The sequence below is a fragment of the Gemmobacter lutimaris genome (genome assembly GCF_003570715.1).
In the GTDB taxonomy this organism is placed as follows: Bacteria; Pseudomonadota; Alphaproteobacteria; order Rhodobacterales; family Rhodobacteraceae; genus Gemmobacter; species Gemmobacter lutimaris.
The window spans coordinates 1-110,705 of sequence record NZ_QXXQ01000002.1; the positions used below are offsets into that span (position 1 = coordinate 1).

Annotated in this window: 118 protein-coding genes, 1 tRNA gene and 1 pseudogene (1 of these 120 running past the window's edge); 97 read left to right on the forward strand and 23 right to left on the reverse strand. The window is 63.3% G+C overall.

The features are described from left to right. Positions 1-126: 126 nt before the first annotated feature. Positions 127-441 carry an H-NS histone family protein gene (locus tag D2N39_RS03130; protein ID WP_119133364.1) on the reverse strand — a complete coding sequence of 105 codons (315 nt, stop codon included), beginning with the start codon at positions 439-441 and terminating at the stop codon, positions 127-129. Positions 442-593: 152 nt separating this feature from the next. Continuing rightward, on the reverse strand, positions 594-782 hold the full coding sequence (locus D2N39_RS22650) for a hypothetical protein (protein ID WP_147373441.1): 189 nt from the start codon (positions 780-782) through the stop codon (positions 594-596). A gap of 99 nt (positions 783-881) precedes the next feature. Between D2N39_RS22650 and ccoG the strand changes: the two genes are divergently transcribed. From ccoG to ccoS, 4 genes are read left to right on the forward strand one after another with little or no spacing between them, the layout of a single operon-like run. Further along, entirely contained in the window at positions 882-2,303 is a 1,422-nt protein-coding gene (ccoG, locus tag D2N39_RS03135; protein ID WP_119133365.1) for a cytochrome c oxidase accessory protein CcoG, read from the forward strand. A 1-nt stretch (position 2,304) separates the two neighbouring features. Next, on the forward strand, positions 2,305-2,760 hold the full coding sequence (locus tag D2N39_RS03140) for a FixH family protein (protein WP_119133366.1): 456 nt from the start codon (positions 2,305-2,307) through the stop codon (positions 2,758-2,760). 3 nt (positions 2,761-2,763) lie between these two features. Then, positions 2,764-4,983, forward strand: a complete 2,220-nt coding sequence (locus D2N39_RS03145) for a heavy metal translocating P-type ATPase (RefSeq protein WP_119133367.1) — start codon at positions 2,764-2,766, stop codon at positions 4,981-4,983. Between the two features lie 7 nt (positions 4,984-4,990). Then, positions 4,991-5,149 carry a cbb3-type cytochrome oxidase assembly protein CcoS gene (ccoS, locus tag D2N39_RS03150; protein ID WP_119133368.1) on the forward strand — a complete coding sequence of 53 codons (159 nt, stop codon included), beginning with the start codon at positions 4,991-4,993 and terminating at the stop codon, positions 5,147-5,149. Between the two features lie 75 nt (positions 5,150-5,224). Here ccoS and hemC read toward each other — a convergent pair whose 3' ends face one another. Both hemC and D2N39_RS03160 read right to left on the reverse strand, forming a co-directional pair. Beyond that, positions 5,225-6,181 (reverse strand): hydroxymethylbilane synthase, encoded by a 957-nt coding sequence (gene hemC, locus D2N39_RS03155; RefSeq protein WP_119133918.1) that lies wholly within the window; start codon positions 6,179-6,181, stop codon positions 5,225-5,227. 39 nt (positions 6,182-6,220) lie between these two features. Beyond that, positions 6,221-7,516 carry an acetylornithine deacetylase/succinyl-diaminopimelate desuccinylase family protein gene (locus tag D2N39_RS03160; RefSeq protein WP_199725204.1) on the reverse strand — a complete coding sequence of 432 codons (1,296 nt, stop codon included), beginning with the start codon at positions 7,514-7,516 and terminating at the stop codon, positions 6,221-6,223. 36 nt (positions 7,517-7,552) lie between these two features. Here D2N39_RS03160 and D2N39_RS03165 point away from each other — a divergent pair, with 36 nt between their 5' ends. From D2N39_RS03165 to D2N39_RS03200, 8 genes are all read left to right on the forward strand, one after another. Next, positions 7,553-8,131, forward strand: coding sequence for a cyclase family protein (locus tag D2N39_RS03165; RefSeq protein ID WP_119133370.1), 579 nt, complete (start codon positions 7,553-7,555; stop codon positions 8,129-8,131). A 129-nt stretch (positions 8,132-8,260) separates the two neighbouring features. Beyond that, complete coding sequence (locus tag D2N39_RS03170; protein WP_119133371.1) at positions 8,261-9,334, forward strand: hypothetical protein; 1,074 nt, start codon at positions 8,261-8,263, stop codon at positions 9,332-9,334. Next, positions 9,324-9,692, forward strand: a complete 369-nt coding sequence (locus D2N39_RS03175; protein WP_119133372.1) for a hypothetical protein — start codon at positions 9,324-9,326, stop codon at positions 9,690-9,692. The genes D2N39_RS03170 and D2N39_RS03175 overlap by 11 nt, the downstream gene beginning before the upstream one ends. After that, on the forward strand, positions 9,685-10,806 hold the full coding sequence (locus D2N39_RS03180) for a hypothetical protein (RefSeq protein WP_199725192.1): 1,122 nt from the start codon (positions 9,685-9,687) through the stop codon (positions 10,804-10,806). Before D2N39_RS03175 ends, D2N39_RS03180 begins: the two co-directional genes overlap by 8 nt. A gap of 2 nt (positions 10,807-10,808) precedes the next feature. Further along, positions 10,809-12,740, forward strand: coding sequence for an AAA family ATPase (locus D2N39_RS03185; RefSeq protein ID WP_119133373.1), 1,932 nt, complete (start codon positions 10,809-10,811; stop codon positions 12,738-12,740). Between the two features lie 76 nt (positions 12,741-12,816). After that, positions 12,817-14,187 (forward strand): DUF6638 family protein, encoded by a 1,371-nt coding sequence (locus tag D2N39_RS03190; RefSeq protein ID WP_119133374.1) that lies wholly within the window; start codon positions 12,817-12,819, stop codon positions 14,185-14,187. Then, entirely contained in the window at positions 14,184-14,450 is a 267-nt protein-coding gene (locus D2N39_RS03195) for a hypothetical protein (RefSeq protein WP_119133375.1), read from the forward strand. Before D2N39_RS03190 ends, D2N39_RS03195 begins: the two co-directional genes overlap by 4 nt. A gap of 15 nt (positions 14,451-14,465) precedes the next feature. Then, positions 14,466-15,119, forward strand: a complete 654-nt coding sequence (locus D2N39_RS03200) for a DUF1523 family protein (protein WP_119133376.1) — start codon at positions 14,466-14,468, stop codon at positions 15,117-15,119. Between the two features lie 36 nt (positions 15,120-15,155). Here the strand turns inward: D2N39_RS03200 and D2N39_RS03205 are convergent, their stop codons facing one another. Continuing rightward, on the reverse strand, positions 15,156-15,974 hold the full coding sequence (locus tag D2N39_RS03205) for a sulfotransferase family protein (RefSeq protein ID WP_119133377.1): 819 nt from the start codon (positions 15,972-15,974) through the stop codon (positions 15,156-15,158). A gap of 147 nt (positions 15,975-16,121) precedes the next feature. Between D2N39_RS03205 and D2N39_RS03210 the strand changes: the two genes are divergently transcribed. The 3 genes from D2N39_RS03210 to D2N39_RS03220 all read left to right on the forward strand — a co-directional run bounded on the left by D2N39_RS03210 (position 16,122) and on the right by D2N39_RS03220 (position 18,622). Continuing rightward, on the forward strand, positions 16,122-17,699 hold the full coding sequence (locus tag D2N39_RS03210) for a DUF5928 domain-containing protein (RefSeq protein WP_119133378.1): 1,578 nt from the start codon (positions 16,122-16,124) through the stop codon (positions 17,697-17,699). A gap of 5 nt (positions 17,700-17,704) precedes the next feature. Continuing rightward, positions 17,705-18,091 carry an HIT domain-containing protein gene (locus tag D2N39_RS03215; protein ID WP_119133379.1) on the forward strand — a complete coding sequence of 129 codons (387 nt, stop codon included), beginning with the start codon at positions 17,705-17,707 and terminating at the stop codon, positions 18,089-18,091. 66 nt (positions 18,092-18,157) lie between these two features. Continuing rightward, positions 18,158-18,622 (forward strand): DUF1203 domain-containing protein, encoded by a 465-nt coding sequence (locus tag D2N39_RS03220; RefSeq protein WP_119133380.1) that lies wholly within the window; start codon positions 18,158-18,160, stop codon positions 18,620-18,622. Between the two features lie 18 nt (positions 18,623-18,640). Here the strand turns inward: D2N39_RS03220 and D2N39_RS03225 are convergent, their stop codons facing one another. The 3 genes from D2N39_RS03225 to D2N39_RS03235 form a co-directional block, all read right to left on the reverse strand. Further along, positions 18,641-20,284: a CTP synthase gene (locus tag D2N39_RS03225; RefSeq protein ID WP_119133381.1), complete on the reverse strand. Its 1,644-nt coding sequence runs from the start codon at positions 20,282-20,284 to the stop codon at positions 18,641-18,643. A 161-nt stretch (positions 20,285-20,445) separates the two neighbouring features. Beyond that, positions 20,446-20,838 carry a preprotein translocase subunit SecG gene (gene secG / locus D2N39_RS03230; RefSeq protein ID WP_119133382.1) on the reverse strand — a complete coding sequence of 131 codons (393 nt, stop codon included), beginning with the start codon at positions 20,836-20,838 and terminating at the stop codon, positions 20,446-20,448. A gap of 267 nt (positions 20,839-21,105) precedes the next feature. Beyond that, entirely contained in the window at positions 21,106-21,813 is a 708-nt protein-coding gene (locus D2N39_RS03235) for a pyridoxamine 5'-phosphate oxidase family protein (protein ID WP_119133383.1), read from the reverse strand. An 81-nt stretch (positions 21,814-21,894) separates the two neighbouring features. Between D2N39_RS03235 and pdxR the strand changes: the two genes are divergently transcribed. The 3 genes from pdxR (at position 21,895) to D2N39_RS03250 (ending at position 24,901) form a co-directional block, all read left to right on the forward strand. After that, on the forward strand, positions 21,895-23,286 hold the full coding sequence (gene pdxR / locus D2N39_RS03240; protein WP_119133384.1) for a MocR-like pyridoxine biosynthesis transcription factor PdxR: 1,392 nt from the start codon (positions 21,895-21,897) through the stop codon (positions 23,284-23,286). An 84-nt stretch (positions 23,287-23,370) separates the two neighbouring features. After that, positions 23,371-24,663 (forward strand): adenylosuccinate synthase, encoded by a 1,293-nt coding sequence (locus tag D2N39_RS03245; protein ID WP_119133385.1) that lies wholly within the window; start codon positions 23,371-23,373, stop codon positions 24,661-24,663. 4 nt (positions 24,664-24,667) lie between these two features. Further along, positions 24,668-24,901, forward strand: coding sequence for a DUF2842 domain-containing protein (locus tag D2N39_RS03250; RefSeq protein ID WP_119133386.1), 234 nt, complete (start codon positions 24,668-24,670; stop codon positions 24,899-24,901). A gap of 91 nt (positions 24,902-24,992) precedes the next feature. On the opposite strand, the gene D2N39_RS03255 is transcribed toward D2N39_RS03250, so the two are convergent. Beyond that, positions 24,993-27,155, reverse strand: a complete 2,163-nt coding sequence (locus D2N39_RS03255) for a hypothetical protein (protein WP_147373443.1) — start codon at positions 27,153-27,155, stop codon at positions 24,993-24,995. Positions 27,156-27,292: 137 nt separating this feature from the next. Between D2N39_RS03255 and D2N39_RS03260 the strand changes: the two genes are divergently transcribed. From D2N39_RS03260 to D2N39_RS03280, 6 genes and pseudogenes are all read left to right on the forward strand, one after another. Continuing rightward, on the forward strand, positions 27,293-27,967 hold the full coding sequence (locus D2N39_RS03260) for a thiamine diphosphokinase (RefSeq protein ID WP_119133388.1): 675 nt from the start codon (positions 27,293-27,295) through the stop codon (positions 27,965-27,967). After that, positions 27,964-28,116, forward strand: a pseudogene (locus tag D2N39_RS23670) (Ada metal-binding domain-containing protein); the annotation flags it as partial. The gene D2N39_RS03260 and the pseudogene D2N39_RS23670, both read left to right, overlap by 4 nt. A gap of 12 nt (positions 28,117-28,128) precedes the next feature. Beyond that, on the forward strand, positions 28,129-28,752 hold the full coding sequence (locus D2N39_RS23525; RefSeq protein WP_267899565.1) for a methylated-DNA--[protein]-cysteine S-methyltransferase: 624 nt from the start codon (positions 28,129-28,131) through the stop codon (positions 28,750-28,752). Between the two features lie 104 nt (positions 28,753-28,856). Next, positions 28,857-29,144 carry a 50S ribosomal protein L28 gene (gene rpmB / locus D2N39_RS03270; RefSeq protein WP_054303083.1) on the forward strand — a complete coding sequence of 96 codons (288 nt, stop codon included), beginning with the start codon at positions 28,857-28,859 and terminating at the stop codon, positions 29,142-29,144. Positions 29,145-29,265: 121 nt separating this feature from the next. Next, positions 29,266-29,616 carry a hypothetical protein gene (locus D2N39_RS03275; RefSeq protein ID WP_119133390.1) on the forward strand — a complete coding sequence of 117 codons (351 nt, stop codon included), beginning with the start codon at positions 29,266-29,268 and terminating at the stop codon, positions 29,614-29,616. Positions 29,617-29,655: 39 nt separating this feature from the next. Beyond that, positions 29,656-30,171, forward strand: coding sequence for a copper chaperone PCu(A)C (locus D2N39_RS03280; protein WP_119133391.1), 516 nt, complete (start codon positions 29,656-29,658; stop codon positions 30,169-30,171). A 3-nt stretch (positions 30,172-30,174) separates the two neighbouring features. Here D2N39_RS03280 and D2N39_RS03285 read toward each other — a convergent pair whose 3' ends face one another. The 4 genes from D2N39_RS03285 to D2N39_RS03300 all read right to left on the reverse strand — a co-directional run bounded on the left by D2N39_RS03285 (position 30,175) and on the right by D2N39_RS03300 (position 33,533). Then, entirely contained in the window at positions 30,175-30,873 is a 699-nt protein-coding gene (locus D2N39_RS03285) for an NAD-dependent deacylase (protein ID WP_119133392.1), read from the reverse strand. A gap of 81 nt (positions 30,874-30,954) precedes the next feature. Beyond that, on the reverse strand, positions 30,955-31,980 hold the full coding sequence (locus tag D2N39_RS03290; RefSeq protein WP_119133393.1) for a DUF2332 domain-containing protein: 1,026 nt from the start codon (positions 31,978-31,980) through the stop codon (positions 30,955-30,957). A gap of 6 nt (positions 31,981-31,986) precedes the next feature. Continuing rightward, entirely contained in the window at positions 31,987-32,301 is a 315-nt protein-coding gene (locus D2N39_RS03295; RefSeq protein ID WP_119133394.1) for a hypothetical protein, read from the reverse strand. A gap of 185 nt (positions 32,302-32,486) precedes the next feature. Next, the gene (locus D2N39_RS03300) at positions 32,487-33,533 is read right to left on the reverse strand and encodes a Hint domain-containing protein (protein WP_158589767.1); all 1,047 of its coding nucleotides are present in this window, start codon (positions 33,531-33,533) and stop codon (positions 32,487-32,489) included. Positions 33,534-33,558: 25 nt separating this feature from the next. Between D2N39_RS03300 and D2N39_RS22785 the strand changes: the two genes are divergently transcribed. Together D2N39_RS22785 and lepA are read left to right on the forward strand one after the other, a co-directional pair. Further along, complete coding sequence (locus D2N39_RS22785) at positions 33,559-33,969, forward strand: hypothetical protein (RefSeq protein WP_158589768.1); 411 nt, start codon at positions 33,559-33,561, stop codon at positions 33,967-33,969. Continuing rightward, complete coding sequence (gene lepA, locus D2N39_RS03305; RefSeq protein WP_119133396.1) at positions 33,956-35,755, forward strand: translation elongation factor 4; 1,800 nt, start codon at positions 33,956-33,958, stop codon at positions 35,753-35,755. The genes D2N39_RS22785 and lepA overlap by 14 nt, the downstream gene beginning before the upstream one ends. A 3-nt stretch (positions 35,756-35,758) precedes the next feature. Here the strand turns inward: lepA and D2N39_RS03310 are convergent, their stop codons facing one another. Further along, entirely contained in the window at positions 35,759-36,547 is a 789-nt protein-coding gene (locus tag D2N39_RS03310; protein WP_119133397.1) for an HTH domain-containing protein, read from the reverse strand. 96 nt (positions 36,548-36,643) lie between these two features. Further along, on the reverse strand, positions 36,644-38,287 hold the full coding sequence (locus D2N39_RS03315; RefSeq protein ID WP_119133398.1) for an electron transfer flavoprotein-ubiquinone oxidoreductase: 1,644 nt from the start codon (positions 38,285-38,287) through the stop codon (positions 36,644-36,646). Between the two features lie 286 nt (positions 38,288-38,573). Here D2N39_RS03315 and greA point away from each other — a divergent pair, with 286 nt between their 5' ends. Next, complete coding sequence (gene greA, locus D2N39_RS03320) at positions 38,574-39,044, forward strand: transcription elongation factor GreA (RefSeq protein ID WP_119133399.1); 471 nt, start codon at positions 38,574-38,576, stop codon at positions 39,042-39,044. Between the two features lie 15 nt (positions 39,045-39,059). Then, a complete protein-coding gene (locus D2N39_RS03325) occupies positions 39,060-40,049 on the forward strand; it encodes a hypothetical protein (RefSeq protein ID WP_119133400.1) in 990 nt (329 codons plus the stop codon). A 119-nt stretch (positions 40,050-40,168) separates the two neighbouring features. Here D2N39_RS03325 and D2N39_RS03330 read toward each other — a convergent pair whose 3' ends face one another. After that, positions 40,169-41,524, reverse strand: coding sequence for a cytochrome P450 (locus tag D2N39_RS03330; protein ID WP_119133401.1), 1,356 nt, complete (start codon positions 41,522-41,524; stop codon positions 40,169-40,171). A 115-nt stretch (positions 41,525-41,639) separates the two neighbouring features. Here D2N39_RS03330 and D2N39_RS03335 point away from each other — a divergent pair, with 115 nt between their 5' ends. From D2N39_RS03335 to D2N39_RS03370, 8 genes are all read left to right on the forward strand, one after another. Then, a complete protein-coding gene (locus tag D2N39_RS03335; RefSeq protein ID WP_233557045.1) occupies positions 41,640-42,245 on the forward strand; it encodes a hypothetical protein in 606 nt (201 codons plus the stop codon). A 91-nt stretch (positions 42,246-42,336) separates the two neighbouring features. Further along, positions 42,337-43,512, forward strand: a complete 1,176-nt coding sequence (gene tuf, locus D2N39_RS03340; protein WP_119133402.1) for an elongation factor Tu — start codon at positions 42,337-42,339, stop codon at positions 43,510-43,512. Positions 43,513-43,671: 159 nt separating this feature from the next. Continuing rightward, positions 43,672-44,100, forward strand: coding sequence for an HIT family protein (locus D2N39_RS03345; protein ID WP_119133403.1), 429 nt, complete (start codon positions 43,672-43,674; stop codon positions 44,098-44,100). Positions 44,101-44,113: 13 nt separating this feature from the next. Further along, the gene (locus D2N39_RS03350) at positions 44,114-44,509 is read left to right on the forward strand and encodes a VOC family protein (protein ID WP_119133404.1); all 396 of its coding nucleotides are present in this window, start codon (positions 44,114-44,116) and stop codon (positions 44,507-44,509) included. An 83-nt stretch (positions 44,510-44,592) separates the two neighbouring features. Continuing rightward, positions 44,593-45,810, forward strand: a complete 1,218-nt coding sequence (locus tag D2N39_RS03355) for a GTP-binding protein (protein ID WP_119133920.1) — start codon at positions 44,593-44,595, stop codon at positions 45,808-45,810. A 50-nt stretch (positions 45,811-45,860) separates the two neighbouring features. Next, entirely contained in the window at positions 45,861-46,103 is a 243-nt protein-coding gene (locus tag D2N39_RS03360; protein WP_325048508.1) for a DUF6525 family protein, read from the forward strand. Positions 46,104-46,178: 75 nt separating this feature from the next. Further along, positions 46,179-46,820, forward strand: coding sequence for a CatB-related O-acetyltransferase (locus tag D2N39_RS03365; RefSeq protein WP_119133406.1), 642 nt, complete (start codon positions 46,179-46,181; stop codon positions 46,818-46,820). A gap of 69 nt (positions 46,821-46,889) precedes the next feature. Then, a tRNA-Trp gene (locus D2N39_RS03370) sits at positions 46,890-46,965 on the forward strand. Between the two features lie 29 nt (positions 46,966-46,994). On the opposite strand, the gene D2N39_RS03375 is transcribed toward D2N39_RS03370, so the two are convergent. After that, entirely contained in the window at positions 46,995-47,753 is a 759-nt protein-coding gene (locus D2N39_RS03375) for a helix-turn-helix domain-containing protein (protein WP_199725193.1), read from the reverse strand. Positions 47,754-47,823: 70 nt separating this feature from the next. On the opposite strand from D2N39_RS03375, the gene D2N39_RS03380 reads away from it, so the two are divergent. The 36 genes from D2N39_RS03380 to rpmD all read left to right on the forward strand — a co-directional run bounded on the left by D2N39_RS03380 (position 47,824) and on the right by rpmD (position 76,949). After that, positions 47,824-48,360, forward strand: coding sequence for a peroxiredoxin-like family protein (locus D2N39_RS03380; protein WP_119133407.1), 537 nt, complete (start codon positions 47,824-47,826; stop codon positions 48,358-48,360). Positions 48,361-48,450: 90 nt separating this feature from the next. Beyond that, positions 48,451-48,651: a preprotein translocase subunit SecE gene (gene secE, locus D2N39_RS03385; RefSeq protein ID WP_119133408.1), complete on the forward strand. Its 201-nt coding sequence runs from the start codon at positions 48,451-48,453 to the stop codon at positions 48,649-48,651. 196 nt (positions 48,652-48,847) lie between these two features. Beyond that, a complete protein-coding gene (nusG, locus tag D2N39_RS03390) occupies positions 48,848-49,381 on the forward strand; it encodes a transcription termination/antitermination protein NusG (protein WP_054303058.1) in 534 nt (177 codons plus the stop codon). Between the two features lie 90 nt (positions 49,382-49,471). After that, a complete protein-coding gene (gene rplK / locus D2N39_RS03395) occupies positions 49,472-49,924 on the forward strand; it encodes a 50S ribosomal protein L11 (protein ID WP_054303059.1) in 453 nt (150 codons plus the stop codon). 4 nt (positions 49,925-49,928) lie between these two features. Beyond that, a complete protein-coding gene (rplA, locus tag D2N39_RS03400) occupies positions 49,929-50,627 on the forward strand; it encodes a 50S ribosomal protein L1 (RefSeq protein WP_119133409.1) in 699 nt (232 codons plus the stop codon). A gap of 230 nt (positions 50,628-50,857) precedes the next feature. Next, the gene (gene rplJ, locus D2N39_RS03405) at positions 50,858-51,373 is read left to right on the forward strand and encodes a 50S ribosomal protein L10 (RefSeq protein WP_119133410.1); all 516 of its coding nucleotides are present in this window, start codon (positions 50,858-50,860) and stop codon (positions 51,371-51,373) included. A gap of 68 nt (positions 51,374-51,441) precedes the next feature. Next, on the forward strand, positions 51,442-51,819 hold the full coding sequence (gene rplL / locus D2N39_RS03410; protein ID WP_119133411.1) for a 50S ribosomal protein L7/L12: 378 nt from the start codon (positions 51,442-51,444) through the stop codon (positions 51,817-51,819). A 255-nt stretch (positions 51,820-52,074) separates the two neighbouring features. Then, a complete protein-coding gene (gene rpoB, locus D2N39_RS03415) occupies positions 52,075-56,208 on the forward strand; it encodes a DNA-directed RNA polymerase subunit beta (RefSeq protein WP_119133922.1) in 4,134 nt (1,377 codons plus the stop codon). Positions 56,209-56,254: 46 nt separating this feature from the next. Continuing rightward, positions 56,255-60,496 (forward strand): DNA-directed RNA polymerase subunit beta', encoded by a 4,242-nt coding sequence (rpoC, locus tag D2N39_RS03420; protein ID WP_119133412.1) that lies wholly within the window; start codon positions 56,255-56,257, stop codon positions 60,494-60,496. 116 nt (positions 60,497-60,612) lie between these two features. Continuing rightward, entirely contained in the window at positions 60,613-61,419 is an 807-nt protein-coding gene (locus D2N39_RS03425; RefSeq protein WP_119133413.1) for a glycosyltransferase, read from the forward strand. Between the two features lie 59 nt (positions 61,420-61,478). Further along, a complete protein-coding gene (locus D2N39_RS03430) occupies positions 61,479-62,357 on the forward strand; it encodes a DMT family transporter (protein WP_119133414.1) in 879 nt (292 codons plus the stop codon). A 269-nt stretch (positions 62,358-62,626) separates the two neighbouring features. Beyond that, the gene (gene rpsL, locus D2N39_RS03435; protein WP_054303067.1) at positions 62,627-62,998 is read left to right on the forward strand and encodes a 30S ribosomal protein S12; all 372 of its coding nucleotides are present in this window, start codon (positions 62,627-62,629) and stop codon (positions 62,996-62,998) included. A gap of 11 nt (positions 62,999-63,009) precedes the next feature. Beyond that, on the forward strand, positions 63,010-63,480 hold the full coding sequence (rpsG, locus tag D2N39_RS03440; RefSeq protein ID WP_054303068.1) for a 30S ribosomal protein S7: 471 nt from the start codon (positions 63,010-63,012) through the stop codon (positions 63,478-63,480). A 12-nt stretch (positions 63,481-63,492) separates the two neighbouring features. Continuing rightward, on the forward strand, positions 63,493-65,610 hold the full coding sequence (gene fusA / locus D2N39_RS03445; RefSeq protein WP_119133415.1) for an elongation factor G: 2,118 nt from the start codon (positions 63,493-63,495) through the stop codon (positions 65,608-65,610). Positions 65,611-65,697: 87 nt separating this feature from the next. After that, a complete protein-coding gene (gene tuf, locus D2N39_RS03450) occupies positions 65,698-66,873 on the forward strand; it encodes an elongation factor Tu (RefSeq protein WP_119133402.1) in 1,176 nt (391 codons plus the stop codon). Positions 66,874-67,060: 187 nt separating this feature from the next. Then, on the forward strand, positions 67,061-67,573 hold the full coding sequence (locus D2N39_RS03455; protein ID WP_147373445.1) for a hypothetical protein: 513 nt from the start codon (positions 67,061-67,063) through the stop codon (positions 67,571-67,573). Positions 67,574-67,776: 203 nt separating this feature from the next. Beyond that, positions 67,777-68,082 (forward strand): 30S ribosomal protein S10, encoded by a 306-nt coding sequence (gene rpsJ / locus D2N39_RS03460; protein ID WP_054301625.1) that lies wholly within the window; start codon positions 67,777-67,779, stop codon positions 68,080-68,082. Positions 68,083-68,097: 15 nt separating this feature from the next. Next, entirely contained in the window at positions 68,098-68,814 is a 717-nt protein-coding gene (rplC, locus tag D2N39_RS03465; RefSeq protein WP_119133417.1) for a 50S ribosomal protein L3, read from the forward strand. After that, the gene (gene rplD / locus D2N39_RS03470) at positions 68,811-69,431 is read left to right on the forward strand and encodes a 50S ribosomal protein L4 (RefSeq protein ID WP_054301623.1); all 621 of its coding nucleotides are present in this window, start codon (positions 68,811-68,813) and stop codon (positions 69,429-69,431) included. Before rplC ends, rplD begins: the two co-directional genes overlap by 4 nt. Continuing rightward, positions 69,428-69,727: a 50S ribosomal protein L23 gene (locus tag D2N39_RS03475; protein WP_054301622.1), complete on the forward strand. Its 300-nt coding sequence runs from the start codon at positions 69,428-69,430 to the stop codon at positions 69,725-69,727. Before rplD ends, D2N39_RS03475 begins: the two co-directional genes overlap by 4 nt. Before the next feature lie 172 nt (positions 69,728-69,899). Continuing rightward, on the forward strand, positions 69,900-70,739 hold the full coding sequence (rplB, locus tag D2N39_RS03480) for a 50S ribosomal protein L2 (RefSeq protein WP_119133418.1): 840 nt from the start codon (positions 69,900-69,902) through the stop codon (positions 70,737-70,739). Between the two features lie 3 nt (positions 70,740-70,742). Further along, positions 70,743-71,021 carry a 30S ribosomal protein S19 gene (gene rpsS / locus D2N39_RS03485; protein ID WP_119133419.1) on the forward strand — a complete coding sequence of 93 codons (279 nt, stop codon included), beginning with the start codon at positions 70,743-70,745 and terminating at the stop codon, positions 71,019-71,021. 3 nt (positions 71,022-71,024) lie between these two features. Next, positions 71,025-71,405 carry a 50S ribosomal protein L22 gene (rplV, locus tag D2N39_RS03490; protein WP_054301619.1) on the forward strand — a complete coding sequence of 127 codons (381 nt, stop codon included), beginning with the start codon at positions 71,025-71,027 and terminating at the stop codon, positions 71,403-71,405. Continuing rightward, the gene (gene rpsC / locus D2N39_RS03495; protein WP_119133420.1) at positions 71,405-72,115 is read left to right on the forward strand and encodes a 30S ribosomal protein S3; all 711 of its coding nucleotides are present in this window, start codon (positions 71,405-71,407) and stop codon (positions 72,113-72,115) included. The genes rplV and rpsC overlap by 1 nt, the downstream gene beginning before the upstream one ends. 14 nt (positions 72,116-72,129) lie before the next feature. Continuing rightward, positions 72,130-72,543 carry a 50S ribosomal protein L16 gene (rplP, locus tag D2N39_RS03500; RefSeq protein ID WP_054301617.1) on the forward strand — a complete coding sequence of 138 codons (414 nt, stop codon included), beginning with the start codon at positions 72,130-72,132 and terminating at the stop codon, positions 72,541-72,543. A gap of 219 nt (positions 72,544-72,762) precedes the next feature. Continuing rightward, complete coding sequence (gene rpmC / locus D2N39_RS03505) at positions 72,763-72,963, forward strand: 50S ribosomal protein L29 (RefSeq protein WP_054301616.1); 201 nt, start codon at positions 72,763-72,765, stop codon at positions 72,961-72,963. 11 nt (positions 72,964-72,974) lie between these two features. After that, complete coding sequence (rpsQ, locus tag D2N39_RS03510) at positions 72,975-73,208, forward strand: 30S ribosomal protein S17 (RefSeq protein WP_119133421.1); 234 nt, start codon at positions 72,975-72,977, stop codon at positions 73,206-73,208. Between the two features lie 85 nt (positions 73,209-73,293). Further along, the gene (gene rplN, locus D2N39_RS03515; RefSeq protein WP_023666245.1) at positions 73,294-73,662 is read left to right on the forward strand and encodes a 50S ribosomal protein L14; all 369 of its coding nucleotides are present in this window, start codon (positions 73,294-73,296) and stop codon (positions 73,660-73,662) included. Position 73,663: 1 nt separating this feature from the next. Further along, the gene (rplX, locus tag D2N39_RS03520) at positions 73,664-73,969 is read left to right on the forward strand and encodes a 50S ribosomal protein L24 (protein ID WP_054301614.1); all 306 of its coding nucleotides are present in this window, start codon (positions 73,664-73,666) and stop codon (positions 73,967-73,969) included. Next, the gene (gene rplE, locus D2N39_RS03525; protein WP_119133422.1) at positions 73,969-74,529 is read left to right on the forward strand and encodes a 50S ribosomal protein L5; all 561 of its coding nucleotides are present in this window, start codon (positions 73,969-73,971) and stop codon (positions 74,527-74,529) included. The genes rplX and rplE overlap by 1 nt, the downstream gene beginning before the upstream one ends. A gap of 18 nt (positions 74,530-74,547) precedes the next feature. Beyond that, positions 74,548-74,853 (forward strand): 30S ribosomal protein S14, encoded by a 306-nt coding sequence (rpsN, locus tag D2N39_RS03530; protein ID WP_119133423.1) that lies wholly within the window; start codon positions 74,548-74,550, stop codon positions 74,851-74,853. A 12-nt stretch (positions 74,854-74,865) separates the two neighbouring features. After that, positions 74,866-75,264, forward strand: coding sequence for a 30S ribosomal protein S8 (rpsH, locus tag D2N39_RS03535; RefSeq protein WP_119133424.1), 399 nt, complete (start codon positions 74,866-74,868; stop codon positions 75,262-75,264). 10 nt (positions 75,265-75,274) lie between these two features. Continuing rightward, positions 75,275-75,808 (forward strand): 50S ribosomal protein L6, encoded by a 534-nt coding sequence (gene rplF / locus D2N39_RS03540; RefSeq protein WP_119133425.1) that lies wholly within the window; start codon positions 75,275-75,277, stop codon positions 75,806-75,808. A gap of 11 nt (positions 75,809-75,819) precedes the next feature. After that, on the forward strand, positions 75,820-76,179 hold the full coding sequence (gene rplR / locus D2N39_RS03545) for a 50S ribosomal protein L18 (protein WP_054301630.1): 360 nt from the start codon (positions 75,820-75,822) through the stop codon (positions 76,177-76,179). Positions 76,180-76,189: 10 nt separating this feature from the next. Beyond that, positions 76,190-76,747, forward strand: a complete 558-nt coding sequence (rpsE, locus tag D2N39_RS03550) for a 30S ribosomal protein S5 (RefSeq protein ID WP_119133923.1) — start codon at positions 76,190-76,192, stop codon at positions 76,745-76,747. A gap of 10 nt (positions 76,748-76,757) precedes the next feature. Further along, entirely contained in the window at positions 76,758-76,949 is a 192-nt protein-coding gene (rpmD, locus tag D2N39_RS03555) for a 50S ribosomal protein L30 (protein WP_054301608.1), read from the forward strand. 50 nt (positions 76,950-76,999) lie between these two features. On the opposite strand, the gene D2N39_RS03560 is transcribed toward rpmD, so the two are convergent. Then, positions 77,000-77,599 carry a DUF998 domain-containing protein gene (locus D2N39_RS03560; protein WP_158589769.1) on the reverse strand — a complete coding sequence of 200 codons (600 nt, stop codon included), beginning with the start codon at positions 77,597-77,599 and terminating at the stop codon, positions 77,000-77,002. A gap of 196 nt (positions 77,600-77,795) precedes the next feature. Between D2N39_RS03560 and rplO the strand changes: the two genes are divergently transcribed. The 10 genes from rplO (at position 77,796) to D2N39_RS03610 (ending at position 86,665) form a co-directional block, all read left to right on the forward strand. Further along, positions 77,796-78,275, forward strand: a complete 480-nt coding sequence (gene rplO / locus D2N39_RS03565) for a 50S ribosomal protein L15 (protein ID WP_119133427.1) — start codon at positions 77,796-77,798, stop codon at positions 78,273-78,275. A gap of 102 nt (positions 78,276-78,377) precedes the next feature. Further along, positions 78,378-79,736 (forward strand): preprotein translocase subunit SecY, encoded by a 1,359-nt coding sequence (gene secY / locus D2N39_RS03570; protein WP_119133428.1) that lies wholly within the window; start codon positions 78,378-78,380, stop codon positions 79,734-79,736. 22 nt (positions 79,737-79,758) lie between these two features. Beyond that, positions 79,759-80,343, forward strand: coding sequence for an adenylate kinase (locus tag D2N39_RS03575; RefSeq protein WP_119133429.1), 585 nt, complete (start codon positions 79,759-79,761; stop codon positions 80,341-80,343). 209 nt (positions 80,344-80,552) lie between these two features. Next, on the forward strand, positions 80,553-80,921 hold the full coding sequence (gene rpsM, locus D2N39_RS03580) for a 30S ribosomal protein S13 (RefSeq protein ID WP_119133430.1): 369 nt from the start codon (positions 80,553-80,555) through the stop codon (positions 80,919-80,921). A gap of 15 nt (positions 80,922-80,936) precedes the next feature. After that, the gene (gene rpsK, locus D2N39_RS03585; RefSeq protein ID WP_054301602.1) at positions 80,937-81,326 is read left to right on the forward strand and encodes a 30S ribosomal protein S11; all 390 of its coding nucleotides are present in this window, start codon (positions 80,937-80,939) and stop codon (positions 81,324-81,326) included. Between the two features lie 115 nt (positions 81,327-81,441). Continuing rightward, positions 81,442-82,458, forward strand: coding sequence for a DNA-directed RNA polymerase subunit alpha (locus D2N39_RS03590; RefSeq protein WP_119133431.1), 1,017 nt, complete (start codon positions 81,442-81,444; stop codon positions 82,456-82,458). A gap of 126 nt (positions 82,459-82,584) precedes the next feature. After that, the gene (rplQ, locus tag D2N39_RS03595) at positions 82,585-83,004 is read left to right on the forward strand and encodes a 50S ribosomal protein L17 (protein WP_119133432.1); all 420 of its coding nucleotides are present in this window, start codon (positions 82,585-82,587) and stop codon (positions 83,002-83,004) included. 155 nt (positions 83,005-83,159) lie between these two features. Next, positions 83,160-84,548, forward strand: a complete 1,389-nt coding sequence (locus tag D2N39_RS03600) for a trypsin-like peptidase domain-containing protein (RefSeq protein ID WP_119133433.1) — start codon at positions 83,160-83,162, stop codon at positions 84,546-84,548. Positions 84,549-84,585: 37 nt separating this feature from the next. After that, entirely contained in the window at positions 84,586-85,893 is a 1,308-nt protein-coding gene (locus D2N39_RS03605) for a replication-associated recombination protein A (RefSeq protein WP_119133434.1), read from the forward strand. A 64-nt stretch (positions 85,894-85,957) separates the two neighbouring features. Continuing rightward, positions 85,958-86,665 carry a VIT1/CCC1 transporter family protein gene (locus D2N39_RS03610; RefSeq protein WP_054301597.1) on the forward strand — a complete coding sequence of 236 codons (708 nt, stop codon included), beginning with the start codon at positions 85,958-85,960 and terminating at the stop codon, positions 86,663-86,665. A gap of 51 nt (positions 86,666-86,716) precedes the next feature. Here D2N39_RS03610 and ettA read toward each other — a convergent pair whose 3' ends face one another. Both ettA and D2N39_RS03620 read right to left on the reverse strand, forming a co-directional pair. Beyond that, a complete protein-coding gene (ettA, locus tag D2N39_RS03615; RefSeq protein ID WP_119133435.1) occupies positions 86,717-88,372 on the reverse strand; it encodes an energy-dependent translational throttle protein EttA in 1,656 nt (551 codons plus the stop codon). A gap of 133 nt (positions 88,373-88,505) precedes the next feature. Then, a complete protein-coding gene (locus D2N39_RS03620) occupies positions 88,506-88,985 on the reverse strand; it encodes a GNAT family N-acetyltransferase (RefSeq protein ID WP_119133436.1) in 480 nt (159 codons plus the stop codon). A 76-nt stretch (positions 88,986-89,061) separates the two neighbouring features. On the opposite strand from D2N39_RS03620, the gene D2N39_RS03625 reads away from it, so the two are divergent. The 4 genes from D2N39_RS03625 (at position 89,062) to D2N39_RS23625 (ending at position 93,362) form a co-directional block, all read left to right on the forward strand. Continuing rightward, positions 89,062-89,685 (forward strand): nicotinate-nucleotide adenylyltransferase, encoded by a 624-nt coding sequence (locus D2N39_RS03625; protein WP_119133437.1) that lies wholly within the window; start codon positions 89,062-89,064, stop codon positions 89,683-89,685. 66 nt (positions 89,686-89,751) lie between these two features. Next, positions 89,752-91,233: a D-alanyl-D-alanine carboxypeptidase/D-alanyl-D-alanine endopeptidase gene (dacB, locus tag D2N39_RS03630; protein ID WP_233557046.1), complete on the forward strand. Its 1,482-nt coding sequence runs from the start codon at positions 89,752-89,754 to the stop codon at positions 91,231-91,233. 83 nt (positions 91,234-91,316) lie between these two features. Next, positions 91,317-92,765, forward strand: a complete 1,449-nt coding sequence (locus tag D2N39_RS03635; RefSeq protein WP_147373447.1) for an OmpA family protein — start codon at positions 91,317-91,319, stop codon at positions 92,763-92,765. Positions 92,766-92,786: 21 nt separating this feature from the next. Continuing rightward, positions 92,787-93,362 carry a hypothetical protein gene (locus D2N39_RS23625; RefSeq protein WP_119133439.1) on the forward strand — a complete coding sequence of 192 codons (576 nt, stop codon included), beginning with the start codon at positions 92,787-92,789 and terminating at the stop codon, positions 93,360-93,362. 37 nt (positions 93,363-93,399) lie between these two features. Here the strand turns inward: D2N39_RS23625 and D2N39_RS03645 are convergent, their stop codons facing one another. Further along, positions 93,400-93,771, reverse strand: coding sequence for a tellurite resistance TerB family protein (locus tag D2N39_RS03645; RefSeq protein WP_407645534.1), 372 nt, complete (start codon positions 93,769-93,771; stop codon positions 93,400-93,402). A 166-nt stretch (positions 93,772-93,937) separates the two neighbouring features. On the opposite strand from D2N39_RS03645, the gene D2N39_RS03650 reads away from it, so the two are divergent. After that, positions 93,938-95,518, forward strand: a complete 1,581-nt coding sequence (locus D2N39_RS03650; RefSeq protein ID WP_119133441.1) for a lysine--tRNA ligase — start codon at positions 93,938-93,940, stop codon at positions 95,516-95,518. A 51-nt stretch (positions 95,519-95,569) separates the two neighbouring features. On the opposite strand, the gene D2N39_RS03655 is transcribed toward D2N39_RS03650, so the two are convergent. Continuing rightward, on the reverse strand, positions 95,570-96,451 hold the full coding sequence (locus D2N39_RS03655; RefSeq protein WP_119133442.1) for a CHAD domain-containing protein: 882 nt from the start codon (positions 96,449-96,451) through the stop codon (positions 95,570-95,572). Between the two features lie 221 nt (positions 96,452-96,672). Here D2N39_RS03655 and D2N39_RS03660 point away from each other — a divergent pair, with 221 nt between their 5' ends. Further along, complete coding sequence (locus D2N39_RS03660) at positions 96,673-98,958, forward strand: right-handed parallel beta-helix repeat-containing protein (RefSeq protein WP_119133443.1); 2,286 nt, start codon at positions 96,673-96,675, stop codon at positions 98,956-98,958. On the opposite strand, the gene D2N39_RS03665 is transcribed toward D2N39_RS03660, so the two are convergent. Beyond that, complete coding sequence (locus D2N39_RS03665; protein WP_119133444.1) at positions 98,955-99,446, reverse strand: HugZ family pyridoxamine 5'-phosphate oxidase; 492 nt, start codon at positions 99,444-99,446, stop codon at positions 98,955-98,957. The two genes, D2N39_RS03660 and D2N39_RS03665, sit on opposite strands and share 4 nt — an antisense overlap. An 83-nt stretch (positions 99,447-99,529) precedes the next feature. Here D2N39_RS03665 and D2N39_RS03670 point away from each other — a divergent pair, with 83 nt between their 5' ends. From D2N39_RS03670 to D2N39_RS03710, 9 genes are all read left to right on the forward strand, one after another. After that, entirely contained in the window at positions 99,530-101,182 is a 1,653-nt protein-coding gene (locus D2N39_RS03670) for a SulP family inorganic anion transporter (protein ID WP_119133445.1), read from the forward strand. A 330-nt stretch (positions 101,183-101,512) separates the two neighbouring features. Beyond that, the gene (acs, locus tag D2N39_RS03675) at positions 101,513-103,450 is read left to right on the forward strand and encodes an acetate--CoA ligase (protein ID WP_119133925.1); all 1,938 of its coding nucleotides are present in this window, start codon (positions 101,513-101,515) and stop codon (positions 103,448-103,450) included. A 5-nt stretch (positions 103,451-103,455) separates the two neighbouring features. Next, positions 103,456-104,142 carry an adenylate kinase gene (locus D2N39_RS03680; RefSeq protein WP_119133926.1) on the forward strand — a complete coding sequence of 229 codons (687 nt, stop codon included), beginning with the start codon at positions 103,456-103,458 and terminating at the stop codon, positions 104,140-104,142. A gap of 63 nt (positions 104,143-104,205) precedes the next feature. Then, on the forward strand, positions 104,206-104,463 hold the full coding sequence (locus D2N39_RS03685) for a DUF4212 domain-containing protein (RefSeq protein WP_119133446.1): 258 nt from the start codon (positions 104,206-104,208) through the stop codon (positions 104,461-104,463). 15 nt (positions 104,464-104,478) lie between these two features. Further along, complete coding sequence (locus D2N39_RS03690) at positions 104,479-106,221, forward strand: sodium:solute symporter family protein (RefSeq protein ID WP_119133447.1); 1,743 nt, start codon at positions 104,479-104,481, stop codon at positions 106,219-106,221. 125 nt (positions 106,222-106,346) lie between these two features. Continuing rightward, positions 106,347-108,176, forward strand: a complete 1,830-nt coding sequence (locus D2N39_RS03695; protein ID WP_119133448.1) for a DUF294 nucleotidyltransferase-like domain-containing protein — start codon at positions 106,347-106,349, stop codon at positions 108,174-108,176. 6 nt (positions 108,177-108,182) lie between these two features. Next, a complete protein-coding gene (locus D2N39_RS03700) occupies positions 108,183-108,704 on the forward strand; it encodes a hypothetical protein (RefSeq protein WP_119133449.1) in 522 nt (173 codons plus the stop codon). 1 nt (position 108,705) lies between these two features. Next, a complete protein-coding gene (locus D2N39_RS03705; RefSeq protein WP_119133450.1) occupies positions 108,706-109,095 on the forward strand; it encodes a response regulator transcription factor in 390 nt (129 codons plus the stop codon). Between the two features lie 3 nt (positions 109,096-109,098). Continuing rightward, on the forward strand, positions 109,099-110,705 hold the 5' portion of the coding sequence (locus D2N39_RS03710; protein WP_119133451.1) for a 3'-5' exonuclease. 463 nt of this gene lie beyond the right edge of the window; only the first 1,607 of its 2,070 coding nucleotides appear in the window; the start codon lies at positions 109,099-109,101; its stop codon lies beyond the right edge, outside the window.

Sequence of the window (110,705 nt, forward strand, 5' to 3'; positions counted from 1 at the left end):
AACGGCTTCAACCGCTCCATCTGCTCGTCTGTCAGCCAGAAAAGGTTGCTCATCCTCACCCCCAATGTCCGGGAGCTTGAATCACGCAGCGACCGCAGCCTCAAGCCGATCAATGGGTCCTGACCCTCAGCCGATCACAAGGTCTTCGGCGGATTTTCCAGAGGCGAGAGCGTCCACAAACCACTGCGGTTTGCGGCCGCGGCCCGACCAGGTCAGGGAGGGGTTTTCGGGGTGCCGGTATTTTGCAACTGCGGGTGCGCGGGTGGCCTTCACTTCCACGCCAACGAGATCGGCAAGCGAATATCCCATTTCACGAGCAAATGCTTCGACCTTGGCGCGGGTTTCGGCTTTCTGCCGTTCCTCATAACCGGAAATCGCCTTGGCGACATCCTTCTGCAATTGTTTCAGTTCCTTGAGTGACAAAGAGTCCAGATCAGTCATTCAGATCCCCAGATGTCTATTATCCAAAATCTCTATAGACCTATTTCAAACCTAACGCCAATCATGCAGATCGCCGGATCGGTTTCTCTTTCACGAATTGCACCAATATCGCGCAACCTGCGCGTGGGTTTATATTTTGCAAACAACCCAGATCAAATATATCTGAAATTGCAGCCAACTTTCGATGTCTGTTTTTCTCCGGCGGTGGCTGAAAAACTGTGCGAATCAACCTGCCGGTGGTCGTGGTCGCGCCTGCCGGAAAGGGTGAGATACCGCCAGACGACGGGTGCATCGCCGTGCGCTTCAGCCTGGCTGTTGTCGTGCAGCGCGATATGACGCATGGTTTAGCTGCATTGCGGATGCGAGTTTGATGCAGGTCAAGGCAGCGACGGGTCTGCCGTCCGATACCAGCCGCAACCCAGCCAACCGGAGTTCCGTCCGTGACCAGCCCCGATACCGAGCCGCACAGCCTTTACGCCGCCCGCGAACCTGTCTTTCCAAAGCGGATCAAAGGCACCTTCCGCACGCTGAAATGGTGGCTCATGGCCCTGATGCTGGGCGCCTATTACCTTGCACCGTGGATTCGCTGGGATCGTGGACCGGAACTGCCGGATCAGGCGATCCTGCTGGATATGGCGGGGCGGCGCTTCTTCTTCTTCATGATCGAAATCTGGCCGCACGAATTCTATTTCGTTGCCGGATTGCTGATCATGGCGGGGCTTGGGCTGTTCCTGTTCACCTCGGCGGCGGGGCGGGTATGGTGCGGCTATGCCTGTCCGCAGACCGTCTGGACCGACCTGATGATTCTGGTCGAACGCTGGGTCGAGGGTGACCGGAACGCCCGGCTGCGACTGTTTCGGCAAAAATGGGATGCCGAGAAGATCCGCAAGCGCCTGCTGAAATGGGCGCTGTGGCTGCTGATCGGTCTGGCGACTGGCGGGGCGTGGATCTTCTATTTCACCGACGCGCCGACGCTGGCGCGCGATCTGGTGACCGGCAATGCCCATCCCATCGCCTATACGACGCTGTTCATCCTTACGGCGACAACCTTCGCCTTTGGCGGCTTCTTCCGCGAACAGGTCTGCATCTACGCCTGCCCGTGGCCGCGCATTCAGGCCGCGATGATGGACGAGGATACGCTGACCATCGGTTACCGCGAATGGCGGGGCGAGCCGCGCGGCAAGCCGGGTGTGGCGGGCAATGGCGACTGCATCGACTGCAAGGCTTGCGTCAACGTCTGCCCGATGGGCATCGACATCCGCAACGGGCAGCAACTGGCCTGCATCACCTGTGGCCTGTGCATCGACGCCTGTAACGAGATTATGGACAAGATCGGCAAGCCGCGTGACCTGATCGGCTATCTTGCCCTGACCGATGAAACCCGCGAACGCGCCGGCGAGACGCCGAAATCGGTGTGGAAACATGTGTTCCGCCCGCGCACCATCCTTTACACGACACTGTGGACCGCGGTTGGGGTCGGCCTTCTGGTCGCCCTGTTCATGCGCTCGGACATCGACGTAAACGTCTCGCCGATCCGCAACCCGCTGTATGTCACCCTGTCGGATGGCACGATCCGCAACGCCTATGACCTGCGGCTGCGCAACAAGCTGGGGGCGGCGCATGACTATGCGATCAGCGCCACTTCAGATGCCGATCTGCGGGTGCGGATCGAGGGCACCGATGGCGATACCGTGAACGTGCCGGCCAATGACACGCTGTCGGTCCGCATGTATCTTGAGGCCACGCCGGACAGCCCGGCGGCCAATCAGGAACGCACCGACGTGCGGCTCTGGATCAAGGACGCCGATGGCGGTGACACGCGGATCCATCATGACACGGTGTTCCACGGGAAGGACAAATAAGATGGGCGAGATCACCGGGCGTCAGGTATTGGGTTTCACCGTCGGGGCTTTCGCCGTCATCATCGGGGTCAATGTGCTGATGGCCTACAAGGCGATCAGCACCTTCCCGGGGCTTGAGGTCGATAACTCCTATGTTGCCTCGCAGACCTTCGATACCGACCGGAAGGCGCAGGAATCCTTGGGCTGGCTGCTGGTGCCTGAATACCGCAAGGGCGAGGGGTTGCACCTTACCTTCACCGATGCGGGTGGCCAGCCCGTGCCGGTGCAGGGCTTGACGGTGCTGATCGGTCGCACCACCACGGCGGCGGAGGACCAGACGCCCTCATTCGTGCGGGAGGCGGGCGTCTACAAGGCGCCGATCGAACTGGCACCGGGCAAATGGATGTTGCATGTCGAAGCCCATGCCGAGGATGGCACCTTGTTCCGGCAGCGGCTGGATCTGTTTGTTCGGGGGTAGGCCATGACGCTGGCGCAGCGCATCGACCCGCTGCCGGAGGAAACCGGCCATGCCGCCCCCTCGGCCTGTCCCGCTTGCGTGGCGGCGCCTTCGGCGGAACAGCTTGCACGGATGGCGGCGCCGGCGGATGCGCGGCTGATGCTGTCGGTGCCGATGGCGCATTGCGCGGTCTGCATCTCGACGGTTGAACAGGCGCTGGCGGATGTGCCGGGTGTGCGCTCGGCGCGCATGAACCTGACTCTGAAGCGTGTCTCGGTCGAGGCCGAGCCGGAGATTGACGCCACGCCGCTGATCGCGGCGCTGAAGGGCGTGGGCTACGAGGCGCACGAACTGGACGCGGGCCTGCTGAGCGCGACCGAGACCGACAAGCAGGGCCGTGACCTGCTGATGCGGCTGGGTGTTGCCGGTTTCTCCATGATGAACGTCATGCTTCTGTCGGTCGCCGTCTGGTCGGGGGCCGAGGATGCGACGCGCGACATGTTCCACTGGATTTCGGCTGCCATCGCGCTGCCGACCGTGGTCTTTGCCGGTCAGCCCTTCTTCAAATCCGCTTGGGCCTCGTTGCGTGTCGGGCGGCTGGGGATGGACGTGCCGATCAGCCTCGCGTTGATCCTCGCCTCGGCCATCTCGGTTTTCGAGACGATGAACTCCGGTCATCATGCCTATTTCGATGCGGCTGTGATGCTGGCCTTCTTCCTGCTGGCAGGGCGCTATCTGGATCACCGCACCCGCGCGGTGGCGCGGTCGGCGGCCGAGGAACTGGCGGCACTGGAAGTGCCGCGCGCGACCGTGCTGCGCGACGGCGAGGAGGTGACTGTCGCCATTTCGGAAATCGCGGTGGGCGAGTTGGTGCGGGTGCGCCCCGGCGGCAGGATGCCGGTGGACGGTGTGGTCGTCGAGGGCACGTCGGAACTGGACCGTTCGCTGCTGACCGGGGAAAGCCTGCCGGTCTGGACCGGCCCCGATACCGTGGTCAGCGCGGGCGAGGTCAACCTGACCGGCCCTCTGACCTTGCGCGTCACAGCGGCGGGGCGGGATTCGAGCCTGCACCGCATGGCCGATCTGGTCGCGGTGGCCGAGGCGGCCAAGACCCGCTACACCAGCCTTGCCGAACGCGCGGCGCGCGCCTATTCGCCGCTGGTTCATCTGCTCAGCTTTTCCGCCTTCGGGTTCTGGATGTGGAAAACCGGGGGCGATCTGCGCTATGCGGTCAATATCTCTGCTGCCGTGCTGATCATCACCTGCCCCTGCGCGCTGGGGCTGGCGGTGCCGGCGGTGGTGACCGCGGCCTCGGGCAAGCTGTTCCGCAAGGGGTTGCTCATCAAGGATGGCACCGCGCTGGAGCGGTTGGCCGAGGTGGATACCGTCGTCTTCGACAAGACCGGGACGCTGACACTGGGTGTGCCGGAGCTGACCAATCTGGGCGACCATCCGCGTCAGGCGGCCGAAGTGGCGATGGCACTGGCCGGGGCTTCGGCGCATCCGCTGGCGCAATCGCTGGTGCAGGCGGGGCGTGCGGCGGGGCTGCAACCGGCGCAGGTATCCGATCTGCGCGAGGTGCCGGGCTATGGTGTCGAAGGGCAATGGCGTGGCCGCCGGGTGCGGTTGGGTCGCGCTGGCTGGTGCGCGGCCGAGGCGCTGCCGGTGACGGCGACCTATCTTTGCACCGGCGAGGGCAGCCCGCGCGCCTTCACCTTCGCCGACCGGCTGCGCCCCGGCGCCGCCGAGGCGGTGGCCGCCTTGCAGGCGCAGGGCAAGGACATCCGGCTGATTTCCGGCGATGCCGAGGGTGCGGTGGCCGATCTGGCCGGGCGGCTGGGCATCCGGCACTGGACCGCCGGCGCGCTGCCGGCTGAGAAAGCCGCCGAAGTTGCGGCGCTGACTGCGGCCGGGCACAAGGTGCTGATGGTGGGGGACGGGCTGAACGACACCGCCGCGCTGACGGCGGCGGATGTGTCGATCTCGCCCGCGACCGCGCTGGACGCGGCGCGCACCGCCTCGGACATCGTGCTGCTGGGGCAGGATATGGCACCGATTGCCGATGCGACCCGGATCGCACGGCAATCGACGCGGCGGATTCGCGAGAATTTCAGCATTTCCGCGCTTTACAACGTGGTTGCGGTGCCGCTGGCACTGGTGGGGCTGGCCACGCCGCTGGCGGCTGCGCTGGCGATGTCGCTGTCATCCATTTCCGTGACGCTGAACGCGCTGCGGCTGAAATGAGGCTGGAATGGGTATCCTGACGTTTCTGATTCCGATCTCGCTGTTCATGGGCGGAGTCGGGCTGGTGGCGTTTTTCTGGGCGCTGAAGAAGGGGCAGTTTGACGATCCGCAGGGGGATGCGAACCGCATCCTGACCACAGATTACGACGACCATCCCAAGCCGTGATGTGGAAAGGGGGGCTGTCTGCCCCCCTCGCCCCTGCGGGGCACCCCCCGAGGATATTTTTGCCAAGATGAAGGCTCAGCGCCAGGCGAAGAAGTCTTTCGGGGCTTGCGCCAGCAAGTCGGCGGCGAGGTGGCGGCCAAGGGCAGCGCCATCGCTGGCAGGGCCGCGAATGTCGCCGGTGATGGTTTCGGAACCGTCGGGACGCAGAATCTCGCCGCGCAGCCAGAGGTCGGTGCCGTCCAGCAGCGCAAGCCCGGCGATGGGGGTTTCGCAGGACCCATCCAGCGCTGCCAGATAGGCACGCTCGGCAGCAAGGCGCAGGCCGGTGGGCGCGTGGTGCAGCGCGGCGAGCATCGCTTCGGTGCGCGGATCGTTCAGGCGTCGCTCCACACCGATGGCGCCTTGCGCGACGGCGGGCAGCATGTCTTCGGGTTCGATGGCGGAGCGGGCGACATGCGCCATGCCCAGCCGGTTCAGTCCGGCCATGGCAAGGAAGGTGGCCGAGGCCACGCCATCTGCCAGCTTCTTCATCCGGGTCTGAACGTTGCCGCGAAATTCCACCACCTCCAGATCCGGGCGGCGCGCTTTCAACTGTGCACGGCGGCGCAGGCTGGATGAGCCGACGCGGGCACCCTGCGGCAGGTCGGTGATGCCGGTGGCGGTGGCGGAGACGAAGGCGTCGCGCACATCCTCCCGCGGGAGGTAGCAATCGAGGATCAGCCCCCCGGGCTGCGCCACCGGCATGTCCTTCATCGAATGGACAGCGATGTCGATGCCCCCGGACAAGAGTGCCTCTTCGATTTCCTTGGTGAAGAGGCCCTTGTTGCCGATCTCCTTCAGCGGACGGTCGGCGGCGATCAGCACCGAATCGTCGCCGGTGGTCTTGATAACCACGATGCGGAAGGCGTCTTCGGGCAGGCCGAAGGCGGCCATCAGCCGGTCGCGCGTCTCATGGGCCTGAGCCAGCGCCAGCGGCGAGCCGCGGGTGCCGATCTTCAGCGGTTCGGCGGGGGTGGGGAGTGCGAGCGTCATGCCCATCGGCATAGCCTTGCGGCGCCTGCCTTGCAACGGTCAGCGCGCCGCAGGGGCCAGCAGATCCGCCAGAACCAGCGCCATGACAAGGGCGCTGTCCTGCATGTCCTGCACACCGACCCATTCATCGGGTTGATGCGCCAGATGCAGCAGGCCCGGCCCGTAGGCGATGCAGTTCTTCAGCCGTCCGATGCGGTCGATGTGTTTCTGGTCATAGGTGCCCGGCGAGACGACGTAATCGGCGACCTGACCCAGCACCTTTTCGATGGCGGCGGCGGTGGATCGCACCACAGGGGCTGTGCGTTCCGTCATCGTGGGCTGCACCTCGAACAGGTCGCGGATGGTGTAATCGAATCCGGGGCGGCTGGATTTCAGCCCGTCGAGCAGGCTCGTCATCTCAGCCTTCACCTCGGGCAGGGCTTCCTCGATCAGGAAGCGGCGGTCCAGCACGATGCGGCAGCGGTCGGCGACGCAGGGCGCGGGCAGGCCGGTGAAGCCGGGTTCCGGCTCCGCCTCGCCGCCGTGGATCGAGTTGATGTTCAGCGTCGATTGCCGGGCACCCTCGGGCACCACCGGCATGGCAGTGTGCTTGGTGGCGAGATGGGGATAAAGCCGGTGCTCGATCTCTTCCAGCACGGCGCCCATATGGCGGATAGCGCTGTCGCCGAGGAAGGGCATGGAGCCATGGGCGATCCGGCCCTTGGTTTCCACCTCGGCCCACCAGACGCCGCGATGGCCCAGACAGATACGGTCCTTGTGCAGGGGTTCGGGGATGATGACGTGTTGCACGCGGTCGGGGTCGAACCAGCCCTGTTCGGCTAGGTAGGCGACACCGCCATAGCCGCCGGATTCCTCGTCTGCCGTGGCGCTGATTTCGATGGCACCGGAGAAATCGGGGCAGGTGGCGATGAAGGCTTCGGCCGCGATGATGCTGGCGGCAAGGCCGCCCTTCATGTCGCAGGCGCCGCGGCCATAGATGCGGTCACCGTCCAGTTCGCCGCCAAAGGGATCGCGGGTCCAGCCGTGGCCGACCTCCACCACATCGTGATGGCTGTTGAAATGCACGCAATAGCCGGGTGCGCTGCCTTCACGCCGCGCCACCATGTTCCAGCGCGGCCATGTCTCGCTGTCGCCCGGCGCGCCCTCGGCCCGCACCAGCGCGGTGATGAAGCCGCGCGCCGACAGCCGGTCGGACAGGTAATCGCAGATCTCGCGGTAATGTCGCCCCGGCGGGTTCAGCGTGGGAATGCGGATCAGATCCTGCGTCAGCGCGATCAGATCATCGCGGCGGGCGGCGATTTCGGCGGTGAGGCGGGGGTGCAGATCGGGTTCCATGTTGCGGATCATAGGGACGCGGCCTAGCGTTCGGCAATGGACTGGATCGACCTTACCCGCCCGATGGACGAAACGCTGACGGTTTACGCGGAGCCGGGCTATTCCGACCCGCCGTTCCGCGTTGAACCTTGGTGCGACATCGCCGGGCAGGGCTATGCGGTGCAGCGGCTCGCGCTCGGCACGCAATGCGGCACCCATATCGACGCCCCTGCGCATATGGCGGAAGGTGGCGTCACGCTGGAGGCGCTGCCGGTTTCCGCGCTGGTCGGGCGATATGTCACGCTGCGGCCGGGGCAGGTGCCGGAGCGGGGTGACGCGACGCTGCTGTTCGTCGATGGCACGGTGGGGCCGATTGCGCGGGCCGGGTTCGACGCGGCGCTGGCGCTGGGCTTTCCGGTCTGGGTCATGGCGGGCGGGTTGCAGGTGGCGGGGGAGGAGCCATTGTTCCTGCACCGCGCCCTTGCGCGGGCCGGGATCTATCTGGTCGAGGATCTGGACGAGACCGCCGCCGCGCACCTGCCCGACCGGGGAGAGATCATCGCGCTGCCTTTGTGTCTGGTCGGCACCAGCGGGGCGCCGTGCCGGGTTCTGGCGCGTGGTGATGTGCTGCGTTGATTTTCCCGCCCGGCTGGCGCAGGCTTGGGGGGTAAGCGTGTCAGGCCGCGCGCAATTTTTCCGCGCGTGGTTCTGGTAAGGTGCCTGTGACCCGCACATATGTAAACGAGATTCACTTGGAGGAGCCAGATGGCCACGTTTGATGCCCAGATCGCCGAAAGCCAGAAGCAGATCGCCGAGGCTCAGGAAAAGATTGCCGCCATCACGACCCGGATCGAAACCGCGCGCCAGAACCTATCGCAGGGCGATGCTGCCATCGACATCGAAAATGCGACGCTGGAGGATGTGCACAAACACACCGACCTGATGAACGCCAATATCGCCGAGCTGATCATGGGGCTGGACGATGTGACAGCGGGCTTCACCGAAGATTTCAACGAACTGCGGTCGAAAACCACGATGGAAAGCGTGGTGGGCTTTTTCTCGGGCTCCAAATCCGAGGCGATGCGGCAGGAACGCCTGCGCACCGCCTCGATCGACAGCAAGTTGCAGGATCTGATTTCCAAATCCGATGTGATCGTGAAGCTGCTGCAAGGGCAGCTTGACCTGCTGAACGGCCAGAAAACCAAGGTGGAGGCGAACCTCGTCAGCACTCTGGACGAGCGTGAAACCACCGTGGCCGAGCTGGAGGCCGTGCGCACCCGCGTTGCCGCCATGGACCCGCAGATCATCGAACTGGAAAACAAGATCGCCGTCGAACAGGACGCCGCCGCGCGCACCAAGCTGGAAACCGATCTTGCGACGCTGAACGCCGAATACAACGCGCTGGTGCAGGATGAACAGGTGAAGCTGGCGAAAAGCCAGACGCTTGAGCGCTATATCGAAAAGGGCAAGACTTGGGTGGACAGTTTGCAGAACCAGGCGGCGACGCAGATGGTGCTGATCAACAAGCTGCAAACCGACACGCGGCAGCGGGTGGTGCTGTATGACGCGCTGACCTCCTCGCTGAAAACCGCGCAACAGCAGGATGTCGCGCACCGGATCAACGAGATCGGCGTGAAGACAGATCAGGAGGCGCAAGCCGCCATGGCCGCAATCGGAACCGCCACAAATCAGCGCATGGCCGACATGCTGGAGGCGCACGAGGGCCATATGGTCTTTGCGCGGCAAGTGCTGGAGGCCAAGGCCAAGGCCGACGAACGCTTTGCCCGGCGCTTTGCCAAGATCGTCGAGAAACACGACAAGAACCAGTATGGAGAGTGACACCGGGTTGGTTCCGCAGGTGCAAGGATACTGGACGCTGCGCCGGCAGACCATGGTGGCGCTGATCGTCGGGGCAGTCATGCTCGGGATCGGCATTGTCACTTCTGGGAGGCTGGTCGATTATCGAACGATCTTCGGCACCACGATCGAGGTGCAGTGGCTTTGGCTGCTCTGGATGATCTGGTTCGGCACAGGTTTCATCCTGTTCGCATTCGTCGGGATCATGCGGCCCTTGCAGCGGCGGCTTGTCCTGAGGCTGGCGCGCCATGATCCTTTGGTGCTTCCGCTGTTCGCTGCGATTGCCCCTTTGCGGCTGTGGATGTGGATTGATGCTTACGGGAAAGACCGGGATGCCTGAGACCCATCTGACCGACGATCACGCCACGCTGTCCGACAGCCTGCTGGCGCGGCGGTATTTCGCCAAGTTCGACGCGATCACCGGCCATCTGGGTCGGGTCGCGGCGGAACTGGAGGCCGAGGGGCGTCTGGGTCGGCTGGAGGCGCGGGTAATCGGCGGCTATGTGCAGCGGCTCGCGGCGACCTTCCGGGCGCTCAGCCACAAATATCTGATGACCGGGCGGCTGGAGGGCGCGCTGCCCGGTGCGCCGACCTTTGACCGGCATGAAAGCGGCTTTCCCATCGCGCAGGAACTGATGCTGATGGCGGTGGATGCGCAGCATGCCGTGCAGCATCTGGCGGGTATGGCGGCGGAGGCGGAGCTGAAAGACCGGATGGTGCGCCAGATCGTCGGTGATCTGACGGTGCCGACGCAGTTGCAATTCGCGCTGTCGCAGCGGCTTTATTACGAGGCGCTGAAGGCGGGTGGGCTGTTTCAGGCGCGCAACGACCCTGATGCGCAATGGGTGGCCGATGTGGGCGACCGGCGGCGCTTTCTGGTGCATTGGGCGGTTTACGACACGCAAACCAACCTGCCCGCGGTTTATCTGCTGGAGGTGGAGGATACCGGCCGCCGCCCCTTCCCGACCGATGACCGCCGCTGGCCGCAGGCGCAGGCGCATCTGATGGCGCAATCTCTGGCGGGGCTGAAACTGGTGACCATCGCCATGGGGTTCGATCGTGATTTCGCCGATCTTTACCCCCGGCGGCTGCGGCGGATCACGCTGGGGCCGATGTATTCGCACAGCTTCACCTTGCAATCCGGCCCCATCGCCGAGGTGCTGACCAATGCCATGGCCCCGACGGGCGAGGATTGGGCGCTGGTCTGGACCATCGAAGACCTGATCTCGGATCGCGAGGAAGAGGTGAAAGACGGCTGGTTCTCCACCGCTTTGCGGCAGGTCTGGCGGCTGGATCCGGTGAACGGCGGCGAGACCGGCGCGACCCGGCTGGAACGCATGATGATCCTGCCCGAACGCCCCTATCAGGCGCTGGCCGAGCTGAACCCGCCCGGTTTCGCCAATATTCGTAAATTTGTTGTGGGTGCCGGCGGGCGCCTCATTCCCGCGAGGTAGAAATGAGCACACGCGACACGATGGAACTGAAGGAAGAAACCATCCGCGGTCATTATGACGCGGCGCTGGGCTTGCTGACCGGATTCGACCACGCACCGCGCATCGCCACTGCAACGGCGGCCCCGGCGGCGGAACCCGAACGCTCCCCTGGCATCGGGGCGCGACCGCGATTCCGGTCCACCGTGCCGGGGATGGCGGCGCGGCCCACGGCGCGGCCCGGCGGGGTGCGGTTGGTCGAACGTATCGAGGCTTTGGGCGAGGGTCTGGTGACGCCGCCCGAGGCGCAAGCGCTGGCGGCGCTGCGGCGGGGCCTCGCCATTGCGCTGGCCATGGGGGAAACCTTCGCACAAGGCTCCGCGCTGGCCGAGTTGAAACGCGCCAACCTTGAGGCGCGCCTGCCCGAGCCGCGCCGTGCCGAGTTTACCGCGCTGCTGGCCGCCGAGGCGCTGGTGGTGCTGCATGCCTTCGCCAATGCAACAGCCTATCTGCTGGCGCCTGCGCTGGGCGAGGTGACGGTGGAAATTGGCACAGTCGAAGAGATCCTGACCGACAACGCGCCGCTCGCGTTGCAAGGCGTGCTGTGGGAACTGGATCAGGACATCGCCACCCATGGCACCGACGATCCGCGCCTGATCGCCACAATCGCCGCCTTCTGCGAGGCGCTGATGACCCGCGTGGCCTCCCGCGTCGAGGGCGTGGCACCTGCCGCACTCTTTGCCGGTCAAAGCTGGCGGGTGGAGGCGGACGGGCTGACCCTTGCAGGCTTCAGCCCCGCCCGCGCCGCGAAGGGCACGGCACTGACCATGCAGTTCAAGAAACCGACCGAGGTGGTGGGCAACCATATCGCCAAATATCAGGCGATGCGGCTGGCCAAGATGCTGATGGCCTATGATTTCAGCCGGAAGCTCAACCCCTTCGCGGAACTGGGCGGCTTCATCTTCACCTTCATGGGCGACGGCAAGCCCGGCACCGGCAAGACCACGCTCATTCAGATGATGGCGGGATTGCTGAATGATTACTGCAAGGTCGCGGGCTACCCGTTCCGCTATCAGAACTTCTCGATCGACCAGATCGACAGCTATCAGGGCAAGTCGGGGCAGAACGCTAAGGCCTTCATCACCAATATCATCGACCCGGCGGTGATCGCCTTCGGCACCATCGACGACATCGACCAGATCGCCGGCAAGCGCGGCGACCGGCAGTCGAGCGCGGGCCAGCAGGAGGTGACGGCGGTCTTCATGGAGGCATTCGCCGGGGCCAATACCGTGGTGCGCGGCAACTGCACCTTTGGCATGTTCTCGAACTACCCCGAAAACGTCGACGACGCGCTGCGCCAGCGGGCGGGCGCGCGGTTTCTGGTGGACGGCCCGCAAAGCCGCGAGGATTACATCGACATCCTCGCGCTGCTGCTGGGCAAGAACCATGCGATTCCGCTGGGGGAGCATGACCTGTTCGCCGCGCAGGAAATTAAGCGCGCCGTGGCTGCGAGTTTCGAAAAACACGCCCGCCCGCAGGAGGACGGCCTGATCCGGGTGTTCGACAAGGTCGCGGGTGACATCGGGCCGCTGGACACGATTGCCAAGCTCGGCACCTACCTCAAGGCGATCCAGCAGGCCGACGACCGTTTCACCGGGCGGGCGATCAAGAACATCACCGATGGGGTGAAGGTGCGCGCGATGGATTTCGAACTGCCCGACGACTGGATGGAAAACCCCGACCTGTTCCTGTTCCAGCCCTATGAGCGGAAGATGGAGATGATCCGAAGCCTGATGACGCCGATCACGGTGGAGATGGTGGTGCAGGAGATCAACCGCTATGCGGATTCGGAATTCCGTTATGCCGACAAATCGGATGAGGCTGCGATCAGCACCATGGTCCGCGATTTCGGCCGGCAGGAAGAGGCGAAGCGGCGGTATCTGGAGGGGCGGGGATGAGTATTTGGGGGCTCTGCCCCCGCGCCTGCGGCGCTCCGCCGGGATATTTGGAAACAGATGAAAGGAGCGGGTTGCGGTGCGGCGGCTGATCGAAAAGGGCCTGATGTTCGGCAATCTGGTCGAGGTCTCCTCGCCTGCGCTGGTGGAGCGTTACCGGCGCGCGCTGCGGCATCTGACGGGGAAAGACACGGCGCTGACCGACTTTCACATCGACATCTCGGGCTATGCGCCGGAGATCGGCGATGAACTGGGCGATGACCTATACCTCAACCCCAATGGCTGTAACCGGCAGTTCATCCTGCTGACCACGGCGCAGAAAACGGCGCCGCTGCTGCATATCAGGTTTTCAACCTCGCGCGGCATCCTGCAACAGTTCATCGAGGCGAATGAGGCGCAGTTGTTCGCGCTCACCGCGCGTGATGCGGTGGCCGGAGAGTTGGAGAACAGCGTTTACGAGGTTTCAAACCCCACGCGGCTGTTCGACATGCGGCGGGTGACGGTGCAGGCCGATACCATCGGCGGCCATGTGCGCGATGCGGGCAAGCTGGCTGCGCTGGTGGATCGGTTCCGCCGTGAACCGGAGGGCTGGCGCGACGATGTGCTGATCGCGCAGATGATCGAACTGGCGAAGAAGACCGGCGATGTGACGCGGGTGCCGATTGCCCTACCGGCGATGAGCTTTGAACAGCCTGATTTCTGGACAGCGCATTTCGGGGGCCTTTATATCTTCCGGGGCCTGCCCTTTCCGGGCGTGATTGCGCGCGCACCGAAAGCGGGTCTTGGCGCCCTGCCAGTGGCGCCGGTGATGGATCTGGGGGACCGGAACGCGATTGCCGATTGGCTGGAGCGGAACGAACTGGTCGAGCCTATCGTGCAGGCGCGCGGCACTGATGTGGCGGCGATCCTTCGGCAGAAGATGGATTTCATTCTGGTCGATGCGGCGGATGCGCTGAACCTCGATCTGGGGTCGGCGACTCGTGCCGATCTGCGCAAGATCGCGCATCGGCTGGGTTCGGCGCTGCCGGCGGAGTTTCAGGGACTGGGGGCGCTTTTGCGCTGGGTGGAAGGTGCGGGGGATTGGCCGCGGCTGACCTCGGAACATCCGGCCTATTTCTACACGCTGCGGGCGCGGCCGGGGCGGCTGCGCGATCTGGTGAACATGCTGCTGGCCGAACTGGCGCCGCTGGACGTGCGGCAGCTTTACATCACCCACAAGGAACTGTTTTACGCAAGCTACCGCGGCTGGAGTGACCGCAAGCGGCAATATGTGGCGGATTTTCTTGAGCGGGAGTATCTGGTGGACCGGCAGGGCGCCCGACGCGCGCTATTCGGGCCGGAGCCGGGGATGGATGAATTGCAGCGCCCGGAAATGCGTGAGGGGCCGAAACCGGCGACCGATCTGTTGCAACGTGTCGGGCCCTGGGGGGCGGTAAGGGGGAGGGGATGATCGGTATTCTGCGCGCCTGGCTTCTGGGTCTTGTCGTCCTGACGGCCTTTTACTGGTTGCTGAAGATCTACTTCCGGTCCACCCGGCGCGAGCGGCTGGAGAAACAGTTCGATGCCGAGGCGATGCAGGGCGACCGCGATGCCTGGGTCGAGGCGCAGATGAAGGATTATGGCCGCAGCCTGAAGCTGAAGCTCGTCTGGCTGGTTTATATCCTGCCGATGATCGGCATGGCGCTGGCCATCTATTTCGTGAATTACGACTGAAGGAGTGCCGCTGGCATGTGGAAATTTATCAAATGGTGCTTTCGCACCACGGTGCTGATCTCCGTGGCGGCCTTCCTGCACTATACGCTGCCGCAACGCGACATCGTGCGCATCACGGGCACCTATAACCGGTTGACCGAGGTGGGGGCGAATTCGATCTTCTACGCCTCGCCCGACAGCGGCACGACCACCAATACCGTGGACCGACGCGACATCCGCTTTATCGAGGCGGTCTATCCCGATGGCGGGCCGATGGTCTATCGCAACGAGGATACCGGCTGGATCTGGCCACCCTATTTCAAATACGACAGCTCCAACCTTCAGGCCGAGGCGACCAATGCCATCTCGCCCAAGGACAAGCCGGAATGGGTGGCTGTCACGCATTACGGCTGGCGGCTGCCGATCTTCTCGATCTATCCCAATGCGGTGAAGATCAAGCCGGTCGCGGGGCCGGATGTGCGGCTGGTCCCTTGGGTCAATATCGTGGTTTTGGTGCTGCTGGGTCTGCTGGTCCTGATGCTGTGGCGGATGTGGGCGCAGTTCAAGGAGCGGATGATCGAACCGGCGATGGACGATCTGAACAATACTCTGGATGCGGTGGATGCGCGGGCCGATGCGGCGCGGGACCGGGCGCGGGGCTTCTGGGGTCGGTTGTTCGGCAAGAAATGACGGCTAAGCCGGGGGCCATGGCCCCCGGTTTCTTCGTCAATCGCCCAGCTTGGCGTGCACTTCGTCCAGATCAATCTCGCCAATCGGCATCTTGTTGCCCGGATTGTCGAAATCATATTTGAACAGCTGGAAATCGCGCTTGTAGATCTCCCACACCAGATGGCGGGACAGGTCGTCGAAGTAGTCTTCCACCGGATGCAACCGCTTGGGGCCATGCCCCTCGCTTTCGTTGAACTTCGGGATCTTCTTCAGGTTGACCTTTTTCTTGCTCTTGATGTTGTCCAGAACGACCTGCATGCCTTCATCGAACTTCTCGGTGAAGAAGATGTGGTCATACTGGCCGCCGTTGACAATGAAGGTCGAGATATGGCCCGACATCGCCGACCAGTGGATGTCAGGCTCCATCGGTTTGCGCCAGCGGATCGTATCGCGTGCGAACAGCAGGAAGCGGCGGAAGCTGGCGATCTGGTCGAATTCCTGTTTGCCGTCTTCGCCGCCGACCTCGATCCCGTATTTCTGGATCAGAAGCGGCACAAGATTGCCGCGATAGCGCTTGCCGTTGCGCTGGATACCGCAGATCTTGTCGAAGAAACTGGAAAGAATGCGGGTATAGGGGTTGCGCACACAGGTGAAGGAATAGCTTTTGTGCCCCTTCACATTCGCCTCGATCAGCGGCTGGCTGGCCTCTTGGCTCCATTTATGGAGACCCTTGGTCGAATCATGGATGTCGCCGTCGAAGAACTTGCCATGGTCGGAATAGAACATGATCTGCCCGATGGACGAGCAGGCACATTTCGGCACGACCCGATACACCACGCTTTCGCTTTCCGTCATCCAGGTTCCCGGGAACCCCATCGGCCACGCCTCCACACACCAATTACCCCGCAAAGGCGGAGCTTCTGTCCTGTTCGTCACAAAAAGCAAACAAACTCTGTCTTTTCAATGACCAGTAAAGCATTTTATGGAAACAGTGACGAAAAGCATCGGGGTCGCGTTTCCTGAATGGCAAAGATTGCCTACATATTGCTGTGCCACAAGGACCCCGAGGGGATCATCGCGCAGGCACAGCGCCTGACGGCGGCGGGCGACTACATCGCAATCCATTTCGATGCCCGGGCCAAGCGTGAAGATTTTGACCAGATCCGCGCGGCGCTGGCCAACAATCCAGCGGTGACCTTCGCGAAGAAGCGGCTGAAATGCGGCTGGGGGGAATGGAGCCTCGTCGATGCCTCGTTGCAGGCGGTGCGCGCCGCAGTCGAGGATTTTCCGCGCGCGACGCATTTCTATATGCTTTCGGGCGACTGCATGCCGATCAAGACCGCAGAATATGCCCATGCCTTTCTGGACCGCGAGGAAGCGGATTACATCGAAAGCTTTGATTTCTTCTCGTCCGACTGGATCAAGACCGGCATCAAGGGCGAGCGGCTGATCTATCGCCACTGGTTCAACGAACGCACCCAGAAGTGGCTGTTCTATACCTCGATGGGGTTACAGCAGAAATTCGGGCTGGAGAGGCCGATCCCCGAGGATCTGACCATCCAGATCGGCAGCCAGTGGTGGTGCCTGCGCCGCCGCACGGTGGAATGGATTCTCGATTTCTGCCGCAAGCGGAAAGATGTGATGCGCTTCTTCCGCACCACATGGATCCCGGACGAGACCTTCTTTCAGACACTGGTGCGTCATCTGGTGCCCCATGATGAAATCCGCACCCGGACGCTGACCTTCCTCATGTTCACCGATTACGGGATGCCGGTGAACTTCTACAATGATCAGTATGACCTGCTGATCGCGCAGGATTATCTGTTCGCCCGCAAGATTTCGGTCGATGCGCAGGAGCTGAAAGAGCGGCTGGGCAATCTTTACACCTCGGAAGGGGTGCTGTTCCCGGTGTCGAACGAGGGTCGCAGCCTTTACAAGTTCCTGACCGGCCGTGGCCGGATCGGCCGTCGTTTCGCGCCGCGCTTCTGGGAAACCGAGGCGAGCCTTGGCCGCGAGCGCACGCTGCTGATCGTCACTTGCAAGAAATGGCACGTTGCCAAACGTCTGGTGCAGCGTATCCGCGATGTGACGGGGCTGGCGGCGGTGGATTATGTGTTCAGTGAGGCATCGACCCCCTTGCCCGATCTGGGCGGGATCCAGTCTACGCTGGAAAAGCGCACGCGGCACCGCCGGGCGCTGGTGCGCATGCTGTTCGATTACTGGAATACCGACAAGCTGGTGCTGTGCATCGACCCCGGAAATGTGGAGTTGATGCAGGATTTCTATAATGACCGTTCCAATGTGCGGCTGCTGGAAATCGAATGCGAATTTACCGACGACTATCTGCTGGGTCATGCCCGACGGGTGGGGCTGGCGGGTGACAAGACGCCGCAAGAGGTGCTGGACCGGCTGCTGCCGACCATCCGCTATGACGTACGCTTTGAAAGCGACCGTATCCGAGACGCGGATTTCGAGAATTTCCATCGTATCCGGCAGGCTGCCGGGGTAGAGGAAAATACCGCACCGCTGGCTGCCTTTCTGGGCGTGTCCCGCGAAAAGGCGCAAGAGATTGCCGAGACTCATTATCTGTTCGTGGACTGAAACCGATGCCCTACACCTATGACCCTCAGAACATCTTTGCCCGTATCCTGCGTGGCGAGATCCCGAACCGGACGGTGCTGGAAACCGTGCATACGCTGGCCTTCCACGACATTTCTCCGCAGGCGCCGGTGCATGTGCTGGTGATCCCGAAGGGCGCTTATGTGACCTATGATCACTTCGCACGCGATGCCTCGGACGCCGAGATCGCGGATTTCCACCGCACGGTGGCCAAGGTCTGCGCGCTCTTGGGTATCCAGCCGGGCGAAGGGGGAGAGGGGTTCCGCGCCATCACCAATGCAGGTGAACATGGCGTGCAGGAAGTGCCGCATTTCCACCTGCATATCCTTGGCGGGCGGCCGATGGGGCGGATGGTGGCGCGCGTCAGCGAATAAAGCGCAAGCTTCGGGTCGTTTCGGACCATGCCTGTCGTCAGTCTGGCCAAAACACCGGAGGACGACATGACCCTACGCTTTACTGCCCTTGCCACCGAAACCGTGCGTCGCCTGCAAGCGGGCGGTGCAGATGCCAATCATATGGCACCTGAACGCCATATCGCGCAGGGTAGCGGTAACCCCTGCCGCCATTGCCTGAGCATGATCCCCGAAGGTGCACCGATGCTGGTGCTGGCGCATCGGCCCTTCCCGGTCTTGCAGCCCTATGCGGAATGCGGGCCGATCTTTCTTTGTGCCGAAGATTGTCATCAGGGCGGCGGGGCTGCGTTGCCCGAGATGCTGGCTTCACCGGATTACATCATCCGGGGCTACGGCCATGACGACCGGATCGTCTATGGCACGGGCGCGGTAGTGCCGACTGATCATCTGATCGCCGAGGCGGAGGCGCGGCTGGAGGATCCGCGCATCGCCTATCTGCATGTCCGGTCGGCCCGGAACAACTGCTACCAGTGCCGGATCGACCGCGGCTGAGCGGCAGATCGCGCGAGGTCAGACCAGACGGCTGACCTCGACCGCCGCGCGCACGAAATCGGCGAACAGCGGATGCGGCGCGAAGGGCTTCGACTTGAGTTCCGGGTGGAACTGCACGCCGATGAACCACGGATGGTCCTTCACTTCGACGATTTCCGGCAGGCGGCCATCGGGCGACATGCCCGAGAAGATCAGCCCGCAGCTTTCCAGCTTGTCCTTGTAGCGGATGTCCACCTCGTAACGGTGGCGGTGGCGTTCCTCGATCTCGGTCGCACCATAGACGCGGGCGACGTTCGAGCCGTCCTTGAGGCTGGCGTTATAGGCCCCCAGCCGCATGGTGCCGCCCTTGTCGTCGCCGACCTTGCGTTCGACCTTGTGGTTGCCCTGCACCCATTCCTTCAGGTGATAGACAACCGGGGTAAACCGCTTGGCACCGGCCTCGTGGTCGAATTCTTCCGACCCGGCATCGGTCATCCCGGCCAGATTGCGCGCGGCCTCGATCACTGCCATCTGCATGCCAAGGCAGATGCCCAGATAGGGCAGACCCTTTTCGCGCGCATATTGCGCGGCGCGAATCTTGCCCTCGGTGCCGCGCTCGCCAAAGCCGCCGGGCACGAGGATAGCCTGGAAGCGTTCCAGATGCGGGGCGGGGTCTTCGCGTTCGAATATCTCGCTGTCGATCCATTCGGCCTTCACGCGGGTCCGGTTGGCCATGCCGCCATGCGTCAGCGCCTCGGCAATGGATTTGTAGGCGTCTTCAAGCTGGGTGTATTTTCCGACGATGGCGACACGCACCTCGCCTTCGGCATGGGTCAGACGGTCCATCACGTCTTCCCAGCGGGCAAGGTTCGGGCGCGGTGCGGGGGCGATACCGAAAGCATCCAGCACCGCCTGATCCAGCCCTTCGCGGTGATAGGCCAGCGGCGCCTCGTAGATGGTTTTCAGGTCATAGGCCGGGATCACCGATTCCGGGCGCACGTTGCAGAACAGCGCGATCTTGGCGCGTTCCTTTTCCGGGATCGGATGTTCCGACCGGCAGACCAGCACATCGGGGGCAAGACCGATGGATTGCAGCTCTTTCACGCTGTGCTGGGTCGGCTTGGTCTTCAGCTCGCCGCTGGCCGCCAGATAGGGCAGCAGCGTCAGGTGCATCAGGATGCACTGGCCGCGCGGGCGTTCGTGGATGAACTGGCGGATCGCCTCGAAGAAGGGCAGGCCCTCGATGTCGCCCACCGTGCCGCCGATTTCACACAGCATGAAATCGACCTCGTCCTCGCCAATGCGGAGGAAATCCTTGATCTCGTTGGTGACGTGGGGAATCACCTGAATGGTCTTGCCGAGGTAATCGCCCCGGCGCTCTTTCTCCAGCACGTTGGAATAGATCCGTCCGGAGGAGATGGAATCGGTCTTGCGGGCCGAAACGCCGGTGAAGCGTTCGTAATGGCCAAGGTCGAGGTCGGTTTCGGCGCCGTCGTCGGTGACGAAGACCTCGCCATGTTCGAAGGGCGACATCGTGCCCGGATCGACATTCAGATAGGGGTCGAGCTTGCGCAGGCGCACCGAATAGCCCCGCGCCTGCAACAGCGCCCCAAGTGCCGCCGAGGCAAGCCCCTTGCCGAGCGAGGACACCACACCGCCGGTGATGAAGATGTAACGTGCCATGTGCGCGGGTCTCCCGTGAAACGCTCGATAGGTAAGGCGATTCGCAACGCTGGAATCGCAGTATCACGGGAGTCATGGCTTAGCCGGATTTCCGGCAAAGCGCAACAGGCCCGCTAGATGCTGTTTGCAGCCGCGGCAAGAAGCCTAGGAATAGTGGGCCGTCAGTTGTTCTGCGCGGGGGCTTCGGTCGGCTGATCGACACGGGGCGGCGCAATCGGCGCGTCCGAGGTGCCGGGCGGCAACAGATCGGTGCCCAAGGGTGAAGCGGGCTGTTCCTGCGCGGGGGCCGGAGCCGTGCCGCCGATCTGGTCGATGACCGAGCCGCCATCTGCCTGACGCGCCGACATGATGGTCAGCGTGATCGAGGTGCCGATGAAGGCGATTGCGAAAATCCAGGTCAGTTTCGTCAGCGCATTGGCGGCACCGCGGGCCGAGACGACCCCGCCACCGCCGCCACCCATGCCAAGCCCGCCGCCTTCCGACCGTTGCAGCAGCACGACGCCGATAAGCAGAAGTGCGAGGATCAGGTGGATGGTGAGGATGACGTTTTGCATGGTCCCGCCGTTTCGGTGCTGACGCGCCTATCTAGGCGGAAGGGGCCTAGGGCGCAAGGGCGCAGGTGCATTGCAACACGCAGCGAGGCGTCTATCGTCGGGGCAGGTGGGTATCGGAGAGGCGACGCGGCGGCAGTTGCAGCAGATATTGCAGGAAAGCCCTGTGCAGGCGCCGGTCCGCCGGGGCTGGCACAGGGTGGCTCTGTTGATTGAGTATTTGGGCAAGAAGTAGGGTGAGAAGGGCAGGCGGGACGGAGAACGGCGTGCTCAGGTCTGAGTCTGCCAGCGGGTGAAGCTGTCTTGCAGCGCCTCGTCCAGCTGACGACCGGGAGAGTAGGCGGCGAGGTGCGCAGGCATTGGCGTGGCCGCTGGCAGGACGGGCGAGGGCTCGGGCGTGCCGAGGGTGGTTGTGACCGGGATCACCCCCGCCCAGACCGGCCAGGTGCCGTCTTCCTCGTCATCGCCGACATTGACGCCGCGGATCTTGGCGCTGGCTTCCTCGATGTCCATGCGGACCACGGATGTGGCCTTGATTTCCTGCGCGGTCATCGGGCGCAACTCGGCGTTTCGGCCGGGGAACAGGCGGTCGGTCACGGCGTAGAGGGCGCGTTCCTTTTCGGCCGGCTCATCGACCAGCCGGGCGGTGCCGAAGACCATGGCGCAGCGGAAGTTGGCCGAGTGGTTGAAGGCGGAGCGCGCCAGAACCAGCCCATCCAGATGGGTGACGGTGACGCAGACCGGCAGGCCGGGGCCTTGGGTGCGCAACATGCGGCTGGCCGAGGAGCCGTGCCAGTAAAGTATCTCACCCTCACGCCAATGGATCGTAGGGGTGCAGTAGGGCTGGCCGTCGATTGTATAGGCGACATGAGCCAGCATGGCACTGTCGAGGATGGCATGCACGGTCGCGCGGTCATAGCTGCCGCGCTTGGGGTTGCGTTTGATGCGGCTGCGCGGGCCGGGAGTATAATCGTTCATGCGTCACCTGTGGAATGCGGTTGCCTGAAGATGCAGTAGTGGGCAGGATTGGTTTGAATAAGAGCCAATCATGGACTGAATATGCAGACCAATAAATCGGACTGGTCGGCGTTGATCCCGGTCTTGCCGCAGGAAGGGCCGCGGGCGCGGGCGCTTTATGCGGCGCTTCGGCAGCGGATTGAGGAGGGTGCCCTGCCGCCGGGCACCAAACTGCCGCCAACCCGCGATCTGGCGGCGCGGCTGGGGGTGGCGCGCGGGGCGATGGTGGCGGCTTTCGAGATGCTGGCGGCCGAGGGCTTTACCGAGGCGCATGTCGGGCGCGGCACCTTCGTGGCCGAGGCGGTGCCGCGTCTTGCGCCCAACGGTCCGTCACCCGTGCCCCCGTCCTTTGTGGCACGCGATCTGCCCGGCGATCTGGGGCTGGGGTTTCCCGACCCGCAAAGCCTTGACCGTTTAAGGGCAATTCTTGCGAGGGTTATGGCGCGCCCACCTGTAGCGCTGTTTCATTATGGCGATCCGCAGGGCGATGCGCGGTTGCGGGCCGAGGTGGCGGCCTATCTGCGGGCGGCGCGGGGGCTGCGGCTGGACCCGGCGCAAGTGGTGATCACCACCGGGGCGCAAGGGGCGCTGGATCTGGTCGCGCGCGCAGTGCTGGCGCCCGGCGATCCGGTCTGGATGGAAGATCCGGGCTATCCTTCCGCCAAGGCGGCGTTCGCGACGCAGCGCTTGGTGCCCGTGCCGGTGGATGACGAGGGGCTGAATGTGGCGGCGGGCCGGGTGTTGTGCGCCGCTGCACGGGCGGCCTATGTTACGCCCTCACACCAGTTTCCGCTGGGGGTGGTGCTGACCATGCGGCGGCGTCTGGCGCTACTGGACTGGGCAGCAGAGGCCGGGGCCTGGGTGGTCGAGGATGATTACGACAGTGAGTTCCGCTTTGACGGCCCGCCTCTGGCTGCCATGCAGGGCATGGATGGGCGCGGGCGGGTGATCTATATCGGCACCTTTTCCAAGGCGCTGATGCCGGGGTTGCGGCTGGGCTATATGGTCCTGCCCGAGCCGTTGCTGGCGCCGGTCATCGCATTGCAGGCGCAATCGGACCGGGCGCCTTCGGCCCTGATTCAGGCAGCGATGGCCGAGTTTCTGGCAACGGGCCATTTCGCGCAGCATCTGAAACGGGCGCGGCGGCGGGTTCGGGCGGCACGCGATGCGCTGGTTGCAGAACTGGGTGCGGTGGGGCATCCCGTGCGGGCGCCGGATCAGGGATTGCATCTGGTGGTGCCTTTGCCTGACCATGTCGATGACCTGCGGCTGGCCAGTTTGACGCGCGCGGCGGGCCTCGGCGGTCGGGCGCTTTCTGCCCTGCATCTTGGGGCGCAGCCGCCGAAGGGGCTGGTGATCGGATTTTCCGGCCATGAACCGGCAACACTGGCCAATGCCGCACAGCAGGGGCTTTCGGCGGCGGGCCTGTGCTGAACCGCGCAGGGCATTTTCTGCTGTCATCGCGCGCGCGGCCTCTATATACCGGCGCCGGTTTCACACCTCCGAAGGAGTCTGGACATGGCCAATGTCGTCGTCGTCGGTGCCCAATGGGGCGACGAGGGAAAAGGCAAGATCGTTGACTGGCTGAGCGAGCGCGCCGATGTGATCGCGCGGTTTCAGGGCGGCCACAACGCGGGCCATACGCTCGTCATCGACGGCAAGGTCTATAAGCTGAATGCGCTGCCCTCGGGTGTGGTGCGCGGTGGCAAGCTGTCGGTCATTGGCAATGGCGTGGTGCTGGACCCCTGGCATCTGGTGTCCGAGATCGCCAAGATCCGCGAGCAGGGTGTGACCATCACCCCCGAGACGCTGATGATCGCGGAAAACACCGCGCTCATCATGCCTTATCACGGCGAGTTGGACCGCGCGCGCGAGGCGCAGGTAGCGGTTGGCAAGATCGGCACCACCGGGCGGGGCATCGGGCCCTGCTATGAGGACAAGGTGGGCCGCCGCGTGATCCGCGTCGCCGATCTGGCCGATCAGGCGACGCTAGAGCTGCGCGTTGACCGGGCGCTGGTGCATCACAATGCGCTGCGCGCCGGGCTGGGGCTGGAGGCTGTGGACCGTGACGCGCTGATTGCGGCGCTGAATGCGATTGCGGCCGAGATCCTGCAATATGCCGCGCCGGTCTGGAAGGTGATGAACGAGCTGCGCCGCGCCGGCAAGCGCATCCTGTTCGAGGGGGCGCAAGGGTCGCTGCTGGACATCGACTTTGGCACCTATCCCTATGTCACCTCGTCCAACGTGATCGCCGGGCAGGCGGCGACGGGCGTGGGTCTTGGGCCGAATGCCATCGACTTCGTTCTGGGCATCGTGAAAGCCTATACCACCCGTGTCGGTGAAGGCCCTTTCCCGACCGAGCTGCATGATGCCGATGGCGAGCGTCTGGGGACGCGGGGCCATGAGTTCGGTACGGTGACCGGGCGCAAGCGCCGCTGTGGCTGGTTCGATGCGGCGCTGGTGCGGCAGACCTGCGCGATTTCCGGCATCAACGGCATCGCGCTGACCAAGCTGGACGTGCTGGACGGGTTCGAGACGATCAAGATCTGCACCGGCTACATGCTCGACGGGCAGGCGCTGGATTATCTGCCGACCGCCGCCGATCAGCAGGCGCGCTGCACCCCGGTCTATGAGGAAATCGAGGGCTGGAGCGAATCGACCGAAGGCGCACGCAGCTGGGCCGATCTGCCGGGCGCCGCGATCAAATATGTTCGCCGCGTCGAAGAGCTGATCGGTTGCCCGGTCGCGATGCTGTCCACCAGCCCGGAGCGGGACGATACCATCCTCGTCACCGATCCTTTCGAGGATTGATCCGGTGGCGCTGGCCTATCGCACCCGCAAGCGCCTTGCGCTGCTGATCCTGCTGATCGGGCTGCCTGTGTATATCGGCGCGGTCTGGGGGATCATGGGGGCGCTGGACCGGCCACCGATCTGGGTGGAGTTTCTGGTCTATGTCGGGCTGGGGTTCCTGTGGATGCTGCCCTTCCGGTTCATCTTCAAGGGGATAGGTCAGGCCGACCCCGAGGCGCCCACGGCACAGGACGACTGACAAAAGGAAAAGGCGGAAGGGAAACCTTCCGCCTTTCGCCTGTCCGGGGAGGGTGGCAGCCCGTCAGACCCGGAAATCAGGGGGCTGAGGCTCAGCCCACCAATTTGCGGGCCTCCGCCAGGAAATGCGAATCCTCGGCCAGCGCATATTGGCCCCGGCGGATCTTCACGATACGGCCGGTGCGCAGAAGCGTGCCGAAGCTGCGCAGGCTGTCTTCGCGCAGATTGCCTTCGGTTTCCGAGATGCTGGCGACCTGACGCATGATCTGCGGCCGGGTGAATTGCGGCCGGCCTTCCACACAGGCGGCATAAGCAGCGGCGGCCTCCAGCAGCGCGCCCAGATCCTGCGCGCCAAGACGTTCGGCGAATTCCGCAAAACCACGCGTATCGGCGAACAGGTTGTCCTCATTCTCAAGGTCGTCTTCGTCGTCCTCGGCCAGCGCGGCAGAGCCGGCCACACGACGCGGCCGGATCGGGCCAACCTCGGCCGGGCGCGGCGCGGGTTCGGTCACCGGCGCGCGGTCGATCCGCTGCTCCGACACCAGCACCAGCGGCGTGGGGCGGTTGGCGGTCGGCGTTGCCGGACGCACGATGAGCGAGAGGTCCTCGCGGTAGGGGTCTTGCCGATCCGTTTCGTTCACCGGCTTGGCGGCACCCGCGCGGCGCTCGGCCACGGTGGCAGCAACGGCGGCTTTCAGATGCGCGATGGCAGACAGGCGGCGGCGATTCTCGGCGCCCTGCATCTGGTTGTTGGTTTCCGCGATCAGCCGCGACATGGCAGCTTCACCCTCGCTTTCGCCTTCGGCCAGCGTGCTGCGGCGTGGCGCGGCTGCCGGGCGCACCGGACGGACCGGGCGCACCGGAGCGGCATCCTGTGGCGTGGCGGCCGGTGCGGGTTCCGCAGGCATTTCCGGCAGATCGGCGACATGGGTTTCCGCTTCCACCTCGGCCAGTTCGCGCATCAGATCGGCTTCGGCTTCCGGCGAAAGTGCGGCCTCGGCCTCAGAGACCTCGGTCGCGGTGGCTTCGACCACTTCTTCCGCCTCATCAGCAGGCTGCGGCGCCGCGCGCCGGATGCGGATGACCCGCGCACGGGCGCGCTGGATACGCTCTGACGCGGTGCCACCGGCCTCATCGTCTTGCGGTGCGGGTTCAGTCTCGGCGCTGGTCGGGACAGCTTCATCCGGTTCCGCTGCGAGGACAGGTTCTGCGGCCTCGCCCTCCTCGTCCTCCAGTCCGGCGAGGAAATCGTCATCCTCCAGACTGTCAGCCAGGTTCGCGGACGGAGCGGCGGGTGCGTTCAGGCTGGACAGCAGCCCGTCCAGTTCATCCGCATCTGCCTCGAGATCTTCCTCCGCTGCTTCGGGTGCTTTGACCGTCTCGGTTTCTTCGCTCAACGCTGCGAGAACGTCGTCGAAATCTTCATCTGCTGCACTGTCTTCGCTGGCGGCGTGTTCGGACGGTGCTTCTTCGGGCTGGCTGTCCAGTCCCACAAGATTGGCAAGAAGCGCATCTTCGGCGCCGAAATCCGCTTCGGGTTCGGGCGATGCGAAGTCGTCTGCCTCTTCGTCAGAGGTTTCCGCGACCTGTTCGTCGGCTTCGATCCCGTCTTCGGCTTCGATTCTGGCTTCGGCCTCGATCTCGACCTCGGGCGACAGGGAATCGGCCATGTCCGGGTCGGACAGCGAAAGCGCCTCATCCTCAAACGATGGCGCGTCAAGGACGGGTTCTTCCATGACGGGCGCGGCCATCTCCACCGCGTCTTCGGCAGCCTCGTTCTCAAAGAACTCGACGGCTTCAGGGGCAGTCACAATTGCGGCGGCAGGGGCCTTTGCCTCGGCCACAGCCTTGCGGATCCGCGAGAGTTTGGCGGCAACGCTTTCTGATTGCGGCGCAACTGCTTGCTGTGCCGGTTCAGGCTCCGCAACAGCGGGGTGCGGGCTGGCCGCCTCGGCGGCCGCGACAGGCGCGCTCAGGGCGGCTTGCCGGGAGACCTCGGTTTCGGCCGCGCGCAGAATCACGCCGTTTTCCTGAATTTTCGCCTCAACCCGGCGCTGGATCTCGCGCTCGGCGATCCGGTGCAGCATGGCCGCATCGGGTGTTGGCGGTTCGGCGCCGAAATAGCGGTCTTCGGCGGCGAGATCACGGAAATACTCGGCAATCGCCTTCATCGTGTTGAAAGGATCGTCAAACCCCTCCAGCGTGCAGGAGAACGTGCCGTAGGACACCGTTAGAATTTTACTTGCTCCGACCATCGGATGCTCGCCTTCTACTAACCCATGGCCCCAATTTACCGTCTTGCCGATCAATTCCGTGGACAGACCGGGGTAATTTGAAGGATTGATTATGGCCCGTGGCGCCGGTGCCTGCCTTATTTCGGAACAGTATCCCCATGAATGCGGTCATTGTCGAATCTTCCGATCCGGTCACGCTGGTTGCAGGCGGACCGGTGCGGCGGGCCGAACTGCGGCTGGCCTTGCGGCGTGCGCCGGTCGTGGTGGCGGCGGATGGCGGGGCGGACCAGGCGCTGGCACTTGGGGTGGTGCCGACGGCGGTGATCGGGGATCTCGATTCGATTTCGGCACCCGCACGGGTGGCGCTGGCGGATCGCCTGCATCCGATTGCCGAACAGATGACGACCGATTTTGACAAGGCGCTGCGATCCATCCATGCGCCTTTCGTGCTGGCGCTGGGGGTGACGGGTGGGCGGCTGGATCACGAACTGGCTGTTCTGTCTGCGCTGGTGCGTCATGCAGCGCAGCGCGATGCGATTCCCTGTCTGCTGCTGACACCGCAGGATGTGATCTTTGCCCTGCCGCCGGAAATTACGCTGCGCCTGCGCGCGGGGGACAGGCTGTCTCTGTTTCCGATGCGGCAGGTTACAGGCGAAAGCACAGGGCTGCGCTGGCCGATCAACGGGATCGCCTTTGCCCCTGACGGGATGATCGGCACTTCCAACATGGTGACGGAGGGGCCGGTCTCTTTGCATCTGGACGGGCCCGGGATGCTGGCGATCCTGCCGCGCGAGCGTCTTGATGCGGCTCTTGCCGGGCTGGTCACCGCATGAGACGCGAATCGGCCATGTCCCAGAGATGGGCGGGCAGCGCGGCTACGGGGGTCTTCTGCCGTGCGGGCTGTCATGTTGCGCGGGATTCTGGATGTGATCCTTACGACAGCCCTGCTGACTGCCTTGCCGCCGGATTGCGCCCCTGCCCGGAATGTGACCCGATGGACGAGCGGATAAATGGCTTCGACGCCGGGCTTGACGGTGCGCTGGCGCGTCTGGCGGTTGTTCGGGCAGGGCCGGTTGCCCTGCATGCGGCGCTGCTGCCGACCCCGTTGGGTGATCTGCTGGCAATCTGTGATGCACATGCGGTGCGCCTTCTGGAATTCACCTCACGTCCAGTGCTGGCGCGGCAGGTCAGGGCACTGGAAAGGGCGGTGAAAGGCCGAATCGTTGCGGGCCGCACAACGGCGACCGCGCAACTTGAAATCGCCCTGTCCCGTTACTTCGCCGGCGATTTTGAGAGGGGCGAAGTGGCTTTGTCACCAATTGGCACGCCGTTTCAACAGCGGGTCTGGCAGGAATTGCGCAGCCTTCCCGCTGGCGTCACGATTCGATATGTCGATCTTGCGGTGCGGATCGGTCGGCCCGAAGCTGTCCGGGCGGTTGCCGCGGCAAATGGCGCCAATCCGGTGGCGATTCTGATCCCCTGCCATCGTATCATCGGTTCCGATGGCAGCCTGACCGGCTATGGCGGCGGTCTTTGGCGCAAGCGTCATCTGCTGATGTTGGAAAGCGCACCTGCGGTCAGCGGTGAATCGCTTGACGCTGGCCGGTTTTCCGCCTAAAGGGCGTCGATGGAATTTGGCGCTCGCAGCCTTGCGGGGGCTATGGGTGTTACTCCGGGCCGCCGCTCAACGGGGCAAAGGTCCGAAAGACAAGGAACAAGACGATGTCGCGCGTCTGCGAACTGAGCGGTAAAGGCCCGATGGTTGGCAACAACATCAGCCACGCCAACAACAAGACCAAACGGCGCTTCCTGCCGAACCTGAACGACGTCACCCTGATCTCGGACGTTCTGGGGCAGTCGTTCAAGCTGCGCGTGTCCTCGGCTGCGCTGCGCACCGTCGATCACCGCGGCGGGCTGGATGCCTTCCTTGCAAAAGCCAAGGATGACGAACTGTCGGCCAAGGCGCTGAAGATCAAGAAAGAGATCGAAAAGGCGCAGGCCGCCGCCTGATCCTGATTTCGGTCGGATGTCGAAGCCCCGCCCTTGGCGGGGTTTTGCTTTTTGGATGGGCAGGATGCCGCACCGCGCGCGGCGTGCTGGTCAAAGGCTCCGCGCTGCGCTAGGCAAGGCCATGCGCCGTTTCCTGCGACTTCTGACCGGAACCCTTGTGCTGCTGGCTTTCGTGGTCGGCGCGCTGGGGCTTGGCGTGGCTCAGTCGTTGCCTGTTGCGGTGGCCGAGATGGAAATCTGCTCGGACGGCCAGACCCGGCTGCTGGGTGTGGATGCCGCTGGACGGCCTGTTGGCCCGGTGCACCTTTGCCCGGATTGTGTCATCGGCGCTTCCGCTGCCCCTCCGGGCGCCCTCCCGCCCCCGGAACGGCCCGCAGGCCGGGTCAGCCGGGCGGAATGGCCAGTTCCGCATGCCGCAATGGCACAAGCCCGGCCTCAGCCTTCGGCGCGGGGGCCACCTGTCCTGTCGTGATCTCTTTCCGACACAGACCCCAATCAAAGGACAGAACAAATGACCCTTTTCAAATCGCTTCTGGGCGTTGCCGCCCTCTGTGCCGCCCTTCCCGCCTTCGCCGGGGATATCGAGGTGAAGGATGCCTATGCGCGCACCTCCTCGGCCATGGCCAAATCCGGCGCCGCCTTCATGGTGATCGAGAATACCGGCGATGCCGACGACCGGCTGGTCTCGGCCGCGTCCGATGTGGCGCAAAAGGTCGAACTCCACACCCATATGGACATGGGTGATGGCGTTATGAAAATGATGGAGGTCAAGGAAGGCTTTGCCGTTCCGGCCCACGGGCATCACGCGCTGGCGCGTGGCGGCGATCACGTCATGCTGCTGGGCCTGACGCGCGAGCTGAAGCAGGGCGATATGGTCAGCGTGACCCTGACCTTCGAGAAGGCGGGCGAGATGACCATTGAGGTGCCGGTGGATCTGGAACGTCAGGACGGCATGCAGATGGGCGGTGGCATGGGCCACGACCACAGCAAGATGAACCACGGTCAGATGAACGGCGCCTCGAACTGAGACTCAGCCCCGCCGCGCCAGTATCTCGTCCACCCATGCGGGGACGATCTGTGTGGCGGGGCCAAGCCGGATCTCGTCGAAATCCGGGGCTGTGGCGCTTGCCTCTGCGTTGAGTTCAAGGCAATGCGCCCCGGCCCGTCCGGCATCCTGCGCAAAGGCCGCAGCGGGGTAGACGGTGCCGGAACTGCCGATGGCGACGAACAGATCGGCTGCGCGCAACAGAGGCCAGATCTCAGCCATATGATAGGGGTATTCCCCGAACCACACGATGTCCGGCCGGGTTTGCGCTTCGCCGCAGGCGGGGCAAGGGTCGGCCGGGTGCATCCGTGCCGGAGCAGACCAGCGCTGGCCGCATCGGGCACACAGCGCGCCTTCCAGCACGCCGTGCAGGTGCAAAACTCCGGTTGATCCAGCGCGTTCGTGCAGGTCATCTACATTCTGCGTCACGATCCACACTTTGCCGGGCCAGGCGCGTTGCAGTCGTGCCAGCGCCTCATGCGCTGCATTCGGTTTGGCCGTGCGGGCATTGGCGCGGCGGGCGTTGTAGAACTCATGCACCAGTGCGGGATTTCGGGCAAAGCCGTCGGGCGTGGCAACCTCGTTCAGGTCGTAACGGGTCCAGAGACCATCCTTGTCGCGGAAGGTGCCCAGCCCGCTTTCCGCACTGATACCCGCGCCGGTCAGGATCACGATGGTTTCCATGGCGGTTTATCCCTTTAACGTCCGACGAGCAGCCTGACCATCCTGTCCTTCAGGGCAATATGGGCAGGCCGGACAGCAGGTCTAGCCCTGCCAGTGTATCCATTGGCCGTGAAAGCCCGCCCTGCCGATCGCCATATCCAGATGATCAGGCCAGAGTCGCAGGCGCAGCCCGGCGCCCTCGGCGCTATCGTCGGCCTCCATCCCGAACCAGGCCACGGGGGCATCAGCCGTGGCGCGCGTGCCCGCGGCTTCCAGAAGGCGGCTGCCGCGCGCCTGTGCTTCGGCCGGGAAATATTGCCAGGCGATCGTGTGATAGATCAGATGAAGCTGGCCGGGGCGGGGTGTTGCAAGGCGCTGTTCCAGCCAGTCCACCGCATCCGCCTGATCGACCATCGCCGATTGCACTTTCAGCGCAGCACGGGTGCGGGCCAGACGTTCGGCCTGATCGGGCCACAGGCAGGACAGGAGGCGCAACTCGTCCTCCGGGCGGCCTGCGCGGAGCGGGGCCAGATCGACACCCCGCCGGTCTGTGATGACAGGCTTTGCGACGGGAGGCAGCGATCCCTGCCATTCGGGCACCAGTTGCAAGACGGCATTGGCAGGGCCGAAGCAATGCCCGCCGATCTCGAGTGCATAGCGGTCAAACATCAGGTTCAACCCGGCGCTTGCGCCCAGTTCCGACAGGGTGATGGGCAAGCCGTGACGGGCGGTCAGCCAATGTGCAACAGCAATCAGCGCGGCGGATCGGCGGATTTCATTGGTTTGCGGTGCGCGGTCGCACCAGCGGGCAAGGAAAGCATCGTGGCGGTGCAGTGCCCGATCGACTGCCGCTGCCAGATTCCCGCCCGATCCACCGGGGTAGGCGGCCGCCAGTTCCGCATTCTGACCGGACAGAACCAGCGCATGAAGCCCGCTGGCCAGCCGCAGTGGCAAGGAAGCCCCGCGCGGCCCGATCTCGCCCGGCCAGGCTGCAAAGTGCTGAGCCAGTGCGGTATCATCTGGCCAATGCGCCGCCAGATGGCGCATCAGCCGCTCCATGAAGGGGGAGCCAAGCGCGGCACAGTTCGCCGCCTGCTCGGCAAAGGCCGCAGGCAGGCGGTCAGCCACGGCGGATCAGCCGGCGCAATAGGCCTCGGCGGTCTGGCCGAAGGATTTGTAGCGTTCCCAGAAGGCGTCATCGGCCTCGCGCTTGGAAATCCAGACCTCATGCGCCAGATCGGGGTCGGCCATCATCTTGGCCGCCTTGCGCTGGTCACGCCCGGTCAACGTCATGTCGGCAACCTGCTGGATGCAGCCGCAAACCGCCGGATTGGCCGAGCCACGATCCGAGCGCAGACAGGCCCGCTCGATCGAGCCAGCCAGCGCAGACGTCGCCATGACGGGAAGCACCAATGCGCCAAAGGCGCCTGCCAGAACCAGTTTCTTCATGTCTCTGCCTCTTGCCGCCGGGGGGATGTTCCTCCCCGGTCATTTTCTGGCAGTGATTATGACGATTCGGGGCAAATTTATCAATGATCTGGCGCAAACCGGCAGAAAACGGCCGAAAACCCGGCCTGTCTGCCGGATGATGCGGGGCAGATGCCGCCCCGCCGCAAGATGATGTGGTGTGACGGTCAGGCGGCCAGCAAAGCTGCGTGATTGCGCAGATGCCGTTCCGCCATCTGTCGGCCGCGGCGACCGGGCACCAGCACACGCGCAGGCATCAGGCGCTGACTATCAAGAATCGCCAGATCCGGGAACAGGTCGAGGATTTCGCGCGCCGCCGTCGCCCCCAGCGCCCGCATGGCCATCGGCCCCGGATAAAGGCTTTCGCTGGGGGCGCCTTCGGCAAAGATGACCTCGTGCCGGTCGAACATCAGATGCACATAGGTCACGGGCCGCAGGCTGTCGTCGCGCGTGATACCGGGCAGGCCGATCAGGTGGCAGGCAGCCACCAGAACCTCGTCAGCCTCGAACATCCGCTGCGCGATGCGTGAGCGAACCAGCATCCGGTGCTGGGGCGAGACCCGCAGGTCGCGCTCGGGTTGACCGGGGCCAAGCGCCCCGGCGGCGATACACACCGGGCGCAGGTGTTCTGCGGCAACCAGTTCTGCGGCAGAAAGGCTGCGCTTGCCGATCCAGCGCACGACCTGTGTTCCGTGATCCGCGGTTACCACCCTGTCGCCGGGGCAGAGGGTTTCGACTGCGCACGGGCCTTTCGGGGTGCGGATCGTCGTGCCAGCGGTGAAGCACGGGATTTCGATGTCGAAAATATCGGGATCGAACGAGATGACGGCATTCAGCACGGTATTGTTCGGGAACGGCGTCGCCTGATTGACGGTGATCGAGCGCAGGGCGTTGATGCCGTCCCAGTCGGGCAGATAATTGGCATTCGGTCGCAGGAACAGATCGCCGTTTGTCATTTGCACGACGGTCGCCACCTGACCAGAGGTGCTGCCGTCAGGCAGGGTGATGGTGATGTCACCCCGGAATGTGGTCTGGATCGTCTGGCCGCTGATGGTTCCCGATGTGGTCGGGCTGTCGAAACTGAACTGGCTGAGGAAGTTGTTGGTCGGGTTGAACGGCGCGGTGAAGACCTGCGCCCCGCCACTGGTCGTGGTGGTGCCGGTAACGGCGACGGGGGCGATATGCCCCGGCCCGGTAACGGAATAACCAGTCATGCCCGCGGCATTGAGCTGGCTTTGAGTGACATTGCTGGAAGCTGTGCTGTCGATGGCAGGCAGGTTCCCGATCCATAGCCAATTGACCGTACTGGTCGGCATCGCAAATTCCCCCGAACTGGTAACGCCCTTGCTGGGCGGCGGTCCATGGCAGCGGGCCGCTGCTACAGGGAATGCGGATGCTGTGCGCCTCTGTCAAATTGCGGCAAAACTTCGGCAAATGCGTGATTGCATTAAGGAATTCGTGCAATTACCGGAAAAATCTGCAATATCGGGCTGTTTCTGGAACGGAAACGAAGTTGCGCTGCCGCAGCCTCGGGAATATTCCCCCCTCGCCAGTGCGATGATGCCGGATTTTTCGGCATCCGGCCCGGCGCAAATCCCCCTTCCCGGCCCTTGCGGGACAGGATATACGCGCGCCCATGACCCAGCTTGACCGCATCCGCAATTTCTCGATCGTGGCCCATATCGACCACGGCAAATCCACACTCGCCGACCGTCTGATCCAGATGACGGGCACGGTGGCTGCGCGCGACATGAAGGCGCAGATGCTGGACAGCATGGATATCGAGCGCGAGCGCGGCATCACCATCAAGGCCAACACCGTGCGGATCGAATATCCGGCGAAGGATGGCAATACCTACATCCTCAACCTGATCGACACGCCCGGTCACGTTGACTTTGCCTATGAAGTCTCGCGCAGCATGCGCGCGGTCGAGGGTTCGCTTCTGGTTGTGGATGCGTCGCAGGGGGTCGAGGCGCAGACGCTGGCCAATGTCTATCAGGCGATTGATGCGGGCCATGACATCGTGCCCGTGCTCAACAAGGTGGACCTTCCGGCGGCCGACCCGGAGCGGGTGAAGGAAAACATCGAGGATGTGATCGGCATCGACGCCTCTGATGCGATCCCGATCTCGGCCAAGACCGGCCTCGGCATTCCCGATGTGCTGGAGGCCATCGTGAAGCGCCTGCCCGCGCCCAAAGGCGACCGCGACGCACCGCTGAAGGCCATGCTGGTGGACAGCTGGTATGACGCCTATCTGGGCGTCGTCGTCATGATCCGTGTCATTGACGGCGTGATCAGGAAGGGCGACCGGGTCAAGATGATGCAGACCGGCGCGGTTTACGGCATCGACAAGCTGGCGGTGCTGAAACCGCAGATGGTGGATATTCCCGAACTGGGGCCGGGCGAGATCGGCGTGCTGACCGCCTCGATCAAGCAGGTCCGCGACACCCGCGTCGGCGACACGATCACGCATGAGCGCAAGCCCTGCGACGCGCCGCTGCCCGGGTTCAAACCGGCGCAGCCGGTGGTTTTCTGCGGCCTGTTCCCGGTCGATGCGAATGACTTCGAGGCTTTGCGCGACGCCATCGAAAAGCTGGCGCTGAACGACGCGAGCTTCAGCTACGAGATGGAAACCTCGGCCGCGCTGGGCTTCGGTTTCCGCATGGGCTTCCTGGGCTTGCTGCATCTGGAAGTCGTGCGCGACCGGCTGGAGCGGGAATATGACCTCGACCTGATCACCACCGCGCCTTCTGTGGTCTTCAAGCTGCACATGAAGGATGGCGAGGTGCGCGAGCTGCACAACCCCGCCGACATGCCCGACCTGACCTATATCGACCATATCGAAGAGCCGCGCATCAAGGCCACGATCATGGTGCCGGACGAATATCTGGGTGACATCCTCAAGCTCTGCCAGGATCGCCGGGGCATCCAGTTGAATCTCACCTATGCCGGCAGCCGCGCCATGGTGGAATACGACCTGCCGCTGGCCGAGGTGGTGTTCGATTTCTACGACCGGCTGAAATCGGTGACCAAGGGCTATGCCTCGTTCGACTATCAATTGTCGGAATACCGCGAGGACAATCTGGTGAAGATGTCCATTCTGGTGAACGACGAGCCGGTGGATGCGCTGGCGATCATGGTCCACCGTGACCGGGCCGAGGCGCGGGGCCGCGTGATGGTGGAAAAGCTGAAAGAGCTGATCCCCCGCCACATGTTCAAGATTCCGATTCAGGCGGCGATTGGCGGCCGTGTCATCGCGCGCGAGACGATCAGCGCCATGCGCAAGGACGTGACCGCGAAATGCTATGGCGGCGACGCGACCCGGAAGAAGAAGCTCTTGGAGAAGCAGAAAGAGGGCAAGAAGAAGATGCGCCAGTTCGGGAAAGTGGAAATCCCGCAAAGCGCCTTCATCAATGCGCTCAAGATGGATGGGTGAGGGTTATTCCTCACCTTCATTCCATTGCTGCTGTATCATTGTTAGCAAGGCTTGCGTTGTTTGGTTGCGCTTTTCTTGGTCTGCAATTTGCAAGAACTCAATGTCAGAAAAGTCATCGCCACGCTTGCGATTCTGAGATGGTTCAAGAGATTCAATGAGGATGGCTTCCATCAAGGAAATTATCTGAGGAATACCAACAGAGAAATCTGGCTCTCCTAACTTTCCGGTAGAATCCACACCCTTCAAACCAAACCACGAGAAGCGATCCCAGCGACCGTTCAATCTGTCGCGCGTATGTTCAGACAGACGAACCCCCAAAGGCCTATCTACTGAGCGCCCAACGTAAATTACGCGGGATCTGTCATAGAGTAGGTAGATGCCAACCTGTTCGCAGAAGTCGATTGATTTGGCGCCTTGCTGTTGCTGTCCAAGTAGCCTCGGTTTGTGTCGCCAAATCACTTTGCTGGCGTGCCAATACATACCAACAGATTTAACGATAGACTTGGTTTCGATCTCGGATTCTTGATCGGCACTGCGAACCACATCAATTTGTGCGCCAGTTTCGGACCGAAGCATAAAGATGCCCGGGTTTGTTTTTATGAACGGGCTGACTTCACCCTCATTTTTGATTGAATTATTAATCGCAACAAATACCGTATTTGCAGGAGTTGCGTCAAGAGAGCGCCGGAGTTTCATCTCCTCGATTTTCTCGGCAATTGTTTTATAATGTAAAGCCTGACCAGACCGTGTGAGCACAGCTATGGCAGCTTCTTTCCATGCTAAGTCCGACATGTAGCTCTCAAGTGACTATGTTCATAGCAGTTTAGCTAGAGCGTTACTACTTGACAACGTATCTGACGCGGCAGGGTTTCCCCTGCCGCTTTTGCCTTACATGTTCGGGTAGTTCGGGCCGTCGCCGCCTTGTGGTGTGGTCCAGTTGATGTTCTGCGACGGGTCTTTGATGTCGCAGGTCTTGCAGTGGACGCAGTTCTGGAAGTTGATCTGGAACCGCGCCTCGGCGCCCTCGCCGATCACCTCGTAGACGCCGGCGGGGCAGTAGCGTTGCGCCGGCTCGTCATACTCGGGCAGGTTGACGCGGATTGGCAGCGACGGGTCTTTCAGCTTCAGATGCGCGGGCTGGCTTTCATCGTGGTTAGTAAAGCTGAAGGCCACGTTGGTCAGACGGTCGAAGGACAGTTTGCCATCGGGCTTCGGATAGTCGATCTTCTTGAAGTCCTTGGCCTTGCCGGTCGCGGCCGCATCGGTCTTGCCGTGTTTCAGCGTGCCGAACAGCGTCAGGCCGATGGTGTTCAGCCACATATCGGCGCCGCCGCCCATCAGCGAGGCGATGAGGCCGAATTTCGACCACAGCGGCTTGACGTTGCGGACCTTCTTCAGATCCTTGCCGATCGGGCCGCTGCGCACCTCGGCTTCATAGGCAGCGAGTTCGTCGCCCTCGCGGCCTGCCTTGATCGCGTCAAAGGCGGCTTCAGCCGCGGCCTTGCCCGACAGCATGGCATTGTGGTTGCCCTTGATGCGCGGCACGTTCACCATGCCGACCGAGCAGCCCAGCAGGGCCACACCCGGCGCCACCATCTTGGGCATGGACTGCCAGCCGCCCTCGCTGATCGCGCGGGCGCCATAGGCCACGCGCTTGCCGCCTGCCAGCAGATCGGCCACCATCGGGTGATGCTTGAAGCGCTGGAACTCCATGTAGGGGTAGAGGTGCGGGTTGGCATAGTTCAGGTGAACCACAAAGCCAACGTAGACCTGATTGTTTTCAAGGTGGTAGATGAACGAACCGCCCCCGGCATTCGACCCGAGCGGCCAGCCCATCGTATGCGTGACCGTGCCCTCGCGGTGCTTGGCGGGGTCGATCTCCCAGATCTCTTTCATGCCGATGCCGAATTTCTGCGGGCAATGGCCCTTCGACAGGTCATATTTCGCGATGACCTCTTTCGACAGCGACCCGCGCACGCCTTCCGCGAGGAAGACGTATTTGCCGCGCAGCTCCATCCCCGGCTCGTAGTTCGGGCCGGGCTGGCCGTCCTCGCCCAGTCCGAATTCGCCGGCGACGACGCCGACCACCCGGTCGCCTTCGTAAACCAGTTGCGAACAGGACATGCCGGGGAAAATCTCCACCCCCAGCCCCTCGGCCACGCCGGCCATCCAGCGGCAGACATTCGCCATCGAGACGATGTATTTGCCATGGTTGTTCATGAAGGGCGGCATGGGCCAGTTCGGGATGCGGGCCTGACCGGCCGGGCCGAGGATATAAAAATTGTCCTCTTTCACCTCGGTCTTGATCGGGGCGTCCATTGACTGCCAGTCGGGCAGCAGCGCATCCAGACCGCAGGTATCCAGCACGGCGCCCGAAAGGATATGCGCGCCGACTTCGGACCCCTTTTCCAGCAGCACGACATTCAGATCGGGGTCGAGCTGTTTCAGCCGGATCGCCGCTGACAGACCCGCAGGCCCGCCGCCTACGATCACGACATCGTATTCCATGCTCTCGCGTTCGATCTCTGCCATCCGCGTCTCCCCTGTGGCTACGGGCGCCACGCGCCGCTTGCTGGATTTGTCCGGGGTTTTGTCTGCCCCAAGGGAAAGCGCCCGTCAATCGTGACGCAACATCAAATCGCTGCATCGCGGCGTAGGAGAAATATTCTTGCGGCAACTATGACGCAAGCATCCGCCCATCTGTCGTTTCCCTGCCGCGGCCCCTTGCATTTGCGGCGCCGGTGCGGTCTGGTGAGGCGAAGACGAAGGAGAGTCATGGCCTGGCCGGGCCGTGGCTTTGTTTTTTGGTGAGAGACCGATGGAAAAGATTCCGATGACCCGCGCAGGGTTCGACATGCTGGATGGCGAGCTGAAGCACCTGAAATCGGTGGAGCGGCCCGCCATCATCCAGGCCATCGCCGAGGCGCGTGAACTGGGTGACCTGTCGGAAAATGCCGAATACCACTCCGCCCGCGAGAAGCAGAGCTTCATCGAAGGCCGCATCAAGGAGCTTGAGGGCACCCTGTCGCTGGCCGAAGTGATCGACACCGCGAAACTGTCGGGACCGATCAAGTTTGGTGCCACGGTGACGCTGGTGGACGAAGACACGGATCAGGAAAAGACCTATCAGATCGTCGGCGAGGTCGAGGCGGATCTGGAGCGCGGGCTGCTGAACATCCGCTCGCCGCTGGCGCGGGCACTGATCGGCAAGGACGAAGGCGACAGTGTCGAGGTCAAGACGCCGGGCGGTGACCGCAGTTACGAAGTGCTGAGCGTCCGTTACATCTGAGGCGAGGGAGGCACCATGCCCGAACCGCATGACAGCCCGAACGGTGGCGCGGCAGAGACCGGTGCCCGGTTTTCGCGTGTGGAGGCCGTGGCCGCCGCGCTGAGTGTGATCTGGGTGGTGGCTGTCGCCGCCTATCTTCTGGCCGGGCCGGGGGAGGGCGGGACCCTTGATCTGGTGATGACGCTGGTCATGGTTTTCCTGCCCATCGCGCTGATCTGGATCGGGGTGACGACGCTGCGCTCGGTGCAGGATCTGCGGGCCGAGGCCGCGCGGTTGCAAGCCTCGGTCGAGACGATGCGGGCTGCCTGGGTGCAAAGCCAGGTACAGCCCTCGGTCGAGCAGAAGCTGCAAGAGATCGAGCGCGCGGCCAAGACGGCAGAGACGGTATTGGCCACATTCACCTCGCGCCGCGATGCTTCGCTGGTGCAGGCATCGGCTGACCGCAAGGCGGCGCTTGTCGTTCCGTCCAGGGTTGGCGTGGGCGAGGATCAGCCCGCGCTGGCACTTGGGACGCCGGCCGAAGACCTGCGCGCGCCGCTGTCGGTGGCCGAATTCATCCGGGCGCTGCAATTTCCCGAGAACCCGGATGACCGCGACGGTTTTCGGGCGCTGCGTCTGGCGCTGGAGGATCGCACGGTTGCCAAGCTGATCCGCGCGGCACAGGACGTTCTGACGCTTCTGGCGCAGGAAGGCATCTACATGGATGACCTGAAACCCGAGCGCGCGCGGCCCGAACTGTGGCGCAGTTTTGCCCAAGGCGAGCGCGGGCGGGCGATTTCGGGGCTGGGGGGGATTCGTGACCGGTCGTCGTTGGCGCTGACGGCGGGGAGGATGCGGGAAGACCCGATCTTCCGCGATGCGGCGCATCATTTCCTGCGGACCTTCGACAAGACCTTTACCGAGTTCGAGAAGAACGCGAGCGATGCCGAACTGGTCGATCTGGCAGATACCCGTACCGCGCGCGCCTTCATGCTGTTTGGCCGGGTCGCGGGGGTTTTCGAGTAGCCCGCGCTTTTCGGGCAGAGCGGGCCCTTGCGGGCCCGCGCGACTTTTGTCTCGGCGTCCGCCGATGGCGGATCGCCTCGGGTGCGCCTCCGGCAGGAGTATTTTGCAAGAAGCAAATATCAGACCGGCGTGGCAGTGAGCCAGACACCGCCTTCGGGACGCAGGGTCAGGATCATCACGGGTTTCGGGGTGCGGCCGGGGACGGGTGCGAAGGTGAAACGGGCCAGCAGTGTGGCGAGGATGATCACCGCCTCCTGCATGGCGAAGCTGGCGCCGATGCAGATTCGGGGTCCGTCGCCGAAGGGCAGGAAGGCGAAGCGTTCTGGACGGTGATCGAGGAAGCGCTCGGGCCGGAAGGCGTCAGGGTCGGGCCAGAGCTTGTGGTGCCGGTGCAGGGCGTAGATGGGCAGAATCACCGTATCACCGGGGCGGACCTCGCGGCCGCAGAGCCGGTCCGGGGTTTGGGCGGTGCGCGACAGGAATGCGGCGGGCGGATAGAGGCGCAGGGTTTCTTCAACCATGGCGCGGATGAAGGGCAGGTGGGGCAGGTCATCTACCGTGGCGGCACGCGGGCCAAGGCGGGCCTGTGCTTCGGTCCTAGCGCGGGCCTGTCGGGCGGGATCGAAAGCGGCGAGGTAGAGCGCCCACGACAGGGTGAGCGCAGTGGTTTCATGGCCCGCCACGATGAAGGTCAGCAGGTTGTCGCGCAGTTCCGCCGTTGTCATCCGGCGGCCGGTTTCGGGATCTTGCCCGGCCAGCAGCAGATCGAGCAGATCTGGCGGAGCAGAGGCACCGCGGGTTCTGCGACCCGCAATCGTGCTGTCGGCCATCTGTTTCATTGCGCCCATATGGGCACGAGCCTGCAGACGGGAGGGGCGCGGCACCCAGCCAGGCATGCCGAGGATGTCGAGCAGCGAGACCCTGGCGGTGCCTGCGATGTAATCTTCGATGGCGCGGTGGACGGCGGCGCGGTCAAGGCCCTCGCCGCCTGCGAAGGTCACGTCGGAGATGACGTCGAAAGTGGTGCGGACCATTTCGTCGAAGAGATCGACCGCGCGCGGCCCGGCGGCGGCGATGCGGGTGCAGGCGGTTTCGGCGGCGGCGGTCATCACCGGGGCGAGGGCGGCGACATTGCGCTGCGAAAACACCGGCGCGGCGGTCCGGCGTTGCCAGAGCCAGCTTTGGCCTTCAGCCACGAAAAGGCTGTCACCGATGGCGGGTTCCAGCAACAGCTTGGTGACCACGGATTTCGGGTAATCCTGCACGCGATCCCGCAGGATCTGTTTCAGCGCAGCCGGGTCCATCACCATGTGCCAGCGCTTGCCTGTGCGACCGGACAGGATCGGGGCATGGGTGGCGATTTCAGGGATCAGCTCCAGCACGTTGCGGCGTCCGGCGCGCAGTGAGCCGAGGATGCCCAGGGGCTCGGTCGCGAGCGGCACTCGGACGGGGAGAGGTGGGGCGGCTGCATCCATCGGGGACTCCTGTCGCCATGGATATAGGCGCCGAAGCGCGCGGGACAACGGCCCGGCGTTGCGCCGGTGGCGGCAAGCGGGTAATCCGGTGGGCGCCCCCGACCGGAGAGTGCCGATGTTGCGAACTGACCGCCGTCTTGTCCTGTCCCTGGCCCTGGTTTTGCTGGGAGCCTGTGCGAAGAACGACCTGTCTGACCCGCCCGCGGATCTGGGCGATTTCGTGCTGGGACATAACATCGTCGTGGCCGACAAGATGCAGAAGGTGCCGATCTCGCGCGAGGCGACAGTTGAGGAATGGGAGACCGCCATGAAGAAGGCGGTGGAGGATCGTTTCGGGCGATACGAGGGCAATCGGATCTACAATATCGGCATTGCGGTCGATGCCTATGCACTGGCCCCGCCCGGTATTCCTGTGGTTCTGTCGCCGAAATCGGTGCTGGTGATCACGGCGAATGTCTGGGACGACGCGCAGCAGAAGAAGCTGAGCGGTGAAGGCAAGCAGATGACCATTTTCGAAAGTCTGGATGGCGAAAGTGTCGTGGGTTCGGGATTGACCAAGACGCGCGAACAGCAGATGGCGGCGCTGTCCTTCAATGCCGTCAAGGCGGTGGAGAAATGGTTCCTAGAAAACCCGGAATGGTTCGACCTGCCTCCGAAGGGGAAGGAGGCGAAGGTAGCCTCCGCCGTGAAGCCCGAAGATGAGGCCGCTTCCGGCAAGTGAGGCTTGATTTTCCCGGTTTTCATGGCTAAGTCGCGGCCGGTGTAGATTGACGGGCCTTGTCCTCAGGGCCCCACAGACCGCGAGGGCCCCCATGGCAAAGGCAAAGTTTGAACGGAACAAACCGCACGTCAACATTGGCACGATTGGCCACGTTGACCACGGGAAGACGACGCTGACCGCTGCGATCACCAAGTATTTTGGTGAATTCCGCGCCTATGACCAGATTGACGGTGCGCCGGAAGAGCGTGCGCGCGGGATCACGATCTCGACGGCGCACGTCGAGTACGAATCGGATGCGCGTCACTATGCGCACGTCGATTGCCCCGGCCACGCGGACTATGTGAAGAACATGATCACGGGTGCGGCGCAGATGGACGGCGCGATCCTCGTGGTTTCGTCGGCCGACGGCCCGATGCCGCAAACGCGCGAGCACATCCTGCTGGGCCGTCAGGTGGGCATCCCCTACATGGTGGTGTTCATGAACAAGGTGGACCAGGTCGATGACCCGGAACTGCTGGAACTCGTGGAAATGGAAATCCGCGAACTGCTGTCGTCGTATGACTACCCCGGCGATGACATTCCGATCATCAAGGGCTCGGCTCTGGCGGCGATGAACGGCACCGACAAGGAAATCGGCGAAGACGCGATCCGCGCGCTGATCGCGGCTGTGGACGAATACATCCCGACCCCGGCCCGCGCTGTGGACCAGCCCTTCCTGATGCCGGTCGAAGACGTGTTCTCGATCTCGGGTCGTGGCACCGTGGCCACCGGCCGGATCGAGCGCGGCGTTGTGAAAGTCGGCGAAGAACTGGAAATCGTGGGTATCCGCGCTTCCAAGAAAACCGTCTGCACCGGCGTCGAGATGTTCCGCAAGCTGCTCGACCAGGGCGAAGCTGGCGACAACGTCGGCCTGCTGCTGCGCGGCGTGGACCGTGAAGGGATCGAGCGCGGCCAGGTGCTGTGCAAGCCCGGCTCGGTGAAACCGCACACCAAGTTCGAAGCCGAAGCCTATATCCTCACCAAAGAGGAAGGTGGCCGTCACACGCCGTTCTTCGCGAACTACCGTCCGCAGTTCTACTTCCGCACGACGGACGTGACCGGGACCGTGGAACTGCCGGAAGGCACCGAGATGGTGATGCCGGGCGACAACCTGAAGTTCAACGTGTCGCTGATCGCGCCGATCGCGATGGAAGAGAAGCTGCGCTTCGCCATCCGCGAAGGCGGCCGCACCGTCGGCGCCGGCGTTGTGTCGAAGATCATTGAATAATGATCCCGAGACGCGCCCACAAAGGCGTGTCGAAGATCATCGGGTGATCACTCGGATCATCTGATCGAAAGGCCGCCCTTCGGGGCGGCCTTTTCGCTTCGGCTGGACGACAGCCGCAGCATGGCTAGGGTGGGTGCCAACCGACCTGAGGACCAAGATATGACCGATTGCCTGTTCTGCCGGATCGCCGCCGGTGCGCTGCCTGCGCACAAGCTTTATGAGGATGATCACATCCTCGCCTTTCTCGATCTGCATCCGATCCGGCCCGGTCATGCGCTGGTGATCCCGAAGGCGCATCACGTCTGGTTCGAGGATCTGCCGCCCGACCTTGCGACCCGCGTGACCACCTGTGCGCAGCAGCTTGCGCGGCGGATGAAGGCGCTTTACGGCGTGCCGCGTGTTGCGATGTTCTACACCGGCATTCATGTGCCGCATGCCCACGCCCATGTGGTGCCGATGCAGGATCAGCATGACGTCACCTCGGCCGCCTATCTGGCTGAGGGGCCGGGTGTGTTCAGCGCGCCGCCGCAATTGCCCGCCGAGGAGATGGTCGCTATCGCCGCCGCCCTTCGACCCGCCTTTTCCTGACCCGGAGTTTCCGATGCCCCGTTACATCCATTCCATGATCCGCGTGCTGGACGAGGCGCGCTCGCTGGCCTTCTATGACGCCGCATTCGGGCTGAAGGTGGCCGAGCGGCTGGATTTTCCCGATTTCTCGTTGATCTACCTGTCCAATGCCGAATCCGAGGTGGAGCTGGAGCTGACGGTGAACCGGGGCCGGACAGAGCCATACGATCTTGGCGACGGCTACGGCCATATCGCCTTTTCGGTTGAGGATATTGCCGCCGAACATGCGCGGTTCACAACGGCCGGGCTGGGCCCAGGCAAGCTGGTGGAGTTCGCGCCGGGTGGCACTGTCATAGCGCGATTTTTCTTCGTCACTGACCCCGACGGCTACAAGATCGAGGTCTTGCAGCGCGGCGGGCGGTATCTCTGATCACCGGAAGGCCGCCCTTGGGGCGGCCTTTGTGATTGCGAGGTTGGCATGATCCATTTATGTTATGATATAACGCAATGGAGATGCCCGTGAACCAGACCCGCGATTCCCGCCTGCCCGTCACCGTCCTGTCCGGTTTTCTGGGGGCGGGCAAAACAACCCTGTTGAATGCCATCCTGAACAACCGCGAAGGCCGCCGTGTCGCGGTCATCGTCAATGACATGTCCGAGGTGAATATCGACGCCGATCTGGTGCGTGCTGGCAGCGACCTGAGCCGGGCCGAGGAAAAGCTGGTCGAGATGACGAATGGTTGCATCTGCTGCACCCTGCGCGAAGACCTGCTGACCGAGGTGCGTCGCCTGTCGGAAGAAGGCCGTTTCGACTATCTGCTGATCGAATCGACCGGCATCGCCGAACCGCTGCCCGTGGCCGCTACCTTCGACTTCCGCGATGCTGAGGGGGAAAGCCTGTCCGATGTCGCCCGGCTGGATTGCATGGTGACTGTGGTCGATGCGGTGAACCTGCCGCGCGATTTCGTCTCGCATGATCTGCTGGGCGACCGGGGCGAGGTGTTGGGGCCGCAGGATGATCGCAGCATCGTGCAACTGCTGACTGAGCAGATTGAATTTGCCGATGTGATTGTGCTCAACAAGGTCTCCGATGCCACGCCCCGCGCCTTGGCAGAGGCACGCGCCATCGTGCGGTCGCTGAATGCCGATGCGCGGATCATCGAGACCGATTTCGCGCGGGTCGATGCGGGGCAAGTGCTGGATACCGGCCTTTTCGATTTCGACCGCGCGCATCAGCACCCGCTTTGGGCGCAGGAGCTTTACGGGTTCGCGGACCATGTGCCGGAAACCGAGGAATACGGCATTTCGTCTTTCGTTTACCGGGCGCGGGCGCCGTTCGACCCAGGAAGCCTGCACCGGGTGCTGAATGGTGACCTGCCGGGCGTGATTCGGGCCAAGGGGCATTTCTGGCTGGCAACGCGGCCGGACTGGGCGGCGGAGTTCTCGCTGGCCGGGGCGATTTCATCGGTGCGGCCGCTGGGGCGGTGGTGGGCCTCGGTTCCGGCGGAACGCCTGCCGAGCCACCCCGAGGCGCGGGCCGAGATCGCGGCGCAATGGGCGGAGCCATGGGGTGACCGGCGGCAGGAGATCGTGTTCATCGGTATGGGGCTGGACCGGGCCGCGTTGACGGCGGCGCTGGATGCAGCACTGGTGCCTGCGCAGGCATTCCGGCCGGAAGATTGGGCAGGCATGGCCGATCCCTTCCCGCGCTGGGGCGCCGAGGCAGCATGAGGCGCAATCTGGCAACACGGCTGCGGCGACGCCCGCAGAGGGGGGCTCCGATGGCAACCTATGACCGGCTGCCGCCCCCGCTGCGGCGTTGGCTGGCGGAGGCAATTCTGCCGTGGAGCGCCGCCAGCGCCCTGCGGCTTTGGCGGCGCACGCTGGCTGAAACGGGCAGCGAGGCGGCGGCGCTGGACCGCTTGGCCGCCGCCGAGTCGCGGCTGGTGGCACGGGATGCTGCGCGCATCTGGGGCGCAGGGCATCCCATGGCTGGCGATACGCGGCGCCCTGTGGCAGGATAAGCCAACACCGATGGAGGAAAAGATGAACAAGATCGCCTGAGCCTGTTTCCACAAACATCAGCCAAAGGTCTTGTCATGCCCTTCCCGAATCCCGCCTTGCGGCATCCGATGCGCTTTGCCGGCGGGTCTGAAAACCCGTCGATGGTGCATCTGGCCGCAGTGATCGACCATCCCAACATCACCGTCGGCCGCCACGCCTATGCCAATGATTTCGATCCGCCTGCGGACTGGGCGGTACGGTTGGCGCCCTATCTGTATCCCGGCGCGCCGGAACGGCTTGAAATCGGGGCTTTCTGCCAGATCGCGCATGGCGCGCGCTTTATCACGGCCTCGGCCAATCATCCGATGGCCGGTTTCAGCACCTATCCTTTCGCTGTCTTCGACCCTGCGACACTGCCCCTGCTGCTTGGACAGTTGAAGGATCTGCCCGATACGGTGATCGGCCCGGATGTCTGGATCGGCCACGGCGCGCTGATCCTGCCGGGCGCGCGTCTGGGGGCGGGCGCGATCGTCGGTGCGGGCGCGGTTGTGGGCGGCGAGGTGCCGCCCTATGCGATTGTTGCGGGCAATCCGGCGCGGGTGATCCGGTATCGCTTTGCCGCCGATGTGGTGGAACGCCTGCTGGCGCTGGCATGGTGGGAATGGCCTAGCCGACGGATCGAGGCGGCCTTGCCTGCCTTGATGGCCGACGACATCGACGCGCTGGAGCGGTGCTGAAAATTCGGGGCAGCCTCAGGTTGCCCCTTGATTTCCCCCCATGGGTGCCGTAATTCCCGCCGCAGGCCTAGGGGTATAGCTCAGTTGGTAGAGCATCGGTCTCCAAAACCGAGGGTCGCGGGTTCAAGTCCTGCTGCCCCTGCCAGGTCCTTCCAGACATAGTGATCGAATGTGTCAGGCGCTGATGCGCTTGCGTTCTGCTATGGGCGCTGTTCCGAAATGCTGCCGGTAAGCGCGGCTGAACCCTTCGGCCGAGCCATAGCCGTAACGATGTGCCACCCGATCAACCCGATGGCCACGCGCCAGATCCTGCCGGGCAAGAAGCAGCCGCCAGCGCCGTGCATAGGCACCGGGAGTTTCGCCCATGGCTATGGTGAACAGATCTGCGAAGCGGCTGAGCGAAAGGCCCGCAAGGGCGGCAAGATCCTCATTTAACCAGGTTTTTTCCGGTCGGTCGTGAATGGCGACAATGGCACGGCTCAACCGGGGGTCCGCCAGACCGGCCAGAAGGCCCGGCGTGGTCGAGCCCGAGGCGATGCAATCGCGCAACATCCGTACGATCAGAACCTCGGTCAGGCGCGCGACGACTGAAGGGCCGCCGCAACGCGGGCTGTCCAGTTCGGCGCGTAGCACCTTGATCAAGGCGGCGCTTTCTGCGTCCTGATGCAGATCGAACCGGATCGGGTCTGGCAAGGTGGCAGCCAGGGGGTTCGCCTCGCCGCCCCAATCCACCCACGCTGAAAAGACGGGGAGGGCAGCGTCTGGTTGCAATGCCTTGCCTCGCAGGCACAGCAAGGCACGATCCGCCGTGCCATCCGGCCCCGCCGTCACCAGAAGATTGCCTTGGCCTGCGGGCGCCGGGCTGACGGTCAGCGCGAAATGCGCCATCAGGCTCGACAGTCGGTCGCGGTGGGGTTCAGGAGTTTTGGTCATGTATATCGGATTTTTACAACCATAAACTTCGATACACCGATGCGGCAGTAAATCCAAGAAAGGACAATCCATGCTTGTGCCGCGTCAGAAAACGCCTGATCTTGTCATTCCGACTCTGGATCACGGAACTTTCGACCTGTCGGTGGAGCGGAATGCGCGCGGCACGTTGGTCTGCTTCTATCGCGGCCTGCATTGCCCGATCTGCGCCACCTATCTGACCGAGTTGCAGAAGCGGACAGCAGACTTCGCGGCGCGTGGTGTCGGGGTCATCGCAGTCAGCAGCGACACGGCTGAACGGGCGCGCGGAATGGCCGAGAAGATCGGGGCGACGACATTGCGCGTCGGGTATGATCTGCCGTTGCAGGTGGCGCGGGACTGGGGGCTGTATCTGTCAACCTCGCGCGGCAAGACCTCGATCGGGATCGAGGAACCGGCGCTGTTTTCCGAACCGGGGCTGTTCCTCGTCAGCCCGCACCAGACGCTTTACTATGGCTCGGTGCAGACCATGCCCTTCGTGCGGCCGCATTTCGCGGAATTGCTTGGGGCGCTGGACTTCGCCATCAAGGCCGATTACCCGGCGCGCGGCGAATATACCGGGCCGGTTTAAACCCTCTTCACGGCTTGCGCTTGAATTCCCCGGCGCAAGCGCGTATCTCCGCCCCCTGAAACAGGCGCGCGCATTGGCAGGACTTTACGCATGGCAAAGGTCAACCCCCTCCAGTTCATCCAGCAGGTGCGCACCGAGGTGGGCAAGGTCGTCTGGCCGTCGCGCCGCGAGGTCATGCTGACCACCATCATGGTGTTCATCATGGCGGCGCTGTCTGCGACCTTCTTCAGCCTTGTCGATCTGGCGATCCGCACAGGGCTTTCGGTCGTCGTCGGCGGCTTCGGCGCCTGAGCGCTCACGCCGTTTTTTCTTGAATTCCGGGGCGCGGGCCGTTATGCCCGCCGCAACGAATAGGAAACCGGCGCGCAGCGATTCGAGTTGCGCGCTGTTTTTTGTTCCGTGCGGAGTGACTTATCGCTCTGATTTGGCAGGAATTTCGCGGGCCAGGCTTGGGCCTTACCCGTGTGACGAAGGTGGTGAAGGCAGCATGGCGAAGCGGTGGTATTCGGTTTCCGTCCTCTCGAATTTCGAGAAGAAGGTCGCCGAGCAGATCAAGCAAGCCGTGGCGGAAAACGGCCTTGAGGATGAGATCGAGGAAGTTCTCGTTCCGACCGAAGAGGTGATCGAGGTGCGCCGCGGCAAGAAGGTGACCTCCGAGCGCCGCTTCATGCCGGGCTATGTGCTCGTCCGCATGGAGATGTCGAATCGCGGCTATCACCTGATCTCGTCGATCAACCGGGTGACGGGCTTCCTTGGCCCGCAGGGCAAGCCGATGCCGATGCGCGATGCCGAGGTGAACACCATCCTGAACCGCGTCGAGGAGGGGCAGGAAGCGCCGCGCACCCTGATCCGTTTCGACGTGGGCGAGAAGGTCAAGGTGACCGACGGCCCGTTTGAAGGCTTCGACGGTATGGTCGAGGGTGTGGACGACGATCATCAGCGCCTGAAGGTCACGGTGTCGATCTTCGGTCGTGCGACCCCGGTCGAGCTGGAATTCACTCAGGTCTCCAAGCAGATCTGAGTGCTGTGCGTGGGAGGCGAGGGGTAAGTCCCGGGCCGGACCACTAAACCATGCGCCCCCAAGGGGTGCGGTGACAAAGGAGACGGCCAGATGGCCAAGAAGATTATCGGCAGCCTCAAGCTGCAAGTGAAGGCCCAGCAGGCCAACCCCTCCCCGCCGGTCGGTCCGGCGCTGGGTCAGCGCGGTCTGAACATCATGGCCTTCGTGAAGGAATTCAACGCGAAGTCCGCCGATTTCGCGCCGGGCACCCCGATCCCGACGGTCATCACCTATTATCAGGACAAGTCGTTCTCGCTCGACCTGAAGACCCCGCCGGCTTCCTACCTGCTGAAGGTTGCCGCTGGTCTTCCGGCTGTCGGCAAGCGGAACCGTCCGAAGGGTTCGTCGAAGCCGGGCCGTGAAGTGGCTGGCAAGGTGACCGCGGCGCAGATCCGCCAGATCGCCGAAACCAAGATGAAAGACCTGAACGCGAACTCCGTCGAGGCCGCGATGCAGATCATTCTCGGCTCGGCCAAGTCCTGCGGCATCGAAGTGAAGGGCTGAGATCATGGCGAAACTCGGTAAACGCACCAAAGCCGCCCGCGAAGCTTTCGTTGGCAAGGAACTGGTCTCGGTTGAGGACGCGGTGAAGCTGATCAAGTCGGCTGCTACGGCGAAATTCGACGAAACCCTTGAAATCGCAATGAACCTCGGTGTTGACCCGCGTCACGCCGACCAGATGGTTCGTGGTGTTGTCCAGCTCCCGAACGGGACCGGCAAGACCGTGCGCGTGGCGGTGTTCGCCCGTGGCGCCAAGGCTGACGAAGCCAAGGCTGCCGGCGCCGACATCGTGGGTGCCGAAGACCTGATGGAAACCATCCAGTCGGGCAAGATCGAATTCGATCGCTGCATCGCCACACCGGACATGATGCCGCTGGTCGGCCGTCTTGGTAAAATCCTCGGCCCGCGCAACCTGATGCCGAACCCGAAAGTCGGCACCGTGACGATGGACGTGAAAACGGCTGTCGAAGCGGCGAAGGGTGGCGAAGTCCAGTTCAAGGTCGAGAAGGCCGGTGTGATTCATGCCGGGATCGGCAAGGTCTCGTTCGACGAGGGCAAACTGTCCGAGAACGTGCGCGCGTTCGTTGATGCCGTGACCCGTGCCAAACCGGCAGGGGCCAAGGGTACCTATGTGAAGAAGGTTTCGCTGTCCTCGACCATGGGTCCGGGCGTGTCGATCGACCTCACTTCGGCTTCGGGCAACTGAGGCCAAACGAAATTCTCCTTGGCGACAAGGGGATGGCGGGGCGGAAACGCCCCGTCCTGTCCGAGACGGCGGGTGGCGCGCAAACGCCTTAATTTCCTGCCTGAGATGGGGATCGGGATTGAAGAGCGCCTCGGCGGTCTTGGTTTCGGGAACCCCAAGCGGACCCGAACGCCCCTGGAGACAGGGGCACATACGAGCCGGGGGGAAACCCCCAAACTTGGAGTGAAACTGTGGATAGAGCCCAGAAAGAGAAAGTGGTCGAGGAACTCGGCCAGATCTTCGAAAGCTCTGGCGTGGTTGTGGTTGCACACTACGCGGGTATCACGGTTGCAGAGATGCAGGATCTGCGGGCGCAAATGCGCGCCGTCGGCGGTTCCGTTCGCGTTGCCAAGAACAAGCTCGCCAAGATCGCCCTTGAAGGGAAACCCGCTGCGAAGATGGGTGACCTGCTCACGGGCATGACCGTGATGTCCTTCTCGGAAGACCCCGTCGCTGCGGCGAAGGTCTGCGAGGCTTACGCCAAGAAAAACGACAAGTTCGTGATTCTGGGCGGTGCCATGGGCGATACGGTTCTGGACCAGGCCGGTGTGAAAGCCGTCGCTTCGATGCCGTCGCGCGAAGAGCTCATTGCTCAGATCGTGTCGATGATCGGTGCGCCCGCTTCCAGCATCGCCGGGGCCATTGGCGCGCCTGCTTCGAACATCGCTGGCATCCTTTCGACCATCGAGGAAAAGGCTGCGGCCTGATCTTTGGATATTCGCGTGGGTTGCCCAATCCCGTTGGAACCCCCATCTTAACTGAACGGAACTGAAAAATGGCTGATCTTAAAGCTCTCGCCGAACAAATCGTCGGTCTGACCCTCCTGCAAGCCCAGGAACTGAAAACCATCCTGAAGGATGAGTATGGCATCGAGCCGGCAGCCGGTGGCGCCGTCATGATGGCTGCTGCTCCGGGCGCTGCTGCTGCTCCGGCTGAAGAAGAAAAGACCGAATTCGACGTCGTCCTGACCGACGCCGGCGCCAACAAGATCAACGTGATCAAGGAAGTGCGCGCGATCACCGGTCTTGGCCTGAAAGAAGCCAAGGATCTGGTGGAAGCTGGCGGCAAAGTGAAGGAAGCTGTTTCCAAAGCTGACGCCGAAGCGATGAAGAAAAAGCTCGAAGAGGCTGGCGCCAAGGTCGAGCTGAAGTAATCCTTCCGGTGCCTCGGCACTGAAAGGTCTACGGATCGGGCTGGGTCTGACCTTGTGTCAGGCCCAGCTTGAGCCGTCTGAAGGCACCCCGGCTCGGAAGGCGCTGTGCGCAGCTTCTTCCCAGGCGTGGTTCGAGGTTCGGGAGCGGCCCGTCGGGAAGGGCCGCATGAATGGAACCTCCCCCCTGATCGCAATCGGCACGCGCCTGAGCCCCGACAGGCCGCGCGTCGGCGAAACAGAAAGGTGACGATGAGCATGGCTCAGAGCTACGTTGGCCAGAAGCGGATCCGCCGCTATTTTGGCAAAATCCGTGAAGTCCTTGAAATGCCGAACCTCATCGAGGTTCAGAAATCCTCGTATGACCTGTTCCTGAAATCGGGCGACGGCCCGAAGGCGCAGGATGGCGAGGGCATTCAGGGCGTCTTCCAGTCGGTGTTCCCGATCAAGGACTTCAACGAGACCGCCGTTCTGGAATTCGTGAAATACGAGCTGGAAAAGCCGAAGTACGACGTGGACGAATGCCAGCAGCGCGACATGACCTATGCCGCACCGCTGAAAGTGACGCTGCGTCTGATCGTGTTCGATGTCGATGAAAACACCGGCGCCCGGTCGGTGAAGGACATCAAGGAACAGGACGTCTATATGGGCGACATGCCCCTGATGACCGCCAACGGCACGTTCATCGTGAACGGCACCGAGCGCGTGATCGTCAGCCAGATGCACCGTTCGCCCGGCGTGTTCTTTGATCACGACAAGGGCAAGACCCATTCCTCGGGCAAACTGCTGTTCGCCTGCCGCATCATCCCGTATCGCGGCTCGTGGCTGGACTTCGAGTTCGACGCCAAGGACATCGTCTTCGCACGGATCGACCGTCGCCGGAAACTGCCGGTGACGACGCTGCTCTATGCCCTGGGCATGGATCAGGAAAGCATCATGAAGGCGTATTACGATACGGTTACCTTCAAGTATCAAAAGAACAAGGGCTGGGTGACCCGGTTCTTCCCCGAGCGTGTGCGCGGCACCCGGCCGAGCTATGACCTCGTGGATGCGGCCACCGGCGAGGTGATCCTGAAGGCGGGTGAGAAAGCCACGCCGCGCATGGTCAAGAAATGGATCGACGAGGCGCAGATCACCGAACTGCTGGTCCCGTTCGATCATATCATCGGCCGCTATGTCGCCCGTGACATCATCAACGAAGACACCGGCGAAATCTGGGTCGAGGCCGGTGACGAACTCACCATGGACTACGACCGCGATGGCGAGGTGAAGGGCGGCACGCTAAAGGTGCTGCTGGATCAGGGCATCACCGAGATCCCGGTGCTGGACATCGACAATATCAACGTCGGTCCCTACATCCGCAACACCATGGCGGCGGACAAGAACTGGAACCGCGACACCGCGCTGATGGACATCTATCGCGTGATGCGTCCGGGCGAGCCGCCGACCGTGGAAGCCGCCTCGACCCTGTTCGACACGCTGTTCTTCGACAGCGAGCGCTATGACCTGTCGGCCGTGGGTCGCGTCAAGATGAACATGCGTCTGGATCTGGGCAAACCGGACACCCAGCGCACGCTGGATCGCGGCGACATCGTGGCCTGCATCAAGGCGCTGGTCGAACTGCGTGACGGCAAGGGCGAGATCGACGACATCGACCACCTCGGCAACCGTCGTGTGCGTTCGGTGGGCGAGCTGATGGAAAACCAGTATCGCGTCGGCCTGCTTCGCATGGACCGCGCGATCAAGGAGCGCATGTCGTCGGTGGAAATCGACACGATCATGCCGCAAGACCTGATCAACGCCAAACCGGCTGCTGCTGCGGTGCGTGAATTCTTCGGCTCGTCGCAGCTGTCGCAGTTCATGGACCAGACCAACCCGCTGTCGGAAGTCACGCACAAGCGGCGTCTGTCGGCGCTCGGGCCGGGCGGTCTGACCCGTGAACGCGCGGGCTTCGAGGTCCGCGACGTTCACCCGACCCACTATGGCCGGATGTGCCCGATCGAAACGCCGGAAGGTCAGAACATCGGTCTGATCAACTCGCTGGCCACGTTTGCCCGCGTGAACAAGTATGGCTTCATCGAAACCCCCTACCGCAAGGTGGTGGACGGCAAGGTGACCGACGATGTGGTCTACATGTCGGCGACCGAAGAGATGCGCCATACCGTCGCGCAGGCGAACGCCGCGCAGGATGAGCAGGGCCGCTTCCAGGACGATCTGATTTCGTCGCGGAAAGCTGGCGAATTCATGCTCAACCCGCCGGATGCAATCGACCTGATCGACGTGTCGCCGAAGCAGCTTGTGTCGGTGGCGGCTTCGCTCATTCCCTTCCTTGAAAATGACGACGCCAACCGCGCGCTGATGGGCTCGAACATGCAGCGTCAGGCCGTGCCGCTGCTGCAATCGGATGCCCCCTTCGTCGGCACCGGGATCGAGGCCGTCGTGGCCCGCGACTCCGGCGCGGCCATCATGGCGCGGCGCGGTGGCGTGATCGACCAGGTTGACGCGACCCGTATCGTTGTGCGTGCGACCGAGTTCCTGGAACCCGGCGAACCGGGCGTGGACATCTATCGTCTGCGCAAGTTCAAGCGGTCCAACCAGTCGTCCTGCATCAATCAGCGCCCGCTGGTGAAGGTGGGCGACAAGGTCGCGCGTGGCGAGGTGGTGGCCGATGGCCCCTGCACCGACATGGGCGAACTGGCGCTTGGCCGGAACGTGATCGTGGCCTTCATGCCGTGGAACGGCTACAACTATGAAGACTCGATCCTGATCTCGGAACGCATCCTGCGCGACGACGTGTTTACCTCGATCCATATCGAGGAATACGAAGTCGCCGCCCGCGATACCAAGCTCGGGCCGGAAGAAATCACCCGCGACATCCCGAACGTCGGTGAAGAAGCGCTGCGCAACCTCGACGAGGCTGGCATCGTCTACATCGGCGCCGAAGTGCAGCCGGGCGACATTCTGGTTGGCAAGATCACCCCGAAGGGCGAAAGCCCGATGACGCCGGAAGAGAAGCTTCTGCGCGCCATCTTCGGGGAAAAGGCCAGCGACGTGCGCGACACCTCGCTGCGTCTGCCGCCGGGCGCCTATGGCACCATCGTGGAAGTCCGCGTGTTCAACCGTCATGGCGTGGACAAGGACGAGCGTGCGCTTCAGATCGAGCGTGAGGAAGTGGAACGCCTGTCGCGTGACCGCGACGACGAGCTGACCATTCTGGAGCGCAACATCTATGCGCGTCTGAAGTCGCTGATCATGGGCAAGGTTGCCGTCAAGGGTCCGAAAGGCATCAAGGCGGGTTCGACCATTGATGACGAACTGCTGGGCTCGCTGTCGCGTGGCCAGTGGTGGCAGCTTGCCGTCGGTGAGGAAGATCTGGCCAAGGAAGTCGAGGCCCTGCACGACCAGTTCGAGGCGCAGCGCCGCGCGCTGGATCTGCGCTTCGAGGACAAGGTCGAGAAGGTCCGTCGCGGTGACGATCTGCCTCCGGGCGTGATGAAGATGGTCAAGGTGTTCGTCGCGGTGAAGCGCAAGCTGCAACCGGGCGACAAGATGGCCGGTCGTCACGGCAACAAGGGCGTTATCTCGAAAGTGGTGCCGATGGAGGACATGCCGTTCCTCGCGGATGGCACCCCGGTCGATCTGGTGCTGAACCCGCTCGGCGTGCCGTCGCGGATGAACGTCGGTCAGATCCTTGAAACGCACATGGGCTGGGCCGCACGCGGTCTGGGTCTGAAGATCGACGAGGCACTGAAGGACTATCGCCGCTCCGGCGACATGACCCCGGTGCGCGAGGCGATGCGTCTGGCCTACGGCGACGAGACCTATGACGCCGCCTTCTCTGACCGCGACGAGGACGAGTTCCTTGAACTGGCCGGGAACGTCACGCGCGGCGTGCCGATCGCGACGCCGGTCTTCGACGGCGCGAAAGAGGCCGATGTCAATGACGCGCTGCGCCGGGCCGGTTTCGACCAGTCGGGTCAGTCGGAGGTGTTCGATGGCCGCACGGGCGAGAAATTCGCCCGCCGTGTCACCGTGGGCGTGAAATACATGCTCAAGCTGCACCACCTTGTCGATGACAAGCTGCACGCACGTTCGACCGGGCCTTACAGCCTCGTCACCCAGCAACCGCTGGGCGGCAAGGCGCAGTTCGGTGGTCAGCGTCTGGGGGAGATGGAGGTCTGGGCTCTGGAAGCCTATGGCGCCGCCTACACCCTGCAAGAGATGCTGACGGTGAAGTCGGACGACGTGGCCGGCCGGACCAAGGTCTACGAGTCGATCGTGAAGGGCGAGGACAATTTCGAAGCGGGCGTTCCCGAGAGCTTCAACGTGCTCGTCAAGGAAGTCCGCGGCCTCGGCCTGAATATGGAACTCCTGGATGCGGAGGAGGAGTGAGGGCGGTCGCGCCCTCCTCACCCATCCCTCTTTTTAAGGACGCAAGATGAACCAGGAACTGACCAACAACCCGTTCAACCCGGTTGCCCCCGTCAAGACCTTTGACGAGATCAAGATCTCGCTGGCTTCGCCCGAGCGGATCCTGTCGTGGTCCTATGGCGAGATCAAGAAGCCGGAAACCATCAACTACCGCACGTTCAAGCCGGAGCGTGACGGTCTGTTCTGCGCGCGGATCTTTGGCCCGATCAAGGATTACGAATGCCTGTGCGGCAAATACAAGCGCATGAAATATCGCGGCGTCGTCTGCGAGAAATGCGGCGTGGAAGTGACGCTCCAGAAGGTGCGGCGCGAGCGGATGGGCCATATCGAACTGGCCGCCCCCGTTGCCCACATCTGGTTCCTGAAGTCGCTGCCGAGCCGGATCGGCCTCATGCTCGACATGACGCTGCGCGATCTGGAACGTATCCTCTATTTTGAAAACTACGTCGTCATCGAGCCGGGTCTGACTGACCTGACCTATGGTCAGCTGATGACGGAAGAGGAATTCCTCGACGCGCAGGACAATTACGGCGCCGACGCCTTCACCGCCAATATCGGCGCCGAGGCGATCCGCGAGATGCTGTCGAACATCGACCTCGATTCGACGGCCGAACAGCTGCGCGAGGAGCTGAAGGAAGCCACGGGCGAACTGAAGCCGAAGAAGATCATCAAGCGGTTGAAGATCGTGGAATCGTTCCTCGAGTCGGGCAACCGTCCCGAGTGGATGATCCTGACCGTGCTGCCGGTGATTCCGCCGGAACTGCGCCCGCTGGTCCCGCTGGACGGCGGCCGTTTTGCCACGTCCGACCTGAACGACCTGTATCGTCGCGTCATCAACCGGAACAATCGTCTGAAGCGGCTGATCGAACTGCGTGCGCCCGATATCATCGTGCGCAACGAAAAGCGGATGCTGCAAGAGGCGGTGGATGCGCTGTTCGACAACGGCCGTCGCGGCCGCGTGATCACGGGCACCAACAAGCGCCCGCTGAAGTCGCTGTCCGACATGCTGAAAGGCAAACAGGGCCGCTTCCGTCAGAACCTTCTGGGCAAGCGCGTGGACTTCTCGGGCCGTTCGGTCATCGTGACCGGGCCGGAACTCAAGCTGCACCAGTGCGGCCTGCCGAAGAAGATGGCGCTCGAACTGTTCAAGCCCTTCATCTATTCGCGTCTGGAGGCCAAGGGCCTGTCCTCGACCGTGAAACAGGCGAAGAAGCTGGTCGAGAAAGAGCGCCCGGAGGTCTGGGATATCCTCGACGAGGTGATCCGCGAGCATCCGGTTCTTCTGAACCGCGCGCCGACGCTGCACCGTCTGGGCATTCAGGCGTTTGAGCCGCAACTGATTGAAGGCAAGGCGATCCAGCTTCACCCGCTGGTCTGCTCGGCTTTCAACGCCGACTTCGACGGCGACCAGATGGCCGTGCACGTCCCGCTGAGCCTTGAGGCGCAGTTGGAAGCCCGCGTTCTGATGATGTCCACGAACAACGTGCTGTCGCCCGCCAACGGCGCGCCGATCATCGTGCCGTCGCAGGACATGGTGCTGGGCCTTTATTACGTCACCATGGAACGCAAGGGCATGGTCGGCGAAGGCAAGGTCTTCCGCGACATCGAGGAAGTCGAACATGCACTGGCCGCCGGTGCGGTGCATCTGCATGCCAAGATCCAGGCGCGTCTGCGTCAGGTCGATGACGAGGGCAACATCGTCTGGAAGCGCTATGAGACGACCCCTGGTCGTCTGCGTCTGGGCAACCTGCTGCCGCTGAACGCCAAGGCTCCGTTCGAGCTGGTGAACCGCCCGCTGCGGAAGAAAGACGTGCAGACCGTCATCGACACCGTCTACCGCTACTGCGGCCAGAAGGAATCGGTGATCTTCTGCGATCAGATCATGGGTCTGGGCTTCCGCGAGGCCTTCCGTGCCGGCATCTCGTTCGGCAAGGACGACATGGTGATCCCCGACAACAAGTGGGAGATCGTCAACGAGGTGAAAGACCAGGTTGCCGGGTTCGAGCAACAGTATCTGGACGGTCTGATCACGCAGGGCGAGAAGTACAACAAGGTCGTTGACGCCTGGTCGAAGTGTAACGACAAGGTCACCGACGCCATGATGAAAACCATCTCGGCGCCGAAGTTTGACGACACTGGTGCCGAGAAAGAGCCGAACTCGGTCTATATGATGGCCCACTCCGGTGCACGGGGTTCGGTCACGCAGATGAAGCAGCTGGGCGCGATGCGCGGCCTGATGGCCAAGCCGAACGGCGAGATCATCGAGACGCCGATCATCTCGAACTTCAAGGAAGGTCTGACCGTTCTTGAATACTTCAACTCGACCCACGGCGCCCGCAAGGGTCTGTCGGATACCGCGCTGAAGACGGCGAACTCGGGCTACCTGACCCGCCGTCTGGTGGACGTGGCGCAGGACTGCATCGTGCGCGTGCACGATTGCGGCACCGAACGCGCGATCAATGCCGAGGCTGCGGTGAATGACGGTGAGGTCGTGGCTTCGCTGGCCGAGCGTGTGCTGGGCCGCGTTGCTGCCGATGACATCGTGGTGCCGGGCACCGACGAGGTGATCGTCAAGAAGGGCGAGCTGATCGACGAACGTCGTGCCGATGCCATCTCGACCCATGGCGTGCAGCATTGCCGCATCCGCAGCCCGCTGACCTGCGAGGCCGAGGAAGGCGTCTGCGCCATGTGTTATGGTCGTGACCTTGCACGCGGTACGCTGGTGAACATCGGCGAGGCTGTCGGCATCATCGCCGCGCAGTCGATCGGCGAGCCGGGCACCCAGCTGACCATGCGGACCTTCCACATCGGCGGCGTGGCCCAGGGTGGCCAGCAATCGTTCCTGGAAGCTTCGCAAGAAGGCAAGATCGAGTTCCGCAATGCCAACCTTCTGTCCAACGCCAATGGCGAACAGATCGTCATGGGCCGCAACATGTCGCTTGCGATCATCGACGAGAATGGCGGCGAGCGGGCGGTTCACAAACTGACCTACGGCTCGAAACTGCACGTCAAGGAAGATGCGCAGGTCAAGCGCGGCACCAAGCTGTTCGAATGGGACCCCTATACCCTTCCGATCATCGCCGAGAAGGCCGGTGTGGCGAAGTTCGTGGATCTCGTCTCGGGCATCTCGGTCCGCGAGGACACCGACGATGCTACGGGTATGACGCAGAAGATCGTGTCGGACTGGCGGTCGGCGCCGAAAGGCAGCGACCTGAAGCCCGAGGTTATCGTGATGAACCCGGAAACGGGCGAACCGATGCGCGGCGACAACGGCAACCCGATCAGCTATCCGATGTCGGTCGATGCGATTCTGTCGGTCGAGGACGGGGCAGAGATCAAGGCCGGTGACGTCGTGGCGCGTATCCCGCGCGAAGGTGCCAAGACCAAGGACATCACCGGGGGTCTTCCCCGCGTGGCGGAACTGTTCGAGGCCCGTCGTCCGAAGGATCACGCGATCATCGCCGAAGCCGATGGCTATGTGCGGTTCGGCAAGGACTACAAGTCCAAGCGCCGCATCACGGTCGAGCCGGTGGACGAAACCCTGCCGACGCAGGAATACATGATCCCGAAAGGGAAGCATATTCCGGTTCAGGAAGGCGATTTCGTCCAGAAGGGCGATTACATCATGGACGGTAACCCCGCGCCGCATGACATCCTGCGCATCATGGGTGTCGAGGCGCTGGCGAACTACATGATCGACGAAGTGCAGGACGTTTACCGCCTGCAAGGCGTGAAGATCAACGACAAGCACATCGAGGTGATCGTTCGTCAGATGCTCCAGAAATACGAGGTTCTGGACTCGGGCGAAACGACGCTTCTGAAGGGCGAGCATATCGACAAGATCGAACTGGACGAGGCGAACGAGAAGGCCCGGAACCACGGTCTGCGCGAAGCGCAGGCAGAGCCGATCCTGCTGGGTATCACCAAGGCCAGCCTGCAAACCCGGTCGTTCATCTCGGCCGCGTCCTTCCAGGAAACGACCCGCGTGCTGACCGAAGCTTCGGTTCAGGGCAAGCGCGACAAGCTGGTCGGCCTGAAAGAGAACGTCATCGTGGGTCGTCTGATCCCGGCTGGCACCGGCGGTGCCACGAGCCGCGTGAAGAAGATCGCGCATGATCGGGATCACGAGGTGATCGAGGCCCGCCGCGCCGAGGCCGAGGGAGCCGCCGCATTGGCTGCGCCGTCCTTCGATGTGATGGACACCGAGAGCGACAGCGGTCTGGTCGATACGATTGAAAGCCGCGAGTGATCTTGCCCCGCAAGGGGATGTGAACCAAAGGAAGCCCCCGCGTCCGTCGCGGGGGTTTTCGTTTTGACAGTGCAGAGTGGCGCGGCCATGCTGGCGCGGATCAGCAGGAGGATGCAGTGAAGATCCGAAACCAGATCATCGGGTTGATGCGGTTTTCCTACCCGTCCAAGGGCGGTTTCGTGAAAGCGGGCGACGACCCCGAGGCGCAGGCCAGGCGGCTATACGACCCCGCGCGGCTGGAGCGTCGATTTGATCTGTTTGAAAAGTTGACCCTGCCTTCGTTGCTGGCGCAGTCAGATCAGGATTTCCGCATGGTGTTCCTGATCGGGCGTGATCTGCCGGATGTCTGGCGTGATCGGCTGGCCGATGCCATTGCGCCGCTGGCAGGCGCGCGGCTGGTGGCACTCGTGTCGTTGCCGCATTACCTTGCGGTGCGGCGGGCCTATGCCATGGCCGAGAAAGACAATGCGACTCATGTTACCGGCTTCCGGCTGGATGATGACGACGCGCTGGACATTCACCATATCGCGCGGATGCGGGCGACGGTGGAGGCGCTGCTGCCGGTCACCGGGCCGGAGCTGCCGCTGGTCACCGGCTGCCACCGCGGTTTTTTTCTGGAGCGCAAACCCGAGGGGAACGAGATCTTCGAGGTGGTCGAAAAGGCGCCTATCGGACTTGGCCTTGCGATGACGACGCCGAAAGGGGTCAGCGAGAACATCTTTCGCCGTAACCATCGTTTCGCGAACCAGTGGTATAATACTTATACAGACGCCAATCAGCCGGCCTTCATCCGCACCGTGCATTCCGACAATGACAGCGACCCCCATGCCTCGGGCCGGATCGAGAAGGTTGACTGGGCGCAGGCCGGCCCGGTGATCGAAGCGCATTTCCCCTTTGCCGCCGAGATGTTGAAGGCGCTCTGAAGCCTCTGGCCCCTTCTGACCGGCCCTGCTACCGATCCGGCAGGGACAGGGAGAACCTCATGGCGATGTCGGACAATATGCGCGGCGTGTTGCTGATGAATGTTGCCATGCTGGCTTTCACGCTGAACGATACAGCGATGAAGGCTGTGGCCGAGACCTTGCCGCTGTTTCAGGCAATCACCTTGCGCGGCGTGCTGACAACGGCAGGCTTGGTGGCACTGGCCATGGCGCGCGGCGGTTTGCGGCTTTGGCCGGGGCGACGCGATGGCGGGATCGTGGCGCTGCGCACATTGGCCGAGGTCTTTGCCACCCTGACCTTCCTCGTCGCGCTGACCCATATGCCGCTGGCGAACCTTTCGGCGATCATGCAGTCGCTGCCGCTTGCCGTGACGCTTGCCGCCGCACTGGTGCTGCGCGACCCGATCGGCTGGCGCAGGCTCAGCGCCATCGGCATCGGTTTTCTGGGCGTGCTCCTGATCGTGCGGCCGGGAACCGATGGGTTCGACCGCTGGGCGCTGCTGGGCCTTGCCTCGGTGGCCTGTGTTGTCGTGCGCGATCTGTCCACGCGCACGCTGGGCGGTGCGGTGCCCTCTGCCACCGTCGCCATCTGGGCCGGGGCGGGGGTGACGCTGCTGGGTCTGGTCGGGTTGACGGTTCAGGGCTGGGCGCCGATGGGGGTGCGGGAGGCTCTGATCATCTTCTTCGCCGCGTCGTGCCTCGTGGTCGGTTACATGACTGTCGTCATGGTCATGCGGGTGGGGGATATCGGAACTATCGCACCATTCCGCTATACCGCCTTGCTTTGGGCAATCCTGCTCGGCTATGTCGTGTTCGGCGCACTTCCCGAACGGTTGACGCTGATAGGTGCGGGGATCGTGGTGGCGACGGGCATCTATACGCTGCTGCGCGAACGCCGCCTGCGGCGCAGCGGTCGCTGACCCCTGCGCCTGTTGACAACCCAAGCGACTCCCCATATACGCCGCTCACCTCGACCTGTGCCCTGCGCAGGGCGGGGTATCAGAATGGATGTGGTCACGATCCGGGCCCACAGCCCCGATCCTCTGAAATTCCACCGCGTCGGCCCCGCGCTGGGGCCGGGTGCGGTTTTCGTGTTTTGCGGACGCGCAAGGCGCATGTCGAAGAAATGCCCCCGGAAACGCCTCTGACGAGCGGTGATTGAACGGGTTGCAAGATAGAGGCTAGTTTAATGCCGACGATCCAACAGCTGATCCGCAAGCCGCGGGAAGCGAAAGTGAAAAGGTCCAAGTCGCAGCACTTGGAATCCTGCCCGCAGAAGCGCGGCGTGTGCACCCGCGTGTACACCACGACCCCGAAGAAGCCGAACTCCGCTATGCGTAAGGTCGCCAAGGTGCGTCTGACCAATGGCTTCGAGGTCATCAGCTATATCCCCGGCGAAAAGCACAACCTGCAGGAACACTCGGTGGTGCTGATCCGCGGCGGCCGGGTAAAAGACCTTCCCGGTGTGCGTTACCACATCCTGCGCGGCGTCCTGGATACCCAGGGTGTCAAAGACCGTCGTCAGCGTCGTTCGAAATACGGCGCGAAGCGTCCGAAGTGAGGAACTGAGAGATGTCCCGTCGTCACGCCGCCGAAAAGCGCGAAATTCTGCCCGACGCCAAGTATGGCGATCGCGTGCTGAGCAAATTCATGAACAACCTGATGATCGACGGCAAGAAATCCGTCGCCGAATCGATCGTCTATGGCGCTCTGGAGCGCATGGAAAAGCGCCTGAAGCGCGAGCCGGTTCAGGCATTCCATGAAGCTCTGGACAACGTCAAGCCGGCCGTCGAGGTCCGCAGCCGCCGTGTGGGCGGTGCGACCTATCAGGTTCCGGTCGAAGTGCGCACCGAGCGCCGTGAAGCCCTGGCGATCCGCTGGGTGATCACCGCTGCCCGCAAGCGCAACGAGAACACCATGGAAGAACGTCTGGCCGCTGAACTGGCTGACGCGGTGAACAACCGCGGCACCGCCGTGAAGAAGCGCGAAGACACCCACAAGATGGCAGACGCGAACAAAGCGTTCAGCCATTACCGCTGGTAAGGGGACGCCATCATGGCACGCGAATATCCGCTCGACCTTTACCGCAACTTTGGGATCATGGCGCACATCGACGCGGGTAAAACCACGACGACCGAGCGCATCCTCTACTACACCGGCAAGTCCCACAAGATCGGCGAAGTCCATGACGGCGCCGCGACGATGGACTGGATGGAGCAGGAGCAGGAACGCGGGATCACCATCACCTCGGCTGCGACCACCACTTTCTGGGAACGCACCACCGACGGCTCGACGGCTGAAAGCCCGAAGCACCGCTTCAACATCATCGACACCCCCGGCCACGTTGACTTCACCATCGAAGTCGAGCGTTCGCTGGCCGTGCTCGACGGTGCGGTCTGCCTGCTCGATGCCAACGCCGGTGTCGAACCGCAAACCGAAACCGTGTGGCGTCAGGCTGACCGCTACAAGGTGCCGCGCATCGTGTTCGTCAACAAGATGGACAAGATCGGCGCCGACTTCTTCAAATGCGTCCAGATGATCAAGGACCGCACCGGCGCGACCCCCGCCCCGATCGCCCTGCCGATCGGCGCCGAGGACAAGCTGGAAGGCCTGATCGACCTCGTGACCATGAAGGAATGGGTGTATCAGGGTGAAGACCTTGGTGCTTCCTGGGTCATCCAGGACATCCGCGCCGACCTGAAGGCCGAAGCCGAAGAATGGCGCGGCAAGCTGGTCGAACTGGCTGTCGAGCAGGACGATGACGCGATGGAAGCCTATCTGGAGGGCAACGAGCCCGACGAGGCGACCCTGCGCAAGCTGATCCGCAAGGGCACGCTGGCGATGGCCTTCGTTCCGGTGACCGCTGGTTCCGCGTTCAAGAACAAGGGCGTGCAGCCGGTTCTGAACTCGGTCATCGACTATCTGCCCTCGCCGCTGGACATCCCGGCCTACATGGGCTTCAAGCCCGGTGACGAGACCGAAACCCGCGACATCGCGCGTTCGGCCGACGATGCCCAGCCCTTCTCGGCGCTGGCGTTCAAGATCATGAACGACCCCTTCGTCGGTTCGCTGACCTTTACCCGCATCTATTCGGGCGTCCTCAAGAAGGGCGATTCGATGCTGAACGCGACCAAGGGCAAGCGCGAGCGCGTGGGCCGTATGATGATGATGCACGCCATCAACCGCGAGGAAATCGAAGAAGCCTTCGCGGGCGACATCATCGCGCTGGCCGGTCTGAAAGAGACCACCACGGGTGACACCCTCTGCGACCCGAACAACGCTGTTGTTCTGGAAACCATGACCTTCCCGGAGCCGGTGATCGAGATCGCCGTGGAACCGAAGTCGAAGGCCGACCAGGAAAAGATGGGCCTCGCCCTCGCTCGTCTGGCTGCCGAAGACCCGTCGTTCCGCGTCGAGACCAACTTCGAATCCGGCCAGACCATCATGAAGGGCATGGGCGAACTTCACCTCGACATCCTCGTGGACCGTATGCGTCGCGAGTTCAAAGTCGAGGCGAATATCGGTGCTCCGCAGGTGGCCTACCGCGAGACCATCTCGCAGCCGCATGAAATCGACTACACGCACAAGAAACAGACCGGCGGTACCGGCCAGTTCGCGCGCGTGAAGCTGCAGATCACCCCGACCCAGCCGGGCGAAGGATATTCGTTCGAGTCGAAGATCGTGGGTGGCGCGGTGCCGAAGGAATACATCCCCGGCGTCGAAAAAGGCATCAAATCGGTCATGGATTCCGGCCCTCTGGCTGGCTTCCCGGTGATCGACTTCAAGGTCGCGCTGGTTGACGGTGCGTTCCACGACGTCGACTCGTCGGTCCTGGCCTTCGAGATTGCCTCGCGTGCCGCTATGCGTGAAGGCCTGAAGAAAGCCGGCGCGAAGCTGCTGGAACCGATCATGAAAGTCGAAGTGGTGACCCCGGAAGAATACACCGGCGGCATCATCGGCGACCTGACCTCGCGTCGGGGCATGGTTCAGGGGCAGGACAGCCGTGGCAATGCGAACGTGATCACCGCCATGGTGCCGCTTGCCAATATGTTCGGCTACATCAACAACCTGCGCTCGATGTCCTCGGGGCGTGCGGTGTTCACCATGATCTTCGATCATTATGACGCCGTGCCGGAAAACATCTCGCAAGAGATCCAGAAGAAATACGCCTGATCGGTGTGGCGGGGGCAACCCCGCCCTACCAGCCCGTAGGGTGCGCATCCGCGCACCGCATCGCAACGAATTGAGGAGTTTGCCCCCATGGCAAAGGCAAAGTTTGAACGGAACAAACCGCACGTCAACATTGGCACGATTGGCCACGTTGACCACGGGAAGACGACGCTGACCGCTGCGATCACCAAGTATTTTGGTGAATTCCGCGCCTATGACCAGATTGACGGTGCGCCGGAAGAGCGTGCGCGCGGGATCACGATCTCGACGGCGCACGTCGAGTACGAATCGGATGCGCGTCACTATGCGCACGTCGATTGCCCCGGCCACGCGGACTATGTGAAGAACATGATCACGGGTGCGGCGCAGATGGACGGCGCGATCCTCGTGGTTTCGTCGGCCGACGGCCCGATGCCGCAAACGCGCGAGCACATCCTGCTGGGCCGTCAGGTGGGCATCCCCTACATGGTGGTGTTCATGAACAAGGTGGACCAGGTCGATGACCCGGAACTGCTGGAACTCGTGGAAATGGAAATCCGCGAACTGCTGTCGTCGTATGACTACCCCGGCGATGACATTCCGATCATCAAGGGCTCGGCTCTGGCGGCGATGAACGGCACCGACAAGGAAATCGGCGAAGACGCGATCCGCGCGCTGATCGCGGCTGTGGACGAATACATCCCGACCCCGGCCCGCGCTGTGGACCAGCCCTTCCTGATGCCGGTCGAAGACGTGTTCTCGATCTCGGGTCGTGGCACCGTGGCCACCGGCCGGATCGAGCGCGGCGTTGTGAAAGTCGGCGAAGAACTGGAAATCGTGGGTATCCGCGCTTCCAAGAAAACCGTCTGCACCGGCGTCGAGATGTTCCGCAAGCTGCTCGACCAGGGCGAAGCTGGCGACAACGTCGGCCTGCTGCTGCGCGGCGTGGACCGTGAAGGGATCGAGCGCGGCCAGGTGCTGTGCAAGCCCGGCTCGGTGAAACCGCACACCAAGTTCGAAGCCGAAGCCTATATCCTCACCAAAGAGGAAGGTGGCCGTCACACGCCGTTCTTCGCGAACTACCGTCCGCAGTTCTACTTCCGCACGACGGACGTGACCGGGACCGTGGAACTGCCGGAAGGCACCGAGATGGTGATGCCGGGCGACAACCTGAAGTTCAACGTGTCGCTGATCGCGCCGATCGCGATGGAAGAGAAGCTGCGCTTCGCCATCCGCGAAGGCGGCCGCACCGTCGGCGCCGGCGTTGTGTCGAAGATCATTGAATAATGATCCCGAGACGCGCCCACAAAGGCGTGTCGAAGATCATCGGGTGATCACTCGGATCATCTGATCGAAAGGCCGCCCTTCGGGGCGGCCTTTTCGCTTCGGCTGGACGACAGCCGCGGTCGCGGCTCTGCCATACTCCTGCCCTCAGCGTCGGGCAGAGCTTGCCCGGACATTTGGGAGCAAGTGCATGCGTCTAGTACTGATGGTTTTGAACGCCCTGAAATATTCGTTGCTGGGTGCGGCGATGTGTTTCATGGGCTATCTGTTCTCGTGGAACGGGCTGGTTTTCCTGTTCCAGTCTGATCCGGTTCAACTGGTGGTGGTTGACTTCCAGGTGCGCAAGGTTTCGTCCAGTACGGAACCGGATGACCGCTTCGAATACCGCCCTGTCTTTGCGCTGGCCGAGGCGAGCCCGCCGCGCGCGGAATACACGCAGACCTATTGGCAGTCGCACAAGATCCATCTGATGGGGGAGGTCGTGCCGGGACGATACAGGCCGGAAACCGGCGAGATGCGCAGCGACAAGGCTGGTGGCAAATGGCTTTGGGGCGGGGTGATGGTCTTCGTGGTCGGGCTGTTGGTCATGATTCAGGCGGTGTTCATTCTGGGCGGTGTGCCGGATCGCCAGATGCCGTTCCGGCTTGGCCGTGGGCGCCGTGGCTTCAGGATCGACATCTTTGGCTTTCCGGGCGATCCCTGACCGGGTGGCCCGCGAATTTGGGCGTGTGGGCGATTCCACCCTTGCTTTATAGGCGCAGGCGGTCTAAACGCGCCCTCGATGTGAACGGGTCGGTCCCTCGGGGCCGACTCGTTTCTTTCATCCCTATGCAAGAAACCTACGGAAGAGGGGTTTGGGGGCGGTGCGCCGGCCCGAGACTTCCCGCCGAGCCCAAGGGGCACCATATGAGCCAGACTATCCGCATCAGGCTGAAAGCCTTCGATTACCGCGTGCTGGATGCCAGCACCCAGGAAATCGTGAACACGGCCAAGCGGACCGGCGCGCAAGTGCGCGGCCCGATCCCGCTGCCGAACAAAATCGAGAAATTCACGGTTCTCCGTGGTCCGCACATCGACAAGAAGTCGCGCGACCAGTGGGAAATCCGCACGCACAAGCGTCTTCTCGACATCGTGGATCCGACCCCCCAGACCGTGGACGCGCTGATGAAGCTCGACCTCGCCGCTGGCGTGGATGTCGAGATCAAAGTGTAAGGGGAGGCGAAACAGATGCGTTCTGGTGTTATCGCCAAGAAGCTGGGCATGACCCGGCTGTTCCTCGAAGACGGCAAGCAGGTTCCTGTCACCGTTCTTCAACTCGACGCCCTGCAAGTGGTCGCTCAGCGCACCGCTGACCGTGACGGCTATACCGCTGTCCAACTGGGTGCCGGTTCCGCCAAGGCCAAGAACACGACCGCTGCCCAGCGTGGTCACTTCGCGAAAGCGAATGTTGCCCCGAAGCGCAAAGTGGCCGAGTTCCGCGTGTCGGCTGACAACCTGATCGAAGTGGGCGCGGAAATCACCGCTGACCACTATCTCGCAGGTCAGTTCGTTGACATCGCCGGCACCTCGATCGGTAAAGGCTTTGCCGGTGCGATGAAGCGTCACAACTTCGGTGGTCTGCGCGCCTCGCACGGTGTGTCGATCTCGCACCGTTCGCACGGTTCGACCGGCCAGTGCCAGGACCCCGGCAAGGTGTTCAAGGGCAAGAAGATGGCTGGCCATCTGGGTGCCGTGCGTGTGACCACGCAGAACCTGCAAGTCGTGAAAACCGATGCCGACCGTGGTCTGATCCTGGTGAAGGGCGCTGTGCCCGGTTCCAAGGGTGGCTGGGTCACCATCAAGGATGCGGTGAAGAAAGCGGCTCCGGCCGGTCTGCCGCTGCCGGCTGCCATTCGTTCGGCTGCTCCGGCTGCTGAAGCCGCCGTCGAAGGGGGTGAAGCATGAAACTTGATGTGATCAAGCTGGACGGCGGCAAAGCCGGTTCCATCGATCTGGACGAAGCGCTGTTCGGCCTCGAGCCGCGCGCCGACATCCTGCACCGTGTGGTGCGCTGGCAGCGTGCGAAAGCACAGGCTGGCACGCACTCGGTTCTGGGCAAGTCGGACGTGTCCTACTCGACCAAGAAGATCTATCGCCAGAAAGGCACCGGCGGCGCCCGCCACGGTTCCAAGAAGGCGCCGATCTTCCGTCACGGTGGCGTCTACAAGGGCCCGACCCCGCGGTCGCACGCCCATGACCTGCCGAAGAAGTTCCGCGCTCTGGGTCTGCGTCATGCGCTCTCGGCGAAAGCCAAGGCGGGTGAGCTGATCATCGTCGATACGCTGGCCATGGCGGAAGCCAAGACCGCGTTCCTGGCGAAGACGGCGAAGGAACTGGGCTGGAAGCGCGTTCTGATCATCGACGGTGCGGAAGTGAACGAGAACTTCGTCAAGGCCGCCCGCAACATCGAGACCATCGATGTGCTGCCGTCGATGGGTGCCAACGTCTATGACATCCTGCGCCGTGACCAGCTGGTCATCACCAAGGCCGGGATCGAAGCTCTGGAGGCTCGTCTGAAATGACCGCCAAGCCCGAACATTACGACCTGATCAAGAAGCCGATCATCACCGAGAAAACGACCCTCGCGGCCGAAGTCTCGAATGCGGCGACGTTCCTCGTGTCGATGGACGCGACCAAGCCCCAGATCAAGGAAGCCGTTGAGGCCGTCTTTGGTGTGAAGGTGAAGGCCGTGAACACCGTCGTCGCCAAGGGCAAGAACAAGCGCTTCCGCGGCATCGCGGGCGAGCGCTCGGACAAGAAGAAGGCTTATGTGATCCTCGAAGAGGGGAACACTATCGACGTGGCCTCGGGCCTCTGATAGAAGCCGCTACGAATCGCGCGGCCCCGGGATTTCCGGGGCCGCCGGTCTTTTGCGGAATCTGATTCTGCATGTCACCGGGGATCTTCGGAGCCCTTCAACCGCGCGAAAGCGACCTGAAAGCCGCAAGGATCGAGGGGCGTTATGCGCAAGCTAACGGAAGACAGAAAGCATGGCACTCAAGTCGTATAAACCGACGACGCCTGGCCAGCGTGGGCTGGTTCTGATCGACCGTTCGGAGCTGTTCAAAGGCCGTCCGGTCAAAGCCCTCACCGAGGGTCTGACCAAGACGGGTGGCCGTAACAACACCGGACGCGTCACGATGTGGCACAAGGGTGGTGGCGCGAAGCGTCTCTACCGCGTCGTTGACTTCAAACGTCGCAAGTTCGACGTTCCGGCGGTCGTCGAGCGGATCGAATACGATCCGAACCGCACCGCCTTCATCGCTCTCGTGAAATACAACGACGGCGAACTGGCTTACATCCTGGCGCCGCAGCGTCTTGCCGTGGGTGACACCGTTGTCGCCGGCACCAAGACCGACGTGAAGCCGGGCAACGCAATGCCCTTCTCGGGCATGCCGATCGGCACGATCGTTCACAACGTCGAACTGAAGCCCGGCAAGGGCGGCCAGCTGGCCCGTGCTGCTGGCACCTATGCCCAGTTCGTTGGTCGTGACGGTGGCTATGCCCAGATCCGCCTGTCCTCGGGCGAACTGCGCATGGTGCGTCAGGAGTGCATGGCGACGGTTGGCGCCGTGTCTAACCCCGACAACTCGAACCAGAACTTCGGTAAAGCCGGTCGTATGCGCCACAAGGGCGTGCGTCCGACGGTGCGCGGCGTTGCAATGAACCCGATCGACCACCCGCATGGTGGTGGTGAAGGCCGGACCTCGGGTGGTCGTCACCCGGTCACCCCGTGGGGCAAAGGCACCAAGGGCAACCGCACCCGCTCGAACAAGCAGACCGACAAGTACATTGTCCGTTCGCGCCACGCGAAGAAGAAGGGTCGTTAATCCATGGCACGTTCTATCTGGAAAGGCCCCTTCGTTGACGCTTATGTGCTGAAAAAAGCCGAGAAAGCGCGCGAGTCGGGCAAGAGCGAAGTGATCAAGATCTGGTCGCGCCGCTCCACCATCCTGCCGCAATTCGTGGGTCTGACCTTCGCCGTCTACAACGGCAAGAAGCACATCCCCGTTGCGGTGACCGAAGAAATGATCGGCCAGAAGTTCGGTGAATATTCGCCGACGCGGACCTACTACGGTCATGCGGCCGACAAGAAAGCCAAGAGGAAGTAAGCCATGGGTAAGGAAAAGAATCCGCGCCGCGTGGCGGACAACGAAGCGATGGCGAAAGCCCGCATGCTTCGCACCTCGCCGCAGAAGCTCAATCTGGTTGCCGGCCTGATCCGCGGCAAGAAGGTGGACAAGGCGATTGCCGACCTCACCTTCTCGAAAAAGCGGATCGCGCAGGATGTGCTGAAGTGCCTTCAGTCGGCTGTCGCCAACGCTGAAAACAACCACGGCCTTGACGTTGACGAGCTGGTGGTTGCCGAAGCCTGGTGTGGCAAGAACCTGGTGATGAAACGTGGCCGTCCGCGTGCGCGTGGCCGGTTCGGCAAGATCATGAAGCCGTTCTCGGAAATCACCATCAAGGTGCGTCAGAAAGGGGAGACTGCGTAATGGGTCAGAAGGTCAACCCTATCGGGATGCGTCTTCAGGTCAACCGGACCTGGGACAGCCGCTGGTTCGCTGATTCGAAAGATTACGGCGATCTGCTGCTCGAAGATCTCAAGATGCGCGACTTCATCCATGAGGAAGTCAAGCAGGCCGGGATCTCGAAAGTGATCATCGAGCGTCCGCACAAGAAGTGCCGCGTGACCATTCACGCTGCGCGTCCGGGCGTCATCATCGGCAAGAAAGGCGCGGACATCGAGACGCTTCGCAAGAAGCTGTCGAAGTTCACCGCTTCGGAACTGCACCTGAACATCGTCGAAGTTCGCAAGCCGGAACTCGACGCGCAACTGGTGGCCGAATCGATCGCGCAGCAGATGGAACGTCGCGTGTCCTTCCGTCGCGCCATGAAGCGCGGCGTGCAGAACGCGATGCGTCTGGGTGCGCTCGGCATCCGTGTGAACGTCTCGGGCCGTCTGGGCGGCGCAGAGATCGCGCGGACCGAATGGTATCGTGAAGGCCGCGTCCCGCTGCACACCCTGCGTGCCGACATCGACTATGCACTGTCGGAAGCCAAGACCCCTTACGGGATCATCGGTGTGAAGGTCTGGGTCTTCAAGGGCGAGATCCTCGAGCACGACCCGCAAGCGCATGACCGTCGTCTGTCGGAAGAGACCCCGTCTCCGCGTCCGCAGCGCCGCGAGCGCGAGCGCGCGTAAGGGAGTAGAGAAAGATGCTGCAACCGAAACGGACGAAGTTCCGCAAACAGCACAAGGGCCGGATTCATGGCGAAGCCAAGGGCGGTTTCGCCCTCAACTTCGGCACCTTCGGCCTGAAGGCGACCGAGCCGGAGCGTGTGACCGCGCGCCAGATCGAAGCCGCCCGTCGTGCGATCACCCGCCACATGAAGCGTCAGGGTCGCGTCTGGATCCGTATTTTCCCGGATGTTCCGGTTTCGTCGAAACCGACCGAAGTGCGGATGGGTAAAGGCAAGGGCTCGATCGACTATTGGGCATGCAAGGTGAAGCCGGGCCGCGTGATGTTCGAGATCGACGGCGTGTCCGAGGTCATCGCCCGTGAGGCCCTGCGCCTCGGCGCGATGAAGCTGCCGGTCACCTCGCGCATCGTGGTTCGCGAAGACTGGTAACCCGGTCCGACCCGAAAGATTGAAAGCCCCCGGTCCGAAAGGCCGGGGGCTTTTGCTTGCGGCAAAGTTTCCCTTGCCCTTGCAGCCCCCCTCCGGTAAGGAACCGCATCCTGCGGATTCCGGGTGACCGGAGATTCGCGGATTTGTCATTGATCCGCCAGGGTAACGGTCACCCCATAAAACAGGGGCCGTCTGGCGATTGTGAAAAGGAACAGGCGTATGACCGCCAAGGAACTGAAGGCCAAGGCGCCGGCCGAGCTGCGCGAGCAGCTTGTGGCGCTGAAAAAGGAAGCGTTCAATCTGCGCTTCCAGCAGGCGACCGGCCAGCTTGAGAATACCGCCCGCATGCGCGCTGTCCGCAAGGAAGTTGCCCGCATCATGACGGTTCTGAACCAGCAAGCTGCTGAAGCTGCGAACTGAGGAGTAGGCACATGCCCAAGCGTATCCTGCAAGGTGTCGTCACCTCGGACAAGAACGAACAGACCATCACCGTTCTGGTCGAGCGTCGTTTCAAGCACCCGCTGCTGCAAAAGACCGTGCGGAAGTCGAAGAAATACCGCGCCCATGACGCGGATAACAAATTCAAGGTCGGTGATACCGTGCGCATTGAAGAATGTGCGCCGATCTCGAAGACGAAGCGCTGGACGGTGGTGGTCGAGGCCTGAGAAGGCCCCGATCCCATCGTTCAGTCATCTGAACGAAACCCTGGGGCGGTGCTGATCAGCCGTTCCAAAGGTCGGGAGAAACCAAATGATCCAGATGCAGACCAATCTGGATGTTGCTGACAACTCCGGCGCTCGCCGGGTTCAGTGCATCAAGGTTCTGGGCGGTTCGCACCGCCGCTACGCATCCGTGGGCGACATCATCGTGGTGTCGGTCAAGGAGGCGATTCCGAAGGGTCGCGTGAAGAAGGGTGACGTCCGCAAGGCCGTTGTCGTTCGCACCGCCAAGGAAGTCCGTCGTGAAGATGGCACCTCGATCCGCTTCGACCGTAACGCCGCCGTCATCCTGAACAATCAGGGCGAACCGGTCGGCACCCGTATCTTCGGGCCGGTCGTGCGCGAGCTGCGTGCCAAGAACTTCATGAAGATCATCTCGCTGGCGCCGGAGGTGCTGTGATATGGCTGCGAAGCTGAAAAAAGGCGACACGGTTGTCGTGTTGACCGGCAAGGACAAGGGCAAGCAGGGCGAGATCACCTCGGTGAACCCGTCGGCGAACAAGGCTGTTGTCGAAGGCGTGAACATCGCCATCCGCCACACCAAACAATCGGCCTCGTCGCAGGGCGGCCGCATCGCCAAGGCGATGCCGATCGACCTGTCGAACCTCGCCATCGTTGACAAGAACGGCAAGGCCACCCGCGTCGGCTTCCGCATGGAAGACGGCAAGAAAGTGCGCTTCGCCAAGACCACGGGGGACGTGATCTGATGCTTGACGCTGCCGAATACACCCCGCGTCTGAAGGCCGAGTTCAAGGCCAAGATCCGCCCCGCGCTGAAAGAAGAATTCAGCTACAAGAACGACATGCAGATCCCGCGTCTGGACAAGATCGTGATCAACATGGGCGTTGGCGAAGCGGTGAAGGACACCAAGAAGGTGAAAGCCGCCGCCGAGCAGCTGACCGCGATTGCCGGTCAGAAGGCCGTCATCACCCACGCCAAGAAGTCGATCGCCGGCTTCCGCGTGCGGGAAGAGATGCCGCTGGGCTGCAAGGTGACCCTGCGCGGTGACCGCATGTATGAATTCCTCGATCGTCTCATCAACGTCGCGCTGCCGCGCGTCCGCGACTTCCGCGGCGTCAAGGGCACGTCGTTCGATGGCCGTGGCAACTATGCCATGGGGCTGAAAGAGCAGATCGTGTTCCCCGAGATCGACTTCGACAAGATCGACGACGTTCTGGGCATGGACATCATCATCTGCACCAACGCCAAGACCGACGCTGAAGCGAAGTCGCTGCTTAAGCACTTCAACATGCCGTTCTCCAGCTGATCGCGCGAGGAAATCATTATGGCTAAAAAATCCATGATCGAACGCGAGAAGAAGCGTCAGCATCTGGTGGACGTCTACGCCGCCAAGCGCGCTGCTCTCAAAGAGATCATTTCCAATCAGGACCTGCCCGTTGCCGAGCGTTTCGTCGCGGCACAGAAGCTGGCCCAACTGCCCCGCAACTCGTCGGCGACCCGGCTGCACAACCGCTGCCAGCTCACCGGCCGCCCCCATGCTTACTACCGTAAGCTGAAACTGTCGCGGATCATGCTGCGCGAGCTGGCCTCGTTCGGCCAGATCCCCGGCATGGTCAAGTCGAGCTGGTAAGGAGGAGCGACCATGTCTGTGAACGATCCTCTCGGCGATATGCTGACCCGCATCCGCAACGCTCAGGCGCGCGGTAAATCGACTGTCTCGACCCCGGCCTCGAAGCTCCGTGCCTGGGTTCTGGATGTGCTGGCCTCGGAAGGCTATATCCGTGGCTACGAGCGCGCCTCGACCGAAAACGGTCAGGGCGAGCTGCTGATCTCGCTGAAATACTTCGAAGGCGAGCCGGTCATCCGTGAACTGAAGCGCGTGTCGAAACCCGGCCGTCGCGTCTACATGGGCGTCAAGGAAATCCCGTCGGTCCGCAATGGCCTGGGTGTTTCCATCGTTTCGACCCCCAAGGGCGTGATGTCCGATGCAGCTGCACGCTCCGCCAATGTTGGCGGCGAAGTGCTCTGCACCGTGTTCTGAGGAGGGTTAGATGTCTCGTATCGGCAAAAAACCCGTCGCGCTTCCCAAGGGCGTCTCGGCCGAAATCAAAGGCCAGTCGATCGAAGTGAAAGGCCCGAAAGGCGCCCGTTCCTTCACCGTGACCGACGACGTGACCCTGACGCTGGAAGACGGCGCCGTGAAGGTGACCCCGCGTGGCACCTCCAAGCGTGCGCGCCAGCAGTGGGGCATGGCCCGCTCGATGGTCGAAAACCTCGTCATCGGCGTGACCGACGGCTTCAAGAAAGAGCTCGAAATTCAGGGTGTGGGTTACCGCGCCGCGATGCAGGGCAACATCCTGAAACTGTCGCTCGGCTATTCGCATGAAGTGAACTTCGAAGTGCCTAAGGGCGTGACCGTCACGTCCCCGAAGCAGACCGAAATCGTTGTGGAAGGCATCGACCAGCAACTCGTTGGCCAGGTCGCTGCGAACATCCGCGAGTGGAAGCGTCCCGAGCCCTACAAGGGCAAGGGCATCCGCTACAAGGGTGAGTTCATCTTCCGCAAGGAAGGCAAGAAGAAGTAAGGGTGGCGAAAATGGCGAACAACAAAAGAGAGCTGTTCCTCAAGCGCCGCCTGCGCGTCCGGAACAAACTGAAGGCGATGTCCGCTGGACGCGCCCGCCTGTCTGTGCACCGCTCGTCGAAGAACATCAGCGTCCAGCTGATCGACGACGTGCGTGGTGTGACGCTCGCTTCGGCTTCCACGCTGGAGAAAGAGCTGGGCTTCGTGGGCAAGAACAACGTGGAGGCCGCCGCGAAGGTGGGCGCCACGATTGCGGAACGTGCCAAGGCGGCCGGTGTCGAAGAATGCTACTTCGACCGCGGTGGTTTCCTCTTTCACGGGAAGATCAAGGCCTTGGCCGATGCTGCCCGTGAAGGCGGCCTGAAGTTCTAAGGAGACGATGATGGCAGAACGTGAAAACCGCCGGGAACGCCGCGCCGAGCGCGAGGAAAACCCGGAATTCGCCGATCGTCTCGTGGCGATCAACCGCGTGTCGAAAACCGTGAAAGGCGGCAAACGCTTCGGCTTTGCGGCACTCGTGGTTGTCGGCGACCAGCGCGGCCGTGTGGGCTTCGGCAAGGGCAAGGCGAAAGAAGTGCCCGAGGCGATCCGCAAGGCGACCGAGCAAGCCAAGCGCTCGCTCGTGCGCGTGCCGCTGAAGGACTCGCGCACGCTGCACCACGACATGGAAGGCCGTCATGGCGCCGGTCGTGTTGTGATGCGCGCGGCTGTTCCCGGTACCGGGATCATCGCCGGTGGTCCGATGCGCGCCGTGTTCGAGATGCTTGGCATCCAGGACGTGGTGGCGAAGTCTCTGGGTTCGCAGAACCCCTACAACATGATCCGCGCGACCATCGACGGTCTGAAGCAGGAATCGAGCCCCCGTCAGGTCGCGCAGCGTCGCGGCAAGAAAGTGGCCGACATCCTGAAGAAGCCCGAAGATGAAGCTGTCGAGGCGTAAGGAGTAGACCATGGCCAAGAAAACCATCGTCGTGCAGCAAGTGGCTTCGGCCGCGCGCCGCCCCGCCATCCAGACCGCGACGCTGAAGGGCCTCGGCCTGAACAAGCTGCGCCGCACCCGTGAACTGGAGGACACTCCGGCGGTTCGCGGCATGGTCAACAAGATCTCGCATCTTGTGAAGATCATCGAAGAGCGCGGCTGATTGCTACGCATCCGAGATCGGAAACGCCCCGCCCGACCGGCGGGGCGTTTTCATTGCGCGCCATGTGGTGCCAGTGCCATTCCAAGGGCAAAGAGGCCAAGCCACAGCGCCGAGCTGAACAGATAAAGCCGCTCCAGCAGTCCAAAGATCCTGTGGCGCAGGGCGTGAACAAGGCAGACCGCGACCCCGAGCAGCGATGCCGTCACGACCCAGTAAAGCGCGCCAAGCAGGTGGCGGAACGCAGTAGGCGGCAGGCTTTCCGCGTCGGGAAACAGGTCGTCGATGGCGATATAGGCCAGCGCGAAATTGGCGACGGCAAAGGCCAGATGCAGCCTGCCGGTGCGGCTTGACGGTTCGCCCTCGATATCCGTCGGATAGGCCACCACCCCCAGCGGCAGGGCGGCCATGCCCAGAAGGCACAGACCGGCGCGCAGGGTGAAGCGGCCGTCTTGCAGCACGGCGGCGGCGAGCAGGCTGCTTGCGGCAATCCCGGCCACCGCATAGCTGACAAACAGCGGATGCGATGGCCCGATGCCATAATCGCTGAGCGCCTGCCGGATCGGGCTGTAATCGCCGCGCAGATGCAGGGCCGCAAACAAGACGATGACGGCCAGATAGGCGAGCGCCGATACGAGATATAGACTGGACATCCGGCTCTCCCGCATTTGCCCTTCCTCATAGAAAGGGCAGGGGCAGCCTGGGTCAAGTTTCGGGCGCGAATGCTTGCGTGACAGAGGAATGACGTCTATACGCCCCCGGTGGCGTCCTTGCCACGAGAATCACCATCATATGCCGTGTGTGTCCCTCTGTCGCTTGTGGGGGCATTTCCGGCCAAGGAGAAGCGACATGAAACTGAATGAACTGCGCGACAACGAAGGCGCGGCCCGCAAGCAGAAGCGCGTTGCACGCGGTCCTGGCTCGGGCAAGGGCAAGACCGCCGGTCGCGGTATCAAGGGTCAGAAGTCGCGTTCGGGCGTCGCACTGGGCGGCTACGAAGGCGGCCAGATGCCGCTTTACCGTCGCCTGCCGAAGCGTGGCTTCACCAAGCCGAACGCCAAACACTATGCCGTCGTGAACCTCGGCCTGATCGAGAAGTTCATCGAAGCCGGCAAGCTGGACGCCAAGGCCGAGATCACCGAGGACATGCTGGTTGCAGCTGGCCTCACCTCGCGCAAGCGTGACGGTATCCGCGTTCTGGCCAAGGGCGAGATCAAGTCGCAAGTCACGCTCACCGTTACCGGTGCCTCGCAAGCTGCGATTGACGCGGTTGCCAAGGCGGGCGGCAAGCTCAGCGTGGCGGAAGCTGCGGCGGCTGCGGCGGAATAAAGGTTGTGAGCGGTCGCCAGACCGCTTACATCGGTGCAGAGTTTTCCCGCGCCGCCGACCGGAAAACCCCGGTTCGGCGGCGCAATCATGAAAGACACGGGCATGGCATCTGCTGCAGAGCAAATGGCGGCGAACCTCAGCTGGGGCGCCCTTGGCAAGGCCACGGACCTTCGCCAACGCATCTTCTTCACCATCGGCCTTCTGATCGTCTACCGCCTTGGCACCTATATCCCGGTGCCGGGCATTGATGGCGCTGCGCTGCGCGAATTCATGTCGGGGGTTTCGGCCGGACTGGGCGGCATCCTCAACATGTTCACTGGCGGTGCGATCAGCCGCATGGGCATCTTCGCGCTTGGGATCATGCCCTATATCTCGGCTTCGATCATCGTGCAGCTTCTGGCGTCGATGGTTCCGGCGCTGGAGCAGTTGAAGAAAGAGGGCGAACAAGGCCGCAAGAAGATGAACCAGTATACGCGCTACGGCACCGTAGCGCTGGCACTGTTTCAGGCCTGGGGGATCGCGGTCAGCCTTGAGGCTGGCGATCTGGCGCATGATCCGGGGCTGTTCTTCAAGCTGTCGGTCGTGGTGACGCTGGTGGGCGGAACCATGTTCCTGATGTGGCTGGGCGAGCAGATCACCGCGCGCGGCATCGGTAACGGCACCTCGCTCATAATCTTCGTCGGTATCGTCGCCGAAATTCCCGCTGCGCTGGCACAATTCTTCAGCCAGGGCCGTTCGGGTGCGATCTCGCCCGGCGTCATCATCGGCGTGATCGTGATGGTCGTCGTCGTGATCGCTTTTGTGGTGTTCATGGAGCGCGCCCTGCGCAAGATCCATATCCAGTATCCGCGCCGTCAGGTCGGGATGAAGATTTATGACGGCGGCTCGTCGCATCTGCCGGTCAAGGTCAACCCCGCCGGTGTGATCCCGGCGATCTTCGCATCGTCGCTGCTGCTGCTGCCGACGACCATTGCCGCCTTCTCCGGTCAGGGGGCGGGGCCGGTCATGTCCACGATCCTTGCCTATTTCGGGCCGGGGCAACCGCTGTATCTGCTGTTCTTCACGTCGATGATCGTGTTCTTCGCCTATTTCTACACGTTCAACGTGTCGTTCAAGGTTGATGACGTGGCCGAGAACCTGAAGAACCAGAACGGTTTCGTGCCCGGTATCCGTCCCGGCAAGAAGACCGAGGAATATCTGGAATATGTGGTCACGCGGGTTTTGGTCCTGGGTGCAGCTTATCTGGCCTTTGTCTGCCTGCTGCCCGAGATCATCCGCCATCAGCTTTCGATCCCCTTCTACTTTGGTGGGACTTCCGTGCTGATCGTGGTTTCGGTGACGATGGACACGATCAACCAGATCCAGTCGCATCTGCTAGCGCATCAGTATGAGGGGCTGATCGAAAAATCGCAGCTTCGCGGCCGAAAGCGCAGCGGGGCCAAGACGCCGACGCGTCGCTAAAATACACGAGGGACAGCACACCATGGTCAATATCATCCTTCTGGGGCCGCCGGGCGCAGGCAAGGGCACGCAAGCCAAGCGGCTAGTGGACGAACGGAACATGGTGCAGCTGTCCACCGGCGACATGCTGCGCGAGGCCAAGACCTCGGGCACCGAGATGGGCCGTCGTGTGGCCGAGGTGATGGACAAGGGGCAACTGGTGACGGACGAGATCGTCATCGGGCTGATCGAGGAAAAGATGGCCGGCCCCGCAGGCGGCGGCTTTATCTTCGACGGTTTTCCCCGGACGCTGGCACAGGCCGATGCCTTGGGCGCGCTGCTGGCGCGGACCGGGCAGAAGCTTGATGCGGTGATCGAGCTGGTGGTGGATGACGAGGCGCTGGTTGCCCGCATTGTCCGCCGGGCCGAAGAAGCGGCGGCGGCGGGTCAGCCTGTCCGCGCCGACGACAATCCCGAGGTCTTTGCCGGGCGTCTGCGTGAGTATTACAAGAAGACAGCGCCGCTTCTTGGCTACTACTATGCCAAGGGTGACCTGAAGCAGGTGGATGGCATGGCGCCGATGGCCGATGTCGGCGCAGCGATTGCGAAACTGCTTGACAGCAAGTGAAACTTGCCTTTCGCGCCTTGACGGGCGTCTGAAAACCCCCTAAGCCACGGCGTCCCGAAAGGGAATCGTCCGTGGCTTTGGTTTTCCGCTTTGGAGAATCGGTCAGGGGCTGTCGAACCGGGCGGCTGTTAATGCACTCATCAGGCCGCACCGGAGTTGTGAAAAAAGGTTCTGGCATTACGGAACCGCAACAATGAAGGAATACACGCGTGGCACGTATTGCTGGCGTTAACATCCCGACCGGGAAGCGCGTCCCGATCTCTCTCCAATACATTCATGGCATCGGCGCCTTCTATGCCGAACAGATCTGTGAAGCTCTGAATATCGACCGCTCCCGTCGCGTGAACGAGCTTTCGGACGCCGAAGTTCTGGCCATCCGTGAATACATCGACGCCAACTTCACCGTTGAAGGCGACCTGCGCCGTGAAGTCTCGATGAACATCAAGCGTCTGATGGACCTCGGCTGCTACCGCGGCCTGCGTCACCGTCGGAACCTCCCGGTTCGCGGTCAGCGCACCCACACCAACGCCCGCACCCGCAAGGGCCCGGCCAAGCCGATCGCCGGCAAGAAGAAGTAAGGGGAGGGTGTAAACATGGCTCGTGACAAGACCCGCATGAAGCGGAAAGAGCGCAAGAACATCGCCGCTGGCGTTGTTCATGTGAACTCCTCGTTCAACAACACCAAGATCCTGATCTCGGACGTCCAGGGCAATGCGATCTCGTGGTCGTCCTCGGGCACCATGGGCTTCAAGGGGTCGCGCAAATCGACCCCCTACGCCGCCCAGATGGCCGCCGAGGATGCTGCCCGCAAGGCGCAGGAACATGGCATGAAGACCGTCGAGGTTGAAGTGCAGGGTCCGGGTTCGGGCCGCGAATCGGCGCTGCGTGCGCTGGCTGCGGTTGGCCTGACCATCACCTCGATCCGTGACGTGACCCCGCTGGCGCACAACGGCTGCCGCCCGCCCAAGCGTCGTCGCGTCTGACGCATGAGTTTCGATCGGGCCGCGCCATGTTTGCGCGGCCCGGTTTCGTATTTCTGAACCTCGGGCGTTTTCCGCTTCTTGGTCATGGGCGGAAAACAGGAATGGAGGCGAAAGCATGATCCACAAGAATTGGGCGGAACTGATCAAGCCGACGCAGCTTGTCGTGAAACCGGGGCCCGATGCCTCGCGCAGCGCGACAGTTGTGGCTGAACCGCTGGAGCGTGGCTTCGGCCTGACGCTGGGCAATGCGCTGCGCCGCGTGCTGATGTCGTCGCTGCAAGGCGGTGCGATCACCGCCGTCCAGATCGACAATGTCCTGCACGAATTCTCCAGCGTCGCTGGTGTGCGTGAGGATGTCACCGACATCGTGCTGAACCTCAAGGGCGTGTCGCTTAAGATGGAAGTCGAGGGGCCGAAGCGCCTGTCGATCTCGGCCAAGGGGCCGGGCGTCGTGACTGCTGCCGACATTTCGGAGTCGAATGGCATCGAAGTCCTGAACAAGGACCATGTGATCTGCCACCTCGACGACGGTGCCGATGTCTACATGGAACTGACGGTGAATACCGGCAAGGGCTATGTCTCGGCTGACAAGAACAAGCCGGAAGATGCGCCGATTGGCCTGATCGCCATCGACGCCATCTTCTCGCCGGTCAAGAAAGTCAGCTACGAAGTGCAGCCCACCCGCGAGGGGCAGGTGCTGGACTATGACAAGCTGACCATGAAGATCGAAACCAACGGCGGTCTGACGCCTGAGGATGCTGTGGCCTATGCCGCGCGCATCCTTCAGGATCAGCTTGCGATCTTCGTGAACTTCGACGAGCCGGAATCGGCTTCGCGCAGCGAAGTGGAAGACGGGTTGGAATTCAACCCGCTGCTGCTGAAGAAGGTTGACGAGCTGGAGCTGTCGGTCCGTTCGGCGAACTGCCTGAAGAACGACAACATCGTCTATATCGGCGATCTGATCCAGAAAACCGAAGCCGAGATGCTGCGCACCCCGAACTTCGGCCGCAAGTCGCTGAACGAGATCAAGGAAGTGCTCTCGGGCATGGGTCTGCACCTTGGCATGGATGTCGAGGACTGGCCGCCGGAGAACATCGAAGATCTGGCCAAGCGCTTCGAAGACCAGTTCTGAGGCTTTCGGGGGGCGGTGACGCCCCCCTGCAATGCCCGCGATGGCGGGGAACCTTGGGCAATTCCGCCCCAACGACGCGGCCCCAACGCAGGGCTGCAACACAAAGCAAAACCGTAGGAGACCACCATGCGTCACGCTCGCGGCTACCGCCGTCTGAACCGCACCCACGAACACCGCAAGGCGCTGTTCGCCAATATGTCCGGCTCGCTCATCGAGCACGAACAGATCAAGACGACCCTTCCGAAAGCGAAGGAACTGCGTCCGATCATCGAAAAGCTGATCACGCTTGCGAAGCGCGGTGACCTGCACGCCCGCCGTCAAGCTGCTGCCCAGCTCAAAGAGGACAAGCACGTTGCGCGCCTGTTCGACATCCTCGGCCCGCGCTACAAGGACCGTCAGGGCGGCTACGTCCGCATCCTGAAAGCCGGGTTCCGCTATGGCGACATGGCACCGATGGCGATCATCGAATTCGTGGATCGTGACCCCTCGGCCAAAGGCGCTGCCGACCGCGCCCGCGTCGAGGCCGAAGAGGCTGCGGAAGACTGATCTTCCCGCCGTTTCAGGCACAGGAAGGCCCGCCGTTCTGGCGGGCCTTTTGCATTTGCAGGGGCACGGTCCCGCTTTTGTGAGGCATCGCGCCTTGCACCTTTGGGGTGCGTCGCGCCATATCGGGGCGAACTGCCTGAAACCGGAGCCTTTTGATGCCTCGTTTGCCAGTCGCCCTTGCCGCCTGCCTGATGCTGCTTCCCGTCACCGCACCCGCCGATACCGTGCCAGGTTCGCAGGCCGAGATCACCATGAGCTTCGCGCCCGTGGTGAAGGCCGCGACCCCGGCGGTGGTGAACATCTATGCGACGGTCGTGGTGCAGCGGCGCGAGACGCCATTTGCCGGCGATCCGTTCTTCGAGCAATTCTTTCAGGACTTCGGCCGTGTCACGCCGCGCGTGCAGAACTCGCTCGGTTCGGGGGTGATCGTCAGCCCCGAGGGGATCGTGGTCTCAAATTACCACGTTGTCGGGCAGGCGACGGAGATCCGGGTGGAGCTGTCGGACCGCCGCGAATACCGCGCGCATGTGCTGCTGGCGGATGAGCAGGCCGATCTTGCCGTGCTGCAACTGGAAGGCGCGGCCGATCTGCCCTCGCTGCCGTTGCGCAATTCCGACGATCTGGAGGTAGGCGATCTGGTTCTGGCCATCGGCAACCCTTTCGGGGTGGGACAGACGGTGTCTTCGGGCATCGTTTCGGGGCTTGGCCGGTCGTCGCTGGCGGTGGGCGGCGGGCGCAGCTATTTCGTGCAGACCGATGCGGCGATCAACCCCGGCAACTCGGGCGGCGCGCTGGTCGATATGAAGGGTCAGCTTGTCGGTATCAATACCGCCATCGTCACCAAGGGCGGCGGGTCCAACGGGATCGGGTTTGCGATTCCCGCCAATCTGGTGCGCAACTTCATTGATCAGGCCAAGGCGGGCGAGACGCGGTTCAAACGGCCCTGGGCCGGGGTGACCGGGCAGGCGATGGATTCGGCCATGGCCGAGGCGCTGGGTCTGCCGCGGCCCGAAGGGGTGGTTCTGTCGGCACTGCACCCGGACAGCCCGTTCAGGGTGGCGGGGCTGGACGTCGGTGACATCATCCTGTCGGTCGATGGCGAGGCGACGGATACACCGCAGGGCGTGATGTTCCGGCTGGCGGCGCTTGGGGTGGGTCGTGAAATCACGGTGGATTACCTGCATCGGGGCGAGGCGCGTCAGGCCAGGGTTGCCCTGGTCGCGCCGCCTGACAGCCCGGCGCGCGAGGCGGTGACGCTGGGCGAAAGCAGCGTCTTGCAGGGGCTGGAGGTGGCGCGCATCAATCCGGCTGTTCTGGACGAACTGGAGCTGAGTGACAGCCCGGCCGACGGCGTGATTGTGACGGAGGCCAAGGGACCGGCCGGGCGCACAGGGCTGCGCCCCGGTGATGTGCTGCGGGCGATCAACGGCGAGGCGGTCAAGGTGCCGGGCGATGTGGTGCGGCTGACCGCGCCCGGCCCGCGCCGCTGGGGCATCGAGGTGCAGCGCGGCGGGCAGCAGCTTTTGCTGCGCTTCCGCATCTGACCTTTCGCCGCCCGCGCGGGCGGCGTAATCTTGCACCATGGCCGATCTGTTCGACTCCCCCTCTGCCCCCAAGCCCGAGGCGCCGCGCCCGCTGGCGGACAGGCTGCGTCCGCGTAGCCTGGACGAGGTAATCGGGCAGGGCCATGTGCTTGGCCCCGACGGACCGCTGGGCGCCATGCTGGCGGCGGGCAGCCTGTCGTCGCTGATCCTCTGGGGGCCGCCGGGGGTGGGCAAGACCACCATCGCGCGGCTGCTGGCCGATCAGACCAAGCTGGCCTTTGTGCAGATCAGCGCGATCTTCACCGGGGTGCCAGAACTGCGGAAGGTGTTCGAACAGGCGAAGATCCGGCGCGGCAACGGGCAGGGAACCCTGCTGTTCGTGGATGAGATCCACCGCTTCAACAAGGCGCAGCAAGACGGGTTTCTGCCACATATGGAGGATGGCACCATCCTTCTGGTCGGTGCCACGACCGAAAACCCCTCGTTTGAACTGAACGCCGCGCTTCTGAGCCGGGCGCAGGTGATCGTGCTGGAACGGCTGAGCCTCGCTGATCTGGAACGCCTTGCGCAAAGGGCCGAGAAGGAGCTGGGCCGCGCCCTGCCGCTGAACGGCGAGGCGCGCGATACTTTGCTGGAAATGGCCGATGGGGATGGCCGGGCGCTGCTGAACCTGATCGAGCAGGTGTCGGCCCACAAGGGCGGGACGCTGACGCCGGAACAGCTTGGCCAGCGGCTGATGCGGCGGGCGACCAAATATGACAAGTCGGGCGAGGAACATTACAACCTCATCTCTGCCCTGCACAAATCGGTGCGCGGCAGCGACCCGGATGCTGCCCTTTACTGGTTCGCCCGCATGCTGGAAGGCGGCGAAGACCCGCGCTTTCTGGCCCGCCGCCTGACCCGCATGGCGGTGGAGGATATTAGCCTCGCCGATCCGCAGGCGCAGGCGGTCTGCATTGATGCCTGGCAGACCTATGAACGGCTAGGCAGCCCCGAGGGCGAATTGGCGCTGGCCAATGCCGTGGTTTATCTGGCGCTCGCGCCCAAGTCGAACGGCGTTTATGTGGCCTACAAGGCCGCACGGGCGGCCGCGCGCGACACCGGCAGCCTGCCGCCGCCGCTGCATATCCGAAACGCGCCGACCAAGCTGATGAAAGAGATCGGCTATGGTGCGGGCTATGCCTATGACCATGATGCCGAGGACGGCTTTTCAGGGCAGGATTATTTCCCCGAAGGCATGAAACGCCCCGTGTTCTACGCGCCACCGGAACGTGGCTTCGAACGCGAGCTGAAAAAGCGTGTGGATTATTTTGCGAAGCTGCGCGCCCGGCGCAACGGGGTGTGACAGCGGCGGGCTTGTGGCGGCTGGTGCGGCATGACACATTCAGGATGTGACATGTGAGGACTAGATGAGCCTTCCCTACCAATCTGCCCATGAAGAACTGCATTTCATCAACCGCTCCGGCTGGCTGCGCGCGGCCGTTCTGGGGGCGAATGATGGCATCGTTTCCGTAGCTTCGCTGATCGTGGGGGTGGCGGCGGCCGATCCCTCGCCCTCGGCCGTGCTGATCGCAGGCGCCGCCGGACTTGCCGCAGGTGCCATGTCGATGGCGGCAGGCGAATATGTCTCGGTCAGTTCGCAATCCGATATCGAGCGTGCCGATATTGCGCGCGAACGGCAGGCACAGATCGACATGCCCGAGGAGGAAGAGCGTGAACTGGCCTCGATCTACGAAGCGCGGGGGCTTTCACCGGCGACTGCGGCGCTTGTGGCGCGCGAGTTGACCGAGAAGGATGCGCTTGGCGCCCATGTGCGCGAGGAACTGGGGTTAAGCGAGGTGCATGCCGCCAACCCCTTGCAGGCGGCCTTCGCTTCGGGCCTGACCTTCTCGATTGCGGCGGCGATGCCGTTGCTGGCGGCGATTCTGGCCCCGGAAGGGCTGGTGATCCCCGTGGTGGTGATCGCGACGCTGGTCTGCCTTGCGGTGCTGGGTGCGCTGGGGGCGCAGGCGGGCGGCGCGCCGAAACTGCGGGCGACTTTGCGGGTGCTGTTCTGGGGGGCGGCGGCCATGGCGATTACCGCCGGGGTTGGCCATGTCTTCGGTATTGCTGTCTGAGGCAGCGGGCCGGAAAGAGGAACGGCGCGCCAGGGGCGCGCCGTTTTTTGTTCAGCGGGTGAACTTCTTGTATTTCACACGCTTGGGGTTCACGGAATCCGGGCCGAGGCGGCGGATCTTATCCTGTTCGTAATCGTCGAAGTTGCCTTCGAAGAACTCCACATGCGCATCGCCTTCAAAGGCGAGGATATGGGTGCAGAGGCGGTCAAGGAAGAAACGGTCGTGCGAGATTATGACCGCGCAGCCGGCGAATTCTTCGATTGCCGCTTCAAGCGCCTGAAGGGTTTCAACGTCAAGGTCGTTGGTCGGTTCGTCAAGCAGCAGGACGTTGCCGCCCGATTTCAGCAGCTTGGCCATGTGAACGCGGTTGCGCTCACCGCCCGACAGGATGCCGACCTTCTTCTGCTGGTCAGACCCCTTGAAGTTGAAGGAGGAGCAATAGGCGCGGCTGTTCACCTCGGCATCACCCAGAACCACGATGTCGAGGCTGTCGGTGATTTCCTCCCAGACGTTCTTGTTCGGGTCGAGGCTGTCGCGTGACTGATCGACATAGGACAGTTGCACGGTATCGCCCAGCGTGATGGTGCCGCTGTCGGGCTGTTCCTGCCCGGTGATCATCTTCATCAGCGTGGATTTCCCCGCGCCGTTGGGGCCGATCACGCCGATGATGCCGCCGGGCGGCAGCATGAAGGACAGGTTTTCAATCAGCTGCTTGTCACCCATCGCCTTGGAGACATTCTCGAATTCGATGACCTTGGACCCAAGGCGCGGGCCGTGCGGAATGATGATCTGGGCGCGGCCGACCAGTTCCTTGACCGACTCGTCGGCCATCTTCTCATAGGCCTGGATACGGGCTTTCGATTTCGCCTGACGGGCCTTGGCCCCGGCGCGGATCCAGTCCAGTTCCTTTTCAAGAACCTTCTGCTTGGCCTTGTCCTCGCGGGCTTCCTGCGCAAGGCGCTTGGCCTTGGCGTCCAGCCAGGAGGAATAGTTGCCTTCGTGCGGCAGGCCGCGGCCACGTTCGAGTTCCAGAATCCATGTCGTGATGTCATCCAGAAAGTAACGGTCGTGGGTGACGGTCAGGATGGTGCCCTTGTATTCGATCAGGTGCTTTTGCAGCCAGGCGATCGTTTCGGCATCCAGGTGGTTGGTCGGTTCGTCCAGCAGCAGCATGTCGGGCGCTTCAAGAAGCAGCTTGCACAGCGCGACCCGGCGGCGCTCGCCACCCGAAAGTGTTGCGACATTGGCATCGTCCGGCGGGCAGCGCAGAGCCTCCATCGCGATGTCGATCTGGCTGTCCAGATCCCACAGGTTTTCTGCGTCGATCTCGTCTTGCAACCGCGACATCTCGTCGGCGGTTTCATCCGAGTAGTTCATGGCGAGTTCGTTGTAGCGGTCGAGTTTGGCCTGTTTCGCGGCGACGCCCAGCTTCACATTCTCGCGCACAGACAGCGCTTCGTCGAGTTGCGGTTCCTGCGGCAGATAGCCCACGGTCGCGCCCTTGGCGGCCCAGGCTTCGCCGGTGAAATCCTTGTCCCAGCCGGCCATGACGCGCAGCAGGGTGGACTTACCGGCGCCGTTGACGCCGACCACACCGATCTTCACGCCGGGAAGGAAGTTCAGGCGGATGTTCTCGAACACCTTCTTGCCGCCGGGATAGGTCTTGGAGACGCCATCCATGTGGTAAACGTATTGATAGCTGGCCATCGCGGGATCTCCGTATCGCGGGTTGGCGCGTGTGTAGCGGAAGCAGCGGCGAAGGGCAACGCGCGCGCATCAAGCTGTGCTGGCGGCGGACATGGAGGGCAAAAGTTTTCCGAAAAACTTTTGCAAATTTCTTTCAAGAAATTTGGGCCGGGCTCAGCCGTTTCTCGAACCAGTGATCGGCGTAGGGGTTACGGTTGTAGCGGGGGATCTCGGTCCAGCCGTCGCGCAGGTAAAGCGCCTGCGCCTCGGGCAGGTGGCGGCTGGTATCAAGGCGAAGGTGGCTCAGCCCCATGCCGCGTGCGGCGGTTTCCACCTCTGCCATCAGGCGGCGGGCGAGTCCCTGTCCGCGGGCGACGGGCGCAACCCAGAGGCGTTTTACCTCGCCCGCACCGGGCGGCAGGCCCTCGGCCCCGGTGCGCAGGGCGACGCAGCCCACTGGAGCGTCGCTTCCCGCGATCAGGAACAGCCCGCGCGGCGGTTGCAGCGCGCCGGGATCGGCATCGGCATAGGGATCGAAGGTCTGGCCGAACCGCGCACTGAGTTCGGCGAAATAGGCAACAAGGCAGGCGGTTGCCTCGGGCGTATCGACGGGAAAGGGGCGGATCGGGATCATGGCCTGTTGTCACCTGCGTATCGGCCCTTGGCAAGCCTTTGTCCGCATGGTTTGAACGCGGGACAGGGAGGCAGGGATGCGTCAGGGGTTTCCGATTGCGACGCGCGGCATGACAGTGGGGCTGTTGGGCGGGTCATTCGATCCTGCGCATCAGGGCCATGTGCATATCACGCGCGAGGCTTTGCGCCGGTTCGGGCTGGACCGCGTGTGGTGGCTGGTGACCCCCGGCAACCCGTTAAAGGCGCGTCAGCCGGCGCCAATGGCCGAGCGGCTGGCGCGGGCGCGGGCCTTGATGCGGCATCCGCGCGTCGTGGTCACCGATCTGGAGGCGCATCTGGGCACGCGCTACACGGCGGCGACGATCCGGCAGTTGCAGGCGCTTTATCCGGGGGTGAATTTCGTCTGGCTGATGGGGGCCGACAATCTGGTGCAATTCCACCGCTGGGACCGTTGGGAACAGATCATGCAGGCGGTGCCGGTTGGCGTGCTGGCGCGGCCGGGCTGGGGGCTGAAGGGGCGGATGGGCCGGGCGGCGCGTGTCTATGCGCGCGAGCGGGTGACCGAAGGTGCGGCGGGCAAGCTTGGGCTGCTCAGGCCGCCGGTCTGGGTTCTGGCCGATGTGCCGCTGAACGATCTGTCTTCCAGCGCAATCCGGGCGCGCGGGGAGTGGGGGCAGGGCGGCAAGGCGCCGCCGGGCTGAGTACGCGGGGTTCCGTGCGCCGCTTCGGGGCGCTATGCCTTGGGCGTTGAACAGGAGTGAGTCCCGATGTCCCGGTCCCCGATCCTTCCGACCCGGCGTTTCGTGCTTGGCGGCCTTCTGGCCGGTGCGGCGACGCCGCTTTGGGCCGAGGCGCCCGCGACCTCGCCGCTGCCGCGTCGCAGGGGCGACGGCGGTGCGGTGCGGACCGAGTTACAAAGCGCTGACCAGCTGATCGAGGCGGCGAAGCTGGGCGGGGCCTTTGGCTTTGTCGTGGCCGATGCGGAAACCGGTGCGGTGATCGAAGCGCGTGACGCCGATCTGTCGGTGCCGCCCGCCAGTGTGCTGAAATCGGTGACGGCGGCCTATGCGCTGGACCGGCTGGGGCCCGCGCATCGTTTTCAGACCCGCGTTCTGCGGGCAGGTCCGATCGTGCAGGGTGTGGTTCAGGGCGATCTGATCCTTGCCGGGGGCGGCGACCCGGTGCTGGATACCGACATGCTGGGCGATCTGGCGGCAAAGCTTGCGGCGGCCGGGATCAAGGGCGCGACGGGCCGGTTCCTCGTCTGGGGTGGGGCGCTGCCCCGTCTGGCGCGTATCGACAGCGAACAGCCGGAATTCGTGGGATACAACCCGGCCGTGGCGGGGCTGAACCTAAACTTCAACCGTGTGCATTTCGAATGGCGCCGGGCCGGGGCAGACTGGCGGCTGAGCATGGATGCGCGGGCCGAGCGGTTCGTCCCCGAGGTGCATATGGCCAGTGTGCGTATTGCCAAACGCGCGCGGCCGCTGTTCACCTATGAGAGTGAGGCAGGCACCGATCGCTGGACGGTGGCCTCCGAGGCTCTGGGCAAGGGCGGTGCGCGTTGGCTGCCGGTGCGGCATCCGGCGCTGTATGCGGGCGATGTGTTCCGGACGCTGGTTGCGGCGCAGGGGATCGGGCTCGCCGCGCCCGAGGTGGTGGACGCATTGCCAGAAGCGGCCGAACTGGTGGCCCGGCATGACAGCCCCGCGCTGGACGGCATCCTGAAAGGGATGCTGGAGCATTCGACCAATCTCACGGCCGAGGTGTCGGGCATGGCGGCTTCGCAAGCGGCCAGTCTGCGGGCCTCGGCCGTGGCGATGCAGGAATGGGCGCGGCTGCGGCACGGCATGTCGGCCCATTTCGTCGATCATTCCGGGCTGGGCGGGCAGAACCGCATCACGGCGGCCGACATGGCGCGGATGCTGGCCGATGTGCAGGCGGGCGCGCTGCCGGGCCTGATGAAGAATTACGGAATGCGGGATGACAGGGGCAAGGTCATCAAAGGGCATCCGGTGCAGGTGCGTGCCAAGACCGGCACGTTGAATTTCGTTTCGTCGCTGGCCGGGTATATTTCGCCCCCCGGCGGCCGTCGGTTGGCCTTTGCCATCTTCGCCGCCGATACCGCCCGACGCGATGCCCTGCCGCCCGAGGCGCGGGAACAGCCGGCAGGCGGGCTGGATTACCAGAAGCGCGCACGGCGGCTGCAATCCGCCCTCATTGCACGCTGGGCCGTGCTGCACGGCTGATCTGCGGCATTTCCTGCGGTCTTCCCCCTTGATCATGAAACCTGCACGGTCAAGACTGCCTCCGTCTTACGGTGGAGGTTGGCTTGCGCAAGGTTCTGGGGATCGGGGCGATGGCTCTGGCTGTCGCGGGGCTGGGGCTTTGGGCGAATGGTCATCAGGCCCCTGCCATGCAGGCGCGGATCGCTGCCGAGGCGGCACAGGTGGCCGAAGGCTCGGTGCATGGCATATCGACCATGGTGTCCGGGCGTGACATCAATGTCGCAGGGCTGGCGGATAGTGCCGGGGAACGCGATGCGCTGATGGTGGCGCTGAACGCGGTTCCGGGACGGCGTGTGGTGCGGGGCGAATTGGAGCTTCTGCCCGCCGCCGCGCCGTTTGAAACGGCGGTATTCAAGGCGGCGGATGGCGGGCTTTCGGCCAGCGGTCATATCCCGACCGAAAAGGCGCGCGCTGTGCTGGTGCCTGTGCTGGGTGAAGCGTCCTCGGGGCTCGTGTTGGCCTCCGGGGCGCCGGAGGGTCAGATGGCAGCGGTCGAGGCAGGGATCGCGGCGCTGGGGCCGATGATCCTTGGCGCGGCAGAGGTCAGCGACGGCAAGCTGCGCGTCACGGGCGAGGTGCTGGGCCCGGCCGAGCGGGATGCAGTTCTTGCAGCGGTTCAGGGCTTGCCGGAGGGTGCTGTCCAGACGGATCTGACACTTCAGGACGATGGCACACCGCCCGACTGGACGCTCGATTATTCGGCGATGCAGGGTGCGGTCGTGACCGGGAAGCTGCCCAAGGGGCTGGATGTGGCGGCAGTGGCCGGGGCCCTTGGTCTTGACCGTATCGGGAACGAGGCGCAAGCGGCGCTGATCGGCGATCCTGCACCCGAGGTGCCAGCGCTGTTTGTGGCGCTGAAAAGCTGGATGGCGGATTTTGAACGCCTGCGCGTGCGGATCGGTCAGGGCGGCAGCCGGGTCGAGGCCGGGTTCGGCGCCGGGGCCGACCCTGAACTGATCGCCGGGCGGCTGGCAGAGGCGCTTGGCCCGGATGTGGCGCTGGACATTGATGTCGTGACCAGCGAGCAGGCAGAGGGCACCGAACGGATGAATGCCGCGACCGGGCAGGTCGAGCGGCTTTCGGCGGGCTATTGGCTGCCGGTCGCCGATTTTGCTGCGGATCGGGCGAGTTGTCAGGCGCAGGCCGAAGCCGTTCTGGGCGGAGCGACCGTCAGTTTCGTGACCGGCTCCGACCGGCTGGATGCCGATGCCTTGCGTGTGCTGAACCGGCTGGCGGCGGTTATTGCGCCCTGTGCAGCCGTGGGACTGAAGGCCGAGATCGGGGGGCATACCGATGCGACGGGCGATCCCTTGGGCAATATCGGGCTGAGCCAGCGCCGGGCCGAGGCGGTGCGCGCCGCGCTGGTGGCGCGTGGTGTATCGGCGGCCATGCTTCGGGCGCGGGGCTATGGCGCCTCGATGCCGGTGGCCGACAATGCGACGGATGAAGGCCGGGCGAAGAACCGGCGTACCACGGTGCTGTGGTCTGAGTGATCGGGACAGAGGAGAGTGCATATGTTCAGGAACTGGGGGTTCCTTGTCGGTGAAATCTGGGTGCTGTTGCTGTTGGCTGCCCTGGTCGGGCTGCTGGCGGGATGGATCATCTGGGGGCGGCGCAGCACGACAACCGTGACGGTCGATGAGGGTGCGGCGGACCGGCTGCGCCACAGCCTTGCGGCTTGCGAGGCACGGGGCAGCGATCAGGCGTCGCGCATTGCGGCGCTGGAGGCCGAACTGGAGGTCACCAGGCGCCGGGCCGAGGATGCGGCTATGGCGCAGATTGTAGCACCGGCTGCGGCAATGGTCCCGATGCCAGCGAAAGCCCAGCGTCCCGAGGCGTTGTCAGCCCCGCGTGACGGCGCGGCGGATGACCTGAAGCTGATCAAGGGTGTGGGGCCGAAGCTGGAGACCCTTTTGCACCGGCTGGGCTTTTTCCATTTCGACCAGATCGCCAACTGGACGGCGGCAGAAATCGCTTGGGTGGACGAGAACCTTGAAGGCTTCAAGGGCCGCGTCACACGCGATGAATGGGTGGCGCAGGCGCGCGATCTGGCCGCAGGCCAGCCGCCACGCCCCGGCGGCGAGGGCTGAGGGAAGGCCCGGACTTCTGTTCCGGGCCTTTGCAATTTCAGGGCTTCAGATGGCGGACCCGGGCGCTCCACTCGATTGCCACGGCATGCAGGCGGTCGATCGACAGCTCGTTGCGCACCTCTTCCAGCATGCGCAGTTCAACCTCGTTCAGCTGGCCGTCGGCGGCCGCCACATCACACGCCAGCGCGTAGGCGGTTTCAAACAGCCGGTCGGGCAGCGCGTCGCGGATCAGGCCGAACAGGGCATCCAGCCCGTCTTCCTCTTCGAACAGGTCGAAGACGGTCTGCGCGACGGGGCGCAGACGGTCGGTATCGTAATCGGCGAAGACCGGCATGTGATTCACCATGCGCTGAATCGCCACCAGTTCTGAGGTGCGCATGTTTTCATCCGAGGCGGAAACCGCGATCATAACGGCAACAAGCGCGTCCTGCGGAGAAAGGGAAGGGGGCGTATCGGGCACGAGGGTCGTCCTTTGCACTGTATCGCCCCCGAGAATATTGACGCCGGGCAGGGGCGGCAATAGGACAGGCGGGTTCTGCGCGGGCACGGGGCCCGCGATATGAAAGGATCCGCCGATGTCCGCCCTTCGTGACGCCGCGATGAAATCGAAAGCCTGGCCCTTTGAAGAGGCCCGGAAGATTCTCAAGCGGTATGAAAAGAAGGCGCCGGAAAAGGGCTATGTCCTGTTCGAGACGGGTTATGGCCCCTCGGGCCTGCCGCATATCGGCACCTTCGGTGAGGTGGCGCGCACCACGATGATCCGCCGCGCGTTTGAGGTGATCAGCGACATTCCGACGCGGCTGATCTGCTTTTCCGACGATGTGGACGGCATGCGCAAGGTGCCGGAAAATGTGCCGAACCAAGAGCTTCTGCACGCCAATATCCAGAAGCCGCTGACCTCGGTCCCCGATCCGTTCGGGGAATATGAGAGCTTTGGCCACCACAACAACGCGATGCTGCGGCGGTTCCTCGATACCTTCGGGTTTGAATACGAGTTCATCAGCGCGACCGAGTTCTACAAGTCCGGCCGCTTTGACGACACGCTGAAGCTGGCGACGGAACGCTATGACGCGATCATGGCGATCATGCTGAAATCGCTGCGCGAGGAACGCCAGCAGACCTATAGCTGCTTCCTGCCGATCCACCCCGAAACGGGGCGGGTGCTCTATGTGCCGATGAAGAACGTCGATCCGGTGAACCACACCATCACCTTCGACGACGAGGATGGCCGCGAATGGACGCTGCCGGTGACCGGCGGCCATGTGAAACTGCAATGGAAGCCTGATTTCGGCGCCCGCTGGGCGGCGCTGGATGTGGACTTCGAGATGTATGGCAAGGACCACTCCACCAATACCCCGATCTATGACGGGATTTGCGAGGTGCTGGGTGGCAAGAAGCCGGAACACTTCACCTATGAACTGTTCCTGGATGAGCATGGCCAGAAGATTTCGAAATCCAAGGGCAACGGGCTGACCATAGACGAATGGCTGACCTATGCCTCGGCCGAAAGCCTGAGCTATTTCATGTATCAGAAGCCCAAGACGGCCAAGCGGTTGTGGTGGGATGTGATCCCGCGCGCGGTGGATGAATACCACCAGCAACTGCGCGCCTATCCAACACAGGATGTGGACCAGCAGGTGAACAATCCGGTCTGGCACATCCACGGCGGCAACCCGCCGGAATCGAAGATGGTGGTGCCGTTCTCCATGCTGCTCAACCTTGCCTCGGTGGCCGGGGCGACGGATGCCAAGGGGCTGTGGGGCTTCATCAAGCGCTATGCGCCGGAGGCAAGCCCCGAGGGCAACCCCGATCTGGATGCGGCGGCGGGCTATGCGGTGCGCTATTTCACCGACAAGATCGCGCCGACCCGTGTGTTCCGTCTGCCGACCGATCAGGAACGCGCGGCGATCATGGATCTGCGGGCGCGTCTGGTCGCGTGGGAAGGCGGTCTGGACGACGAGGCGCTGCAAAGCATGGTCTTTGCCGTCGGCAAAGATCACGGGTTCGAGCCGCTGCGCGATTGGTTCAAGGCGCTTTACGAGGTCCTGCTGGGCGCCAGCGAAGGGCCACGTTTCGGCGGGTTCATCGCGCTCTACGGTGTGCAGGAGACTGTGGCGCTGATTGATCGGGGCCTTGCGGGCGAACTGGCAGCCTGAAGCGGCCTCGCAGACAAAGAAAGGGCACGCCATGGCGTGCCCTTTTCGCATTCAGGCGACCTGCGCACGCCAGAGCCGCCACCATTTGACCCAGAGCGTGGCCATTTCCTCGGGGTCGCCCGCAAACAGGCGGGCGCCCAGCGGATAGGCCTCAACCTCGATGGCGAGCTGTGCCTCGCGGCAGCGGGTGGCGACGGCCTCGCGCGCTTCGGGTTTCACGTCGCTTTCCGGCATCGCGGCGATATGGTCGGCCAGAACCTCGAAATCATGATGCTGGCCCAGCATTTCGCCCAAGGCATCGGCCGAGGTGACAAAGGGGCGCATGACATCGCGCCAGACCGGCTGGAACAGCCGCGCCTGATACCAGAAATCCTTGGCGCGCTTGCGCCAGTCGTGCACAGCCTCGGCGTTGCCGCTGTCACGGGCCTCACGCATGGCGCGGCGGGCGCGTTCGCGGGTTTCGGCCAGACCGGCGGTCAGGATGCTGCGATCCGAACCCGAAAGCTCCCAGTTTTCCACGCGCAGCGACAGCGAGGCGAAGAACACGCCCAGATCCGGCGGTGGGGTGGTGGCAACGGCCGCTTCGGCCACCAGTTGCGCGCGCAGCGCCCCCAATGCCGTGGACGGATCATTGCCGGCAATCATGTCAAACGTCCTGAGCCGGGTCGCGGCATCACGTTGTGCGGCAAGGCGTCTGGCCGCATCGCGCAAAAGCACATTTTCGGCCGGTTGCACACGGCGCAGCCCGCTGCGCGTCAGCCGCAGAAGGGCGCGCAATTTCTTGATCCGTTTACGGATGTCATGCACCGTCTTGGGGTCGAGAGGTTCCGCGCTGTCCAGATGGCTGCGCAGGGGCGCGATCTCGGACCGGGCGATGCGGCGCAGGCTATCCTGCAACGATCCGTCGGCGAGATCGAATTGATAGGTCGTCATGGAGGCTCCGGTTCGGCAGAACTGCCTTGTCGCCCCGGCCTAACCGGAGGTTGTAACTGTCATATGACAGTTTTGTGACGCCAGCGGATCATTGCCGATGCAGAGGTGTTGCGCCGTGGACCTCCGTGGCGCGCGGTTGTCGCAGACCGGCTTAACCGCGCCTTGCTACCCCTGTGCCCGGTGCGCGCGGCAGGCGCGGGAACAGAAGGCGAGGATGTGAGATGAACAAGGCGATTACCGATGGTCTGGTGCTGATGCCGCCGCCGTTTTCAGCCGGACTGAGCCAATGGTCGCGCGAGGATGGCACACCGGGAACGGCGACCTATGCCGGGCAGCCCAATGCGGCGCTGGTGCCATCGGATCAGGATTTCGCGGGCTGTCTGGAATTGCAGAAGGCCGAAACGGTGCAACGGTTGCGCTATATGGGGCAGACGCCGATCGAACCGGGGCTGTATCTGCGTGTCACCGTGCGGATCAAGGCGGTGGCGGGCAATATGCCGTCGGTCCGCATCGCGGCCTATGCCGGGCGGGCGAACGGCAGCGCGGTCAGCGTTCCGTTGACCGGCCCCGCAGTTGCGCTGACAAGCTATGGCGAGGTGGTGACCGTCAGCGCGATCATCGGATCGGGCAACCGGCAGGGTGTCGATCTGGTCTGGGGGGTGGAGCCGGTCTATGGCCATTTCGGGCTGGACCTGACCGGGGCGAATGGCGGCGTGGTGCGCATCGACGACATTGTCATCGCAGATGTGACCGAGGTCTTTCACCGCAAGATGATCGACGTGGTGGATGTGCGGGACTACGGTGCCATTGGGGATGGCACGACGAATGACGCCGATGCCTTTGCGGCGGCCGATGCGGCGGCGGACGGCCGCACGGTTCTGGTGTCCGAAGGCACTTACCGGATCGGCGGCAATTTCACCTTCAACAACCCGGTCCGGTTTGAAGGCACTCTGTCGATGCCCGGCAATGCGCGGCTGACCTGCACGCGGAACTACGACCTGAACACCTATGCCGCCGCTTTCGGGAGTGAACTCGAGGGCTTCAGGCGCGGGCTTCAGACGCTGTTCTATTTTACGGACCATGTCGTCTTTGACCTGTCTGGCCGCAAGGTGGACCTGACCGCCCCCATCGACGTGGCCGATCTGTGCGGCCTGACGAGCCTGTCAAGCCGCCGCGTGCTGACAAACGGCTTGTTGAATGCCGCAAGCTCGCCCGCATGGGACAGCGATACCGTCACCTCGGTCGCCACCTACAGCCCCGGCAATGCCTCGCGTCTGACCAATGTGGCGAATGTGGCGAACATTCCGGTCGGTGCGCGAGTCAGCGGCACGGGTGTCGGGCGCGAGGTCTATGTGCGGGAAAAGAACGTGGGGGCTGGCACGGTCACGCTGTCAGCGCCGCTGTGGGGGGCGGAGGGCACACGGACATTCACCTTCACCCGCTACAAATATCTGCTGGATTTCTCTGGCTTCGACAATCTTGCCCGGTTCGAGATCACCGACATCGACTTCGGTTGTTCGGGGCGGGCCAGTGCGATCATGCTGGCCAAAAGCGGCCTGACCTTCCGCATTGCCGATTGCGTGTTCACCGGACCGAAGGACCGGGGCATCACCTCCATCGGGTCGGGCTGTCAGGGGATGATTGTCGATCAGTGCCAGTTTCTGTCGGACGAACAGGCCATGGCGGCGCAGAACCGCAATACCATCGCGCTGAACTCGAACGCCAATGACCTGAAGCTGCGCGACAACCGCGTGGTGCGCTTTGCCAGTTTCGCGGTGATGGGCGGCAATGGCAATATGTTCATCGGCAACCATTTCTTCGGTGGCGATGATCAGACCGACGGGCTGCGGCAGGCGGGGATCGTGCTGACCAACACCAATTGCAAGACGATCTTCACCGGCAATTACATCGACAACTGCTGGATCGAGTGGTCGAATGAACATGACCCGGCGCCCGAATTCGCCAGCGAGTTTTCGTTCGGGGCGCTGACGCTGACGGGCAATATCTTCACTGCCAACGATGTATCGGCCGCCTTCCGCTGGCTGGTGATCCGGCCGCGCGGGCCGGGGCATTTCATCAACGGGCTGTCGGTTACCGGCAATGTATTCCGTCTGGTCAATGCCTCGATTGACCGGGTGGAGAAGGTCGATACCTCGCAGGCGGGGCTGGATCATGGCCGTGCCCGCAACATCACCTTTGACGGCAATACGTTCAATGGCGTCTCGCAGGTGACCATGAGCCCGGTGACAGTCGGCATCAGCCAGAACACTGCCGCCGCGACCTGGACGGTGGATGCGGGCGGTTACTTCCCCTTTGGGGGCTATGCCCTTGCCTGCACCTCGGTTCAGGCTGAAGGCGCCTTGCGCAACGGGGCGAACAGCGTGGTGGATGCGACCTGCTACGCCGAGGTGCGACAAGGGGGAGGCGAAGACAGGGTGGCGTTGAAATGGTCATCCAGCGTGAAGGGCAAGGCGCTGGTGACCATCCGTTGTGACAGCCCGAACTAGCGCAGATCCTCGGGGGACAGCCGGAAGGCGCGGGCGAAACCGCCGTTCAACAGCGCGCCTTTCGGCTCCAGCCGCAGAAAGGCGAAATCCGCAAAGTCGATATACAGCTTCGCCTTCGGATGCATCGCCAGCCAGTGATCGCGCAGCGCCGGGTAATCGGCCCCTGCGCGATCCACCGGGCGGGCGGTGATCCGCAGCATCAGGCGCGGATGGGTCAGCGGGTCGCCTTTGTCGCCCGGCTCGCCCACCATCACGGCGGCTTCGGGGTTCTGCTCCAGCGCGGGGCGATGGGCCGCCAGTGACGATACCAGCGTCAGCGGGCAGCAATCGGGCGCAAGGCCAAAGGCGATGCGGCTGATCCCCGGCGTTCCGGTGGCCGGATCGGTATAAGCCAGCGCAGCATGGCGGGCATTGGTCAGCAGGTCGCGGGCAAGCGCGCGGGCATCGTCATCGGCGGGTTGCACGGGGTCGGGACGGGGTTGCGACATGGGGCCTCCGGGGCGCTGGGCGGGTATTGACAGGAACCGGGTCGCGGGCGTTTGCTGGCTGCATCCTTCGCTACAGGCCCGAGATGCACAGTTCAAGCCAGCCCGATGTCGCGGGCCCCAATCCGTTTCTTCCGAAAATCGTGACGGTCCTGCGTGAAGGCTACAGGCTTCCTGACCTGCGCGCCGATGCGCTGGCGGGGCTTACGGTGGCCATCGTGGCGTTGCCGCTGTCTATGGCCATCGCCATTGCCAGCGGCGTAGGGCCGGAGCGCGGGCTTTACACGGCCATTGTCGGCGGGTTCCTCGTCTCGGCTCTGGGCGGGTCGCGGCATCAGATCGGCGGGCCTGCGGGGGCCTTCATCGTGCTGGTTTCCGCCTGCGCGGCCACAACCGGACTTTCGGGGTTGATCCTTGCCACCATCCTTTCGGGCGTGATCCTGTCTGCGGCGGGGTTGCTGCGGTTGGGCACCTATATCCGCTTCATTCCCTATCCGGTGACGGTGGGCTTTACTGCCGGGATCGCCGTCATCATCTTTTCCAGTCAGATCAAGGATCTGTTCGGGCTGGCCCTGTCAGGGCCGGAACCGGCCGAGATCCTGCACAAACTGGCTGCGCTGTGGGAAGCGCGGGGCAGCGTCAGCGGTGCGGCGGTGGCGGTCAGCCTTGGCACCATCGCGGTGATCGAAGGCATCAAGCACTTCGCGCCGCGCCTGCCGGGGATGTTGATCGCGGTGGCGCTGGCCAGTCTCGCGGCGGCGGCGGGTTTGCCGGTCGAAACCATCGCGGAACGGTTCGGCGAGTTGCCGCGGGTGCTGCCGGTGCCCGCTTTACCGACGATCAATGCGGAAACGGTGATGGCGGCGCTGCCCTGGGCCGCAAGTTTCGCGCTGCTGGGGGCGATTGAATCGCTGCTCTCCGCCGTGGTGGCTGACGGTATGACGGGCCGCCAGCACCGCGCAAATGCCGAGCTTCTGGCGCAGGGTATGGCGAATATTGGCGCCGGGCTGTTCGGCGGCTTCTGCGTCACCGGCACAATTGCCCGGACGGCGACCAATGTGCGGGCAGGATCGCGTGGCCCGGTCTCGGGGATGCTGCATGCGCTGTTCCTGTTGCTGTTCCTGCTGATCGCCGCACCGCTGGCCGGATATATCCCGCTTGCCGCTTTGGCCGGTGTTCTGGCCGTGGTCGCCTGGAATATGGCGGAAAAGCATGAATTCGCCGCCTTGGTGCGCGGGTCGCGGGCGGATGCGGCCATCGTCATTGTCACCTTCCTGCTGGTGGTGTTCCGCGATCTGACCGAGGGCATCGTGGTGGGTTTCGCCATGGCGGGTCTGGTCTTCGTCAAGCGGATGTCCGACATGGCAGGGGTTCATCCGTTGGCCGATGCGCCTGTGGATGCGGCGCGCGACGATCTGCTGGTCTACCGGCTGTCTGGGCCATTCTTTTTTGGCGCCGCCGCGCAGCTTGGCGCCGTGCTGGACCGGATCGCCGACGTTCCGCGCAGTATCGTGGTGGATTTCGGCGCCGTGCCGTTGATCGACAGTTCAGGCGCCCGGTCGCTGGGCCTGCTGGCGCGCAAGGTGGCGCGGCGGGGTGGGCGCCTGTGGTTCACCGGCACCAGTGCTGACATACGGCATATCTTGCGCGCGCAAGGCCTTGATGCGCCCGAGGTGGAATATCTGCCCGACCTTGCGGCGGTTGAAGCCGCCCTTGCGCAGACTGCCGAGCGGGACTGATTCGTTTCCGATCTTCCTGAGCAGACACTCTGCCGCAGCCCGCGGCGGGACGTTACGTCACGCCGTCTGACATATCACGCGGCTGTGAAGCAGTAGGGTCTTGAAACCTATTGTCAAAATCATGTCGCGCCAAAGATGATTTACAAATTTCAGATATATCGAGTTAAAGAATTTACATAAAAAATCAATTTACAAAAGGGGTTACATGATTGCCGTAAAATGGTTTACAATACTTGCAGGGATGGAGGTGCCTCGCGGTTCAGGCGGGGTGACCGGCTTTATGCAAGAGGGGGAGAGCCCATGACCCAGCAGCCCGCCGATATCGCGTCGATGGTGCGCGATGTGCCCACGGATTTCGACAAGGCCCATGCCGACACCGCCAAATATCGCGCGATGTATGCCGAATCCATTGATGACCCGGATGCCTTCTGGGGGCGCGAGGGGCAGCGGCTCGACTGGATCAAGCCCTATACGAAGGTAAAGAACACCGATTTCACCTTTGGCAAGGTCAGCATCAAGTGGTTCGAGGATGGCGTGCTGAACGCCTCGGTGAACTGCATCGACCGGCACCTGAAGGACCGTGCGCTGCAAACCGCCATCATTTTCGAACCCGATGACCCGAAGACCCCGGCCCAGCATATCACCTACAAGGAACTGTCCGAAAAGGTGAACCGCATGGCCAACGTCCTGCTGTCGCAGGGCGTGATGCGCGGTGATCGTGTGGTGATCTATCTGCCGATGATCCCCGAGGCCGCCTATGCGATGCTGGCCTGCGCGCGGATCGGCGCCATCCATTCGATCGTTTTCGCCGGGTTTTCGCCCGACGCGCTGGCGAACCGGATCAACGATTCCGGCGCCAAGCTGGTCATCACCGCCGATACCGCCCCGCGCGGCGGCCGCCGCACCCCGCTGAAATCGAACACCGATGCGGCTCTGCTGCATTGTTCCGATAAGGTGCGCTGCCTTGTGGTCAAGCACACCGGCGACCAGATCACCTGGATTCAGGGCCGCGATGTGGACGTCAAGCTGATGATGGACATGGTCAGCCCGGAATGCCCTCCGCGCCCGATGGGGGCGGAAGATCCGCTGTTCATCCTTTACACTTCGGGTTCAACCGGCAAGCCGAAGGGCGTGGTGCATACGACGGGCGGCTACCTCGTCTATGCCTCGATGACGCATCAATATACCTTCGACTATCAGGAAGGCGACGTGTTCTGGTGCACGGCCGATGTGGGTTGGGTCACCGGGCACAGCTACATCGTCTATGGCCCGCTGGCCAATGGCGCGACGACGATCATGTTTGAGGGCGTGCCGACCTTCCCCGATGCCGGACGGTTCTGGGAGGTCTGCGAAAAGCATGCCGTGACGCAGTTCTACACTGCGCCGACCGCCATCCGGTCTCTGATGGGCATGGGTGCGGAATGGGTCGAGAAGTACGACCTGTCGAAGCTGCGCATCCTCGGCTCGGTGGGCGAACCGATCAACCCCGAGGCATGGGCCTGGTATGATACCCATGTCGGCAAGGGCAAATGCCCCATCGTCGATACCTTCTGGCAGACGGAAACCGGCGGTCACATGATCACCCCGCTGCCCTATGCCACCCCCACCAAGCCGGGTTCGGCCACGCTACCCTTCTTCGGGGTGAAGCCGGTGGTGCTGGATGCGGCGACTGCCAAGCGGCAGGATGAGGTGGAAACCGAAGGTGTGCTGTGCATCTCGGATAGCTGGCCGGGGCAGATGCGCACGCTCTGGGGCGATCATGACCGCTTCCAGGAAGCCTATTTCGCCCAGTATCGCGGCTATTACTTCACCGGCGACGGCTGCCGCCGCGACAAGGACGGATATATCTGGATCACCGGCCGGGTGGATGACGTGATCAACGTCTCCGGTCACCGGATGGGCACGGCCGAGGTGGAAAGCGCGCTGGTCGCCCATGCCGCTGTGGCCGAGGCCGCCGTCGTCGGCTTCCCGCACGACATCAAGGGGCAGGGCATCTACGCCTATGTCACGCTGATGAACGGGATCGAGCCGTCCGAGGATCTGCGCAAGGATCTGGTGAAATGGGTCCGCACCGAGATCGGTCCCATTGCCTCGCCCGACATCATCCAATGGGCGCCGGGCCTACCCAAGACCCGCTCGGGCAAGATCATGCGCCGCATCCTGCGCAAGATCGCCGAAAACGACTTCGGCTCGCTGGGCGATACCTCGACGCTGGCCGATCCTTCGGTGGTCGATGACCTGATCGCCAACCGCGGCAACAAGGGCTGATGCGCATGACCGACGCCACGACCCTGACGCGCCCCGCCGTCCTGATCCTTCTTGGCCCTCCGGGCGCCGGGAAGGGCACACAGGCCCGCATGCTGGAAGAGGATTTCGGTCTGGTGCAGCTTTCCACCGGCGATCTTCTGCGCGCGGCCGTGGCGGCGGGCACCGAGGCCGGCAACCGCGCCAAGGCAGTGATGGAGGCCGGGCAGCTTGTGTCTGACGAGATCGTGCTGGCGATCCTGAAAGACCGCATGTCGCAGCCCGATGTGGCGCGCGGCATCATTCTCGACGGCTTTCCTCGCACCGCGGGGCAGGCCGCCGCGCTGGACGATCTGCTGGCCGCGACCGACCAGAAGGTCACCGCCGCCATCAGCCTTGAGGTTGATGACGAGGCGATGGTGGGCCGGGTGTCCGGCCGCTACACCTGCGCCGGTTGCGGCGAGGGGTATCACGACGAATTCAAGCAGCCCGCCGTTGCGGGCACTTGCGACAAATGCGGCGGCACGACGTTCAAGCGCCGGGCCGACGACAATGCCGAGACGGTGCGCGAGAGGCTGTCCGCCTATCATGCCCAGACGGCGCCGCTGATCGCCTATTACGACGGCAAGGGCGTTCTGGAACGGATCGACGCGATGGGGGCCATCGACCAGATCCGCAGAACGCTTTCCGCCATCGTGAGCCGCGTTTCGGCATAAGGGAGGCCCGCATCCCTCGGGGAAGGGGGCGCGGGACGGATAAACACTCAGGGAGTAGCACTCATGGCGGACAAGTCCTCGTCGAATGCCTACTGGGCCGCGAACATCCGCACGATCATGATTTATCTGGTCGTCTGGTTCGTCTGCTCGTTCGGCTTCGGCATCCTTCTGCGTCCGATGCTTGCGGGCATCAAGATCGGCGGCACCGATCTGGGCTTCTGGTTTGCCCAGCAAGGTTCGATCCTCGTCTTTCTCGTCCTCATCTTCGCCTATGCCGCGCGGATGAACAAACTCGATCGCCAGCACGGCGTGGAAGAATAAGGGAGCACGGGAAACATGGATCAGTTTACCCTCAACCTCCTGGTGGTGGGCGCGACCTTCGCGCTTTACATCGGGATCGCGATCTGGGCCCGCGCGGGTTCGACCGCGGAATTCTATGCTGCCGGCCAGGGTGTTCACCCTGTCATGAACGGCATGGCCACCGGCGCCGACTGGATGTCGGCTGCCTCGTTCATCTCGATGGCTGGCATCATCGCCTTCGGCGGCTACGATACCTCGGCCTATCTGATGGGCTGGACCGGCGGCTATGTGCTGCTGGCCATGCTGCTGGCGCCCTATCTGCGCAAGTTCGGCAAGTTCACCGTGCCGGAATTCATCGGGGACCGCTTCTATTCGGGCACCGCGCGTTTCGTCGCGGTGGTCTGCCTCATCATCGCTTCGGTGACCTATGTGATCGGGCAGATGACCGGCGTGGGCGTTGCCTTCTCGCGCTTCCTTGAAGTGTCGAATGCGACCGGCCTTTATATCGGTGCGGCCATCGTGTTCGCCTATGCCGTGCTTGGCGGCATGAAGGGCATCACCTACACGCAGGTTGCGCAATATGTCGTGCTGATCATCGCCTATACCATTCCGGCGGTCTTCATCTCGCTGCAACTGACCGGCAATCCGATCCCGGCGCTGGGCCTGTTCTCGAACGAGGTTCACACCGGCCAGCCGCTGCTTCAGACGCTGGAAGGTCTGGTCACCGATCTGGGCTTCAAATCCTACCTGAACCAGTCGGACACCACGCTGAACATGTTCCTGTTCACCATGTCGCTGATGATCGGCACCGCCGGCCTTCCGCACGTCATCGTCCGCTTCTTCACCGTGCCGAAGGTTTCGGACGCGCGGTCTTCGGCGGGCTGGGCACTGGTGTTCATCGCGCTGCTGTATCTCACCGCCCCGGCGGTTGCGGCCATGGCGCGTCTGAACCTGATCAACACGATCTACCCGCAGGGTGTGGCCGCCGCGCCGGTGTCGATGGCCGACATCGAAGGCAAGGAAGAACTCGCCTGGGTTCGTAACTGGGCCAAGACCGGCCTGCTGACCTTCGAGGACAAGAACGGCGACGGTCTTGTGCAGTATGTCGGCGACAAGGAAGTCAACGAGCTGACCGTGAACAACGACATCATGGTGCTCGCCAACCCCGAAATCGCCAATCTGCCCGGCTGGGTGATCGCGCTGGTCGCTGCCGGTGGTCTTGCCGCCGCGCTGTCCACCGCTGCCGGTCTGCTGATGGCCATTTCCTCGGCCGTGTCGCATGACCTGATCAAGGGCCAGCTGAACCCCAACATCTCGGAAAAGAACGAGCTGCTGGCGGCCCGGATCTCGATGGGCGTGGCCATCGCGGTTGCGACCTACCTTGGCCTCAACCCGCCCGGCTTCGCGGCGCAGACGGTGGCGCTTGCCTTCGGTCTGGCGGCCTCGTCGATCTTCCCGGCGCTGATGATGGGCATCTTCTCGAAGCGCATCAACAACAAGGGTGCCGTTGCGGGGATGCTGGCGGGTCTGATCGTGACGATCGTCTACATCTTCCTGCACAAGGGCTGGTTCTTCGTCGCGGATACCGCGTCCTTCTCGGACAGCGCGCCGATGCTCCTGTCGATCAAATCGACGTCCTTCGGTGCGGTGGGTGCCCTGATCAACTTCGCCGTCGCCTTCGCGGTGTCCAGTGCCACGGGCGCCCCGCCCGCCAAGGTGCAGGATCTGGTGGAATCGATCCGCGTGCCGAAAGGCGCCGGTGCGGCCCAGTCGCACTGACCGGGTAAAGGCTGCGGGTTTGATCTGGCGCATTGCGCGCCATCCGGTCCGGCCCGCACCCTGACCCGAACACCATCCGGCGCGCCCCCTTTGTGGGGGCGTGTCCCCCCCGAAGGACGACGGTCATGCCCCATTCCCCCGACGAGGCCGTTCTGGCCTTCCTCGAAACCGTCCATCCCTATGACAGCCTGCCGCGGGACGAGATGGCGCGTGTCGCCGTTTCCTTCAGCCGCAGGGAATTTTCTGCCGGGGAAGAGGTCTATCAGGCGGGTGAACCGCTGAAGGGCCTTTATCTGGTCAAGCGTGGCGCGGTCGAGGTGCTGGATGCCTCGGGCATGCAGGTCTCGCTGCTGGGTCCGCGCAACAGCTTTGGTGAACGCGGTCTGATGCGGGACGGTCTGGCGGTCACCACGGCGCGGGTCATCGAAGATTCCGTGCTTCTGCTGCTACCCACGGCAGAGTTCCGTCGCCTGATCGCGGGTTTCCCGGCCTTCGACCGCTTCTTCCATCGTGGCAGGTCCGCCGCCGAGGCGCGTCGCGCCGATCTGACGGTGCAAAAGGTGGGCGACCTGATGGCGCGCAAGCCGATCACTGTGGCGCCTGCCGACAGCATCCGCCTTGCCGCCGAAAAGATGCGCGACGCGCATGTCTCGTCGCTGGGCATTGTCGAGGAGGGTCGTTTTCTGGGCATCGTCACAACGCGGGATATGACCAACAAGGTGTTGGCGGGCGGTATCGACCCGGAAAGCCCGGTGTCGCAGGTGATGACCGCCGATCCGGTCAGCCTGCGGCCTGACGATCTGGGCTCGGACATCCTGCATGTCATGCTGGAGCGTCGCATCGGCCATCTGCCGGTGGTCGAGGATGGTCGGCTGGTCGGCATGATCACCCAGACCGACCTGACCCGGTTTCAGGCCGTCAGTTCGGCGCAACTGGTGCGCGACGCGGCAACCGCTGAAAGCGTGGCTGAAATGGCCGCCGTTACCGCGCGTATCCCGAAGCTGCTGGTGCAGCTTGTGGGCGGTAACAATGCGCATGAGGTGGTGACCCGTCTGATCACCGACATAGCCGATACCGTGACACGCCGCCTGCTGGCGCTGGCCGAGGCCGAGCTTGGCCCGGCGCCCGTGCCCTATGTCTGGGCCGCCTGCGGCAGTCAGGGGCGGCAGGAACAGACAGGTGTGTCGGATCAGGACAATTGCCTGATCATCGACGACCGTGCCACCGATGCGGATATGGGCTATTTCGCCCGGCTGGCGCGCTTCGTCTGCGACGGGCTGGATGCCTGCGGCTATGTCTATTGCCCCGGCGACATGATGGCGACCAACCCGCGCTGGTGCGCACGGCAATCCACATGGCGCGGCTATTTCGACGGCTGGATCGCCACGCCCGATCCAATGGCGCAGATGCTGGCCAGCGTCATGTTCGACCTGCGCCCCATCGGCGGGCAGGCATCGCTTTACCGTGACTTGCAGGCCGAGACGCTGGAACGGGCGGCGCAGAATTCGATCTTCGTGGCGCATATGATTTCCAACAGTCTGAAACATACGCCGCCCCTTGGCCTGTTGCGTGGCTTCGCCACCATCCGCTCGGGCGAGCACAAGAACCACATCGACATGAAACACAACGGCGTGGTGCCGGTGACGGACCTTGGCAGGGTCTATGCGCTGATCGGCAAGCTGGAGCCCGCCAATACCCGCGCCCGGCTGGACGCGGCGGAACATGCCGGGGTGATTTCCGTCTCTGGCGCGCGCGACCTGATCGAGGCTTATGACCTGATCGCCCAGACCCGGCTTGAAAATCAGGCCCGGCTCATCCGTTCGGGTCGCAAGCCCGATAATTTCCTTGCCCCCTACGACCTGTCGGATTTCGAGCGCAGCCACCTGCGCGACGCTTTCGTCGTGGTGCGCACAATGCAATCCGCCATCGGGTCCGCCCGTGGCGCAAGAAGCTGAGGCCAGATGCTGTTCGAATTCCTTGCCGCGATCATCGCCGCCGCGACCTGTGCGGGCATCGTCTGGGGCCTGCGCAAGGCCATGCCCAATCGCGTGCCCAAGGTGGCGCTGCCTGTGGCTGCGGGGCTTGGCCTGATCTGCACCACCATGGCGCTGGAATACGGCTGGTATGACCGCACGGTGGCGAACCTGCCCGCAGGGGTCGTGGTGGTCGATCAGGGCTCGGGGCAACAGATGCTGCGCCCCTGGACCTACCTTGCGCCGATGACGACGCGCTTTACCGCGCTGGATACCCGCAGCATCGCCCCGCATCCGGGCAATCCGGCACTGCGGCTGGTGAGGACCTATGAATTTGCCCGCTGGCGGCCCGTGGAGGACGGGTTTCTGGCGGTGGACTGCGCCGCCGTGCGGCGCGTGCGGATTACCGAGGGGATGGAGATTCTGCCTGACGGCACGCTTTCGGGCGCCGAATGGCAGGCTGCCGCCCCCGATGATCCAGTAACGAGGGCGGCCTGCCAGGAGGGATGATATGGCCGAGGACGGGAGGAAACACCGTATCCTTGTCGTGGAGGACGAGGATAACATCGCCATCGCGCTGGATTTCCTGATGACGCGCGAGGGCTATGCCCATGATCGGGTCGCCAATGGCGCCGAGGCCATGCCGCGCATTCGCGCCACGCACCCCGATCTGGTGCTGCTGGACGTGATGTTGCCCGAGGTTTCGGGATACGAGATCTGCCAGTCGGTGCGGCTTGACCCCGCGCTGGCGGATGTGAAAATCCTGATGATGACCGCGCGCGGTTCGGCCATCGAGCGGCAGAAGGGCATCGCGCTGGGCGCCGACGGGTTTATTTCGAAACCCTTTGAACTGAAGGAGTTGCGACAGGAGGTCCGTCGCCTTCTGCAAGGCGAGGGTTGAGCGGTGTTGCACAAGCTGAGCCTGCGTCTGCGCATCTTCCTGATCTTCGCGGCCCTTGGCCTTGGCGCGCTGGTGGCGCTGGCGGCGGGGCTGGTGCTTGGCTTTCAGCGGCTGGGCAGCCCCGAAACCCTGTCGGCCTTCGTGCAGGTGGGGGTGATTGCCGGGCTGGTGATCCTCGGGCTGATCACCTGGGTCTGGTATCTGTTCGACGTGAATGTGGCCAAGCCCATCGACATTCTGGCCGGGGCCCTGCGTGCCCGCGCACATTCCGATGTCAGCGGCGAGATGGATACCGCCATTGCCCGCTATCTGGGCGATCTGGCACCCGCTGCCACGGCCGCCGCCGCCTCGCTGGCCGAGACGCGGAATGCGCTGGCCGAGGCCGTCGCGCGCGAGACGACGCGGCTGGCGGCCGAAAAATCGCGGCTGGAGGCGCTGTTGTCCGACGTGCCGGTGGGGGTGCTGCTGTGTTCGGGGGAACATCAGATCGCCTTCTACAACACGCCCGCCGCCGGGCTTCTGGGCGGTGATACCGCGCCGGGGCTGGACCGTTACCTGTTCGACTATCTGCGCGAGGGGCCGGTGCGCCATGCCCATCGCCGTCTGATCGAGGCGGGGGATGCCGATGCGGCCTCTGACATCCTCTGCTCCACGCGCAGCGGCGGGCAGGTGCTCGCCGCCCGGATGCGTCTGATCGAGGGTGCGGGTGGTCCGCCGGGCTATGTGCTGACGCTGCGCGACGTGACCGCCGATCTCGCGACCCGCGCGCGGCGCGATGCGGCGCTGTCGGTCGCGCTGGATCGTATCCGCCGTCCGACCGCAAATCTGATGACGCTGTTCGGCGTGCTACCCGAGGGTGAGGCCGTTCCCGCCCGGATGGAAAGCGCGATGCGGCAAGAGGTGACGGGGCTGTCGGCGGCGGTGAAAGACCTGAGCCACCACCACGACGAGGATCGCGCCGAGGGATTGCCGCTGGCCCCCGCCCGCGCGCTTGATCTGTTGGATGGTATGCGCGCCCGGCTGGAGGGGCAGGGTCTTGCGGTGGAAACCGCCGAGGCCGCACCGCTTTTGATGCGGTGCAACGGGTTCGAGCTGATCGCGCTGGTCGGTCATCTGGGCCAGCGCCTTGCGGCGACCGGGCATCCGGCGCCCTTCCACCTGAGGCTGGACGAGGCCGGGGCCGATGCCCGCGTTGTGCTGGGCTGGCAGGGGGCGGCGCTGTCGCTGACCACGCTGGATGGCTGGCTGGCCGAGCCTTTGGGCGAGGAACTGCCCGACATCACCGGGCGCAGCGTGCTGGCCGCCCATGCCACTGACATCTGGCCAGAGGGCACGAATGGCAGCCAGAGCCTTGTGCTGCCGCTGCGCGCCGCGCGTCGCGCTGGTCCGCGCCCGGCCCCGGTGCCGCGCGCGGTGGTCTATGATTTCGACCTGATGTCGAAGGCGCGCAATGCGCCGGTGGCCGATACGCGGCTGGAAGACCTGACCTTCGTGGTATTCGATACCGAAACCACCGGCCTTCTGCCCGCGCAGGGCGACCAGATCGTGCAGATCGCCGCCGTCCGCATCGTCAACGGCAAGCGCGTGGCGGGCGAGGTGTTTGACACACT

Bases quoted from the DNA above. Each gene is read 5' to 3' on its own strand.
- D2N39_RS03130 (WP_119133364.1), bottom strand. From the start codon at position 441: ATGACTGATCTGGACTCTTTGTCACTCAAGGAACTGAAACAATTGCAG.
- D2N39_RS22650 (WP_147373441.1), bottom strand. From the start codon at position 782: ATGCGTCATATCGCGCTGCACGACAACAGCCAGGCTGAAGCGCACGGC.
- D2N39_RS03140 (WP_119133366.1), top strand. From the start codon at position 2,305: ATGGGCGAGATCACCGGGCGTCAGGTATTGGGTTTCACCGTCGGGGCT.
- D2N39_RS03145 (WP_119133367.1), top strand. From the start codon at position 2,764: ATGACGCTGGCGCAGCGCATCGACCCGCTGCCGGAGGAAACCGGCCAT.
- ccoS (WP_119133368.1), top strand. From the start codon at position 4,991: ATGGGTATCCTGACGTTTCTGATTCCGATCTCGCTGTTCATGGGCGGA.
- hemC (WP_119133918.1), bottom strand. From the start codon at position 6,181: ATGACGCTCGCACTCCCCACCCCCGCCGAACCGCTGAAGATCGGCACC.
- D2N39_RS03160 (WP_199725204.1), bottom strand. From the start codon at position 7,516: ATGGAACCCGATCTGCACCCCCGCCTCACCGCCGAAATCGCCGCCCGC.
- D2N39_RS03165 (WP_119133370.1), top strand. From the start codon at position 7,553: ATGGACTGGATCGACCTTACCCGCCCGATGGACGAAACGCTGACGGTT.
- D2N39_RS03170 (WP_119133371.1), top strand. From the start codon at position 8,261: ATGGCCACGTTTGATGCCCAGATCGCCGAAAGCCAGAAGCAGATCGCC.
- D2N39_RS03175 (WP_119133372.1), top strand. From the start codon at position 9,324: ATGGAGAGTGACACCGGGTTGGTTCCGCAGGTGCAAGGATACTGGACG.
- D2N39_RS03180 (WP_199725192.1), top strand. From the start codon at position 9,685: ATGCCTGAGACCCATCTGACCGACGATCACGCCACGCTGTCCGACAGC.
- D2N39_RS03185 (WP_119133373.1), top strand. From the start codon at position 10,809: ATGAGCACACGCGACACGATGGAACTGAAGGAAGAAACCATCCGCGGT.
- D2N39_RS03195 (WP_119133375.1), top strand. From the start codon at position 14,184: ATGATCGGTATTCTGCGCGCCTGGCTTCTGGGTCTTGTCGTCCTGACG.
- D2N39_RS03200 (WP_119133376.1), top strand. From the start codon at position 14,466: ATGTGGAAATTTATCAAATGGTGCTTTCGCACCACGGTGCTGATCTCC.
- D2N39_RS03205 (WP_119133377.1), bottom strand. From the start codon at position 15,974: ATGGGGTTCCCGGGAACCTGGATGACGGAAAGCGAAAGCGTGGTGTAT.
- D2N39_RS03210 (WP_119133378.1), top strand. From the start codon at position 16,122: ATGGCAAAGATTGCCTACATATTGCTGTGCCACAAGGACCCCGAGGGG.
- D2N39_RS03215 (WP_119133379.1), top strand. From the start codon at position 17,705: ATGCCCTACACCTATGACCCTCAGAACATCTTTGCCCGTATCCTGCGT.
- D2N39_RS03220 (WP_119133380.1), top strand. From the start codon at position 18,158: ATGACCCTACGCTTTACTGCCCTTGCCACCGAAACCGTGCGTCGCCTG.
- D2N39_RS03225 (WP_119133381.1), bottom strand. From the start codon at position 20,284: ATGGCACGTTACATCTTCATCACCGGCGGTGTGGTGTCCTCGCTCGGC.
- secG (WP_119133382.1), bottom strand. From the start codon at position 20,838: ATGCAAAACGTCATCCTCACCATCCACCTGATCCTCGCACTTCTGCTT.
- D2N39_RS03235 (WP_119133383.1), bottom strand. From the start codon at position 21,813: ATGAACGATTATACTCCCGGCCCGCGCAGCCGCATCAAACGCAACCCC.
- pdxR (WP_119133384.1), top strand. From the start codon at position 21,895: ATGCAGACCAATAAATCGGACTGGTCGGCGTTGATCCCGGTCTTGCCG.
- D2N39_RS03245 (WP_119133385.1), top strand. From the start codon at position 23,371: ATGGCCAATGTCGTCGTCGTCGGTGCCCAATGGGGCGACGAGGGAAAA.
- D2N39_RS03255 (WP_147373443.1), bottom strand. From the start codon at position 27,155: ATGGTCGGAGCAAGTAAAATTCTAACGGTGTCCTACGGCACGTTCTCC.
- D2N39_RS03260 (WP_119133388.1), top strand. From the start codon at position 27,293: ATGAATGCGGTCATTGTCGAATCTTCCGATCCGGTCACGCTGGTTGCA.
- D2N39_RS23525 (WP_267899565.1), top strand. From the start codon at position 28,129: ATGGACGAGCGGATAAATGGCTTCGACGCCGGGCTTGACGGTGCGCTG.
- rpmB (WP_054303083.1), top strand. From the start codon at position 28,857: ATGTCGCGCGTCTGCGAACTGAGCGGTAAAGGCCCGATGGTTGGCAAC.
- D2N39_RS03275 (WP_119133390.1), top strand. From the start codon at position 29,266: ATGCGCCGTTTCCTGCGACTTCTGACCGGAACCCTTGTGCTGCTGGCT.
- D2N39_RS03280 (WP_119133391.1), top strand. From the start codon at position 29,656: ATGACCCTTTTCAAATCGCTTCTGGGCGTTGCCGCCCTCTGTGCCGCC.
- D2N39_RS03285 (WP_119133392.1), bottom strand. From the start codon at position 30,873: ATGGAAACCATCGTGATCCTGACCGGCGCGGGTATCAGTGCGGAAAGC.
- D2N39_RS03295 (WP_119133394.1), bottom strand. From the start codon at position 32,301: ATGAAGAAACTGGTTCTGGCAGGCGCCTTTGGCGCATTGGTGCTTCCC.
- D2N39_RS03300 (WP_158589767.1), bottom strand. From the start codon at position 33,533: ATGACTGGTTATTCCGTTACCGGGCCGGGGCATATCGCCCCCGTCGCC.
- lepA (WP_119133396.1), top strand. From the start codon at position 33,956: ATGACCCAGCTTGACCGCATCCGCAATTTCTCGATCGTGGCCCATATC.
- D2N39_RS03310 (WP_119133397.1), bottom strand. From the start codon at position 36,547: ATGTCGGACTTAGCATGGAAAGAAGCTGCCATAGCTGTGCTCACACGG.
- D2N39_RS03315 (WP_119133398.1), bottom strand. From the start codon at position 38,287: ATGGCAGAGATCGAACGCGAGAGCATGGAATACGATGTCGTGATCGTA.
- greA (WP_119133399.1), top strand. From the start codon at position 38,574: ATGGAAAAGATTCCGATGACCCGCGCAGGGTTCGACATGCTGGATGGC.
- D2N39_RS03325 (WP_119133400.1), top strand. From the start codon at position 39,060: ATGCCCGAACCGCATGACAGCCCGAACGGTGGCGCGGCAGAGACCGGT.
- D2N39_RS03330 (WP_119133401.1), bottom strand. From the start codon at position 41,524: ATGGATGCAGCCGCCCCACCTCTCCCCGTCCGAGTGCCGCTCGCGACC.
- D2N39_RS03335 (WP_233557045.1), top strand. From the start codon at position 41,640: ATGTTGCGAACTGACCGCCGTCTTGTCCTGTCCCTGGCCCTGGTTTTG.
- tuf (WP_119133402.1), top strand. From the start codon at position 42,337: ATGGCAAAGGCAAAGTTTGAACGGAACAAACCGCACGTCAACATTGGC.
- D2N39_RS03345 (WP_119133403.1), top strand. From the start codon at position 43,672: ATGACCGATTGCCTGTTCTGCCGGATCGCCGCCGGTGCGCTGCCTGCG.
- D2N39_RS03350 (WP_119133404.1), top strand. From the start codon at position 44,114: ATGCCCCGTTACATCCATTCCATGATCCGCGTGCTGGACGAGGCGCGC.
- D2N39_RS03355 (WP_119133920.1), top strand. From the start codon at position 44,593: ATGCCCGTGAACCAGACCCGCGATTCCCGCCTGCCCGTCACCGTCCTG.
- D2N39_RS03360 (WP_325048508.1), top strand. From the start codon at position 45,861: ATGGCAACCTATGACCGGCTGCCGCCCCCGCTGCGGCGTTGGCTGGCG.
- D2N39_RS03365 (WP_119133406.1), top strand. From the start codon at position 46,179: ATGCCCTTCCCGAATCCCGCCTTGCGGCATCCGATGCGCTTTGCCGGC.
- D2N39_RS03375 (WP_199725193.1), bottom strand. From the start codon at position 47,753: ATGACCAAAACTCCTGAACCCCACCGCGACCGACTGTCGAGCCTGATG.
- D2N39_RS03380 (WP_119133407.1), top strand. From the start codon at position 47,824: ATGCTTGTGCCGCGTCAGAAAACGCCTGATCTTGTCATTCCGACTCTG.
- secE (WP_119133408.1), top strand. From the start codon at position 48,451: ATGGCAAAGGTCAACCCCCTCCAGTTCATCCAGCAGGTGCGCACCGAG.
- nusG (WP_054303058.1), top strand. From the start codon at position 48,848: ATGGCGAAGCGGTGGTATTCGGTTTCCGTCCTCTCGAATTTCGAGAAG.
- rplK (WP_054303059.1), top strand. From the start codon at position 49,472: ATGGCCAAGAAGATTATCGGCAGCCTCAAGCTGCAAGTGAAGGCCCAG.
- rplA (WP_119133409.1), top strand. From the start codon at position 49,929: ATGGCGAAACTCGGTAAACGCACCAAAGCCGCCCGCGAAGCTTTCGTT.
- rplL (WP_119133411.1), top strand. From the start codon at position 51,442: ATGGCTGATCTTAAAGCTCTCGCCGAACAAATCGTCGGTCTGACCCTC.
- rpoB (WP_119133922.1), top strand. From the start codon at position 52,075: ATGGCTCAGAGCTACGTTGGCCAGAAGCGGATCCGCCGCTATTTTGGC.
- rpoC (WP_119133412.1), top strand. From the start codon at position 56,255: ATGAACCAGGAACTGACCAACAACCCGTTCAACCCGGTTGCCCCCGTC.
- D2N39_RS03430 (WP_119133414.1), top strand. From the start codon at position 61,479: ATGGCGATGTCGGACAATATGCGCGGCGTGTTGCTGATGAATGTTGCC.
- rpsL (WP_054303067.1), top strand. From the start codon at position 62,627: ATGCCGACGATCCAACAGCTGATCCGCAAGCCGCGGGAAGCGAAAGTG.
- rpsG (WP_054303068.1), top strand. From the start codon at position 63,010: ATGTCCCGTCGTCACGCCGCCGAAAAGCGCGAAATTCTGCCCGACGCC.
- fusA (WP_119133415.1), top strand. From the start codon at position 63,493: ATGGCACGCGAATATCCGCTCGACCTTTACCGCAACTTTGGGATCATG.
- tuf (WP_119133402.1), top strand. From the start codon at position 65,698: ATGGCAAAGGCAAAGTTTGAACGGAACAAACCGCACGTCAACATTGGC.
- D2N39_RS03455 (WP_147373445.1), top strand. From the start codon at position 67,061: ATGCGTCTAGTACTGATGGTTTTGAACGCCCTGAAATATTCGTTGCTG.
- rpsJ (WP_054301625.1), top strand. From the start codon at position 67,777: ATGAGCCAGACTATCCGCATCAGGCTGAAAGCCTTCGATTACCGCGTG.
- rplC (WP_119133417.1), top strand. From the start codon at position 68,098: ATGCGTTCTGGTGTTATCGCCAAGAAGCTGGGCATGACCCGGCTGTTC.
- rplD (WP_054301623.1), top strand. From the start codon at position 68,811: ATGAAACTTGATGTGATCAAGCTGGACGGCGGCAAAGCCGGTTCCATC.
- D2N39_RS03475 (WP_054301622.1), top strand. From the start codon at position 69,428: ATGACCGCCAAGCCCGAACATTACGACCTGATCAAGAAGCCGATCATC.
- rplB (WP_119133418.1), top strand. From the start codon at position 69,900: ATGGCACTCAAGTCGTATAAACCGACGACGCCTGGCCAGCGTGGGCTG.
- rpsS (WP_119133419.1), top strand. From the start codon at position 70,743: ATGGCACGTTCTATCTGGAAAGGCCCCTTCGTTGACGCTTATGTGCTG.
- rplV (WP_054301619.1), top strand. From the start codon at position 71,025: ATGGGTAAGGAAAAGAATCCGCGCCGCGTGGCGGACAACGAAGCGATG.
- rpsC (WP_119133420.1), top strand. From the start codon at position 71,405: ATGGGTCAGAAGGTCAACCCTATCGGGATGCGTCTTCAGGTCAACCGG.
- rplP (WP_054301617.1), top strand. From the start codon at position 72,130: ATGCTGCAACCGAAACGGACGAAGTTCCGCAAACAGCACAAGGGCCGG.
- rpmC (WP_054301616.1), top strand. From the start codon at position 72,763: ATGACCGCCAAGGAACTGAAGGCCAAGGCGCCGGCCGAGCTGCGCGAG.
- rpsQ (WP_119133421.1), top strand. From the start codon at position 72,975: ATGCCCAAGCGTATCCTGCAAGGTGTCGTCACCTCGGACAAGAACGAA.
- rplN (WP_023666245.1), top strand. From the start codon at position 73,294: ATGATCCAGATGCAGACCAATCTGGATGTTGCTGACAACTCCGGCGCT.
- rplX (WP_054301614.1), top strand. From the start codon at position 73,664: ATGGCTGCGAAGCTGAAAAAAGGCGACACGGTTGTCGTGTTGACCGGC.
- rplE (WP_119133422.1), top strand. From the start codon at position 73,969: ATGCTTGACGCTGCCGAATACACCCCGCGTCTGAAGGCCGAGTTCAAG.
- rpsN (WP_119133423.1), top strand. From the start codon at position 74,548: ATGGCTAAAAAATCCATGATCGAACGCGAGAAGAAGCGTCAGCATCTG.
- rpsH (WP_119133424.1), top strand. From the start codon at position 74,866: ATGTCTGTGAACGATCCTCTCGGCGATATGCTGACCCGCATCCGCAAC.
- rplF (WP_119133425.1), top strand. From the start codon at position 75,275: ATGTCTCGTATCGGCAAAAAACCCGTCGCGCTTCCCAAGGGCGTCTCG.
- rplR (WP_054301630.1), top strand. From the start codon at position 75,820: ATGGCGAACAACAAAAGAGAGCTGTTCCTCAAGCGCCGCCTGCGCGTC.
- rpsE (WP_119133923.1), top strand. From the start codon at position 76,190: ATGGCAGAACGTGAAAACCGCCGGGAACGCCGCGCCGAGCGCGAGGAA.
- rpmD (WP_054301608.1), top strand. From the start codon at position 76,758: ATGGCCAAGAAAACCATCGTCGTGCAGCAAGTGGCTTCGGCCGCGCGC.
- D2N39_RS03560 (WP_158589769.1), bottom strand. From the start codon at position 77,599: ATGTCCAGTCTATATCTCGTATCGGCGCTCGCCTATCTGGCCGTCATC.
- rplO (WP_119133427.1), top strand. From the start codon at position 77,796: ATGAAACTGAATGAACTGCGCGACAACGAAGGCGCGGCCCGCAAGCAG.
- secY (WP_119133428.1), top strand. From the start codon at position 78,378: ATGGCATCTGCTGCAGAGCAAATGGCGGCGAACCTCAGCTGGGGCGCC.
- D2N39_RS03575 (WP_119133429.1), top strand. From the start codon at position 79,759: ATGGTCAATATCATCCTTCTGGGGCCGCCGGGCGCAGGCAAGGGCACG.
- rpsK (WP_054301602.1), top strand. From the start codon at position 80,937: ATGGCTCGTGACAAGACCCGCATGAAGCGGAAAGAGCGCAAGAACATC.
- D2N39_RS03590 (WP_119133431.1), top strand. From the start codon at position 81,442: ATGATCCACAAGAATTGGGCGGAACTGATCAAGCCGACGCAGCTTGTC.
- rplQ (WP_119133432.1), top strand. From the start codon at position 82,585: ATGCGTCACGCTCGCGGCTACCGCCGTCTGAACCGCACCCACGAACAC.
- D2N39_RS03600 (WP_119133433.1), top strand. From the start codon at position 83,160: ATGCCTCGTTTGCCAGTCGCCCTTGCCGCCTGCCTGATGCTGCTTCCC.
- D2N39_RS03605 (WP_119133434.1), top strand. From the start codon at position 84,586: ATGGCCGATCTGTTCGACTCCCCCTCTGCCCCCAAGCCCGAGGCGCCG.
- D2N39_RS03610 (WP_054301597.1), top strand. From the start codon at position 85,958: ATGAGCCTTCCCTACCAATCTGCCCATGAAGAACTGCATTTCATCAAC.
- ettA (WP_119133435.1), bottom strand. From the start codon at position 88,372: ATGGCCAGCTATCAATACGTTTACCACATGGATGGCGTCTCCAAGACC.
- D2N39_RS03620 (WP_119133436.1), bottom strand. From the start codon at position 88,985: ATGATCCCGATCCGCCCCTTTCCCGTCGATACGCCCGAGGCAACCGCC.
- D2N39_RS03625 (WP_119133437.1), top strand. From the start codon at position 89,062: ATGCGTCAGGGGTTTCCGATTGCGACGCGCGGCATGACAGTGGGGCTG.
- dacB (WP_233557046.1), top strand. From the start codon at position 89,752: ATGTCCCGGTCCCCGATCCTTCCGACCCGGCGTTTCGTGCTTGGCGGC.
- D2N39_RS23625 (WP_119133439.1), top strand. From the start codon at position 92,787: ATGTTCAGGAACTGGGGGTTCCTTGTCGGTGAAATCTGGGTGCTGTTG.
- D2N39_RS03645 (WP_407645534.1), bottom strand. From the start codon at position 93,771: ATGATCGCGGTTTCCGCCTCGGATGAAAACATGCGCACCTCAGAACTG.
- D2N39_RS03650 (WP_119133441.1), top strand. From the start codon at position 93,938: ATGTCCGCCCTTCGTGACGCCGCGATGAAATCGAAAGCCTGGCCCTTT.
- D2N39_RS03655 (WP_119133442.1), bottom strand. From the start codon at position 96,451: ATGACGACCTATCAATTCGATCTCGCCGACGGATCGTTGCAGGATAGC.
- D2N39_RS03660 (WP_119133443.1), top strand. From the start codon at position 96,673: ATGAACAAGGCGATTACCGATGGTCTGGTGCTGATGCCGCCGCCGTTT.
- D2N39_RS03665 (WP_119133444.1), bottom strand. From the start codon at position 99,446: ATGTCGCAACCCCGTCCCGACCCCGTGCAACCCGCCGATGACGATGCC.
- D2N39_RS03670 (WP_119133445.1), top strand. From the start codon at position 99,530: ATGCACAGTTCAAGCCAGCCCGATGTCGCGGGCCCCAATCCGTTTCTT.
- acs (WP_119133925.1), top strand. From the start codon at position 101,513: ATGGTGCGCGATGTGCCCACGGATTTCGACAAGGCCCATGCCGACACC.
- D2N39_RS03680 (WP_119133926.1), top strand. From the start codon at position 103,456: ATGACCGACGCCACGACCCTGACGCGCCCCGCCGTCCTGATCCTTCTT.
- D2N39_RS03685 (WP_119133446.1), top strand. From the start codon at position 104,206: ATGGCGGACAAGTCCTCGTCGAATGCCTACTGGGCCGCGAACATCCGC.
- D2N39_RS03690 (WP_119133447.1), top strand. From the start codon at position 104,479: ATGGATCAGTTTACCCTCAACCTCCTGGTGGTGGGCGCGACCTTCGCG.
- D2N39_RS03695 (WP_119133448.1), top strand. From the start codon at position 106,347: ATGCCCCATTCCCCCGACGAGGCCGTTCTGGCCTTCCTCGAAACCGTC.
- D2N39_RS03700 (WP_119133449.1), top strand. From the start codon at position 108,183: ATGCTGTTCGAATTCCTTGCCGCGATCATCGCCGCCGCGACCTGTGCG.
- D2N39_RS03705 (WP_119133450.1), top strand. From the start codon at position 108,706: ATGGCCGAGGACGGGAGGAAACACCGTATCCTTGTCGTGGAGGACGAG.